Source organism: Pseudomonas sp. NPDC012596 (assembly GCF_042902325.1).
GTDB lineage: Bacteria > Pseudomonadota > Gammaproteobacteria > Pseudomonadales > Pseudomonadaceae > Aquipseudomonas.
In genome coordinates this window covers 56,779-168,444 of the sequence record NZ_JBIBEB010000002.1, presented here as the reverse complement: position 1 = coordinate 168,444, position 111,666 = coordinate 56,779, and the positions used below count along the sequence as shown (strand labels likewise).

Annotated in this window: 112 protein-coding genes (2 of these 112 cut by a window edge); 52 read left to right on the top strand and 60 right to left on the bottom strand. The window is 61.4% G+C overall.

The window, feature by feature from the left end; translation table 11 throughout:
- Positions 1-1,247, bottom strand: the 5' portion of a protein-coding gene (gene oadA / locus ACFY68_RS03300) for a sodium-extruding oxaloacetate decarboxylase subunit alpha (protein WP_346612703.1). It extends 562 nt beyond the left edge of the window; the window shows 1,247 of its 1,809 coding nt (coding positions 1-1,247); it begins with the start codon at positions 1,245-1,247; the stop codon falls past the left edge of the window.
- An 11-nt stretch (positions 1,248-1,258) separates the two neighbouring features.
- Positions 1,259-2,674, bottom strand: coding sequence for an acetyl-CoA carboxylase biotin carboxylase subunit (locus ACFY68_RS03295; RefSeq protein WP_346612704.1), 1,416 nt, complete (start codon positions 2,672-2,674; stop codon positions 1,259-1,261).
- A gap of 203 nt (positions 2,675-2,877) precedes the next feature.
- On the opposite strand from ACFY68_RS03295, the gene ACFY68_RS03290 reads away from it, so the two are divergent.
- Positions 2,878-3,825, top strand: a complete 948-nt coding sequence (locus ACFY68_RS03290) for a LysR family transcriptional regulator (RefSeq protein WP_387523793.1) — start codon at positions 2,878-2,880, stop codon at positions 3,823-3,825.
- Here ACFY68_RS03290 and ACFY68_RS03285 read toward each other — a convergent pair.
- Positions 3,767-3,985, bottom strand: coding sequence for a PA3496 family putative envelope integrity protein (locus ACFY68_RS03285; protein ID WP_346612705.1), 219 nt, complete (start codon positions 3,983-3,985; stop codon positions 3,767-3,769). The two genes, ACFY68_RS03290 and ACFY68_RS03285, sit on opposite strands and share 59 nt — an antisense overlap.
- 115 nt (positions 3,986-4,100) lie before the next feature.
- Complete coding sequence (gene hexR, locus ACFY68_RS03280; RefSeq protein ID WP_346612706.1) at positions 4,101-4,967, bottom strand: transcriptional regulator HexR; 867 nt, start codon at positions 4,965-4,967, stop codon at positions 4,101-4,103.
- Positions 4,968-5,070: 103 nt separating this feature from the next.
- On the opposite strand from hexR, the gene zwf reads away from it, so the two are divergent.
- The 5 genes from zwf (at position 5,071) to ACFY68_RS03255 (ending at position 10,833) form a co-directional block, all read left to right on the top strand.
- A complete protein-coding gene (gene zwf, locus ACFY68_RS03275) occupies positions 5,071-6,513 on the top strand; it encodes a glucose-6-phosphate dehydrogenase (RefSeq protein ID WP_387523235.1) in 1,443 nt (480 codons plus the stop codon).
- A gap of 142 nt (positions 6,514-6,655) precedes the next feature.
- Complete coding sequence (locus ACFY68_RS03270) at positions 6,656-6,973, top strand: hypothetical protein (RefSeq protein WP_387523233.1); 318 nt, start codon at positions 6,656-6,658, stop codon at positions 6,971-6,973.
- A gap of 135 nt (positions 6,974-7,108) precedes the next feature.
- Positions 7,109-9,298: a DNA helicase II gene (uvrD, locus tag ACFY68_RS03265; RefSeq protein ID WP_387523231.1), complete on the top strand. Its 2,190-nt coding sequence runs from the start codon at positions 7,109-7,111 to the stop codon at positions 9,296-9,298.
- Between the two features lie 158 nt (positions 9,299-9,456).
- On the top strand, positions 9,457-10,311 hold the full coding sequence (locus ACFY68_RS03260) for a TIM44-like domain-containing protein (RefSeq protein ID WP_346612710.1): 855 nt from the start codon (positions 9,457-9,459) through the stop codon (positions 10,309-10,311).
- Positions 10,312-10,425: 114 nt separating this feature from the next.
- Positions 10,426-10,833 carry an SMI1/KNR4 family protein gene (locus ACFY68_RS03255; protein ID WP_346612711.1) on the top strand — a complete coding sequence of 136 codons (408 nt, stop codon included), beginning with the start codon at positions 10,426-10,428 and terminating at the stop codon, positions 10,831-10,833.
- A 134-nt stretch (positions 10,834-10,967) separates the two neighbouring features.
- Here the strand turns inward: ACFY68_RS03255 and ACFY68_RS03250 are convergent, their stop codons facing one another.
- Positions 10,968-12,728 carry a cation:proton antiporter gene (locus ACFY68_RS03250; protein WP_387523228.1) on the bottom strand — a complete coding sequence of 587 codons (1,761 nt, stop codon included), beginning with the start codon at positions 12,726-12,728 and terminating at the stop codon, positions 10,968-10,970.
- A gap of 322 nt (positions 12,729-13,050) precedes the next feature.
- Between ACFY68_RS03250 and ACFY68_RS03245 the strand changes: the two genes are divergently transcribed.
- Entirely contained in the window at positions 13,051-13,536 is a 486-nt protein-coding gene (locus ACFY68_RS03245; RefSeq protein WP_346612713.1) for an acyl-CoA thioesterase, read from the top strand.
- On the opposite strand, the gene pdxY is transcribed toward ACFY68_RS03245, so the two are convergent.
- Entirely contained in the window at positions 13,533-14,405 is an 873-nt protein-coding gene (pdxY, locus tag ACFY68_RS03240; RefSeq protein WP_387523226.1) for a pyridoxal kinase PdxY, read from the bottom strand. The two genes, ACFY68_RS03245 and pdxY, sit on opposite strands and share 4 nt — an antisense overlap.
- A gap of 120 nt (positions 14,406-14,525) precedes the next feature.
- Here pdxY and ACFY68_RS03235 point away from each other — a divergent pair, with 120 nt between their 5' ends.
- Positions 14,526-14,918, top strand: a complete 393-nt coding sequence (locus ACFY68_RS03235; protein WP_346612715.1) for a DUF3301 domain-containing protein — start codon at positions 14,526-14,528, stop codon at positions 14,916-14,918.
- On the opposite strand, the gene ACFY68_RS03230 is transcribed toward ACFY68_RS03235, so the two are convergent.
- The 3 genes from ACFY68_RS03230 to zigA are packed head-to-tail and all read right to left on the bottom strand — an operon-like array spanning position 14,919 to position 17,761.
- A complete protein-coding gene (locus tag ACFY68_RS03230) occupies positions 14,919-15,890 on the bottom strand; it encodes a CobW family GTP-binding protein (protein WP_387523224.1) in 972 nt (323 codons plus the stop codon).
- Between the two features lie 39 nt (positions 15,891-15,929).
- Complete coding sequence (locus tag ACFY68_RS03225) at positions 15,930-16,556, bottom strand: DUF1826 domain-containing protein (RefSeq protein ID WP_387523222.1); 627 nt, start codon at positions 16,554-16,556, stop codon at positions 15,930-15,932.
- Positions 16,553-17,761 (bottom strand): zinc metallochaperone GTPase ZigA, encoded by a 1,209-nt coding sequence (gene zigA / locus ACFY68_RS03220; protein ID WP_387523220.1) that lies wholly within the window; start codon positions 17,759-17,761, stop codon positions 16,553-16,555. The genes ACFY68_RS03225 and zigA overlap by 4 nt, the downstream gene beginning before the upstream one ends.
- Before the next feature lie 112 nt (positions 17,762-17,873).
- Here zigA and ACFY68_RS03215 point away from each other — a divergent pair, with 112 nt between their 5' ends.
- Together ACFY68_RS03215 and folE2 are read left to right on the top strand one after the other, a co-directional pair.
- On the top strand, positions 17,874-18,254 hold the full coding sequence (locus ACFY68_RS03215; protein ID WP_346612719.1) for a glutamine synthetase: 381 nt from the start codon (positions 17,874-17,876) through the stop codon (positions 18,252-18,254).
- A gap of 27 nt (positions 18,255-18,281) precedes the next feature.
- Positions 18,282-19,169, top strand: coding sequence for a GTP cyclohydrolase FolE2 (gene folE2 / locus ACFY68_RS03210; RefSeq protein ID WP_387523218.1), 888 nt, complete (start codon positions 18,282-18,284; stop codon positions 19,167-19,169).
- 4 nt (positions 19,170-19,173) lie between these two features.
- On the opposite strand, the gene ACFY68_RS03205 is transcribed toward folE2, so the two are convergent.
- On the bottom strand, positions 19,174-19,701 hold the full coding sequence (locus ACFY68_RS03205) for a DUF3617 domain-containing protein (RefSeq protein WP_346612721.1): 528 nt from the start codon (positions 19,699-19,701) through the stop codon (positions 19,174-19,176).
- 131 nt (positions 19,702-19,832) lie between these two features.
- On the opposite strand from ACFY68_RS03205, the gene cls reads away from it, so the two are divergent.
- Positions 19,833-21,272, top strand: a complete 1,440-nt coding sequence (cls, locus tag ACFY68_RS03200; protein ID WP_387523215.1) for a cardiolipin synthase — start codon at positions 19,833-19,835, stop codon at positions 21,270-21,272.
- 36 nt (positions 21,273-21,308) lie between these two features.
- Here the strand turns inward: cls and cfaB are convergent, their stop codons facing one another.
- On the bottom strand, positions 21,309-22,499 hold the full coding sequence (cfaB, locus tag ACFY68_RS03195) for a C17 cyclopropane fatty acid synthase CfaB (RefSeq protein WP_346612723.1): 1,191 nt from the start codon (positions 22,497-22,499) through the stop codon (positions 21,309-21,311).
- A gap of 199 nt (positions 22,500-22,698) precedes the next feature.
- Here cfaB and lpdA point away from each other — a divergent pair, with 199 nt between their 5' ends.
- Complete coding sequence (gene lpdA, locus ACFY68_RS03190; protein WP_387523213.1) at positions 22,699-24,099, top strand: dihydrolipoyl dehydrogenase; 1,401 nt, start codon at positions 22,699-22,701, stop codon at positions 24,097-24,099.
- Between the two features lie 73 nt (positions 24,100-24,172).
- Here the strand turns inward: lpdA and glmS are convergent, their stop codons facing one another.
- The 21 genes from glmS to rpmH all read right to left on the bottom strand — a co-directional run bounded on the left by glmS (position 24,173) and on the right by rpmH (position 44,378).
- Positions 24,173-26,008 (bottom strand): glutamine--fructose-6-phosphate transaminase (isomerizing), encoded by a 1,836-nt coding sequence (gene glmS / locus ACFY68_RS03185; protein WP_387523211.1) that lies wholly within the window; start codon positions 26,006-26,008, stop codon positions 24,173-24,175.
- 2 nt (positions 26,009-26,010) lie between these two features.
- Positions 26,011-26,787 (bottom strand): DeoR/GlpR family DNA-binding transcription regulator, encoded by a 777-nt coding sequence (locus tag ACFY68_RS03180; protein ID WP_387523209.1) that lies wholly within the window; start codon positions 26,785-26,787, stop codon positions 26,011-26,013.
- A 159-nt stretch (positions 26,788-26,946) separates the two neighbouring features.
- On the bottom strand, positions 26,947-28,314 hold the full coding sequence (glmU, locus tag ACFY68_RS03175; protein WP_387523207.1) for a bifunctional UDP-N-acetylglucosamine diphosphorylase/glucosamine-1-phosphate N-acetyltransferase GlmU: 1,368 nt from the start codon (positions 28,312-28,314) through the stop codon (positions 26,947-26,949).
- Positions 28,315-28,437: 123 nt separating this feature from the next.
- Positions 28,438-28,857: a F0F1 ATP synthase subunit epsilon gene (locus ACFY68_RS03170; protein WP_016489909.1), complete on the bottom strand. Its 420-nt coding sequence runs from the start codon at positions 28,855-28,857 to the stop codon at positions 28,438-28,440.
- Between the two features lie 43 nt (positions 28,858-28,900).
- Positions 28,901-30,277, bottom strand: coding sequence for a F0F1 ATP synthase subunit beta (gene atpD, locus ACFY68_RS03165; RefSeq protein ID WP_016489910.1), 1,377 nt, complete (start codon positions 30,275-30,277; stop codon positions 28,901-28,903).
- A 27-nt stretch (positions 30,278-30,304) separates the two neighbouring features.
- Positions 30,305-31,165 (bottom strand): F0F1 ATP synthase subunit gamma, encoded by an 861-nt coding sequence (gene atpG / locus ACFY68_RS03160; protein WP_016489911.1) that lies wholly within the window; start codon positions 31,163-31,165, stop codon positions 30,305-30,307.
- A gap of 48 nt (positions 31,166-31,213) precedes the next feature.
- On the bottom strand, positions 31,214-32,758 hold the full coding sequence (gene atpA / locus ACFY68_RS03155) for a F0F1 ATP synthase subunit alpha (protein ID WP_021785310.1): 1,545 nt from the start codon (positions 32,756-32,758) through the stop codon (positions 31,214-31,216).
- 21 nt (positions 32,759-32,779) lie between these two features.
- Positions 32,780-33,316, bottom strand: coding sequence for a F0F1 ATP synthase subunit delta (locus ACFY68_RS03150; RefSeq protein ID WP_003253191.1), 537 nt, complete (start codon positions 33,314-33,316; stop codon positions 32,780-32,782).
- Between the two features lie 12 nt (positions 33,317-33,328).
- A complete protein-coding gene (locus ACFY68_RS03145) occupies positions 33,329-33,799 on the bottom strand; it encodes a F0F1 ATP synthase subunit B (protein ID WP_172225118.1) in 471 nt (156 codons plus the stop codon).
- Between the two features lie 56 nt (positions 33,800-33,855).
- Positions 33,856-34,113, bottom strand: a complete 258-nt coding sequence (gene atpE / locus ACFY68_RS03140; RefSeq protein ID WP_003097235.1) for a F0F1 ATP synthase subunit C — start codon at positions 34,111-34,113, stop codon at positions 33,856-33,858.
- 143 nt (positions 34,114-34,256) lie between these two features.
- On the bottom strand, positions 34,257-35,126 hold the full coding sequence (atpB, locus tag ACFY68_RS03135) for a F0F1 ATP synthase subunit A (protein WP_016489912.1): 870 nt from the start codon (positions 35,124-35,126) through the stop codon (positions 34,257-34,259).
- Between the two features lie 16 nt (positions 35,127-35,142).
- Positions 35,143-35,550 (bottom strand): F0F1 ATP synthase subunit I, encoded by a 408-nt coding sequence (locus ACFY68_RS03130; protein ID WP_012316950.1) that lies wholly within the window; start codon positions 35,548-35,550, stop codon positions 35,143-35,145.
- A gap of 149 nt (positions 35,551-35,699) precedes the next feature.
- The gene (locus tag ACFY68_RS03125) at positions 35,700-36,572 is read right to left on the bottom strand and encodes a ParB/RepB/Spo0J family partition protein (RefSeq protein ID WP_346612728.1); all 873 of its coding nucleotides are present in this window, start codon (positions 36,570-36,572) and stop codon (positions 35,700-35,702) included.
- A 9-nt stretch (positions 36,573-36,581) separates the two neighbouring features.
- Positions 36,582-37,373, bottom strand: a complete 792-nt coding sequence (locus ACFY68_RS03120; RefSeq protein ID WP_016394317.1) for a ParA family protein — start codon at positions 37,371-37,373, stop codon at positions 36,582-36,584.
- An 18-nt stretch (positions 37,374-37,391) separates the two neighbouring features.
- A complete protein-coding gene (gene rsmG / locus ACFY68_RS03115; RefSeq protein WP_387523201.1) occupies positions 37,392-38,042 on the bottom strand; it encodes a 16S rRNA (guanine(527)-N(7))-methyltransferase RsmG in 651 nt (216 codons plus the stop codon).
- Positions 38,039-39,931: a tRNA uridine-5-carboxymethylaminomethyl(34) synthesis enzyme MnmG gene (mnmG, locus tag ACFY68_RS03110; RefSeq protein ID WP_346612730.1), complete on the bottom strand. Its 1,893-nt coding sequence runs from the start codon at positions 39,929-39,931 to the stop codon at positions 38,039-38,041. The genes rsmG and mnmG overlap by 4 nt, the downstream gene beginning before the upstream one ends.
- 514 nt (positions 39,932-40,445) lie before the next feature.
- Complete coding sequence (mnmE, locus tag ACFY68_RS03105) at positions 40,446-41,816, bottom strand: tRNA uridine-5-carboxymethylaminomethyl(34) synthesis GTPase MnmE (protein WP_387523199.1); 1,371 nt, start codon at positions 41,814-41,816, stop codon at positions 40,446-40,448.
- An 86-nt stretch (positions 41,817-41,902) separates the two neighbouring features.
- Positions 41,903-43,585 (bottom strand): membrane protein insertase YidC, encoded by a 1,683-nt coding sequence (gene yidC / locus ACFY68_RS03100; RefSeq protein WP_387523197.1) that lies wholly within the window; start codon positions 43,583-43,585, stop codon positions 41,903-41,905.
- A gap of 2 nt (positions 43,586-43,587) precedes the next feature.
- Positions 43,588-43,833, bottom strand: a complete 246-nt coding sequence (gene yidD / locus ACFY68_RS03095; protein WP_080516506.1) for a membrane protein insertion efficiency factor YidD — start codon at positions 43,831-43,833, stop codon at positions 43,588-43,590.
- A complete protein-coding gene (gene rnpA / locus ACFY68_RS03090) occupies positions 43,826-44,230 on the bottom strand; it encodes a ribonuclease P protein component (protein ID WP_346612860.1) in 405 nt (134 codons plus the stop codon). The genes yidD and rnpA overlap by 8 nt, the downstream gene beginning before the upstream one ends.
- Positions 44,231-44,243: 13 nt before the next feature.
- Complete coding sequence (gene rpmH, locus ACFY68_RS03085) at positions 44,244-44,378, bottom strand: 50S ribosomal protein L34 (RefSeq protein ID WP_003253163.1); 135 nt, start codon at positions 44,376-44,378, stop codon at positions 44,244-44,246.
- A 597-nt stretch (positions 44,379-44,975) separates the two neighbouring features.
- Between rpmH and dnaA the strand changes: the two genes are divergently transcribed.
- From dnaA to gyrB, 4 genes are read left to right on the top strand one after another with little or no spacing between them, the layout of a single operon-like run.
- Positions 44,976-46,511 carry a chromosomal replication initiator protein DnaA gene (gene dnaA, locus ACFY68_RS03080; RefSeq protein WP_387523195.1) on the top strand — a complete coding sequence of 512 codons (1,536 nt, stop codon included), beginning with the start codon at positions 44,976-44,978 and terminating at the stop codon, positions 46,509-46,511.
- A 40-nt stretch (positions 46,512-46,551) separates the two neighbouring features.
- On the top strand, positions 46,552-47,655 hold the full coding sequence (gene dnaN / locus ACFY68_RS03075) for a DNA polymerase III subunit beta (protein WP_346612734.1): 1,104 nt from the start codon (positions 46,552-46,554) through the stop codon (positions 47,653-47,655).
- Between the two features lie 15 nt (positions 47,656-47,670).
- The gene (gene recF / locus ACFY68_RS03070; RefSeq protein ID WP_387523193.1) at positions 47,671-48,774 is read left to right on the top strand and encodes a DNA replication/repair protein RecF; all 1,104 of its coding nucleotides are present in this window, start codon (positions 47,671-47,673) and stop codon (positions 48,772-48,774) included.
- A 4-nt stretch (positions 48,775-48,778) separates the two neighbouring features.
- The gene (gyrB, locus tag ACFY68_RS03065) at positions 48,779-51,199 is read left to right on the top strand and encodes a DNA topoisomerase (ATP-hydrolyzing) subunit B (protein ID WP_346612736.1); all 2,421 of its coding nucleotides are present in this window, start codon (positions 48,779-48,781) and stop codon (positions 51,197-51,199) included.
- A 69-nt stretch (positions 51,200-51,268) separates the two neighbouring features.
- Here the strand turns inward: gyrB and ACFY68_RS03060 are convergent, their stop codons facing one another.
- Both ACFY68_RS03060 and ACFY68_RS03055 read right to left on the bottom strand, forming a co-directional pair.
- Positions 51,269-51,694 carry an RcnB family protein gene (locus ACFY68_RS03060; protein ID WP_387523190.1) on the bottom strand — a complete coding sequence of 142 codons (426 nt, stop codon included), beginning with the start codon at positions 51,692-51,694 and terminating at the stop codon, positions 51,269-51,271.
- Positions 51,695-51,816: 122 nt separating this feature from the next.
- A complete protein-coding gene (locus ACFY68_RS03055) occupies positions 51,817-53,109 on the bottom strand; it encodes a sigma-54 interaction domain-containing protein (protein WP_387523189.1) in 1,293 nt (430 codons plus the stop codon).
- A gap of 222 nt (positions 53,110-53,331) precedes the next feature.
- On the opposite strand from ACFY68_RS03055, the gene ACFY68_RS03050 reads away from it, so the two are divergent.
- From ACFY68_RS03050 to ACFY68_RS03040, 3 genes are read left to right on the top strand one after another with little or no spacing between them, the layout of a single operon-like run.
- Positions 53,332-54,216 carry an MBL fold metallo-hydrolase gene (locus tag ACFY68_RS03050; RefSeq protein WP_387523187.1) on the top strand — a complete coding sequence of 295 codons (885 nt, stop codon included), beginning with the start codon at positions 53,332-53,334 and terminating at the stop codon, positions 54,214-54,216.
- Between the two features lie 38 nt (positions 54,217-54,254).
- Complete coding sequence (locus ACFY68_RS03045) at positions 54,255-55,526, top strand: FAD/NAD(P)-binding oxidoreductase (RefSeq protein ID WP_387523185.1); 1,272 nt, start codon at positions 54,255-54,257, stop codon at positions 55,524-55,526.
- Positions 55,523-56,341: a sulfite exporter TauE/SafE family protein gene (locus ACFY68_RS03040; RefSeq protein WP_387523183.1), complete on the top strand. Its 819-nt coding sequence runs from the start codon at positions 55,523-55,525 to the stop codon at positions 56,339-56,341. Before ACFY68_RS03045 ends, ACFY68_RS03040 begins: the two co-directional genes overlap by 4 nt.
- On the opposite strand, the gene ACFY68_RS03035 is transcribed toward ACFY68_RS03040, so the two are convergent.
- Positions 56,330-57,217, bottom strand: coding sequence for a LysR family transcriptional regulator (locus tag ACFY68_RS03035; RefSeq protein ID WP_346612754.1), 888 nt, complete (start codon positions 57,215-57,217; stop codon positions 56,330-56,332). The two genes, ACFY68_RS03040 and ACFY68_RS03035, sit on opposite strands and share 12 nt — an antisense overlap.
- A gap of 126 nt (positions 57,218-57,343) precedes the next feature.
- Here ACFY68_RS03035 and ACFY68_RS03030 point away from each other — a divergent pair, with 126 nt between their 5' ends.
- Positions 57,344-58,990 (top strand): GMC family oxidoreductase, encoded by a 1,647-nt coding sequence (locus ACFY68_RS03030; protein ID WP_387523181.1) that lies wholly within the window; start codon positions 57,344-57,346, stop codon positions 58,988-58,990.
- Between the two features lie 96 nt (positions 58,991-59,086).
- Positions 59,087-60,706, top strand: a complete 1,620-nt coding sequence (locus tag ACFY68_RS03025) for an MFS transporter (RefSeq protein WP_387523179.1) — start codon at positions 59,087-59,089, stop codon at positions 60,704-60,706.
- A 170-nt stretch (positions 60,707-60,876) separates the two neighbouring features.
- Here ACFY68_RS03025 and ACFY68_RS03020 read toward each other — a convergent pair whose 3' ends face one another.
- Genes ACFY68_RS03020 through glyQ form a run of 4 tightly spaced genes read right to left on the bottom strand, consistent with a single transcriptional unit; the run spans position 60,877 to position 65,235 of the window.
- A complete protein-coding gene (locus ACFY68_RS03020; RefSeq protein WP_387523177.1) occupies positions 60,877-61,662 on the bottom strand; it encodes a lysophospholipid acyltransferase family protein in 786 nt (261 codons plus the stop codon).
- Positions 61,663-61,708: 46 nt separating this feature from the next.
- Positions 61,709-62,236 carry a D-glycero-beta-D-manno-heptose 1,7-bisphosphate 7-phosphatase gene (gmhB, locus tag ACFY68_RS03015; RefSeq protein WP_387523175.1) on the bottom strand — a complete coding sequence of 176 codons (528 nt, stop codon included), beginning with the start codon at positions 62,234-62,236 and terminating at the stop codon, positions 61,709-61,711.
- 3 nt (positions 62,237-62,239) lie between these two features.
- The gene (gene glyS / locus ACFY68_RS03010; RefSeq protein ID WP_387523173.1) at positions 62,240-64,291 is read right to left on the bottom strand and encodes a glycine--tRNA ligase subunit beta; all 2,052 of its coding nucleotides are present in this window, start codon (positions 64,289-64,291) and stop codon (positions 62,240-62,242) included.
- Positions 64,288-65,235 (bottom strand): glycine--tRNA ligase subunit alpha, encoded by a 948-nt coding sequence (glyQ, locus tag ACFY68_RS03005; RefSeq protein ID WP_012312032.1) that lies wholly within the window; start codon positions 65,233-65,235, stop codon positions 64,288-64,290. The genes glyS and glyQ overlap by 4 nt, the downstream gene beginning before the upstream one ends.
- A gap of 83 nt (positions 65,236-65,318) precedes the next feature.
- Here glyQ and ACFY68_RS03000 point away from each other — a divergent pair, with 83 nt between their 5' ends.
- Together ACFY68_RS03000 and ACFY68_RS02995 are read left to right on the top strand one after the other, a co-directional pair.
- A complete protein-coding gene (locus ACFY68_RS03000; protein ID WP_346612760.1) occupies positions 65,319-65,870 on the top strand; it encodes a DNA-3-methyladenine glycosylase I in 552 nt (183 codons plus the stop codon).
- Between the two features lie 41 nt (positions 65,871-65,911).
- Positions 65,912-66,799, top strand: a complete 888-nt coding sequence (locus tag ACFY68_RS02995) for a lysophospholipid acyltransferase (protein ID WP_387523171.1) — start codon at positions 65,912-65,914, stop codon at positions 66,797-66,799.
- A gap of 178 nt (positions 66,800-66,977) precedes the next feature.
- Here ACFY68_RS02995 and ACFY68_RS02990 read toward each other — a convergent pair whose 3' ends face one another.
- The 5 genes from ACFY68_RS02990 to def are packed head-to-tail and all read right to left on the bottom strand — an operon-like array spanning position 66,978 to position 71,501.
- On the bottom strand, positions 66,978-67,286 hold the full coding sequence (locus ACFY68_RS02990) for a tetratricopeptide repeat protein (RefSeq protein WP_387523169.1): 309 nt from the start codon (positions 67,284-67,286) through the stop codon (positions 66,978-66,980).
- Between the two features lie 11 nt (positions 67,287-67,297).
- Positions 67,298-68,671: a Trk system potassium transporter TrkA gene (gene trkA, locus ACFY68_RS02985; RefSeq protein ID WP_346612763.1), complete on the bottom strand. Its 1,374-nt coding sequence runs from the start codon at positions 68,669-68,671 to the stop codon at positions 67,298-67,300.
- A 23-nt stretch (positions 68,672-68,694) separates the two neighbouring features.
- A complete protein-coding gene (rsmB, locus tag ACFY68_RS02980) occupies positions 68,695-70,005 on the bottom strand; it encodes a 16S rRNA (cytosine(967)-C(5))-methyltransferase RsmB (RefSeq protein ID WP_387523167.1) in 1,311 nt (436 codons plus the stop codon).
- On the bottom strand, positions 70,002-70,934 hold the full coding sequence (gene fmt, locus ACFY68_RS02975) for a methionyl-tRNA formyltransferase (RefSeq protein ID WP_346612765.1): 933 nt from the start codon (positions 70,932-70,934) through the stop codon (positions 70,002-70,004). The genes rsmB and fmt overlap by 4 nt, the downstream gene beginning before the upstream one ends.
- A gap of 60 nt (positions 70,935-70,994) precedes the next feature.
- Entirely contained in the window at positions 70,995-71,501 is a 507-nt protein-coding gene (gene def, locus ACFY68_RS02970) for a peptide deformylase (RefSeq protein ID WP_346612766.1), read from the bottom strand.
- 206 nt (positions 71,502-71,707) lie between these two features.
- Between def and dprA the strand changes: the two genes are divergently transcribed.
- From dprA to ACFY68_RS02955, 3 genes are all read left to right on the top strand, one after another.
- The gene (gene dprA, locus ACFY68_RS02965; protein WP_387523165.1) at positions 71,708-72,805 is read left to right on the top strand and encodes a DNA-processing protein DprA; all 1,098 of its coding nucleotides are present in this window, start codon (positions 71,708-71,710) and stop codon (positions 72,803-72,805) included.
- Positions 72,806-72,842: 37 nt separating this feature from the next.
- Positions 72,843-73,400 carry an L-threonylcarbamoyladenylate synthase gene (locus tag ACFY68_RS02960; RefSeq protein ID WP_387523163.1) on the top strand — a complete coding sequence of 186 codons (558 nt, stop codon included), beginning with the start codon at positions 72,843-72,845 and terminating at the stop codon, positions 73,398-73,400.
- 305 nt (positions 73,401-73,705) lie between these two features.
- The gene (locus ACFY68_RS02955; RefSeq protein ID WP_387523161.1) at positions 73,706-74,050 is read left to right on the top strand and encodes a DUF3077 domain-containing protein; all 345 of its coding nucleotides are present in this window, start codon (positions 73,706-73,708) and stop codon (positions 74,048-74,050) included.
- Between the two features lie 127 nt (positions 74,051-74,177).
- Here the strand turns inward: ACFY68_RS02955 and ACFY68_RS02950 are convergent, their stop codons facing one another.
- Positions 74,178-75,155, bottom strand: a complete 978-nt coding sequence (locus tag ACFY68_RS02950) for an NADPH:quinone reductase (protein ID WP_387523160.1) — start codon at positions 75,153-75,155, stop codon at positions 74,178-74,180.
- 134 nt (positions 75,156-75,289) lie between these two features.
- Between ACFY68_RS02950 and hemF the strand changes: the two genes are divergently transcribed.
- Together hemF and aroE are read left to right on the top strand one after the other, a co-directional pair.
- Positions 75,290-76,201, top strand: a complete 912-nt coding sequence (hemF, locus tag ACFY68_RS02945) for an oxygen-dependent coproporphyrinogen oxidase (protein WP_387523158.1) — start codon at positions 75,290-75,292, stop codon at positions 76,199-76,201.
- Between the two features lie 25 nt (positions 76,202-76,226).
- The gene (gene aroE, locus ACFY68_RS02940; RefSeq protein ID WP_387523156.1) at positions 76,227-77,051 is read left to right on the top strand and encodes a shikimate dehydrogenase; all 825 of its coding nucleotides are present in this window, start codon (positions 76,227-76,229) and stop codon (positions 77,049-77,051) included.
- 130 nt (positions 77,052-77,181) lie between these two features.
- On the opposite strand, the gene ACFY68_RS02935 is transcribed toward aroE, so the two are convergent.
- Genes ACFY68_RS02935 through betC form a run of 3 tightly spaced genes read right to left on the bottom strand, consistent with a single transcriptional unit; the run spans position 77,182 to position 81,226 of the window.
- Positions 77,182-78,747 (bottom strand): SulP family inorganic anion transporter, encoded by a 1,566-nt coding sequence (locus ACFY68_RS02935; protein WP_387523155.1) that lies wholly within the window; start codon positions 78,745-78,747, stop codon positions 77,182-77,184.
- Between the two features lie 19 nt (positions 78,748-78,766).
- On the bottom strand, positions 78,767-79,690 hold the full coding sequence (gene choX, locus ACFY68_RS02930; RefSeq protein ID WP_387523153.1) for a choline ABC transporter substrate-binding protein: 924 nt from the start codon (positions 79,688-79,690) through the stop codon (positions 78,767-78,769).
- Between the two features lie 15 nt (positions 79,691-79,705).
- A complete protein-coding gene (gene betC, locus ACFY68_RS02925) occupies positions 79,706-81,226 on the bottom strand; it encodes a choline-sulfatase (RefSeq protein WP_387523790.1) in 1,521 nt (506 codons plus the stop codon).
- A 106-nt stretch (positions 81,227-81,332) separates the two neighbouring features.
- Between betC and ACFY68_RS02920 the strand changes: the two genes are divergently transcribed.
- Positions 81,333-82,232: a choline sulfate utilization transcriptional regulator gene (locus ACFY68_RS02920; protein WP_387523151.1), complete on the top strand. Its 900-nt coding sequence runs from the start codon at positions 81,333-81,335 to the stop codon at positions 82,230-82,232.
- Positions 82,233-82,326: 94 nt separating this feature from the next.
- Here ACFY68_RS02920 and ACFY68_RS02915 read toward each other — a convergent pair whose 3' ends face one another.
- Complete coding sequence (locus ACFY68_RS02915) at positions 82,327-82,875, bottom strand: NADH-flavin reductase (protein ID WP_387523149.1); 549 nt, start codon at positions 82,873-82,875, stop codon at positions 82,327-82,329.
- A gap of 53 nt (positions 82,876-82,928) precedes the next feature.
- Here ACFY68_RS02915 and ACFY68_RS02910 point away from each other — a divergent pair, with 53 nt between their 5' ends.
- Complete coding sequence (locus tag ACFY68_RS02910; RefSeq protein WP_346612777.1) at positions 82,929-83,261, top strand: DOPA 4,5-dioxygenase family protein; 333 nt, start codon at positions 82,929-82,931, stop codon at positions 83,259-83,261.
- 51 nt (positions 83,262-83,312) lie between these two features.
- Here ACFY68_RS02910 and trpA read toward each other — a convergent pair whose 3' ends face one another.
- Together trpA and trpB are read right to left on the bottom strand one after the other, a co-directional pair.
- Positions 83,313-84,122, bottom strand: a complete 810-nt coding sequence (gene trpA / locus ACFY68_RS02905) for a tryptophan synthase subunit alpha (RefSeq protein ID WP_387523147.1) — start codon at positions 84,120-84,122, stop codon at positions 83,313-83,315.
- Positions 84,119-85,336, bottom strand: a complete 1,218-nt coding sequence (gene trpB, locus ACFY68_RS02900; RefSeq protein WP_387523145.1) for a tryptophan synthase subunit beta — start codon at positions 85,334-85,336, stop codon at positions 84,119-84,121. The genes trpA and trpB overlap by 4 nt, the downstream gene beginning before the upstream one ends.
- Before the next feature lie 110 nt (positions 85,337-85,446).
- Between trpB and ACFY68_RS02895 the strand changes: the two genes are divergently transcribed.
- A complete protein-coding gene (locus ACFY68_RS02895) occupies positions 85,447-86,343 on the top strand; it encodes a LysR family transcriptional regulator (RefSeq protein ID WP_387523143.1) in 897 nt (298 codons plus the stop codon).
- Here ACFY68_RS02895 and ACFY68_RS02890 read toward each other — a convergent pair.
- Entirely contained in the window at positions 86,340-86,663 is a 324-nt protein-coding gene (locus tag ACFY68_RS02890; protein WP_346612781.1) for a DUF883 family protein, read from the bottom strand. The genes ACFY68_RS02895 and ACFY68_RS02890 overlap by 4 nt on opposite strands.
- 150 nt (positions 86,664-86,813) lie before the next feature.
- Between ACFY68_RS02890 and ACFY68_RS02885 the strand changes: the two genes are divergently transcribed.
- Both ACFY68_RS02885 and ACFY68_RS02880 read left to right on the top strand, forming a co-directional pair.
- Positions 86,814-87,029, top strand: coding sequence for a dodecin (locus tag ACFY68_RS02885; protein ID WP_387523141.1), 216 nt, complete (start codon positions 86,814-86,816; stop codon positions 87,027-87,029).
- Positions 87,030-87,131: 102 nt separating this feature from the next.
- Complete coding sequence (locus ACFY68_RS02880) at positions 87,132-87,353, top strand: DUF1161 domain-containing protein (RefSeq protein WP_387523139.1); 222 nt, start codon at positions 87,132-87,134, stop codon at positions 87,351-87,353.
- 80 nt (positions 87,354-87,433) lie between these two features.
- Here the strand turns inward: ACFY68_RS02880 and ACFY68_RS02875 are convergent, their stop codons facing one another.
- The gene (locus ACFY68_RS02875) at positions 87,434-88,438 is read right to left on the bottom strand and encodes an LLM class flavin-dependent oxidoreductase (protein WP_387523137.1); all 1,005 of its coding nucleotides are present in this window, start codon (positions 88,436-88,438) and stop codon (positions 87,434-87,436) included.
- A 154-nt stretch (positions 88,439-88,592) separates the two neighbouring features.
- Here ACFY68_RS02875 and ACFY68_RS02870 point away from each other — a divergent pair, with 154 nt between their 5' ends.
- Together ACFY68_RS02870 and ACFY68_RS02865 are read left to right on the top strand one after the other, a co-directional pair.
- Entirely contained in the window at positions 88,593-89,018 is a 426-nt protein-coding gene (locus ACFY68_RS02870) for an OsmC family protein (protein WP_346612785.1), read from the top strand.
- Between the two features lie 73 nt (positions 89,019-89,091).
- On the top strand, positions 89,092-89,325 hold the full coding sequence (locus ACFY68_RS02865) for a DUF1161 domain-containing protein (protein WP_387523135.1): 234 nt from the start codon (positions 89,092-89,094) through the stop codon (positions 89,323-89,325).
- Between the two features lie 31 nt (positions 89,326-89,356).
- Here the strand turns inward: ACFY68_RS02865 and ACFY68_RS02860 are convergent, their stop codons facing one another.
- Both ACFY68_RS02860 and ACFY68_RS02855 read right to left on the bottom strand, forming a co-directional pair.
- Positions 89,357-89,770, bottom strand: coding sequence for a hypothetical protein (locus tag ACFY68_RS02860; protein WP_346612787.1), 414 nt, complete (start codon positions 89,768-89,770; stop codon positions 89,357-89,359).
- A gap of 55 nt (positions 89,771-89,825) precedes the next feature.
- Positions 89,826-90,239 (bottom strand): hypothetical protein, encoded by a 414-nt coding sequence (locus ACFY68_RS02855; protein ID WP_387523133.1) that lies wholly within the window; start codon positions 90,237-90,239, stop codon positions 89,826-89,828.
- 85 nt (positions 90,240-90,324) lie between these two features.
- On the opposite strand from ACFY68_RS02855, the gene ACFY68_RS02850 reads away from it, so the two are divergent.
- A complete protein-coding gene (locus tag ACFY68_RS02850; protein WP_387523132.1) occupies positions 90,325-91,398 on the top strand; it encodes an aminopeptidase in 1,074 nt (357 codons plus the stop codon).
- A 63-nt stretch (positions 91,399-91,461) separates the two neighbouring features.
- On the opposite strand, the gene ACFY68_RS02845 is transcribed toward ACFY68_RS02850, so the two are convergent.
- Positions 91,462-92,112 carry an HAD family hydrolase gene (locus ACFY68_RS02845; protein ID WP_387523787.1) on the bottom strand — a complete coding sequence of 217 codons (651 nt, stop codon included), beginning with the start codon at positions 92,110-92,112 and terminating at the stop codon, positions 91,462-91,464.
- Positions 92,113-92,132: 20 nt separating this feature from the next.
- On the bottom strand, positions 92,133-92,681 hold the full coding sequence (locus ACFY68_RS02840) for a gamma carbonic anhydrase family protein (protein WP_387523130.1): 549 nt from the start codon (positions 92,679-92,681) through the stop codon (positions 92,133-92,135).
- Between the two features lie 102 nt (positions 92,682-92,783).
- On the opposite strand from ACFY68_RS02840, the gene prlC reads away from it, so the two are divergent.
- From prlC to ACFY68_RS02810, 6 genes are all read left to right on the top strand, one after another.
- Entirely contained in the window at positions 92,784-94,835 is a 2,052-nt protein-coding gene (prlC, locus tag ACFY68_RS02835) for an oligopeptidase A (RefSeq protein ID WP_387523128.1), read from the top strand.
- Positions 94,832-95,113: a YheV family putative zinc ribbon protein gene (locus tag ACFY68_RS02830; protein ID WP_046786820.1), complete on the top strand. Its 282-nt coding sequence runs from the start codon at positions 94,832-94,834 to the stop codon at positions 95,111-95,113. Before prlC ends, ACFY68_RS02830 begins: the two co-directional genes overlap by 4 nt.
- A gap of 138 nt (positions 95,114-95,251) precedes the next feature.
- Complete coding sequence (locus tag ACFY68_RS02825; protein WP_387523127.1) at positions 95,252-97,246, top strand: M3 family metallopeptidase; 1,995 nt, start codon at positions 95,252-95,254, stop codon at positions 97,244-97,246.
- Positions 97,247-97,311: 65 nt separating this feature from the next.
- Positions 97,312-98,370 (top strand): PA0069 family radical SAM protein, encoded by a 1,059-nt coding sequence (locus ACFY68_RS02820; RefSeq protein ID WP_387523125.1) that lies wholly within the window; start codon positions 97,312-97,314, stop codon positions 98,368-98,370.
- A gap of 271 nt (positions 98,371-98,641) precedes the next feature.
- Positions 98,642-99,361, top strand: a complete 720-nt coding sequence (locus ACFY68_RS02815) for a carbonic anhydrase (RefSeq protein WP_346612794.1) — start codon at positions 98,642-98,644, stop codon at positions 99,359-99,361.
- Positions 99,362-99,551: 190 nt separating this feature from the next.
- Positions 99,552-101,078: a SulP family inorganic anion transporter gene (locus ACFY68_RS02810; RefSeq protein WP_387523124.1), complete on the top strand. Its 1,527-nt coding sequence runs from the start codon at positions 99,552-99,554 to the stop codon at positions 101,076-101,078.
- Here ACFY68_RS02810 and ACFY68_RS02805 read toward each other — a convergent pair.
- Positions 101,075-101,203 carry a hypothetical protein gene (locus ACFY68_RS02805; RefSeq protein WP_387523122.1) on the bottom strand — a complete coding sequence of 43 codons (129 nt, stop codon included), beginning with the start codon at positions 101,201-101,203 and terminating at the stop codon, positions 101,075-101,077. The two genes, ACFY68_RS02810 and ACFY68_RS02805, sit on opposite strands and share 4 nt — an antisense overlap.
- A 114-nt stretch (positions 101,204-101,317) precedes the next feature.
- The gene (locus ACFY68_RS02800; RefSeq protein ID WP_387523121.1) at positions 101,318-101,959 is read right to left on the bottom strand and encodes a hypothetical protein; all 642 of its coding nucleotides are present in this window, start codon (positions 101,957-101,959) and stop codon (positions 101,318-101,320) included.
- Positions 101,960-102,328: 369 nt separating this feature from the next.
- On the opposite strand from ACFY68_RS02800, the gene coxB reads away from it, so the two are divergent.
- From coxB to ACFY68_RS02780, 4 genes are read left to right on the top strand one after another with little or no spacing between them, the layout of a single operon-like run.
- Positions 102,329-103,456, top strand: coding sequence for a cytochrome c oxidase subunit II (gene coxB / locus ACFY68_RS02795; RefSeq protein ID WP_387523119.1), 1,128 nt, complete (start codon positions 102,329-102,331; stop codon positions 103,454-103,456).
- A gap of 43 nt (positions 103,457-103,499) precedes the next feature.
- Positions 103,500-105,089, top strand: coding sequence for a cytochrome c oxidase subunit I (gene ctaD, locus ACFY68_RS02790; RefSeq protein WP_387523118.1), 1,590 nt, complete (start codon positions 103,500-103,502; stop codon positions 105,087-105,089).
- Positions 105,090-105,099: 10 nt separating this feature from the next.
- Entirely contained in the window at positions 105,100-105,666 is a 567-nt protein-coding gene (locus ACFY68_RS02785; protein WP_346612799.1) for a cytochrome c oxidase assembly protein, read from the top strand.
- 16 nt (positions 105,667-105,682) lie between these two features.
- On the top strand, positions 105,683-106,570 hold the full coding sequence (locus tag ACFY68_RS02780; RefSeq protein WP_387523116.1) for a cytochrome c oxidase subunit 3: 888 nt from the start codon (positions 105,683-105,685) through the stop codon (positions 106,568-106,570).
- A 54-nt stretch (positions 106,571-106,624) separates the two neighbouring features.
- On the opposite strand, the gene ACFY68_RS02775 is transcribed toward ACFY68_RS02780, so the two are convergent.
- Positions 106,625-106,828, bottom strand: a complete 204-nt coding sequence (locus ACFY68_RS02775; RefSeq protein ID WP_387523114.1) for a twin transmembrane helix small protein — start codon at positions 106,826-106,828, stop codon at positions 106,625-106,627.
- Between the two features lie 51 nt (positions 106,829-106,879).
- Between ACFY68_RS02775 and ACFY68_RS02770 the strand changes: the two genes are divergently transcribed.
- The 6 genes in view from ACFY68_RS02770 to ACFY68_RS02745 are tightly spaced (at most 54 nt apart) and all read left to right on the top strand, a layout consistent with a single transcriptional unit that may run on beyond the window.
- The gene (locus ACFY68_RS02770; RefSeq protein WP_387523112.1) at positions 106,880-107,620 is read left to right on the top strand and encodes an SURF1 family protein; all 741 of its coding nucleotides are present in this window, start codon (positions 106,880-106,882) and stop codon (positions 107,618-107,620) included.
- Positions 107,586-108,170 (top strand): hypothetical protein, encoded by a 585-nt coding sequence (locus ACFY68_RS02765; RefSeq protein WP_387523110.1) that lies wholly within the window; start codon positions 107,586-107,588, stop codon positions 108,168-108,170. The genes ACFY68_RS02770 and ACFY68_RS02765 overlap by 35 nt, the downstream gene beginning before the upstream one ends.
- A gap of 9 nt (positions 108,171-108,179) precedes the next feature.
- On the top strand, positions 108,180-109,253 hold the full coding sequence (locus ACFY68_RS02760) for a heme A synthase (protein ID WP_387523109.1): 1,074 nt from the start codon (positions 108,180-108,182) through the stop codon (positions 109,251-109,253).
- Complete coding sequence (cyoE, locus tag ACFY68_RS02755) at positions 109,238-110,131, top strand: heme o synthase (protein ID WP_387523107.1); 894 nt, start codon at positions 109,238-109,240, stop codon at positions 110,129-110,131. The genes ACFY68_RS02760 and cyoE overlap by 16 nt, the downstream gene beginning before the upstream one ends.
- Positions 110,128-110,760, top strand: a complete 633-nt coding sequence (locus ACFY68_RS02750; RefSeq protein ID WP_387523105.1) for an SCO family protein — start codon at positions 110,128-110,130, stop codon at positions 110,758-110,760. Before cyoE ends, ACFY68_RS02750 begins: the two co-directional genes overlap by 4 nt.
- Positions 110,761-110,814: 54 nt before the next feature.
- On the top strand, positions 110,815-111,666 hold the 5' portion of the coding sequence (locus ACFY68_RS02745) for a M48 family metalloprotease (protein WP_387523103.1). It continues 1,320 nt past the right edge of the window; 852 of the gene's 2,172 nt are visible here — the first part of the coding sequence; its start codon is at positions 110,815-110,817; its stop codon lies off the right edge, out of view.

Below are 111,666 nucleotides of genomic sequence, written 5' to 3'. Positions count from 1 at the left end.
CCGATGTCGGCACGCAGCTTGGCCATTTCCGGCTTGAGCAGGTCGGCCGGGCGCACGTCGATCACGTCTTCGCTGCCAATCGCCTGGCGGCGCAGCTGTTCATTGACCACACCCGGCGCCTTGCCGTAACCACCTTGCAGGTACAACTTCACTTCGTTGGTGATGGTCTTGTAGCGCTCACCGGCCAGCACGTTGAAGAACGCTTGGGTGCCAACGATCTGCGAGGTCGGGGTCACCAGCGGCGGGAAGCCGAGGTCTTCGCGCACCCGCGGGATTTCGGCCAGCACTTCGTTCATGCGGTTCAGCGCGCCCTGCTCCTTGAGCTGGTTGGCCAGGTTGGAAATCATCCCGCCCGGCACCTGGTTGACCTGCACGCGGGTGTCCACGGCGGTGAACTCGCTCTCGAACTGGTGGTACTTCTTGCGCACGGCGTAGAAGTACAGGCCGATCTCCTGCAACAGCTCCAGGTCCAGGCCAGTGTCGAACTCGCTGCCCTTGAGCGCAGCGACCATCGATTCGGTACCCGGGTGGCTGGTGCCCCAGGCGAAGCTGGAGATGGCGGTGTCGATGTGATCAGCGCCATTTTCAACAGCCTTGAGCTGGCACATGGCGGCCAGGCCAGCGGTGTCGTGGGAGTGGATGAACACCGGCAGCGATTGCTCGGCCTTCAGCGCCTTGACCAGCTCGCCGGTGGCGTAAGGGGTCAGCAGGCCGGCCATGTCCTTGATCGCCACCGAGTCGCAGCCCATGGCTTCCATCTGCTTGGCCTGGTTCACGAAGGCCTCGATGGTGTGCACCGGGCTGGTGGTGTAGGCGATGGTGCCTTGGGCATGCTTGCCGGCAGCCTTCACTGCCTCGATGGCCACACGCAGGTTACGCACATCGTTCATGGCGTCGAAGATGCGGAACACGTCGATGCCGTTGACCGCAGCCTTGGCCACGAACGCTTTGACCACGTCATCGCTGTAGTGGCGGTAGCCCAGCAGGTTCTGACCGCGCAGGAGCATCTGCAGGCGGGTGTTGGGCAAGGCGTTGCGCAGCTTGCGCAGTCGCTCCCACGGGTCTTCCTTGAGGAAGCGCACGCAGGCGTCGAAGGTTGCGCCGCCCCACACTTCGAGCGACCAGTAGCCGACCTTGTCGAGCTTGTCGCAGATCGGCAGCATATCTTCGGTACGCATGCGGGTGGCCAGCAGGGACTGGTGGGCGTCGCGCAGGATCGTGTCGGTTACGTGGATTTTCTTGGACATTATTGGATTCCTCACAGGCCTGCGTGGGCGGCGATGGCGGCGGCGATGGCCAGGGCCAGCTCTTCGGGTTTGCGCTTGATCGAGTAGTTGGTCAGTTCAGGGTGGCTTTCGACGAAGCTGGTGTTGAACTGGCCGCTACGGAATTCTGGATTGCGCAGGATCTCCTGGTAGTACGCGGCGGTGGTCTTCACCCCTTGCACGCGCATGTCATCCAGGGCCCGCAGGCCGCGGTCCATGGCTTCTTCCCAGGTCAACGCCCAAACCACCAGTTTCAGGCACATGGAGTCGTAGAACGGCGGAATGGTGTAGCCGGTGTAGATGGCTGTGTCGGTGCGCACGCCCGGGCCGCCGGGGGCGTAGTAACGGGTGATCTTGCCGAAGCTGGGCAGGAAGTTGTTCTTCGGGTCTTCGGCGTTGATGCGGAACTGCAACGCGAAGCCGCGGTGTTGGATGTCTTCCTGCTTGACCGACAGCGGCAGGCCCGAGGCGATGCGGATCTGCTCACGGACAATGTCGATACCGGTGATTTCTTCGGTGATGGTGTGTTCCACCTGCACGCGGGTGTTCATCTCCATGAAGTACACCTCGCCCTCGGCGAGCAGGAACTCCACGGTACCGGCGTTCTCGTAGTTCACCGCCTTGGCCGCACGCACCGCCAGGTCGCCGATGTAGGCGCGCTGTTCGGGGGTGAGCTGCGGGCTCGGGGCAATTTCGATGAGCTTCTGGTTACGGCGCTGGATCGAGCAGTCGCGCTCGAACAGATGCACCACGTTGCCGAAGCTGTCACCGAGGATCTGCGCTTCGATGTGCTTTGGGTTGACGATGCACTTTTCCAGGAACACTTCCGCCGAACCGAAGGCTTTGGTGGCCTCGGAAATAACCCGGGGGAAGTTTTGCTCCAGTTCTTCCCGGCTGTTGCATCGGCGAATACCACGCCCGCCGCCGCCCGAGGTGGCCTTGAGCATCACCGGGTAGCCGATGCGCTCGCCTTCACTCAGGGCTTCGTGGATGTCGGCAACGTTGCCTTCGGTACCAGGGGTCACGGGCACCCCGGCCTGGATCATGGTGCGGCGCGCTTCGGTCTTGTCGCCCATGCGGCGAATGACCTCGGCTGCCGGGCCGATGAACTTGATCCCGCGCTCGGCGCAGATCTCTGCCAGTTCGGCGTTTTCCGACAGGAAACCATAGCCCGGGTGCAGGGCATCACAGCCGGTTTCGACAGCAAGGTTTACCAGCTTGCGCGGGTTCAGGTAGCCGGCCAGCGGCTCGGCACCAATGCTGTAGGCCTCGTCGGCGCGCTTGACGTGCAAGGCGTGACGGTCGGCGTCGGAATAGATCGCGACAGAGCGAATGCCCATCTCAGCGCAGGCACGCACGATCCGCACTGCGATTTCACCCCGGTTGGCGATCAGGATTTTTTTTATCACTGGAGTCTTCCCAAAGCCGTAGGAACAGTCGAGCCGGTTCTACCGGTCGGCGCGTGACCAGACGTCGCTGGCCAGTCGCGTATTCACCCTAGCGCTGTAGGTCGATAAACAAAAATCAATATTTGTTAGGGGCTGTATTAGCAAAAGCTTATAGTTGGGTAACAAGGTTTTGCCGGAGCGGGTGTAAAATGCGTAAGTCATTGATGCGTATGACTTTGCGTCAATTGCAGATCTTTAACGAAGTGTGTGATTTACGCTCGTATAGCCGTGCAGCGGAAGAGATGGCGCTGACGCAGCCCGCCGTTAGTCTACAGATCCGCCAGCTGGAGGAGCTGGTTGGGCAGCCGTTGTTTGAGTATGTCGGCAAAAAACTCTACCTGACCGAGGCCGCCGAGGCGCTGCAACGCGCCAGCCGGGATATTTTCGGGCGCCTGGAAAGCCTCGACATGCAGCTGTCGGACATGCAGGGCTCACTGCAAGGGCAGCTTAAACTGGCGATCGAATCCAGCGCCAAGTACTTCGTGCCGCACCTGTTCGCCGCCTTCAAGCAGCGCCACCCGGAGGTCAACCTGACCCTCACGGTGGTCAACCGCGCTCAGGCGATCCGGCGCCTTTCCGATAACCGCGACGACTTGATCATCATGTCGATGGTGCCGCAGGACATGGGCCTGGAGTTTCTGCCGTTTCTGAACAACCCGATCGTCGCCGTGGCGCCGCCGGACCATGCCCTGTGCAAGCTTGAGCAACTGCGCCTGCAAGACCTGGAGCCTCATACCTTGCTGGTCCGTGAACAGGGTTCGGGTACACGCAAGGCCTGCGAGGAGTACTTCAAGGACAAGCGCGTGCACTTCACCCAGACGCTTGAAGTGGCCTCGGCAGATGCCCAGCGCGAATGCGTGATCGCAGGCCTGGGCATTGCCCTGTTGACCCGCCATGCCGTCAATATGGAATTGGCTGCAGGGGTGCTCAGGGAATTGCCGGTGGAGGAATTGCCCCTGTATCGCAGCTGGTGCGTGGTGCAGGCCAAGGCCAAGCGGCAGTCGCCGGTGGCCTTGGCGTTCCTGGCGTTCATCCGCAGCGAGCGTGCGCTGATCAGCGCGCTTGTTGAACGTTTTTCGGGGAAGCCGCTGCTGAAGCCTGCCACACCGTGAGCTCTTGCAGCTCTGGGTAGTCCGCCAAGTCGCGGAGCAGTTGTCGCTGGTCGCAATAGCTTTCAATCGCGCGGCGGTACTCCATGCGGCGCTGATCCCTTTCCTGCTGTTTGCGAGCCTTGGCGTTGGGTAGGTACGAGCCATCGAAATCACGAGCCATGCCTGTCTCCCTGATCGAGTGCGAGGAGCTTCAGACTGGCTTCAATGGTTTACCGTTTTGCTGAGAAATGGTGACAAATCGGTGAAATTTGCAGCTTCTGCCTATACACCCTCTATCAGTCGTCCATCGCCTTGATCGACTTAGGTGACAACCGCAGGCTGCGCAAGCTGCGCTTGACGCTCTTCAGGTGATTGACCAGGCTCGGCCCTCGGGCCATGGCCACGCCCATGGCCAGCACGTCGATCACCACCAGGTGGGCGATACGCGAGGTCAACGGGGTGTAGATTTCGGTGTCCTCGTGTACATCGATCGCCAGGTTGACGGTAGACAGCTCCGCCAATGGGGTTTGGCTCGGGCACAAGGTGATCAGGTTGGCGCCGCTCTCACGCACCAGGTTGGCAGTAATCAGCAAATCCTTGGATCGGCCGGACTGAGAAATGCACACCGCCACGTCACCCGGTTTGAGCGTGACCGCCGACATCGCCTGCATGTGCGGGTCGGAATAGGCCGCAGCACTCAGTAGCAGCCGGAAGAACTTGTGCTGAGCGTCAGCCGCTACCGCGCCGGATGCACCGAAACCATAAAACTCTACACGCTGCGCCTGTGCCATGGCACTCACCGCGCGCTGCAACGCCTGCGGGTCGAGGTGCTCTCGCACTTCCATCAGGGTGTGCAGGGTGGTGTCGAAAATCTTCAGGCTGTAGTCGGCAACCGAGTCGTCTTCATGGATCGCAAACTGACCGAAACTGGCGCCAGCGGCCAGGCTCTGCGCCAGCTTGAGCTTGAGGTCCTGAAAGCCCGAACAGCCAATCGCCCGGCAGAAGCGCACGATGGTCGGCTCGCTGATGCCCACGTTGTGCGCCAGGTCGGCCATCGAGCTGTGCATGACGGCAGCCGGGTCTAGCAGCACATGGTCTGCCACTTTCAATTCCGATTTGCGCAGCAGGTGGCGCGATTGGGCGATATGTTGCAACAGATTCACAGGCTGGACTCGGTTATGATCGGCTGGCCGGGATGTAGCTTTCTTGTAGTTATACTACATGGACGCCAACCCGCCCAGTTAAACGAATGTGGAGAGTGGCGGTTTGACGATTCCTTGCGACATTCTGGTGTTCGGCGGCACCGGCGATCTGGCCCTGCATAAACTGCTACCAGCGCTCTATCACCTGTACCGCGAGACGCGTCTGAACCCCGCCGTGCGCGTCATTGCCCTGGCCCGGCGCAACATAACGCGCAACGAATACCTTAGGCTCGCAGAACGCCACTGCCGGGCGCAGATCGCCCGAAACGACTTCGACGAAGACGTATGGCAACGCTTTTGCGCGCGCCTGGACTACTTCGCCATGGATGCTGCGCAGAGCGCCGATTTCGGCCGGCTGGCGCGCTACCTCGGCGAACCTGGTGGGCTGGCGCGCATTTATTACCTGGCCACCGCGCCCAACCTGTTCGTGCCGATTGCCAATAACCTGCGCGTGGCCGGGCTCGCGGACCACGAAGCGCGCATCGTGCTTGAAAAACCGATCGGCCATTCGCTGGAGTCGGCCACCGCCATCAACGAAGCGATCGGCGCGGTATTCGACGAATCCCAGGTATTTCGGATCGACCACTACCTGGGCAAGGAGACGGTACAGAACCTCATGGCCCTGCGCTTCGCCAATGCGCTGCTTGAACCGGTGTGGCGCAACGGGCAGGTCGATCATGTACAGATCAGCGTCTGCGAAACTCTCGGTGTGGAGAACCGTGGCGGCTACTACGACCGCGCTGGAGCAACACGCGACATGCTGCAGAACCACTTGCTGCAGCTGCTATGCCTGGTGGCCATGGAGCCGCCCGCGCAGTTCGAAGCCGAGGCGGTGCGCGACGAGAAGGTGAAGATCCTGCGTGCCCTCAAGCCGATCACAGGCCAAGATGTGCAGGACAAGACCGTGCGCGGCCAATACGGTGCGGGGCGAATCGGCGGCCAGGAAGTGCCTGCCTATTACTTCGAGAAAGACGTGGACAACGACAGCGACACCGAAACCTTCGTCGCCGTGCACGCCCACATCGACAACTGGCGCTGGGCCGGCGTGCCTTTCTACCTGCGCACTGGCAAACGCATGGCGCGTCGTTCGTCGCAGATCGTCATTCAGTTCAAGCCCGTGCCGCATGAGCTGTTCAGCGGTGGCCAGGTCAACCAGCTACTGATCCAGTTGCAGCCGGACGAGCGCATCAGCCTGCGCATGATGACCAAGAGCCCGGGCAAGGGCATGCGCCTGGAGCCGGTCGACCTCGACCTCAACCTGGCGCAAGTCTTCGGCCAGACCCGTCGCTGGGAGGCCTACGAGCGCTTGCTGCTGGATGTACTGGAGGGGGACTCTACCCTGTTCATGCGGCGCGACGAAGTTGAAGCCGCATGGGCCTGGATAGACCCGATCATCCAGGGCTGGGAGGATCATTTTCAAGCACCTCGCCCCTATGCCGCAGGTAGCACAGGCCCGGATCAAGCCAACAGCCTGCTGGCACACCAGGGCAGAACCTGGCACAGCTGAAGCCATTGCCGATTTCACCTAAGCATGAAGGTGGCGGCAAACGTTGGCACAGAAGAAAGCCGTCCCCATCCCAATGCTCCCGTGCAGCAGAGAAAGTCGCATTGCGCCTCTGGGCGTAAACTCAACTGCCAAGGGATCCATCATGAGCAAAATCGAAAATCTGTATGCGTATAACCTTGAAGTTCCAGGTCAACCGACTTGCTTTGAAGTTCAGGGAACGGTGACCGTTGCCCACCCGGGGGTAGAGCCTGTTCTGGTAGAACCCAAGATACGTCACAGAGGTGGCTGGGAAGTGCTTCAGCTTAAGCTGGAGGACAAGGGGGGAATGAACCTTCAGGTTCTTACCGAGAAACCGGTATTTTACCGGCGCGAACGTGCAAGCTCGTGGAAAAGGCTGGAAATCATCCAGGCCGACGGGCCGCAAATGGTCGAGATCGGGCACCGTGTAGCCATCGACTGAGCCTGACAGTGCCAGATCGCTGAGAGCGGTTTGGCATTGTGCTGCAGCCAGAACCCGATGAGCGACACCCCATGAAGGTGAACATTTATACAGTAGGCGTTTGCCCCTTAACCGGCCTGCCCCTAGAATGGCCGGATGCACACAGATGACCTCTCCCTCCTGCTGAATTCCCTCAACGATGCCCAACGCCAGGCCGTCGCGGCCACGCTCGGGCGTCAACTGGTGCTTGCTGGCGCCGGCTCCGGTAAAACCCGCGTGCTGGTGCACCGCATCGCCTGGCTCATCCAGGTCGAGCAGGCCTCGCCGCACTCGATCCTGTCGGTGACCTTCACCAACAAGGCCGCCGCCGAGATGCGCCAGCGTATCGAGCAACTGTTGGGCATCAACCCTGCCGGCATGTGGGTGGGCACCTTCCACGGCCTGGCGCACCGGCTGTTGCGGGCACATTGGCAGGAAGCGCGGCTGGTGCAGAACTTCCAGATTCTGGACAGCGATGACCAGCAGCGGCTGGTCAAGCGGGTGATCCGCGAGCTTGGCCTCGACGAGCAGCGCTGGCCGGCACGCCAGGCCCAGTGGTTCATCAACGGGCAGAAGGACGAAGGCCTGCGCCCGCAGCATATCCAGGCCAGCGGCGACCTGTTCCTGGGCACCATGCGCGGCATCTATGAGGCCTACGAGCAGGCCTGCGAACGCGCCGGGGTCATCGACTTTTCCGAACTGCTGCTGCGCGCCCTCGACCTGTGGCGCGACAACCCAGGCCTGCTCGAGCACTACCAGCGGCGCTTCCGTCACCTGCTGGTGGACGAGTTCCAGGACACCAACGCCGTGCAGTACGCCTGGCTGCGCCTGCTGGCTGGCAGCGGCGGCGGCAGCCTGATGGCCGTTGGCGACGACGACCAGTCGATCTACGGCTGGCGCGGCGCCAAGATTGAGAACATTCACCAGTACACGGCCGACTTCCCCGACGCCGAAATGATCCGCCTGGAGCAGAACTACCGCTCCACCAGTGGCATCCTCAAGGCGGCCAACGCCTTGATCGCCAATAACAGCGGGCGCCTGGGCAAAGAACTGTGGACTGACCTGGGCGAAGGCGAGCCGCTCACCCTGTATGCGGCTTATAACGAGCACGACGAAGCGCGCTACGTGGTCGAGACCATCGAGAGCCTGATCAAGCAAGGCAGCTCACGCAACGAAATCGCCATCCTGTACCGCTCCAACGCCCAGTCGCGGGTGCTGGAAGAGGCCCTGCTGCGCGAACGCATCCCCTACCGCATCTATGGCGGCCAGCGCTTCTTCGAGCGTGCCGAAATCAAGAACGCCATGGCCTACCTGCGCCTGCTGGAAGGCCGTGGCAACGACGCGGCCCTGGAGCGCGTAATCAATGTGCCGCCGCGCGGCATTGGCGAGAAGACCGTCGAAGCCATTCGCGAGCACGCCCGCCACAGCCAGCTGTCGATGTGGGGGGCCATGTGCCAACTACTCGCCGCCAAAGCCCTCAAAGGCCGTGCCGCCAGTGCGCTGGGCGCGTTCATCGAACTGATCGAGAATCTGTCGGGCAAAGTCGCAGACATGCCGCTGCACACCATGACCCAGACGGTCATCGAGCAGTCTGGCCTGATCATCTATCACCAGGAAGAAAAGGGTGAAAAGGGCCAGGCACGGGTAGAAAACCTTGAGGAACTGGTCAGCGCCGCGCGCAACTTCGAAACCAGCGACGATGACGGTGACCTCTCGCCGCTGTCGGCGTTCCTCGGCCATGCCTCGCTGGAAGCCGGTGAAGCACAGGCTGACGAGCACGAAGACAGCATCCAGCTGATGACACTGCACAGCGCCAAGGGCCTGGAATTCCCCTATGTGTTCCTGGTGGGCATGGAAGAAGGCCTGTTCCCGCACAAGATGAGCCTGGAAGAGCCCGGCCGTCTTGAAGAGGAACGCCGCCTGGCGTATGTGGGTATTACCCGCGCCATGCGCCAGCTGTTCATGACTTATGCCGAAACGCGCCGCCTGTATGGCAGTGAGACCTACAACAAGGTGTCACGCTTCGTACGGGAAATACCGGCGGGCCTGGTTCAGGAAGTGCGCCTTTCCAACAGCGTCAGCCGCCCGTTCGGCGGCGCCAAGGCCACAGGCGCCAGCAGCCTGTTCGCCAATGCCAATATTCCGCAGACCTCGTTCAACCTCGGCCAGCGGGTACAGCATTCGGTCTTTGGCGAAGGCGTGATCCTCAACTTCGAAGGTTCCGGTGCCCAGGCGCGGGTGCAGGTGAACTTCGCCGAAGGCAGCAAGTGGCTGATGCTGGGGTATGCCAAGCTCGAGGCCATCTGAAGCCGCACCGGCCCTGTCCGCGGGCAGCCCCGCGACAGGCCGGACCTGGCTGCTTGTAACATTCAGGCAAAAGCTCGAAACATTATGTCGCTGGTCATGTGCCGGGGAACCTGTGCAACATGACGCGCGTGCAATCCACAACAGGGGATATCCCATTTATGCAACGTTTTCTTAGCATCGCACTGGCGCTCTGCGTCGGCCTGACGCTGAGCCTGGACGCCAACGCCAAGCGCTTCGGCGGCGGCAAGAGCTCGGGCTCCGCGCCTATTCACCAGACTCGCCAGGCTACGCCAACCACGCCTGCCGCCGCGCCGACCGCTCCGGGCCGCGCTCCGGCCGCCGCCAGCGGTGCTTCGCGCTGGCTGGGCCCACTCGCCGGCCTCGCCGCTGGTGGCCTGCTGGCATCCATGTTCATGGGTGACGGCTTCGAAGGCTTGCAGATCATGGACTTCCTGATCGTCGCCTTGATCGCCTTCCTGGTGTTCCGCTTCATCGCCGCGCGACGTCGTCAGCAGCAGCCGCAAATGGCCGCTCCGGGCCACGCGCCGTTCCAGCGTGAAGCGCACGGCCAGCCTGCCCAGCCGTCGATCTTCGGTGGTTCGGCCGCACCCGCCGCTGCAGCTGCGCCGGTAATCAACGCCCCGGCCTGGTTCAACGAGCAGAGCTTCCTGGCCGCGGCCCAAAGCCACTTCCAGTCGCTGCAGCAGCACTGGGATGCCAACGAGATGGACAAGATTGCCGAGTTCGTGACACCGCAGATGCTTGAGTTCCTCAAGCGTGAGCGCGCTGACCTGGGTGATGGCTTCCAGGCCACGTACATCGACAACCTCGAAGTGCAATTGGATGGCGTGGACGATCGCGCCGACCGTACCGACGCCACCCTGACCTTCCGTGGCGTGTCGAAGACCTCGCGCTTCGACCAGGGCGAAGCCTTCAGCGAAAGCTGGCACATGGTTCGTGCCCAGGGCGAGAACCAGCCTTGGCTGGTTGCCGGTATCCGCCAAAACGGCTAACCGACGCACGTTGCACAAAAAACCCCGGGCCTGCCCCGGGGTTTTTGCTTTTGCCAGACCGGCCTACTAGGGTATAACGCGCAGCGTTGTCATCAAGGTAAGAGGATACGAACCGTGGAAGAAGTGATCGAACAACTCCGTGAAGCCAATGAGCCGGTACCGGTACCCCTGGAGCTTCCCGATGAAGACCAGCTGGTCGAGGTCGAGGAACAGCTGTTCATCAACATTCCATTCGTGTTCAAAGAGTTTCTGCTGACCGTCAGCGACGTGGTGTACGGCTCGCTGGAGCCGGTGACCGTCACCGACCCACAGTCGCATACCTATCTGCCTGAAGTCGCGGCCAGTGCCTGGGATGCAGGCGTTCCGCGCGAACTGATACCGATCTGCCAGGACGGTGATGATTACTACTGCGTGGAAGAAGACGGCACCGTGGTGCTCTGGTCCGCTGAAGAAGAAATCGTCACCGAAGAAAGCTGGGAATCGGTCTGGCACTGGGCGCGTGACGTCTGGCTCGAAAGCTGATTCAACGCCAGCCGCGGTAAGTGACGGCCCGTAGCCATCTGTGACCGCAAGATCGCCAGGCTTTCTGCGCCTGGCGACATCGCTACCGTTTCATCCCCTCGGCCGACGGCGAAATCTCGCGCACAGGGCTGCCCTCAGTGCGAATTCTCGCGGCTGTTCTCGAGGGTTTCCAGCAAGGCGATCTGCATGCGTGAATGCACGCGGATGAACCAGCGCCAGAGCACCGCCACCACCACCGCCGCCACTACCGCGATGATAAGTAGCAGTTCGTTGGTCGGCAGGATGCTCGCCGACAATGCAGACAGCAGCAGGAAGATCACCAGCAGCGACAGCAGCGGAATCACCTCTGCCACCACACGGCGCACGCGCTGGGTATGGCGGCCGGCCATTTCAGGCTTCACGCCCATCTCGGCCAGCAACATGGAAAGCGCTTTGAGCTTGCGGTAAGCCGCAATCAGGAACGGCAGAGACAGCAGCAGCGCTGCACCCCAGATCATCGCCTTTTGCTGGCTGACATCGCTGACCCACTCACTGAGCCACGTGCCGATACGCCCGGCAAAATACCCACCGCTGAAGAAGATTGCGATCACCAGGGCCAGGTTCACCCCAACCTGCAGCAGGATGCGACGGATCATCGCCGCCAGCATCGCGCTCTCACCTTGGGGCTGAATGCTGCGTAACCACTCGCCATACAGTGAAAGCACGCGCGATAGCCGGCTTGGCATAACCTTGCCGAGCTTTATCGACAACGGGTCGGCCGCACGGATCAGGTACGGCGTTAACAAGGTAGTGATAGCCGAAACCGCCACGGCGACCGGGTAGAGGAAGTCGCTGGTCACTTGCAGCGTCATGCCCAGGGCCGCAATGATGAATGAAAATTCGCCAATCTGTGACAGCCCCATGCCTACGCGCAGCGAGGTACGCCCGTCATTGCCAGCAATGAACGCGCCCATGCCGCAAGACAGCATCTTGCCCAGTACCACGGCCAGGGTGATGACCACGATCGGCCAGGCGTAGTCGAGCAGTACCTGGGGGTCGATCATCAAGCCGATGGCGACGAAGAAGATGGCGCTAAACAGGTCGCGCACCGGTTCGATCAACCGTTCGATTTTCAGCAACTGGCGCGACTCAGCCATGATCGCACCGATCAGGAAGGCGCCCAGCACCATGCTGTACTCGAGTTTTACCACCAGCAGGCAGAAGCCAAAGCACAGCCCCAACACGGTGATCAGCAACATTTCGTTGCTCTCGAATTTCGCCACGTAGGCGAGCAGCCGCGGCACCAGCAAAATGCCGATGACCAACGCTACTATCATGAACAGCGACAGTTTACCGACTGTGGAGAACACCTCGCCGGAACTGACCGAGCCACTGACCGCGATGCCTGAAAGCAGGGCGATGATCCCGATGCCGAGGATGTCCTCGACGATCAGCACGCCGAAGATCAGCTGGGCAAAGCGCTCGTTTTTCATCTTCAGGTCGTTGAGCGCTTTGACGATGATGGTGGTCGAGGAAATCGCCAGGATCGCCCCGAGGAACAGCGAATCCATGGTGTTCCAGCCGAACCAGCGGCCAATCTCGAAACCGATCCAGATCATCAGCACGATTTCGAGGAACGCTGCAATAAACGCTGTGGCCCCCACCTTGAACAGCTTGCGCAGGCTGAACTCCAGCCCCAGGCAGAACATCAGGAAAATCACCCCCAGCTCTGCCAGGGTCTTGATCGTGTCTTCGTCGTGGATCAGGCCAAACGGTGGGGTATGCGGGCCAATGATGAAGCCGGCGACGATATAACCCAGCACCACTGGCTGCTTGAGCCGATGAAAGAGAATCGTCACCACCCCGGCGACCAGCATGATCACTGCCAGATCCTGGATGAAGCTGATGGCATGCATGGCGCGATACTCCTTTCTCGATGCCCGGGCAGACCGCTCCTCTGCCTAGGCAAACCCGAGCGAGCAGCAAGTACATACTGTATTGGATGCAGGAAGGCCCATGATGCATGGGCGTACTCAGGTTAACATCGCACCCCGCCGCAAAATGCCGGTGCAATATGTAGAAACAGATCGGCCGGTTAACGGCCCCTGATGGCATGATCGGCGTGACGACGGACCGTCAGCCAACGTCCCGTACCAGGAAGGCAAAACTTCAAGAGGGGAAACAGAAGTGTCAGCAGATACCCACCCCGATTCAGCGCAACCTCACCGTGAGCACACTATGGAACCTGGAAACGCCCAGCTGAGCATGACCGTCCTGATGACCCCGGACATGGCCAACTTTTCTGGCAACGTACATGGCGGCACCCTGCTCAAGTACCTCGATGAAGTGGCCTACGCCTGCGCCAGCCGTTATGCCGGCAGCTATGTGGTCACGTTGTCGGTCGACCAGGTGATCTTCCGCGAGCCAGTGCATGTCGGCGAGCTTGTGACGTTCCTGGCCTCGGTCAACTACACCGGCAATACCTCCATGGAGGTGGGCATCAAGGTAGTGACCGAGAACATCCGAGAGCGCTCGGTGCGCCATTCCAACAGCTGCTTCTTCACCATGGTTGCGGTCGACGACAACCGTCGCCCGGTAGCAGTACCGCCGCGCCAACCGCATTCAAGTGAAGAAAAACGCCGTTTCCTACAGGGCCAGCAGCGCCGGCAGATCCGCCAGGAGCTGGAAAAGCGTTACCAGGACCTGAAGACCGACGCGCTTTAAAACGCCAGGCGCTGCGCCTCGAAGCGTACGCGCGGATGGGCGATACGGTCTTGAGCCCGCACCAGCTGCAACTCGTAGCGGGTGCAGGCCTGGGTCTCCAGCAGTACTTCATGCACCGCCGCTGCGGTGTACTCGAACGCCTGCACCCAGCTGTCACCCAGTAGTACCCGTGCGAGGAACAGCCCTGAGGTCAAGTCGCCTACCCCGACCGGCTGGCGCGGGAATGCCAGCAGCGGGCGGCGCAGGTGCCAGCTTTCGTCTCGGGTGACTAGCAACATCTCGAACATGTCTTCGGCACGCCCCGGATAAGACAGATGCTTGACCAGCACCACCCGTGGCCCGCGCTCCAGCAGCCCACGGGCCATGCTGACGCAATCTTCCAGCGACTGCGCCCGCCGGCCGCAGAAACTGTCCAGCTCCAGCTGGTTGGGGCACAGTATGTCCGCCTGGGCCGCCGCCTCTTCCAGCAAGAACTCGCTGACCTCCTGCGGGACGATGCAGCCCTTTTCCGCGTGGCCCATGACCGGGTCGCACAGGTACAGTGCCTTCGGATTCACCGCCTTGATCCGCGCCACGCCCGCGAGTATCGCCCGGCCCTGTTCGGCGCTGCCCAAGTAGCCAGACAGCACGGCATCGCAGTGGCCCAATTCCCCGATGTTGGAAATGCCTTCCACCAGCGCAGGAATTTGCGCTGGAGCAAGCACTTCTCCTGCCCACTGGCCATACTGAGTGTGATTGGAGAACTGCACGGTATTGAGCGGCCAGACATTGACCCCGATCCGCTGCATGGGGAACACCGCGGCGCTGTTGCCAGCGTGGCCGAACACCACGTGGGACTGAATGGCGAGCAGGTGCGGGGTACGTTTCATGCGAGCGTTTTCCAAAGCTGTTTCAAGGATTGTGCGTCGCGCAGTATGAACTCGATTGCCACCTGTACGACAGACCAGGGACGCAGTTAAGCTGGATCGACCTGTTTGGAGCATATGCAAATGTTGACCCTGGAGAATCTCTTCGTCCTGATGCTGGTGGCCACGGCAGGCGCTTGGTTATGGCACAACCATGGGCTGCGCGAAAAAGCCCTGGAGCGGGTCAAACAGCACTGCGCCAAGCTTGACCTTGAGTTGCTCGACGATGCCGTCGCGCTCAAGCGCATCGCGTTCATCCGCGACGCCAACGGCAGAAAACGCCTGGCCCGTGTGTATGCCTTCGAATTCACCGTCACCGGCGAACAACGCCACCCAGGTACGGTGACCCAGTTCGGTGCCCACAGCGTGCAGATTGAACTGGCACCCTACCCGTTCGAAATCAATACCCCGCCACGCAGCGGCAACGTGATCGAGATGCAGCAGTGGCGCCAGGAGCACAATCGCTGGCGCAATTGATCACGCCACACGGCATTCATCTAATGCGGCTTGCAGGGCTTGCTGAGGTTGCGGCTGGTCGAAGATCAGCTCGATGCGCGTGTCCTTGCGCCAGTCACTCGCCTGCCAGGCTGGCAGGTCGCCGTCGAGGCCGTTGAAGGACTGCCAACCATCAGAGGTGTGGATAACACCCTTGGCCCGGCGCCAATGAAGCCCATCAAGGAAAGTCCTCAAGGCCTGTGGATAAAACTGCTGACTGGGATGCCAACGCCAACCGATGCTCCAGCCCCCGTCACCTTGCTGAGCGTGACAAATTGGCCGATGATGATCTGTCCACAGGGTAGCCAAACCTGTGGATGGACTATCCACACGGGTGTTATCCACAAAAAACGGCAAATAACGCTCTGTGGATGAAAGTGGAAGGCTGGAAATTGCTAACATCCCCTGCACTGTCCAACACCCAGCAATTTCGGCAAATTCCTTATTTATCAACAACCTATGATTTTCATCAACACCTTCGCTCTTGTTGAAAATCACCAGTGAAGTCGCTTTTAACGCCTCTAGTTGTGCACAGGGCAACTGATCACCCCGAATCAGTGCTTGAGCATCCACGACCATTACCAGCGGCTGAACCGCCAGCACACCCTTCCAGGGAGCTTGCCTCAGCTGATTCAGTAACTGCAGGGGATGCCCCAGCCCCGAAGGCTCGATGAACAAGCGATCCGGTCGAGCATTGCGCAACAGGCGGCCCAAGCCGACCTGGAACGGCGCGCCATTCACGCAGCACAGGCAACCACCTGCCACTTCCGCGATGGCGATGCCGTCTTCATCGCGGCTGAGAAGCGCCGCATCGAGGCCAACCTGGCCGAATTCATTGACCAGTACGGCCCAGCGCTCACCGGCCGGGCGCTGAGCCATCAACTGGCGAATGACGCTGGTCTTGCCAGCCCCCAGAGGGCCGGCGATGACGTGGGTAGGGATGTTCTGCAGCATGGGCCTACTTCTGGGCGGATTTCCCCCAACTATGCCCCTTCATGCCAGCCAGTCAAGGCTGAGCAGCAGGCGCCTGTCCTGGCTAGCCGGCGAGCGATGAACCAGCCCTGCACCTTCATTACCCTGCCATTTCTCGCCCTTGAGCACTGCAACATCCCCAGGTTGCAGTCTTTTAATGTTATCCACAGGCGCTGCAGCGAGATGTAAACCGACCCGTTCGATCGCCCCTTCTTCCAGCCATTCGCTTCCCGGGCCCACGTAAGTGGTCAACAGCCGCACCGGCACGTTATCCACATGGAATCGCGGGCACATTGCACCTTGCAGCACCCGTAGTCGGAGCCCCACGCGCCGGGCACCCAGCAGGCAGGTGTAGGCCGAAACCAGCCAGCGCACGTCTGCCACGAAGCTCTCGTAGCCATGCAGGTCAGCTGTCTCCCTCAGCAAATCGGGAAGTAGCACAGGCTCATGCTCACTGACATCGATTACTCGCTGGTCCGCCAGCGGTTGGCCGAGGCTGACGGCCAGCGTAGCGAAGTCTTCAAGCTGCGCTGGCAGGCGACGCTGCCAGACAGCCAAATTGACGCCATCCTGAAAAATGTCGGTCAGTACCTGAGTTGAGTGCCCTACGCTCTGGCGGATATCCACAGGCCGCAAGGCAGGCTTCATGCGGCCTCCTCGGCATGCCAGGGCCCGAACGGATCTTGCAGCCGTAACCAGCTCATCGGGCCTGCCTCCATCTCCTCATCACTCAACAAGCAGGCGTCAAGCTCTGTGGATAACTTAGCAAAATCGATGTTCTGCCCGATGAAGACCAGTTCCTGACGGCAGTCGCCGCTCTCTACTGCCCAGTGTTTGAGGATATCCGCCGTGCTCTGCTCATCCTGGGGCCAGTGCTCCTTTGGTACGAATCGCCACCAGCGCCCAGCCAATCCATGTCGCATCATGCCGCCTGCTTGCGACCAACTGCCGGCCTCCTGGAATTTGCTGGCCAGCCAGAAGAAGCCTTTCGAACGCAGCAGCCGCCCGTTGCTCCAGTCCCTGTGGATAAAGTCGAAGAAGCGCTGCGGGTGAAACGGCCTGCGGGCTTCCCAAGTGGTTGCAGCAATGCCGTACTCTTCGGTCTCTGGCACATGCTCCCCGCGCAATTCCTGCAGCCAGCCTGGCGCCTGTGCGGCCAGCTCGAAATCGAACAGGCCGGTATCTAGAATCCGCGCCAGCGGTACCTCACCCATGGCCATCGGCACGATCTGCGCCCGGGCATTGAGGCTGCGCAAAATCGCCAGCAGTTCCTCGCGCTCGTGCTGGCTGATCAGGTCGATCTTGCTCAGCAACAGCACATCGGCGAACTCGACCTGTTCGATCAGCAGATCACTGATGGAGCGCTCATCGTCATCACCCAACGTCTCACCGCGGCTCGCCAGGCTGTCGGCTGCCTGATAATCGCGCATGAAGTTCAGGCCATCGACCACCGTCACCATGGTGTCCAGGCGCGCCATGTCAGACAGGCTGCGCCCCTGCTCGTCGCGGAAGGTAAACGTTTCGGCTACAGGTAACGGCTCGGAGATGCCGGTGGATTCGATCAGCAGGTAATCGAACCGGCCTTCCTCGGCCAGCCGTGCGACTTCTTCCAGCAGGTCTTCGCGCAGGGTGCAACAGATGCAGCCGTTGCTCATCTCGACCAGTTTCTCCTCAGCACGGTTGAGGCTGACATTGCGCTGGACCTCGCTGGCATCGATGTTGATTTCACTCATGTCGTTGACGATGACGGCGACCCGCAGGTTGTCACGATTACGCAGTACATGGTTGAGCAAGGTGCTTTTGCCGGCGCCGAGAAAGCCGGACAACACGGTGACAGGAAGGCGATTGGACATGGTGAAACCTCTTCAGGCGGACGCATTCGAAACGATGCATTGCATAATGTTATAAAGTAACAATACAATTTCGCCAAGCCGTACTCGTCGGAAGATTTCTCGGGAGATGGAAATGAGCCTGTCACGTGCAGCCGCGTTGCTGCTGCTCGCCGCATCTTCGCCGCTGCTGGCCATGCCACACAGCAATGGGCTCGCGTTATGCACGCGCAGTGCAACCCTGCTGGCCTGCAGGGTTGCTGACGGCAGCTATTACAGCGTGCGCACTGAGGGCAGCCATTTCTACCTGCGCGGCTTCGATAGCGCGACTCGCCGGCTGTGGGCGCAAACCAATAGCCGCTACGGCACGCTGACATTCTTTACCGGCCTGGCCAGTGACGGCGAGGCCTGGGTTGGCTACAGCCGGCGGGTGGGCTGGACCACGCTGAACCGCGTTTCAAGTTCAACTGGCCAACGTTTCAATCTGCATTGCAGCCTGGTCGGCGGATGCCGCTGACACACATTTTTATGCCTGGTATTGCTCATGACTAGCCTGACGCTCCCTGATATCGCAGCACAGACACAGCCGCACGCAACACCACTCGATTGGGTCGGCATGTGCGGGATAGCCCTGCCAATACAATTTGATGGGCGCACAGTGGCAGCCCACGCGGATGCCGGCGTGAGCCTGGTAGATGGCTCGTCACGCGGCATCCACATGTCTCGGTTGTACATCTCATTGCAACGGTTGGAGCACCAGCCTCTGAGCCCATTGGCAATCCGTCGCTTGCTGACAGATTTCCTGGTCAGTCACCAAGGCCTGGCCGATGCGGCGTATCTGCGTCTGACCTTTGAGCACTTGCTGAAACGGCGCGCGTTGATCAGCCCATTGGCAGGCTGGAAAACTTATCCGGTAACTGTCGAGGCACGGGTCGAGAATGAAATGTTCCACGTGGAACTATTTGTCCGCGTGCCCTATTCATCCACCTGCCCCTGCTCGGCAGCACTCGCAAGGCAATTGATCCAACACCAATTCCAAGCAGATTTCGACGAGCAGGACGTGGACCGCGATGTGCTTCTGGAGTGGCTAGGCAGCAGCCAAGGCATCGTTGCCACACCTCATAGCCAACGAAGCTTTGCTGATGTCCACACCCGTTTGCGCGATAGTCTGGAGAACTTGCCTGTCACCCAGCTGATCGACTCAATCGAAGCCAGCCTGGGTACCGCTGTACAGACAGCTGTCAAGCGAGCCGATGAACAGGCGTTCGCCTTGGCCAACGGCCAGAACTTGATGTTCTGTGAAGATGCCGCGCGGCGACTGCACGTATCGCTGCGACAGCTGGATTGGTGCACGGCGTTCAAGCTGCGTGTGGAACATGCAGAAAGCCTGCATGCCCACGACGCGGTTGCCTGCAATCAATGGCAGTGGTGAACGGTCATGTGCGCGGTTTGACTGTCCCGCAGTCGCTACCCAACCAAACGGCACGGGTGTTCATGCTGCCCTGCTGCTGGACGCCCGAAGCATTGAAGGTGCCGTTAACCTGGGTAGTGAATTCCTTGTCGCTGAGGAAAGTTGCCTGCCCGCTACCCTGAGCCTTCGGGCAGCTGAATTGAAACTTCCAGACGTTACCCGTGCGGTCAGTAATCTTCTGCGTGCAACCCGACTTCGGGTCTTGCAGAGGGATGTCGTTGGTCTGCACCTGCTCCGGGGTGAGGCATGAGCGGACGCCGTTACCGCCGACAGTAACGCCCTGCTTGGCCAGCACCCCTTCCATCATTGCCCGTTGTTCTGGCGGCAGGTTCTTCAGCTGACCGAGCATGAACTGCATATCCGGCAGTGGCTTGCCATCGACCTGCATGTTGCTGGTGGTCAGCTCCCACAAGCCAGGTTGCAGCATCTGCGCATGCACCAGCGGGCTGCTCAGCCCTACAGCCAGAGCCAACAGTGGCAGACGAATCTTCATGGACGAACGCTCCTCGAAATAACCGGCTCTGTGGCCGGGCTCAGGCTTAGACGCCAAATCCGCTTTCAGGTTGCAAGGCGGGCCTGGAACGTGTTCTGTTATCCGCTGTGTATTCGGCAAGCAGGATGCGTATGGATTACCACAGCCCTTACTTCTTCGGCTACGTGCTCGGCGTCATTCACTTGCTAGGCATCATCGCTGCACTGCATGCGGTGTTCACCGTGCGTACTGCCCAAGGCGCGATTGCCTGGGCGATGTCGCTGATCTTCATCCCCTACTTCACCCTTATCCCTTACCTGGTTTTCGGCGCACGCTCTTTTTACGCTTACATCCAGGCAAGGCGCCAGGCCAACCAGGAGATGCACGTGGCCATGGCCAATCTCAACTGGCGGCCCTGGGTGGAGGAAGCGCTCACTGCGCGCGAGTCCGAGAGTTATGCGGCGTTAAGGGCCATGCCAAAACTTGGACGGATGCCTTGCCTGGCCAACAATCAGGTGAAGCTGCTGATCGATGGCAAGGCGACGTTCGATGCCATCTTCGCTGCCATCGGCCAGGCCCGGGAAGTGGTCCTGGTGCAGTTTTTCATCATCCACGACGACACCCTCGGCAAGGCACTGCAGCAACTGTTGCTGCGCAAAGCTGCCGAAGGTGTGCAGGTGTTCGTACTCTATGACCGGGTCGGAAGCCACGCCCTGCCCGCCAGTTACAGCCAGGTGCTGCGCGAGGGCGGTGTGCAGATCCACGCCTTCGCTACCCGGCGCGGATGGTTCAATCGCTTCCAGGTCAACTTCCGTAACCACCGTAAGATTGTCGTCGTCGATGGTGTGGCCGGGTTCATTGGGGGGCATAACGTCGGTGATGAATACCTGGGTGAACACCCTCGCCTTTCGCCCTGGCGTGACACCCACGTGCAGATAGGCGGGCCGGTACTGGCCTGCCTGCAAGAGTCGTTCGCCGAAGACTGGTACTGGGCAACGCGCCAGCTTCCACCGCTGATCCTGCCCGATACCTACCCGGACAATGGTGTCCTTTGCCAGGCCTTGGCCAGTGGCCCGGCAGACCCTCAGGAAACCTGTTCGCTGTTCTTCATCGAAGCCATCCATTCCGCTACCCGCCGAGTATGGATTACCAGCCCGTACTTCATCCCCGACGAGGCCGTGTTCGCTGCCTTGCGTCTGGCTGTGTTGCGCGGCGTGGATGTGCGCATCCTTATCCCGTCACGCCCGGACCACCGGATCGTCTATGCGGCCTCCAGCCTCTTCGCGTTCGAAGCGGTGCGGGCAGGCGTGCGCATGTTCCGCTATCAGCCGGGCTTTCTGCATCAGAAGGTGGTGCTGGTGGATGACGAGGTCAGCGCCATCGGCAGTGCCAACCTGGACAACCGATCGTTCCGGCTCAACTTCGAAATTACGCTGCTGACAGTCGACCGGCAGTTTGCCGATGAGGTCGAGGCGATGTTGATCGATGACTTCGAACAGGCCAGGGAAATTACTGCAGAGGACAGCCGGGATACCCACCGTATCCAGCAACTGGGGATGCGGATCGCGCGGCTGATTTCGCCCATCCTCTGACATGACCGGGGCCGCTATTGCGGCCCCGGTTTGGTTTCAACGGTAAATGTCTTCCCTGGTCCAGGGCAGATCGTGGTGGCCGTCTGCGTACGGTTTCACGGCCAGAATCTGGTGCAGGTTGATCCAGCCCTTCTGGAATGCATAGGCACAGCCCGCCAGGTACAAACGCCAGATGCGCAGGGTTTTCTCAGGCACCAGCGCCGCCGCCTTGTGCAACTGGTTCTCCAGGTTTTCACTCCAGTGGTGCAACGTCTTGGCGTAATGCAGGCGCAGGCTCTCGACGTCGACGACCTCCAGGCCTGCCTCGCAGATGTTCGCACTGATCATCGACAAGTGCGGCAGCTCGCCATTGGGGAACACATAGCGATCGATGAATTCACCCGCCCCTCTCCCCACCGGGCGGCCGTCCACATGCTTGGCGGTGATGCCGTGGTTCATCACCAGGCCACCTTCACGCACGGCGCCAAACAGCTTCTGGCAATACAGCGCCAGGTTGGCATGCCCGACATGCTCGAACATGCCGACACTCACCACTTTGTCGAACCGGCCATCCTGGGGTAGGTCGCGATAGTCGAGGATTTGCAGGTCAACCTGTTTGGCCAGACCTTCATCCTTGACCCGCTGCCGACCAAGCTTGAGTTGCTCCTTGCTCAAGGTAATGCCAAACACCCTGGCACCGTATTCCCGCGCGGCAAAGCGCGACAACCCGCCCCAACCACAACCCACATCGAGCAGGTAGTCGCCCGCCTGCAGGCGCAACTTGCGGCAGAGGTGGTCGAACTTGTCTTGCTGGGCTTGATCCAGGGTGTGGTCCGGCTCACGGAAATATGCGCAGGAATACGCCATGTCCTGGTCGAGCCAGAGTTGATAGAACGCGTTGGAAACGTCGTAGTGGTAGGAAATGGACTTGGCGTCGGTACGCTTGTCGTGGGCCAGCCGCGGTGGCGGCGCCTCGTCCTCATCCTCGCCAGCCAGCAGGGCCACACTCAGCTCGTCACATACGCGAATGGCTTCACCGATATCGCCTTCCAGCTCCAGCTTGCCTTCCACGAAAGCAGCGCCCAGCTCATCCAGGCTTGGGTGGGTCAGCTGGCTGATCAGCTGCGGCTCTTTGACCAGAATGGTCACCTGAGGGCTAGGCCCCAGATCGAACTGATTGCCGTCCCACAGTTTGAGGCGAAGTGGCAAATGCAGGCTCTGCAGTGCCGGCGGAAGTTGCGCAAGCATGAACGACCCTCCTTCTGGGCTCGATGCATGAAATTTCGAACACCACCGAAAGAGGGTAGTTCATCCGTGCAAAGTTTCCGCTAACGGCGACCAAGGTCTAGAACCATCTGATCTTATGGATATGCGAGATTGTATACAATTTAGCGCGCGCAGCTTAACCTTGTGCCCCTCTGCGCTTCTTCATCTGGAGTAAAAACTCGTGAAATCCTATGACGTGGTGATCATCGGTGGCGGCCCTGGCGGCTACAACGCGGCCATTCGCGCCGGCCAATTGGGCCTGAGCGTCGCCTGTGTGGAAGGCCGCTCTACCCTCGGCGGCACCTGCCTGAACGTTGGCTGCATGCCATCCAAGGCATTGCTGCATGCATCCGAGCTTTATGAGGCAGCCAGCGGCGCCGAGTTCGCCCACCTCGGTATCGAAGTGAAGCCAACCCTGAACCTCGCCCAGATGATGAAACAGAAGGACGAGAGCGTTAGCGGCCTTACCAAAGGCATCGAGTACCTGTTCCGCAAGAACAAGGTGGAATGGATCAAGGGCTGGGGCCGCCTGGACGGCGTAGGCAAGGTCATCGTCAAGGCCGAGGAAGGCAGCGAAACCGAGCTGCAGGCCAAGGACATCGTCATCGCTACCGGGTCCGAGCCCACTCCCCTGCCGGGCGTGACCATCGACAACCAGCGCATCATCGACTCCACCGGTGCCTTGGCGCTGCCTCAAGTGCCCAAGCACCTGGTGGTGATCGGCGCGGGCGTCATCGGCCTGGAGCTGGGTTCGGTATGGCGTCGCCTGGGTAGCCAGGTCACCGTCATCGAATACCTCGACCGCATCTGCCCGGGCACCGACGAGGAAACCGCCAAGACCCTGCAAAAGGCCCTGGCCAAGCAAGGTATGGCCTTCAAGCTCGGCAGCAAAGTGACCCAGGCCACAGCGTCGGCGGACAGTGTCAGCCTGACCCTCGAACCGGCTGCCGGCGGTGCGGCTGAAACCCTTCAGGCCGATTACGTGCTGGTCGCCATCGGCCGTCGGCCCTACACTAAAGGCCTCAACCTGGAGAGCGTCGGCCTGGAAACCGACAAACGCGGCATGCTCACCAACGAGCACCATCGCACCTCGGTGCCGGGTGTCTGGGTGATCGGCGACGTAACCTCCGGCCCGATGCTGGCGCACAAGGCCGAAGACGAAGCGGTCGCCTGCATCGAACGCATCGCCGGTAAACCCCATGAGGTCAATTACAACCTGATCCCGGGTGTGATCTACACACGCCCCGAACTGGCCAGCGTTGGCAAGACCGAAGAGCAGCTCAAGGCCGAAGGCCGTGCCTACAAGGTTGGCAAGTTCCCCTTCACCGCCAACAGCCGGGCCAAGATCAACCACGAGACCGAAGGCTTCGCCAAGGTCATCGCCGACGCCAATACCGATGAAGTCCTGGGCGTGCACCTGGTAGGCCCAAGCGTCAGCGAGATGATCGGTGAGTTCTGCGTAGCCATGGAATTCTCGGCCTCGGCCGAGGACATCGCCCTCACTTGCCACCCACATCCGACGCGTTCCGAGGCCTTGCGCCAGGCGGCGATGAACGTGGACGGGATGGCGATGCAGATCTGAGTTTCAAGGGGCTGAAATAACAAAACCCCCTTTCGGGGGTTTTGTTCTACTACCAGCTATCAATTACCGTGGGTTATTCCACAGTCACCGACTTCGCCAGGTTACGTGGCTGATCCACATCAGTGCCCTTGAGCACCGCCACGTAGTAAGACAGCAGCTGCAGCGGGATGGTGTACAGGATCGGCGCCAACGCGTCAGCGATGTGCGGCACCTTGATCACGTGGGTGCCTTCGCCGTTGCTCATGCCGGCGTGCTCGTCGGCAAACACCACCAGCTCACCGCCACGGGCGCGAACTTCCTGCAGGTTCGATTTGAGCTTTTCCAGCAGTTCGTTGTTCGGCGCTACGGTCACCACCGGCATGTCGTTATCCACAAGCGCCAATGGGCCATGTTTGAGCTCACCCGCTGGGTAGGCTTCAGCGTGGATGTAGGAAATCTCTTTGAGCTTGAGCGCACCTTCCATCGCTACTGGGTACTGCGCGCCACGGCCCAGGAACAGGGTGTGGTGCTTGTCGGCGAACAGCTCGGCAACCTTCTCGACGGTGCGGTCCATGGCCAGCGCCTCACCCAGGCGCGCCGGCAGGCGACGCAGCTCTTCGACCAGTTCTGCTTCCACACCGGCCTCCAGCGTGCCGCGCACCTGGCCCAGCGCCAGGGTCAGCAGCATCAGGGATACCAACTGTGTGGTGAACGCCTTGGTCGAGGCCACGCCGATTTCCGGGCCGGCCAGGGTCAGCAGGGTCAGGTCGGATTCGCGCACCAGCGAGCTGATACCCACGTTGCAGATCGCCAGGCTACCCAGGAAGCCCAGTTCCTTGGCATTGCGCAGGGCGGCCAGGGTGTCGGCAGTCTCGCCGGATTGGGAGATAGAAACGAACAGGGTGTCAGGCTGCACCACCACTTTGCGATAACGGAACTCGCTGGCCACTTCGACCTGGCAAGGGATGCCTGCCAGGCTTTCCAGCCAGTAACGGGCAACCATGCCGGCGTGGTAGCTGGTACCGCAAGCCACGATCTGCACGTTGCGCACTTTGCCGAACAGCTCGGCAGCCTGCGGGCCAAAGGCCTGCACCAGTACATGGTCCTTGCCCAGGCGGCCTTCCAGGGTGCGCTGCACCACGGACGGCTGCTCATGGATTTCTTTGAGCATGAAGTGGCGATATTCGCCCTTGTCAGCCGCTTCGGCACCTTCGTGATACTGCACGGTTTCGCGCTGGACTGGGTTGCCTGCCTGATCCCAGATCTTCACCTGATCACGGCGGATCTCGGCGATATCGCCCTCCTCCAGGTACATGAAGCGGTCGGTAACCTGGCGCAGCGCCAACTGGTCGGATGCCAGGAAGTTCTCGCCGAGGCCAAGGCCAATCACCAGCGGGCTACCACTGCGAGCGGCCACCAGGCGGTCAGGCTGCTTCACGCTGATCAGCGCCAGGCCATAGGCACCGTGCAGGCGCTTGACTGCGGCCTTGAGCGCGTCAGCCAAGTCGGGAATGGTCTTGAGGGTGTGGTGGATCAGGTGGACGATGACCTCGGTGTCGGTCTGGGAGGCGAACACATAACCCAGGCCCTTGAGTTCTTCACGCAGCTCTTCGTGGTTTTCGATAATGCCGTTGTGCACTACCGCCACTTCGTTACCCGAGAAATGGGGGTGGGCATTGCCTTCGGTAGGCGCGCCGTGTGTAGCCCAGCGGGTGTGAGCAATGCCCAGCTGGCCGATCAACGGCTCGGCTGCATTGGCAGCGTCCAGTTCGGCGACCTTGCCGATGCGGCGGCGGCGCTGCAGTTCACCCTCTTGGGTATATACGGCCAGGCCAGCACTGTCGTACCCGCGGTACTCGAGGCGCTTAAGGCCTTCGATGAGGATGGCGGTGATGTTTCGTTCAGCTACGGCACCAACGATTCCACACATGTTTATTGCTCCTGGCTGATCGCGGCGCAGATCAGGTTGATGCCGCGGGCTTGAATCTGTTCGCGCGCTGCTGCGGGCAGGCGCTCGTCTGTAATAAGGGTGCTGACACTGCCCCAGGGCAGCTCAAGGTTGGGGATCTTGCGCCCGACCTTGTCAGACTCGACCATCACGATTACTTCGCGGGCCACCTCGGCCATGACTCGGCTTAGGCCCAGCAGTTCATTGAAGGTGGTGGTGCCGCGGTTCAGGTCTATGCCGTCAGCGCCGATGAACAGCTGATCGAAATCGTACGAGCGCAGTACCTGCTCGGCGACCTGGCCCTGAAACGACTCGGAGTGCGGGTCCCACGTACCGCCCGTCATCAACAGCACCGGCTCGTGCTCAAGTTCGCTGATGGCACGGGCCACGTTTAACGAATTGGTCATCACAACCAGGCCGGGCTGGCGGCCGAGTTCGGGAATCATGGCGGCAGTGGTGCTTCCGCTGTCGATGATGATGCGCGCGTGTTCGCGAATACGGCCCACGGCGGCGCGGGCGATGGCCTTCTTGTAGGCGGAGACCGGCAGTGCGGTTTCGCCAAGCATTTCTTGCGGAACCGGCACCGCGCCGCCGTAGCGACGCAATAACAGTCCGTTGGCCTCAAGGGCGGCAAGGTCCTTACGAATGGTCACTTCCGACGTCTCGAAGCGCTTGGCCAGCGCATCGACACTGACCTCGCCCTGCTCGCTGAGCATGGCCAGGATGTTGTGTCGGCGCTGGGGGGTGTTTCGTTTCGACATGGGTGTTTAAGTTTCGATTCGAAAGATAATGATTGCAATCAAAACCTAATATGCGCGATTCGTCAAGCGCCGCTGGCCCGTGCAGGAGCCGCAACACGCTCACAAAAAAAGCCGACTTATCCACATAAGTCGGCTTTCGATCGAAAGAGCTGTGGGTAATCAGCTCTTCTTGATCTTCTCCGGCCGCTTCCAGCCATCGATATTGCGCTGACGCGCCCGCGCCACAGCCAGCTGCCCAGGTTCGACCGCCTGAGTGATGGTGGAACCCGCAGCAGTGGTAGCACCGGCCTTGATATCCACAGGCGCCACCAGCGAGTTGTTTGAGCCGATGAACACGTCCTCGCCCATGACTGTCTTGAACTTGTTAGCCCCATCGTAGTTGCAGGTGATGGTGCCAGCACCGATGTTGGTGCGTGCGCCGATTTCGGCATCGCCCAGGTAGCTCAAGTGACCCGCCTTGGCGCCTTCGCCCAAGTGGGCATTTTTGAGTTCTACAAAGTTACCCACATGGGCCTTGGCGTCGAGCACGCTGCCGGGGCGCAGGCGAGCGAACGGGCCGGCATCGCTGCCCTCGCCCATCACGGCGCCTTCGATATGGCTGTTGGCCTTGACCACCACGCCCTTGCGCAAGGTGCTGTTCTTGATCACGCAGTTGGGGCCGATCTGCACGTCGTCCTCGATGACCACCTTGCCTTCGAGGATCACGTTGATGTCGATCAGCACATCACGACCAACGGTCACTTCGCCGCGTACGTCGAAACGTGCCGGATCACGCAGGGTGACACCCTGGGCCATCAGGCGGCGGCCTTCGCGCAGCTGGTAGTGACGCTCAAGTTCGGACAACTGGCGACGATCATTGGCGCCCTGAACTTCCATCGGGTCGTGCGGCTGCTCAGTGGCCACCACCAGGCCATCGGCCACCGCCATGGCGATAACGTCGGTGAGGTAGTACTCGCCCTGGGCGTTGTTGTTCGACAACCGGCCCATCCAGTCGGCCAGGCGTGCAGCGGGCAAGGCCAGAATACCGGTGTTGCCTTCTTTGATCGCCTTCTGCGCTTCGCTGGCGTCCTTGTGCTCGACGATCGCGGTAACCTTGCCGTCGGCGTCACGCACGATGCGCCCGTAGCCAGTCGGGTCTTGCAGGGTAACGGTGAGCAGGCCCAGTTGCTGTTCGCTGACTTTGGTCAGCAGGCGTTGCAGGGTTTCCACTTCAATCAGCGGCACATCCCCGTACAGCACCAGCACCGTGTCGGCTGTAATGGCCGGCAGTGCCTGCGCAACAGCGTGGCCAGTACCCAGTTGCTTGTCCTGCAGCACGAAATTCAGGTCGTCGGCCGCCAGGCGCTCACGGACCTGTTCAGCACCGTGGCCAATCACCACGTGAATACCCTGCGGCTGAAGCTGGCGGGCGCTGTGGATAACATGGCCGAGCATGGAATTGCCAGCGACCGGGTGCAGCACCTTGGGCAGCGCCGAGCGCATGCGGGTACCTTGGCCGGCGGCGAGAATAACGATATCGAGTGACATTGACTGGCTACCAATCCTGGGCGGTCAGTGAAATGACCGGGGGGGGAAATTCGGAAAAAGAAAAAGGGTAGCCGAGGCTACCCTTTTACTCAATCGCAACAGAAGTGATCAGCCGTTAGCCGATTACTTGCCTTTGCGCATTTGCTGGACGGTACGCAGCTGGGCTGCGGCCTCGGCCAGACGTGCGGCGGCGGCGCCGTAGTCGAAGTCCGCGCCTTTCAGATTCAGGGCGTTCTCGGCAGCCTTGAGGGCTTCCTGAGCCTGCGCTTCATCCAGGTCTGCAGCACGTTGCACGGTATCGGCAAGCACCTTGACCATGTTCGGCTGAACCTCGAGGAAACCACCAGAGATGTAGAACACCTCTTGAGCGCCACCCTGCTTGGTCAGCGTGATCGGACCAGGCTTGAGATTGGTGATCAGCGGCGCGTGGCCTGGAGCGATACCAAGATCACCCAGGTTACCGTGCGCAACTACCATCTCGACCAGGCCGGAGAAAATCTCTCCTTCCGCGCTGACGATATCGCAATGGACTGTCATAGCCATCTGCTTGCCTCAACCTGATAGCGCCCCTTGCGGGGCGCAGGAATTACAGTTTCTTGGCTTTCTCGATCGCTTCGTCGATGCTGCCGACCATGTAGAACGCTTGTTCTGGCAGGTGGTCGTAGTCACCTTTGAGGATGCCGCTGAAGCCAGCGATGGTGTCTTTCAGGGAAACGTACTTGCCTGGCGAACCGGTGAAGACTTCGGCCACGAAGAACGGCTGCGACAGGAAGCGCTGGATCTTACGAGCGCGGGCTACCAGTTGCTTGTCGGTCTCGGACAGTTCGTCCATACCCAGGATCGCGATGATGTCCTTCAGCTCTTTGTAGCGCTGCAGAACATACTGAACGCCACGAGCGGTGTCGTAGTGCTCGTTGCCGATCACGTTCGGGTCCAGCTGGCGCGAAGTCGAGTCCAGTGGATCGACCGCTGGGTAGATACCCAGGGAGGCGATGTCACGGGACAGAACGACGGTGGCGTCCAAGTGGGCGAAGGTGGTCGCTGGCGACGGGTCGGTCAAGTCGTCCGCAGGTACGTATACGGCCTGTACGGAGGTGATCGAACCTTCCTTGGTGGAGGTGATGCGCTCTTGCAGAACGCCCATCTCTTCAGCCAGGGTCGGCTGGTAACCTACTGCCGAAGGCATACGGCCCAGCAGTGCGGATACTTCAGTACCGGCCAGGGTGTAACGATAGATGTTGTCGACGAACAGCAGAACGTCGTTACCTTCGTCACGGAACTTCTCAGCCATGGTCAGGCCGGTCAGCGCTACACGCAGACGGTTTCCTGGTGGCTCGTTCATCTGACCGTAGACCAGCGCTACCTTGTCGAGAACGTTGGAGTCCTTCATCTCGTGGTAGAAGTCGTTACCCTCACGAGTACGCTCACCCACACCAGCGAACACGGAGTAACCGCTGTGTTCCATGGCGATGTTACGGATCAGTTCCATCATGTTTACGGTCTTGCCGACACCGGCACCACCGAACAGACCAACCTTACCACCCTTGGCGAACGGGCAAACCAGGTCGATAACCTTGATGCCGGTTTCCAGCAGGTCGTTGCCGCCTGCCTGGTCAGCGAACGAAGGCGCTGGCTGGTGGATACCGCGACGCTCTTCTTCACCGATCGGGCCGGCTTCGTCGATCGGGTTGCCCAGTACGTCCATGATACGGCCGAGGGTGGCCTTACCAACTGGAACGGAAATGGCAGCACCGGTGTCGACGACATCCAGACCGCGCTTCAGGCCTTCGGTCGAGCCCATCGCAATGGTACGAACCACGCCGTCGCCCAGCTGCTGCTGAACTTCGAGGGTGGTTTCCGCGCCTTGTACTTTCAGCGCGTTGTATACACTCGGCACGACGTCACGTGGGAATTCCACGTCGATGACGGCGCCGATGATTTGAACGATACGTCCGCTACTCATAGCTGGATCCTCTGAATATTTGAACCGTTAAACCGCGGCAGCGCCGCCGACGATTTCCGAGATCTCCTGGGTGATCGCAGCCTGACGCGCCTTGTTGTAGATCAGCTGAAGCTCTTTGATCAAATCACCGGCGTTGTCTGTGGCGTTCTTCATGGCGATCATCCGGGCCGCTTGTTCAGCAGCGTTGTTCTCGACCACCGCCTGGTATACCTGCGACTCCACGTAACGCACCATCAAGCCGTCCAGCAGCTCTTTTGCGTCGGGTTCGTACAGGTAATCCCAGTGATGCTTGAGATCCTGATCCGGGGTTGCCACCAACGGTACCAATTGCTCGACCGTCGGCTTCTGGGTCATGGTATTGATGAACTTGTTCGAAACCACGGAGAGGCGATCGATACGGCCGTCCAGGTAGGCGTCCAGCATCACTTTGACGGAGCCGATCAGATCGTTGATCGATGGCTCTTCGCCCAAGTGGCTGATCGCTGCTACGACGTTGCCGCCAAAGATGCGGAAGAAAGTCGCACCCTTGCTGCCGATCACGCACAGGTCGATTTCCACGCCCTGTTCGCGGTTTGCGTTCATGTCCTTGACCAGGGCCTTGAACAGGTTGGTGTTCAAGCCACCGCACAGACCACGGTCACTGCTCACCACGATATAACCGGTGCGCTTTACAGGGCGCTCGATCATGAAGGGGTGGCGGTATTCCGGGTTGGCGTTGGCCAGATGACCGATCACCTGGCGGATACGCTCCGCGTAAGGACGGCTAGCAGCCATGCGCATTTGTGCCTTGCGCATCTTGCTGACCGCCACTTTCTCCATGGCGCTGGTAATTTTTTGCGTGCTTTTGATGCTCGCAATCTTACTGCGAATCTCTTTTGCGCCTGCCATGTATCACCTATCAGGTTAGCAAGCGGGGGCCTGGGCCCCCGCTGCGGCTTACCAGGTCTGGGTGGCCTTGAACTTCTCGATGCCGGCTTTCAGGCCTGCGTCGATTTCGTCGTTGAAGTCACCCTTCACGTTGATCTTCGCCATCAGTTCAGCGTGATCACGGTTGAAGAAGGCGATCAGTGCTTGCTCGAAGCTGCCGATCTTGGAGACTTCTACGTCAGTCAGGAAGCCACGCTCAGCGGCGTACAGCGACAGAGCCATGTCCGCGATGGACATCGGCGCGTACTGCTTCTGCTTCATCAGCTCGGTAACGCGCTGACCATGCTCCAGCTGCTTGCGGGTCGCTTCGTCCAGATCGGAAGCGAACTGGGCGAATGCAGCCAGCTCACGGTACTGAGCCAGAGCGGTACGAATACCACCGGACAGCTTCTTGATGATCTTGGTCTGAGCGGCACCACCTACGCGGGATACCGAAACACCGGCGTTCACTGCAGGGCGGATGCCCGAGTTGAACATGGCCGATTCCAGGAAGATCTGACCGTCGGTGATCGAGATCACGTTGGTCGGAACGAACGCGGAAACGTCGCCAGCTTGGGTTTCGATGATCGGCAGAGCGGTCAGGGAACCGGTTTTGCCAGTTACAGCACCGTTGGTGAACTTCTCGACGTACTCTTCCGAAACGCGCGATGCACGCTCCAGCAGACGGGAGTGGAGATAGAACACGTCGCCTGGGTACGCTTCACGTCCTGGTGGACGGCGCAGCAGCAGGGAGATCTGACGGTAAGCAACGGCCTGCTTGGACAGGTCATCGTAAACGATCAGTGCGTCTTCACCGCGGTCGCGGAAGAACTCGCCCATGGTGCAACCGGCGTATGGCGCCAGGAATTGCAGTGCGGCGGATTCCGAAGCACTGGCAACCACCACGATGGTGTTGGCCAGGGCGCCGTTTTCTTCCAGCTTGCGAACGATGTTGGCAACGGTGGAACGCTTCTGGCCGACAGCTACATAAACACAGAAAATACCGGAGTCTTTCTGGTTGATGATGGCGTCGATGGCCATGGCGGTCTTGCCGATCTGACGGTCACCGATGATCAGCTCACGCTGACCACGGCCGACAGGGATCATGGCGTCGACGGATTTGTAGCCAGTCTGTACAGGCTGGTCTACCGACTTACGCCAGATCACGCCTGGAGCAACTTTCTCGACCGCATCGGTCTCGGTGTTGCCCAGCGGGCCTTTGCCGTCGATTGGGTTACCCAGCGCGTCGACGACGCGACCCAGCAGTTCCTTACCAACCGGAACTTCCAGGATGCGGCCGGTGCACTTGGCGCTCATGCCTTCGGCGAGGGTGTCATAGGCACCCAGGATCACTGCACCTACGGAGTCTTGCTCCAGGTTCAGGGCCATGCCGTAGACGCCGCCCGGGAACTCGATCATTTCGCCGTACATGACGTCGGCCAGACCGTGGATCCGCACGATACCGTCGGAAACCGAAACGACGGTACCTTCGTTACGGGCTTGAGAGCTCACATCGAGGTTGTCGATGCGGCCCTTGATGATTTCACTAATTTCGGAAGGATTGAGTTGCTGCATTGCTCTGCTGCCCCTTCAAACTCAAGATTTCAATGCTTCGGCCAGTTTCGCGATCTTGCCGCGAACAGAGCCATCGATTACCAGGTCACCAGCGCGGATGACGACGCCGCCAATCAGGCTGGCATCCTCCGACGCGTGCAGGCGCACTTCCTGGCCTAACCGTGCACTGAGAACCTTGGCGAGTTTGTCTTGCTGTTCTTGGTTCAACGCGAAGGCACTGGTGACTTCCACGTCCACGGATTTCTCTTGCTCGGCCTTGTACAGGTCGAACAGAGCGGCAATCTCCGGCAGAAGCAGGAGACGGTCGTTTTCCGCGGCAACATGAATGAAATTCTGTGCCTGTGCATTGAACTTGTCACCGCACACGTCAATGAACGTGGCGGCCTTTTCTGCGCTCGTCAGTCGCGGGGCCTTGAGCAGGCGCTGCATGGTGTCGTCTTGCGACACCGCAGCAGCCAGGCCGAGCATGGCTGACCAATTGGCCAGTTGCTGATGGGCCTGGGCATGCTCAAAGGCAGCCTTAGCGTAAGGTCGGGCCAACGTGGTCAGTTCTGCCATGATCGCCCTCGCTTAAATTTCAGCGGCCAGTTTGTTAACCAGCTCCGCATGCGCGTTTTGATCGATTGTGGCGCCAAGGATCTTTTCAGCACCGCCGACAGCCAGAGCACCCACTTGGGCACGCAGGGCGTCTTTAGCACCGTTCAGTTCCTGTTCGATCTCGGCCAGAGCCTGAGCCTTCACACGGTCAGCTTCGACGCGGGCCTGTTCACGGGCTTCCTCGACAAGCTGAGCAGCGCGTTTCTTGCTTTGCTCAATGATTTCGGCTGCCTGTGCTTTAGCTTCACGCAGTTGCTGACCCGCTTTTTCTTGGGCCAGCTCCAGGTCGCGAGCTGCGCGGTTGGCAGCGTCCAAGCCGTCGGCAATCTTCTTTTGGCGCTCTTGCAGAGCAGTGATGACCGGAGGCCATACGTACTTCATGCAGAAGAGTACAAAAATCAGAAAAGCAACGGATTGGCCAATCAGGGTTGCATTAATGTTCACGCCAACACCTCGCTCGGTCTTAATTCATACAGCCATCAACTCGTGAATACGAGTGATTAGCCGGCGATCTGACCAACGAACGGATTCGCGAAGGTGAAGAACAGAGCGATACCAACACCGATCATGGTTACGGCGTCGAGCAGACCGGCAACGATGAACATTTTGACCTGCAGCATCGGAACCATCTCAGGCTGACGAGCAGCACCTTCCAGGAATTTGCCGCCCAGCAGGCCGAAACCAATGGCGGTACCCAGAGCACCCAGGCCGATCAGCAGAGCAACAGCGATAGCGGTCAGACCAACTACAGTTTCCATCTTTCCTCCCGACTTTTACGTCGTATTGGTTAGGTTTTTAGTTTGAAGCGGTAAAACAAATCGTTTGGAACAGCTGCCCTTGCGGACTTTTTAAGCCCTCCCCCCAAACGAGCGGGGAAGGCTATCAGACACGCCAGGCGGTCTTAATGGTTATCTTCGTGAGCCATCGACAGGTAGACGATGGTAAGCATCATGAAGATGAAAGCTTGCAGGGTGATGATCAGGATGTGGAACACAGCCCACGCCCACTGCAGCACCACACCCAGGCCGCTCAGCCACAGCAGGCCGGAGCCGAACATCACGGCGATCAGGATGAACACCAGCTCGCCGGCGTACATGTTGCCGAACAGACGCAGTGCCAGCGAGATCGGCTTGGCGATCAGGGTGACGAATTCCAGCAGGAAGTTCACCGGGATCAGCAGGATCTGCACAAAGATGTTCTTGCTGCCGAACGGGTGCAGGGTCAGCTCACCGATGAAGCCGCCCAGGCCCTTGACCTTGATGCTGTAGAAGATGATCAGGGCGAATACGCTGAAGGCCATTGCCAGCGTCGCGTTCGGGTCGGTGGTCGACACGGCGCGGAACGGAATGTGCGGGTCACCGGAGATCAGGATGGCCAGCTGAGGAATCCAGTCGACCGGTACCAGGTCGACGGCGTTCATCAGGAATACCCAGACGAAGATGGTCAGCGCCAGCGGTGCAATCACCGGGCTGCGGCCGTGGAAGGAGTCCTTCACGCTGCCGTTGACGAAATCGACCATCACCTCGACGAAGTTCTGCAGACCGCCAGGTTGGCCGGAGGTCGCCTTCTTCGCCGCCATGCGGAAGATGAACAGGAAGATCAGACCCAGCGCGACGGACCAACCCAGGGTGTCCAGGTGGAACGCCCAGAAGCCCATTGCCTTGGCTTCTGCAGCCGAATGGGCGAAGCCCCAGCTGCCGTCTGGTAGTTGACCGTAGGTCAGGTTCTGCAAGTGGTGCTGGATATAGCCCGAAGCGGTTTCTGCTGCCATGGTTGCCTCAAACGCCCTAAGGTCTCGAAAGTCTTTTATTCATCAGCAGGGGCGCAAACCAGCTGACCAAAAGGGTCAACACGAAGACGCCGAATACTGCTAACGGCGCCAGTGGCTTCACTCCTGCGAAGGTCAGTGCGAACAGCACTGCCGTCAAAATCATCTTGCCAGCCTCGCCTGCGTAAAACGACTTGACGATGGCTTGTGCCGCCCGGGCTCCGCTAAAGCGAAAAGCCTTCCAGGCGAAATACATGTTGGGTAGCCAGGCAATCAAACCTCCGCAGAGACCTGAATATCCACTGACCGCCCCTTTCCACTGCCACAACACCAACGTTGCCAGCAGCAGTACGACAAATTGAGCCAACAGTACCGGAAAAACCGCCCAGCGATGGAAAGGCAGGCGGTTTGGCGTGCGGATTTCCATCACAACTGCTCCTCGGAAGTCGACCAACAAGTCAGTATCGACTTGGCATAATTTGTGCCGACAAAATGCGCGCAGAGTATAGGGGTGGATTAACCCCTATTCAACTCTTCGGTAGTGATTTCCGACTGCGCGCTACAACGGGAATTGTTTCAGCGGATGTGAGCAAGGACGCCCTGCAACTCGTCAAGCGAATTATATCGAATAACCAACTGGCCTTTTCCCTTGTTCCCATGACGTATCTGCACGGGGGAGCCCAGGCGCTCTGCGAGCCGCTGTTCAAGGCGCTCGATATCCGGATCAGGTTTGCTCGGTTCTACCGGATCAGGTTTGCCGCTGAGCCACTGGCGCACCAGTGCCTCGGTTTGGCGCACGGTGAGGCCGCGTGCGACAACATGACGCGCCCCCTCTTCCTGCCGATCTTCTTCCAGGCCGAGCAAAGCACGGGCGTGGCCCATTTCCAGATCGCCGTGGGCGAGCATCGTCTTGATCGCTTCAGGCAGCGAAATCAGGCGCAGCAAGTTGGCCACGGTAACCCGCGACTTGCCGACGGCATCGGCTACCTGCTGCTGGGTCAACTCGAACTCCTGCTGCAGGCGCTGCAGTGCCAGGGCCTCTTCCAGCGGGTTGAGGTCCTCGCGCTGGATGTTCTCGATCAGGGCCATGGCGATAGCGGCTTCGTCCGGCACTTCACGGACCATTGCCGGAATGGTGTCCAGCCCGGCCTGCTGCGTGGCGCGCCAGCGGCGCTCACCGGCAATGATCTCGAAGCGGTTGCCATCGACCGGGCGCACCACGATCGGCTGCATCACGCCATGGGTGCGGATCGAGTGCGCCAGCTCTTCCAGCGCTTGCGGATCCATGTCCCGGCGCGGCTGGTATTTGCCACGCTGGATCAGCTCGACCGGCAGGTGTTGCAGTTCTTTCTGGTCGATCTTCACAGCCTGCTCTTCGAGCGCGCTGACGGACGGACCACTGAGCAGTGCATCCAACCCACGTCCGAGACCCCGTTTCTTAACGGCCATGCGGATTCCTTAAGTTGTCTGTGCAGTGCGTGATTGACGGCGTTGACGGCGAACCAGTTCCCCGGCCAGGGCCAGGTAGGCCAATGCGCCACGCGATTGCTTGTCGTACGCCAGCGCCGGCATGCCGAAGCTCGGTGCCTCGGCCAGGCGGATGTTGCGCGGAATGACGGTGTCGTACAGCTGCTCGCCGAAGTGTTCCTTGAGCTGCGCCGAAACATCGTTGTTCAGGCTCAGCCGCGGGTCGTACATGGTCCGCAACAAGCCTTCGATCTTCAGCTGAGGATTCAGACGAGCGGCAATGCGCTTGATGTTATCCACAAGGTCGCTGAGACCTTCCAGTGCGTAGTACTCGCACTGCATTGGGATAATCACCCCATCCGAAGCGACCAGCGCGTTGAGCGTCAGCATCGACAGCGACGGTGGGCAATCGATGAGGATGTAGTCGTAGTTCTCGCGGATCGGCGCCAGGGCATTGCGCAGGCGGCTCTCCTTGACCTGCATTTCCAGCAGCACCACTTCCGCGGCAGTCAGGTCGCGGTTAGCCGGCAACAACTGGAAGCCGCCGTGCTCGGAGTAGTGCATGGCCTGGGCAAGGTCGCATTCCCCGATCAGCAGGTCGTAGACCGAGTGCTCGAGTTCATGTTTGTCCACGCCGCTGCCCATGGTGGCGTTGCCCTGCGGATCGAGGTCGATCAGCAGCACACGACGTTTGGTCGCGGCCAGCGATGCAGCGAGATTGATACAGGTGGTGGTTTTACCCACACCACCTTTCTGGTTCGCGATTGCGAATACCTTAGCCATTGTTGCGTGTGTTCCCAGTCATGCCTTGCGGCGCAGTATCAGCAGATGGCGCTGGCCCTGGCAACCTGGAACGGTCAGGGCCTGCTCGCTTTCCACTGTGAAGTCTGCGGGCAATGCTACCAGTTCATCGGCAGGATGCAGCCCCTTCATTGCAAGCCATTGCGTCCCGGTGTCGCCCAAGTGGCGGGTCCAGTTGGTGAAGTTCTCCATGCTGCTGAAGGCGCGGGAGATGATGCCGCTGAACGGCTGTGGCGGCTGGAAGGCCTCGACCCTGCTGTGGATAACTGTGAGGTTGTCGAGCTTCAACTCCATTTTCACCTGGGTGAGGAAACGGGTTTTCTTGCCATTGGCATCCAGCACGGTGACGCGTTTGTGCGGGTGCAGGATAGCCAAGGGAATACCCGGCATGCCACCACCGCTGCCGACATCCAGCCAGCTGTCGCGCTCGTTGTGGATAAATTCCATGACGCTGAGGCTGTCGAGCAGATGGCGCGAAACCATCTCGTCCGGGTCGCGCACCGCGGTCAGGTTGTACGCTTTGTTCCACTTGATCAACAAGGCCAGGTAGCCAAGCAGACGTTCATGTTGTTCGGCGCTCAGCTCGACACCGAGCTGGCGCGCGCCTGTGGACAACTCTTCAGCGTGTTGCAGGGTGACCAGGGAACTCAAGCGCTTTGCTCCAATTCGCGGCCAGCGCCGCGTTTTTTCAGATGAATCAGCAACAGGGAAATCGCCGCAGGCGTGACGCCTGGGATACGCGAAGCCTGGCCCAGGGTTTCCGGGCGAGTCTGGCCGAGCTTGCCCTGAATCTCCTTGGACAGGCCGGAAATCGTGGTGTAGTCGATATCCACAGGCAGGCGGGTGTCTTCGCTGGCCCGCAGGCGCGCGATCTCATCCTGCTGGCGGTCGATGTAACCGGCGTACTTGGTCTTGATCTCGACCTGTTCGGCAACCTGTGGATCGATCACCTCACCGCCGGTGGCTTCGATCAGCCCGGCGTAGTCGATTTCCGGGCGCGCCAGCAGGTTGAGCAGGCTGTATTCGTGGCTCAGTGGGGTACCGAACTTATCCACAACGGCCTGGCCTTGCGGTGTGTTCGGGCGGACCCAGGTCGACTTCAAGCGTTGTTCTTCGCGCTCGATGCCGTCGCGCTTGGCGCAGAACGCCGCCCAGCGCTCGTCGTCAATCAGGCCAAGCTCACGGCCTTTCTCGGTCAGGCGCAGGTCGGCGTTGTCTTCACGCAGGATCAGCCGGTATTCGGCACGCGACGTGAACATGCGGTACGGCTCCTGGGTACCCAGGGTGATCAGGTCGTCGACCAGTACCCCGATGTACGCCTCGTCACGGCGCGGGCACCAGCTTTCGCGGCCCTGTGCGCGTAACGCGGCGTTGGTCCCGGCCAACAGGCCCTGGGCGCCGGCTTCTTCGTAACCGGTTGTGCCGTTGATCTGGCCCGCAAAGAACAGGCCGCCGATGACTTTGGTCTCGAGGCTGTACTTGAGGTCACGCGGGTCGAAGTAGTCGTACTCGATCGCATAGCCCGGGCGGACGATGTGGGCGTTTTCCATGCCACGGATCGAGCGAACCAGTTGCAGCTGCACGTCGAACGGCAACGAAGTTGAAATCCCGTTGGGGTAAAGCTCGTGGGTGGTCAGGCCTTCCGGCTCGATGAACACCTGGTGGCTTTCCTTGTCGGCAAAGCGATGGATCTTGTCTTCGATCGACGGGCAGTAACGTGGGCCGACGCCTTCGATTACACCGGAATACATCGGCGAACGGTCGAGGTTCGAGGCGATGATTTCGTGGGTGCGCGCGTTGGTGTGGGTGATCCAGCAGCTGACTTGGCGCGGGTGCATCGCCGCGTTGCCCATGAACGACATGACCGGGATCGGCGTGTCGCCCGGTTGCTCGGTCATGACCGAAAAGTCCACCGAACGCCCATCGATACGCGGTGGGGTGCCGGTTTTCAGGCGGCCGACGCGCAGCGGCAGTTCACGCATGCGGTGCGCCAGGGCAATCGAAGGTGGATCGCCGGCACGGCCACCGGAATGGTTCTGCAGGCCAATGTGGATAAGGCCGCCGAGGAAAGTGCCGGTAGTCAGTACGACGGAGTCGGCGAAAAAGCGCAGGCCCATCTGCGTGACCACGCCTTTGACCTGGTCCTGCTCGACGATCAGGTCGTCACAGGACTGCTGGAATATCCACAGGTTGGGCTGGTTTTCCAGAATCTCGCGTACCACAGCCTTGTAGATGGCGCGGTCTGCCTGTGCACGGGTGGCGCGCACGGCCGGCCCCTTGCGGTTGTTCAGGACGCGGAACTGGATGCCGCTCTTGTCGGTGGCCAGTGCCATTGCACCGCCGAGCGCATCGATCTCTTTGACCAGATGGCTTTTGCCAATGCCACCGATGGCGGGGTTGCAGCTCATGTGACCGAGGGTTTCCACGTTATGGGTCAGCAGCAGGGTTTTTACACCCATGCGTGCAGACGCAAGCGCAGCCTCGGTACCGGCATGGCCGCCGCCGATGACGATCACTTCAAAACGGGAAGGGAAATCCACCACGCACCTCGTGCCTGTTTTTGCGAATAGAGAAGGTAAGCGGACAAGTATAGGGACTTCACCCCCTCTAAAGAAACCTTATGGGCAAATTTTGACCAGGCTGTGGATGAGTGGCAGACAACAGAAATCACAGAGAAGAAATTTAAAAAGCTTTGTTTTTATGTTTATTCTTATGCAGGCCTTGTTCTGTGGATAAGGTTCTGTAGCCCAATATACTCGCTGTGTACAGCAAAATTAAACCCTGTGCCTGGAGTGCCCTGAGGGCTCTGGATAAGCCGATTTAGCCTGTGGATGAAATGCCTATTTACCCACAAGCGGTTTTGTCCTCAAAAAAAAAGCATGGTTATCAACTGAGCCTATGGTGAGTTTTCCACAGGGCTCCTGAGCGTCGATTTACGGTTGTCGCTGGCAATTTTCTTGCCCAGGTACGCTTCAAGCCTCTGTATTTCCCAAATTTCAGGCAAAAAAAAGCCGCTCCATAGGGAGCGGCTGTGGATGGTTTGGCGAAAAAAATCTATTTACCGATGCAGAAACTGGAGAAGATCCGCCCTAGCAGGTCATCGGAACTGAACGCCCCAGTGATCTCGGCAAGGGCTTGTTGTGCCTGACGCAGGTCCTCGGCCAGCAGCTCTCCAGCACCGGCCAGCGTCAATTGCGCACGGCCGTGTTCCAGGTGGGTGCTGGCCTGTTGCAGGGCATCCAGGTGCCTGCGACGGGCGCTGAAGCCGCTCTCGGCGGTCTGTTCATAGCCCATGCACGCCTTCAGGTGATCGCGCAGCAACTGCAGCCCCTGGTCGTCGCCCTTGGCGCTCAAAGTGATCGTCACGTGGCCGTCGTCGCACTGCTCAAGCCCCACCTGCTCGCCACTGAGATCAGCCTTGTTACGTATCAGCGTGACCTTGCCCGGCTCGGGCCGCTGGTCCAGAAACTCAGGCCACAGGGCAAACGGGTTGCTGGCTTCCGGCGCGGTGGAGTCAACCACCAACAACACCCGATCGGCCTCTCCAATGGCCTTGAGCGCGCGTTCTACACCAATCTTTTCCACATGGTCGTCGGTGTCGCGCAAGCCCGCTGTATCGACCACATGCAGCGGCATGCCGTCGATGTGGATATGTTCACGCAGAATGTCCCGAGTGGTGCCGGCGATGTCGGTGACGATAGCCGCCTCACGCCCGGCGAGGGTGTTCAGCAAGCTCGACTTGCCAGCATTGGGCCTGCCGGCAATCACGACTGTCATGCCGTCGCGCAGCAATGCACCCTGCCCGGCTTCACGCTGCACTGTGGACAACTCGGCGCGCACGGTATCGAGCATCGACAGGACATGGCCATCGGCGAGGAAGTCGATTTCTTCCTCAGGGAAGTCGATGGCCGCCTCGACGTAGATACGTAACGCGATCAGCGCTTCGGTAAGGCTGTGCACACGTTTGGAAAATTCGCCCTGGAGCGAGCGCAGGGCATTGCGCGCCGCCTGGCTGGAGCTGGCCTCGATCAGGTCGGCGATGGCTTCGGCCTGGGCCAAGTCGAGCTTGTCGTTGAGGAATGCCCGCTCGCTGAACTCGCCGGGGCGCGCCAGCCGGCAGCCGACCTGTACGCAACGCTGCAGTAGCATGTCCAGTACCACCGGGCCGCCGTGCCCTTGCAACTCGAGCACGTCTTCGCCGGTGAACGAGTTCGGCCCAGGGAAGAACAGCGCAATGCCCTCATCCAGCACCAGCCCTTCCTGGTCGCGGAACGGGCCGTAATGGGCGTGGCGCGGCGTCAGCGTGCGGCCGGTAATGAGCTGGCCAGCCTGGGCCGCCAGTGGCCCGGACAGCCTGACGATGCCCACGCCTCCGCGGCCTTGGGCAGTAGCGATGGCAGCGATGGTTTCACGCACAGTGTTCATGCTCGAAAGCCTCTACGACAAAAACGACAGATAGCAAAAACGCCCCCGAGGGGGCGTTTTTATTCACAGGCTAGCGCAGTAGCCCGTCAAGCAGCAGCTTTTTTGGTCGCTGCCTCGATACGGCGGGTGATGTACCACTGCTGCGAAATCGACAGGCAGTTGTTCACAACCCAGTACAGCACCAGGCCAGCCGGGAACCACAGGAAGAAGAAGGTGAAGATGATTGGCATCATTTTCATCACCTTGGCCTGCATCGGATCCGGCGGCGTCGGGTTCAGGCGCTGCTGGATGAACATGGTGGCGCCCATGATGATCGGCAGGATGAAGAACGGATCCTTGATCGACAGGTCGGTGATCCACAGCATCCACGGGGCTTGGCGCATCTCTACGCTTTCCAGCAGTACCCAGTACAGGGCCAGGAATACTGGCATCTGAACCAGGATCGGCAGGCAGCCACCCAGCGGGTTGATCTTCTCTTTTTTGTACAGCTCCATCATCGCCTGGGACATCTTCTGGCGATCGTCACCGAAGCGTTCCTTCAGCGCAGCAAGCTTCGGCGCAACGGCACGCATACGCGCCATCGAGCGGTAGCTGGCAGCCGACAGCGGGAAGAACAGGCCCTTGATAAGCATGGTCAGGACGATGATAGACCAGCCCCAGTTACCCAACAGGCTGTGGATATGTTGCAGCAGCCAGAAGATCGGCTGGGCGATGAACCACAGGAAGCCGTAGTCGACGGTCAGTTCCAGGCCTGGGGACAACTCCTTGAGCTTGGACTGAATTTTCGGACCGGCGTACAGCATCGCGCTGGTTTCGACCTTGCCGCCAGCAGGTACGCTGATGGTTGGGCCGGTGTAGCCGATGATGTAGTTGCCCTGGCTGTCCTTGCGCGTCTGAACAACGTTGTTGTCGGACTTGGCAGGGATCCAAGCAGTCACGAAGTAGTGCTGCAGCCAGGCAACCCAGCCGCCGGACACATTTTCTTTCAAACTACCTTTGTCGATGTCCTTCATCGACACTTTCTTGTACGGCTCACCGGCTGTCCACAGGGCAGCGCCCAGGTAGGTGGCAGTACCGGTTGCAGTGCTCGAAGATGGATCGCCGCTGGCGTCACGCTTGAGCTGGGCAAACATGTTGCCGCTCCAGGCCTGGCCGCTCTGGTTGTCGATCAGGTAGCTGACGTTCAGGTCGTACTCACCGCGCTTGAAGCTGAAGCGCTTGATGTAGTTGACGCCGTTGTCGCTGAACTTCAGGTCGACTACCAGTTGTTCCTGGCCGTTGGCCAGCTGGTAGGACTTCTGCTCGGCTGCATAGAGCGGACGGCCGGTAGAACGGGCATCCGGGCCATTGGCGCCGGTCAGGCCGCTCTGGGCCAGGTACACACGCTCGCCACCGTTGTCGAACAGCTGGAACGGAATGTCCGGATGGTCCTGACGGCGTGGGTACTTCGGCAGGTTCAGCTGGACGATGTCACCGCCGACTGGGTCGATAGCCAGTTCCAGCACATCGGTCTTGACCCGGATCAGATCCTTGCTGAGTGCAACGGGTGCCAGTTCGGCAGGGCTCGCCTCGCCGTTGGCGCTCGGTACATCGGCGCTGGCGCCGTTGTTTGCGGCAGGTACGCCATCGGGCAGGCCCGGAGCAACTGTGCTGGCAGCAGTATTCTGAGTCGGCAGGGCAGCCTGGCCGTAGTCATCGTTCCACTTCAGGACCATGACGTAGGACACGATTGCCAGGGCGGCGATCAGGATCGTGCGTTTAATATCCATGATTACTCGGCTATCGAAGAAGTTCGGGAGGAAGGCGCGGGGGGAACGGGATCGAAACCACCGTCGTTCCACGGATGACAACGCCCCAGGCGACGAACGGTTAGCCACCCGCCACGCAAGAGGCCATGAGTTTCAATGGCTTCTAACGCATAACAGGAGCAACTGGGGTAGAAACGACAGTGGCTGGCCATCAGAGGACTGATGGCGTAACGGTAAAACTGGATCGGAACGAGGGCCAGTTTACGCATTTTGACTGTCTACCCCTGCGGAATTGGCGTCTGCCGCTGGAGTGGGCCGGCTGCGCGCCAGGCGTTTCCAGAGCTTGCCAAAGTGTTGGTGCAATTCCGGGTTTTCTATCTCACCCAATCCCTTGCGCGCGACGATCACTATGTCCAGGCCAGCCAGCATGTGCTGGTGCAGACGGAAGGAATCGCGCATCAAGCGCTTGAGGCGATTGCGTTGAACAGCGAGCTTGACGCTCTTCTTGCCGATCACCAAGCCGAGGCGTGGGTGATCGAGACCGTTCTCGCGAGCAAGGATCAGCAGGTTTTTCCCTGGAACCTTGCCGGTTGGGGAGTCGAAGACCGCTTTGAAGTGCCGGGGTGTAAGCAGTCGCTTTTCCCGACTGAAGTCCTGACTCACCACCTGTGCCGAAAAATCAAATGGCCAGACGCTTACGGCCTTTGGCACGACGACGCGACAGAACAGCGCGGCCGTTCTTGGTTGCCATACGGGCACGGAAGCCGTGGGTGCGAGCGCGCTTGATGGTGCTTGGTTGGAAAGTACGTTTCATGGCGTTGTTACCTGGGTTTGTCGACAACGGGCCGGAATGGCCCCCTTTTTAAGAGATCGGCGATTCTAGAGAAAGCAAGCCAATAGGTCAATTTCCAACCAGCCTTTCCTTATGGATGGTGCTGTGGCTGACCCCTTCCAACGTTCGTCGGGGCGGAGCATGACCGAGCAGGCAGACGGACGACAAAATGAAAAAAAAGAAGAGACATATAAAAAGCTTTTTTGAATAACTTATAAATCTTAAGTGGATAAGTATCTGTGGATAAAACCCTAGAGGCCATGGCTCATGGGCTGTACAGAGTTTTGAAACGTTGTCCACAACCGGTGCTGCGCTTGTGTCACGGCTGAGCATAGCCTGTGGATGAAAAGCGTCATTATCCACAGGTGAGTTATCAACAGGGCTCACCCCAGGGTTGTGCATAGCCCTCAGGTACGGTTATCCACAGAGCTTATTCACAGTGCAGAAGTGCCTTTTTGGTCGCTAAATGGCTGTTTTGTCATGACTCTGAATGTTTCCACATGTGGATAACTGGTCGCTCGACCGGTACAATGGCGGTTTGTTTTTGCCTCATCCGGCTTTCAAACTCAGGGGATATCCGTGTCAGTGGAACTTTGGCAGCAGTGCGTGGAGCTTCTGCGCGATGAACTGCCTGCCCAGCAATTCAACACCTGGATCCGTCCACTACAGGTCGAAGCCGAAGGCGACGAGTTGCGCGTGTATGCGCCTAACCGTTTCGTTCTCGATTGGGTGAATGAAAAGTACCTCGGCCGTCTGCTCGAACTGTTGGGTGAGAACGGGACCGGCATTGCGCCTGCCCTTTCCTTGTTAATAGGCAGCCGTCGCAGCTCCGCCCCGCGCGCTGCACCTAATGCACCTGTCAGCGCGGCGGTAGCTGCTTCTCTTGCGCAGAATCCTGCGCAACCTGCAGCCGCACCCGTCATGGCGGTCGCTGGCCCAGTGTCGTCGCCGGTGGCCGAGCCAGTGATGGCCAACGACCCGGCCGAGCCGTCTTCGCGCGACACTTATGACTCGATGGCCGACAGCGCTCCGGCACCCGTCGCATCGGGTCGCACCGAACAGCGCAACGTGCAGGTAGAAGGTGCGCTCAAGCACACCAGCTACCTGAACCGCACCTTCACCTTCGAAACGTTCGTCGAAGGTAAGTCGAACCAACTGGCCCGCGCTGCTGCCTGGCAGGTTGCCGACAACCCCAAGCACGGTTACAACCCGCTGTTTTTGTATGGCGGCGTAGGCCTGGGCAAGACGCACCTGATGCACGCTGTGGGTAACCACCTGTTGAAGAAGAACCCGAATGCCAAGGTGGTCTACCTGCATTCCGAGCGTTTCGTCGCCGACATGGTCAAGGCCTTGCAGCTCAATGCGATCAATGAATTCAAACGCTTCTACCGTTCGGTCGATGCGTTGCTGATCGATGACATCCAGTTCTTCGCCCGCAAGGAGCGCTCGCAGGAGGAGTTTTTCCACACCTTCAACGCGCTGCTTGAAGGTGGTCAGCAGGTGATTCTTACCAGCGACCGCTATCCGAAAGAGATCGAAGGCCTGGAAGAGCGCCTGAAGTCGCGTTTCGGGTGGGGGTTGACGGTGGCCGTGGAGCCGCCGGAGCTGGAAACCCGCGTGGCGATCCTGATGAAGAAGGCCGACCAGGCAAAGGTCGAGCTGCCGCACGATGCGGCGTTCTTCATCGCCCAGCGTATTCGCTCCAACGTGCGTGAGCTTGAAGGCGCATTGAAGCGGGTTATCGCCCACTCGCACTTCATGGGCCGCGACATCACCATCGAGCTGATTCGTGAATCGCTGAAGGACTTGCTGGCGCTGCAAGACAAACTGGTGAGTGTGGATAACATTCAGCGCACTGTCGCTGAGTACTACAAGATCAAGATCTCCGATCTGTTGTCCAAGCGCCGTTCACGCTCGGTCGCGCGCCCGCGTCAGGTTGCCATGGCGTTGTCCAAGGAGCTGACAAACCACAGTCTGCCGGAGATCGGCGACATGTTTGGCGGCCGTGACCACACCACCGTGCTGCATGCCTGCCGCAAGATCAACGAACTGAAGGAATCCGACGCGGACATCCGCGAGGACTACAAGAACCTGCTGCGCACGCTGACTACCTGATGGCCGTCAGCGCAGCTAATTGAAGGCAAGGGACTAGACCATGCATTTCACCATTCAACGCGAAGCCCTGTTGAAACCCCTGCAACTGGTCGCCGGTGTCGTCGAGCGCCGTCAGACCTTGCCGGTCCTGTCCAACGTACTGCTGGTCGTGCAAGGCCAGCAGTTGTCGTTGACCGGTACCGACCTGGAAGTCGAACTGGTAGGCCGCGTGCAACTGGAAGAGCCGGCAGAGCCCGGCGAAATCACTGTCCCGGCGCGCAAGCTGATGGACATCTGCAAGAGCCTGCCGAACGACGTTCTGATCGATATCAAGGTCGACGAGCAGAAGCTGTTGGTCAAGGCCGGCCGTAGCCGTTTCACCCTGTCGACCCTGCCTGCCAACGACTTTCCGACGGTGGAAGAAGGCCCGGGTTCGCTCACCTGCAACCTGGAGCAGAGCAAGCTGCGCCGCCTGATCGAGCGCACCAGTTTCGCCATGGCTCAACAGGACGTGCGTTACTACCTCAACGGCATGCTGCTAGAGGTATCCCGTAATACCCTGCGCGCAGTCTCTACTGATGGTCACCGTCTCGCCCTGTGCTCCATGAGCGCAGCCATCGAGCAGGATGAGCGTCACCAGGTCATCGTGCCGCGTAAAGGTATTCTTGAGCTGGCGCGCCTGCTGACCGACCCGGAAGGCATGGTCAGCATCGTCCTGGGTCAGCACCACATCCGTGCGACCACCGGCGAATTCACCTTCACCTCGAAACTGGTGGACGGCAAGTTCCCGGATTACGAGCGTGTACTGCCCAAGGGCGGTGACAAGCTGGTGATCGGCGACCGTCAGGCGCTGCGTGAAGCGTTCAGCCGCACCGCGATCTTGTCTAACGAGAAGTACCGCGGTATCCGCCTGCAGTTGGCTGCAGGTCAGCTGAAGATTCAGGCCAACAACCCTGAGCAGGAAGAGGCAGAAGAAGAGATCAGCGTGGACTATGAAGGCACCTCGCTCGAGATCGGCTTCAACGTCAGCTACCTGCTGGACGTATTGGGTGTGATGACTACAGAACAGGTACGTCTGATTCTGTCCGACTCCAACAGCAGTGCGCTGCTGCAGGAAGCGGGCAATGACGACTCGTCCTACGTTGTCATGCCGATGCGTCTGTAACACGTAGCAGGCCTAATGTCCCTTAGACGTATCATGGTCACCGCGGTGCGAAATCTGCACCCGGTGACCCTCTCACCCTCCCCGCGCATCAATATCCTCTACGGCGCCAACGGCAGCGGCAAGACGAGTGTGCTTGAAGCGATTCACTTGCTTGGGCTTGCCAGGTCGTTTCGCAGCACTCGCCTGAACCCTGTAATTCAGTACGAGCAAGCGGCGTGCACCGTTTTTGGCGAAGTGCAGTTGGCCGAAGGTGGCACTACCAATCTGGGCGTATCGCGTGAGCGGGCAGGCGATTTCACTATTCGTATTGACGGGCAGAACGCCAAGAGCGCCGCTCAGCTGGCTGAGCTTTTGCCGCTACAGCTGATCAACCCAGACAGTTTCCGCTTACTGGAAGGTGCGCCGAAGATCCGGCGGCAGTTTCTGGATTGGGGAGTGTTCCACGTGGAACCCCGCTTTATGCCGGCCTGGCAACGGCTGCAGAAGGCGCTGCGGCAGCGGAACTCATGGTTGCGGCATGGTACACTTGACCCAGCTTCGCAAGCGGCCTGGGACCGGGAATTGTGCCTCGCCAGTGCCGAAATAGATGAATACCGTCGCAACTACATCAAGGCCTTGAAGCCCGTCTTCGAGCAAACCCTGAGCGAATTGGTCGAGCTGGACGGGTTGACCCTGAGCTACTACCGAGGCTGGGACAAGGACCGGGAACTCAACGAAGTACTCGCCTCTTCTCTTCTTCGCGATCAGCAGATGGGCCATACCCAGGCCGGTCCGCAACGTGCCGATCTACGTCTTCGTCTGGCTGCCAACAACGCAGCCGACATCTTGTCGCGTGGTCAGCAAAAGTTGGTGGTATGTGCATTGCGCATTGCCCAAGGTCACCTCGTTAGCCAGGCCCGCCGCGGACACTGTATTTATCTGGTGGATGACTTGCCGTCCGAACTGGACGATCTGCATCGCCGCGCGCTGTGCCGCTTGCTTGAAGAATTACGCTGCCAGGTGTTCATCACCTGTGTAGATCACGAATTACTGAGGGAAGGCTGGCAGACGGAAACGCCAGTTGCTTTGTTCCACGTGGAACAAGGCTGTATCACCCAGACCCACGACCATCGGGAGTGAAGGCATGAGCGAAAATCAAACGTACGACTCCTCCAGCATTAAGGTGCTGAAAGGTTTGGATGCCGTGCGCAAGCGTCCCGGCATGTACATTGGCGACACCGATGACGGTAGCGGCCTGCACCACATGGTCTTCGAGGTGGTCGACAACTCGATCGACGAAGCCCTCGCCGGGCACTGCGATGACATCACCGTCATCATCCACACGGATGAATCCATCAGTGTGCGCGACAACGGTCGCGGCATTCCGGTCGACGTGCATAAAGAAGAAGGCGTTTCCGCAGCCGAGGTCATCATGACCGTGCTGCACGCTGGCGGTAAGTTCGACGACAACTCCTACAAGGTTTCCGGCGGTCTGCACGGTGTAGGTGTTTCGGTTGTAAACGCCCTTTCCGAGAAGCTGGTACTCACCGTTCGCCGTAGTGGCAAGATCTGGGAACAGACCTACGTACACGGTGTTCCACAGGCGCCTATGGCCATTGTGGGCGAAAGCGAAACCACCGGTACTCACATCCACTTCAAGCCGTCAGCTGAAACCTTCAAGAACATTCACTTCAGTTGGGACATCCTGGCCAAGCGGATTCGTGAACTGTCGTTCCTGAACTCTGGCGTGGGTATCCTGCTGAAGGACGAGCGCTCGGGTAAGGAAGAGTACTTCAAATATGAAGGCGGCCTGCGTGCGTTCGTTGAGTACCTGAACACCAACAAGACTCCGGTCAACTCCCAGGTGTTCCACTTCAACGTGCAGCGTGACGATGGCGTGGGTGTTGAAGTCGCCCTGCAGTGGAACGACAGCTTCAACGAAAACCTGCTGTGCTTCACCAACAACATCCCGCAGCGCGATGGTGGTACTCACCTGGTCGGTTTCCGTTCCTCGCTGACCCGTAGCTTGAACAGCTACATCGAGCAGGAAGGCCTGGCGAAGAAAAACAAGGTCGCCACCACCGGTGACGATGCCCGTGAAGGCCTGACCGCGATTATTTCGGTCAAGGTACCGGACCCTAAGTTCAGCTCGCAGACCAAGGACAAGCTGGTCTCCTCGGAGGTGAAAACCGCCGTGGAACAGGAGATGAACAAGTACTTCTCCGACTTCCTGCTGGAAAACCCGAACGAAGCCAAAGCGGTTGTCGGCAAGATGATCGACGCAGCCCGCGCCCGTGAAGCAGCGCGCAAGGCTCGTGAAATGACGCGCCGTAAAGGTGCGCTGGACATCGCTGGCCTGCCGGGCAAACTGGCGGACTGCCAGGAGAAGGACCCTGCCCTTTCCGAACTGTACCTGGTGGAGGGTGACTCCGCAGGTGGTTCGGCCAAGCAAGGCCGTAACCGTCGTACCCAGGCAATCCTGCCGCTGAAGGGCAAGATCCTCAACGTCGAGAAAGCGCGTTTCGACAAGATGATCTCGTCCCAGGAAGTGGGCACGCTGATCACTGCGCTGGGCTGTGGCATCGGCCGCGAAGAGTACAACATCGACAAGCTGCGCTATCACAACATCATCATCATGACCGATGCTGACGTTGACGGTTCGCACATTCGTACCTTGTTGCTGACCTTCTTCTTCCGTCAGCTGCCTGAGCTGGTCGAGCGTGGCTACATCTACATTGCGCAGCCACCGCTGTACAAGGTGAAGAAAGGCAAGCAGGAGCAGTACATCAAGGACGACGAGGCCATGGAAGAATACATGACCCAATCGGCCCTCGAAGATGCCAGCCTGCACCTGGACGAATCGGCGCCAGCCGTTTCCGGTGTACAACTGGAAGCGTTGGTCAACGAATTCCGTAGCGTGATGAAGACGCTCAAGCGTTTGTCGCGCCTGTACCCGGAAGAGCTGACCGAGCACTTCATCTACCTGCCGGAAGTCACCCTGGAGCAGCTGGGCGACCACGCTGTCATGGAGAGCTGGTTGGCTAAACTGCAGGAGCGCCTTAACAACAGCCAGAAGTCTGGCCTGGCGTACAAGGCCACGCTGCGCGAAGACAAGGAACGTAATGTGTGGCTGCCGGAAGTGGAAATTACCTCCCACGGCCTGGCCAGCTACATCACCTTCAACCGCGACTTCTTCGGCAGTAATGACTACCGTACTGTGGTCAACATCGGCTCCAAGCTGGCTAGCCTGCTGGGTGAAGGTGCCTACGTGCAGCGCGGTGAGCGTCGCAAGGCGATTGTCGAGTTCAAGGAAGGCCTCGATTGGCTGATGAACGAGACCACCAAGCGTCACACCATTCAGCGATACAAAGGGCTGGGTGAGATGAACCCGGACCAGCTGTGGGAAACCACGATGGACCCAACCGTGCGCCGCATGCTCAAGGTCACCATCGAAGATGCGATCGCCGCGGACCAGATCTTCAACACCCTGATGGGTGATGCGGTCGAGCCACGTCGCGAGTTCATCGAGAGCAACGCCCTGTCGGTATCGAACCTGGACTTCTGATTCGGTAGATTGACCGCCAATAAAAAGCCCGCGCAAGCGGGCTTTTTATTGGCTGCTGATTTCAAGGCTTCAATAGCCGGTCAGAATGTTCGCGATTACCCCTGACGCAATCGCCACCAATACGTAGTCGCCGTTAACGTACAACCAGCGGTGGTCGCGCGGCGGTGGCGACAGGTGACGGGCGCGCCAGTCAGTTACCCAGTAGCGGTCATCACGGTAGTGCGGGTCCACAACATGGCCGCGTTGCCATTGCTGGTGAGGTATGGGCATACCCGGTTGCGGGCGGTAGTTGGGGTTGCGGTAGCCCTGAGCGTGGCCGTTGCCGGGTTTGCCTTGTGGCTGCGGATGCCCCTGCTGCTGCCCTTTATGTGGGCGACCCTGATCCTGGTGCGATGGGCCGCCATCGTGCCCCTGAGGTGGGCCAGGTTGAGCGAAGCTGGCCAGTGGTGCGCTGAGCATCAGCGTGGCGCAGAGCACGGAGATGGTTTTTTTCATCGAATGTCGATCCTTGCAAGTTCACGCCCGGCGGTTTGATCGGGACGCCTGGTACGGTTGATACGTCAGACCATGATTCGATCAGAGTAATCCGTGCCCAGAGGTAAAGGTCCGGTAAAGAACTAAGGTGCGCTCAGCCCCAAGGCTTTCAAGCGCCGATACAGGGTGCGTTCACTCATGCCCAGGTGGCGCGCCAATTCACTGCGTGGCCCTTGGAACTGCGCCAGCGCATGGGCCAGGTCACTCAGGTTGTTCCCCCTGCTCAACCCGGCTGGCTGAGGGTTGATATCCTCCGGCAGGTGCTCAGGCCGGATCAGCCCGTCATCGGCAAACAATCGTGCCCGCTCCAGGATGTTGCGCAGTTCGCGAATGTTGCCGGGGAACGGATGCAGTGACAGTTGCTGCAGTGCCTCAGCTGTCAGGCTTGCGCTGGGTTTGCCAGCCATGCGTTGCAACAGGCTCTGCGCGAGCAGTGGCAGGTCCTCTACCCGCTCGCGCAACGCGGGCAAGCGGATCGGAAAACCACTGATGCGGTAATACAGGTCTTCACGGAAAGTACCTGCTGCCACCATCTGCTTGAGCGGTTTATGAGTAGCTGACACCAGGCGGAAATCCGCATGCACGGTCCGTGTGCTACCAACCGGGCGGAAACTGCCGGACTCGATCAGACGCAGCAATTTGACCTGCATCGCCAGCGGCACTTCGCCGATCTCGTCGAGGAATAGCGTACCGCCATGGGCAGCTTCGGCAAGGCCGACCTTGCGTTGGTGGGCACCGGTAAAGGCGCCCTTCTCGTAGCCGAACAATTCACTCTCGAACAGCGACTCGGTCAGGCCGGTACAGTCCACTACTACCAGGGGGCCATTGGCCCGTGGGCTGCCCATATGGATCGCTCGGGCGAACAGCTCTTTGCCGGTGCCTGATTCGCCTTGGAGCAATACCGGGATCTGTGCGGGTGCTGCCCGTTGCAAGCTGCCCAGCGCGGCCTTGAACGCCGGCGCACGGCCGACCAGGCCCTGTTGCTGAGGCTGTGCCGAGGCCAGCGTGATTGTGGTCAGGCGCTCGACAAAGGCCACCACCCTACCCTGCTCATCCAGGATCGGCCGCAGTTCCACATCCACATGTTCGGGCCCGCGCGGGGTGTGGTGAATGTGCAGTACGCGCTCCGGCAGCTTACTGTCCCAGGCCTTGCGCATCGGGCAATGCTCGCCAGCCTGATCGCAAGGCACGGCGTAGTGATGGGAAACCCGGTGGCATTTCTCACCCAGCGGCGCCTGGTCGTCACGGCCGAATTGCCGGCGATAGGCAGCATTGGCGGCGAGGATGTTGTAGTCGGTGTCCAGTACGATGGTAGGCAGCGCATCGTGTTCGAGGTAGGAAACCAGAGCTAGGATGAGTGAATGGGAATCAGACATGACGGCACCGGATGGATAACCCGGCGCAGGGTAACAAGGACTGCCAAACACTGCCATTGGCTGACAGTCGACTGCCACTTCGGCTGACAGCCTGCCAGCCGCACGCCACTTAGGCCCGTTATTACTAGCCATGACGCTGGCAAATTCCTGGCATGGATCTTGATAAACCACCTGTCACCGCCTACGCCTGCACAAGGCGCGGTGGATTATTTGGAGAACGAGATGATCATCGGCAACAACTTGCACGTGGAAGCTTTCTACGACGAGGCGACCTCGACCATCAGCTACCTGGTGCTGGACCGTGAAACCAACCAGTGCGCGTTGATCGACAGCGTGCTGGATTACGACCCCAAGTCAGGCCGCACCTGCACTGCATCCGCCGATCGGCTTGTCGAGCGGGTACAGGCCTTGGGTGCCCAGGTACAGTGGGTGCTTGAAACCCATGTGCATGCCGACCACCTTTCGGCTGCGGCTTATCTCAAGGAAAAGCTCGGGGGCCACACCGCCATCGGTGCCGAAATAATCAAGGTACAGAAGACCTTCGGCGCCTTGTTCAACGCCGAGCCTGGCTTCGCCCGTGACGGCAGCCAGTTCGATGTGTTGCTGATGGATGAGGAAGGCTTTCGCATCGGCAACCTGCATGCACGTGCCCTGCATACCCCAGGGCATACACCGGCCTGCATGAGTTATCTGGTAATAGATGCCGGGGAACAGGCGCTGTTCGTGGGCGACACCCTGTTCATGCCCGACTACGGCACCGCGCGCTGCGACTTCCCTGGTGCCGACGCGCGTACCTTGTACAAGTCGATCCGGCGCCTGCTGGCCTTCCCGGACCAGACCAAGCTGTTCATGTGCCACGACTACCTGCCAGGCGGGCGCGATATGCAGTACGTCACCACTGTGGCTGAGCAGCGCGCCAACAATATCCACATCCATCAGGGTATCGACGAGGACAGCTTCGTGACCATGCGTGAAGCCCGCGACAAGACCCTGGAGATGCCGGTACTGATTCTGCCGTCGGTACAGGTCAACATGCGCAGCGGTCATTTCCCTGAGCCTGAAGATAACGGTGTGAGCTACCTGAAGATTCCGCTGAACAAGCTCTGAATGCCCTGCCCATAACCAGATTTCCAGGATTTACCGCCATGCCTGCCTTGTTGTCCCCTGCCACTTCCGACCACCACAAGGTGGTGATCGTCGGTGCCGGCGCTGCCGGAATCGCCACGGCTTCCAGCCTCATCAACCGCGACCCCTCACTGGACATTGCAGTGATCGACCCCGCGGACGTGCACTACTACCAACCTGGCTGGACCATGGTCGGCGCTGGCGTGTTCGACGCGCCGAGCACTGCTCGTACCATGGCTTCGAGCATTCCCCGGGGGGTGCACTGGGTCAAAGCGCGCGTGCAAGGTTTCGACCCATTGCGTCAGTTGGTCATGCTGGATGACGGCCGTTCCATCAGTTACGAACAATTGGTGGTCTGCCCTGGCCTTACGCTCGATTGGGCTGCCATCGACGGGCTCAGCGAAACCCTTGGCCGTAATGGCGTGACCTCCAATTACCGCTACGACCTTGCACCTTATACCTGGGAGCTGGTGCAAAGCCTCAAGCAAGGCCGCGCACTGTTCACCCAGCCGCCCATGCCGATCAAATGCGCGGGTGCGCCGCAGAAGGCGTTGTACCTGTCCTGCGACCATTGGTTGCGCCACGGTCAGCTGGGCGATGTTAAAGCCAGCTTCTTTAATGCCGGCGCCGTGCTGTTCGGTGTGCCCGACTATGTGCCTGCGCTGATGGCCTACATCGACAAGTATGGCGTCGACCTCAACTACAGCCAGCGCCTTGTGGCGGTAGATGGCCGCAACAAACGCGCCACGTTCGTGCGTACCCTGGCCGATGGCAGCAGCGAAAGCCGCACCGAGGCCTTCGACATGCTGCACGTGGTACCGCCGCAGGTAGCCCCGGACTTCATCCGCCAGAGCCTGTTGGCCGATGCTGCCGGCTGGGTCGATGTGGACCCGCATACCCTGCGCCATCGTCGATTCGCCAATATCCATGCCTTGGGTGATGTGGCCAGCACCAGTAATGCCAAGACCGCCGCCGCCGCGCGCAAGCAAGCGCCGGTGGTGGCCAACAACGTGCTGGTGGCGCTGGGTCGGTTGCCTACGCTCGCCCAGTACGATGGCTATGGCTCCTGCCCGCTGACCGTCGAGCGCGGCAAGATCGTCCTCGCCGAATTCACCTACGGTGGCAAAGTCGCGCCGAGTTTCCCTCGCTGGCTACTCGATGGCCGCAAGCCCACGCGCCTGGCCTGGCTGCTCAAGGCGCGGGTGCTGCCACCGCTGTACTGGCAAGGCATGCTCAAGGGGCGGGAGTGGATGGCCCGGCCCCAGCCGCTGGTAGCCGAGGCGACGCAGTGATCGAACATGAATTGCTCGGTGGTTTGTTGGGCGCGATCATCGGCGCGGTGCTGGCGCTGACCGGCGCAGGCGGTGGCATCCTGGCGGTGCCGCTGCTGGTGTTCGGCCTTGGCCTGTCGATGGTCGAAGCTGCGCCGATCGGGCTGCTTGCCGTAGGCCTTGCTGCTGCTGTCGGGGCGATACTCGGTTTGCGCCAAGGGCTGGTGCGTTATCGCGCGGCTGTGTTTATCGCCCTGATCGGCATCGCTGCAGCGCCACTCGGCCTGATGCTCGCCCACCGCTTGCCTGATACACCGTTGGCGCTGGTGTTCGCCGGGGTGCTGGTATATGCCTGCCTACGCATCTGGCGCAAGGCGGCCAGGGAGCTGCGTGGCGAAACCAACGACGCACACCGCTTTATCGAACCCTGCGTGCTCAACCCGTTGCAGGGCCGGCTGCGTTGGACGCTGCCCTGCGCAAGGGCACTGGCCATGACGGGCGCAGCTTCTGGGCTGTTGTCCGGCTTGCTGGGTGTGGGCGGCGGCTTCGTGATCATCCCAGCCTTGAACCGCTACACCAACCTGCGCATGAAAAGCATCGTCTCGACCTCGCTGGCGGTGATCGCACTGGTGTCCACCGGCAGCGTGGTCAGCGCCAGCCTGGCCGGTGTGATGCACTGGCGGGTCGGTGCACCGTTTGCCGTCGGCGCAGTGCTCGGTTTGCTGCTGGCGCGGCCATTGGCAAGCAAGCTGGCCGGGCCACGCCTGCAGCAGCTGTTCGCGGTGGTTGGCGTTGGCGCTGCGCTGCTGCTGGCCGGCAAGGCACTACTCGGCTAGCAGCTCGTCCTGCTCGGCCGCGCACAGCGCGAGCAGGTAGTCCCAGACCACCCGCAGGCGCACCGACTTGTGCAACTCGCGGCGGGTGCAGATCCAGTAACTGCGCTGGATGGTTTCGCTGGGTAGCACGCGCACCAGGCTCGGGTCGTGGCGGGCCATGTAGTTGGGTAGCACGGCGATGCCCAACCCTGCACGGGCAGCGGTTTGCTGGGCGATCACGCTGGTGCTGCGAAAGGCCACGCTGGGCGCCCGGCAGAAGCTGTTGAGGAACAGCAGTTCCTGGCTGAACAGCAGGTCGTCGACGTAACCAATCCAGCTATGCCGGGCGAGGTCTTCACGGTTGCGCAGGGGCGGCGCGCGGTCGAGATACGCCTGGCTGGCATACAACGCCAGGCGGTAGTCGGTGAGTTTGCGAGTGATCAGCAGGTCGGCGTTGGGCCGCTCGAGGTGAATGCTGATTTCCGCCTCGCGGTTGAGGATGCTGACAAACCGAGGCACTGCTACCAGTTCCACCTCAAGGCCCGGGTAACGCTCGAACAGCGGGTTCATGCGCGGGGTGAAGAACATGATGCCGATGCCTTCGGTCACCCCCAGTCGCACTTTGCCAAGCGGCGTGATGGCCTGGGTGATTTCTTCCTGCGCGAGCAGCGCGACGTTCTCCATGGCTTCGGCGTGCTTGAGCAATGCCTGGCCCGAGGGCGTCAGTTCGTAGCCTTGGGCGTGTTGCACGAACAGGGCAGTGCCCAGGCTCTTCTCGATGCTTTCGATGTGCCGGGCGACGGTGCTGTGGGTGGTGTTGAGGCGTTTGGCGGCGCTCAGCAGGCGGCCGCTGCGCTGCAACTCGAGGAAAAACCGCAGATCATTCCAGTCGAACATGCATCCTTTCCCTGTTTGTCGCTGTGCTAAAACGCACAACGGCTGCGCGAAATCACGTGTTCCCTCAGCGAAATTAATCAATAAGATGTGGGACGACAAGAATAAAAATCAGGCGCGAGGTTGCACATGCCATCAGCCGATTCTGTCTTCGATTACGTGGTCGTCGGTGCCGGTCCCGCCGGGTGCCTGCTGGCCAATCGTTTGTCTGCCGACCCTTCCTGCCGCGTGCTGCTGCTCGAAGCGGGCGGCCGCGATAACTATCCCTGGATTCATATCCCCGTCGGTTACCTCTACTGCATCGGCAACCCCCGCACCGACTGGTGCTTCAAGACGCAAGCGCAAGCCGGCCTGGGTGGCCGCAGCCTGGGTTATCCACGGGGCAAGGTGCTCGGTGGCTGTTCTTCGATCAACGGCATGATCTACATGCGTGGCCAAGCCGCCGATTACGACGCCTGGGCCGCCCAAGGCAACGACGGTTGGGCCTGGAATGACGTGCTGCCGCTGTTCAAGGCCAGCGAAAACCACTTTGCCGGCGCCAGCGAGCATCACGGTGGCGCTGGCGAATGGCGGGTAGAGCGCCAGCGTTACAGCTGGCCGATCCTCGACGCCTTCCGCGACGCTGCCGAACAGAGCGGTATCGGCAAGATCGACGATTTCAACACGGGTGACAACCTGGGCTGTGGATACTTTCAGGTGAACCAGCGCAGTGGTGTGCGCTGGAACGCATCCAAGGCTTTCCTGCGGCCTGTGCATAACCGCAACAACCTGACGGTGCTGACGGGTGTGCAGGTTGACCAGGTGTTGCTGAACAATACCCGCGCCCGCGCCGTGAAAGCGTTTTGGCAAGGCGCCTGGCATGAGTTCGCGGCGCGCCGCGAGATTATCCTTTGCGCTGGCGCCGTGGGCTCGCCCGGCATCCTGCAGCGCTCCGGTATCGGCCCGCGCCCACTGCTGGAAACCTTAGGCATAGGCGTACGCCACGACATGCCAGGTGTCGGCGGCAACCTGCAGGACCACCTGCAATTGCGCCTGATCTACCAGATCCGCAACACCCGCACCCTCAACCAGATGGCCAACAGTATGTGGGGCAAAATGGGCATGGGCCTGCGCTACCTCTACGACCGTAGCGGTCCGCTGGCCATGGCGCCGAGCCAACTGGGCGCGTTTGTGCGCTCCAGCCCGGAGCAGGCCACCGCCAACTTGCAGTATCACGTGCAACCCCTGTCGCTGGAGCGCTTCGGTGAGCCGCTGCATCGCTTCCCGGCTTTCACGGCGTCGGTGTGTAACCTGCGCCCGGTGAGCCGAGGGCGTATCGACATCCGCAGCGCGGACATGAACAGCGCACCGTCGATCGACCCCAACTACCTGAGCGACCCGCAAGACCTGCGCGTCGCCGCCGAGGCCATCCGCCTCACCCGGCGTATTGTCCAGGCCCCTGCTCTTGCGGCCTTCGACCCGCAGGAATACCTGCCAGGCGCTGCGCTGCAGAGCGAAGAGGACCTGTTCGAAGCCGCCGGCAAGATCGGCACGACCATTTTCCACCCAGTGGGTACCTGTCGCATGGGCAATGGCCCACTCGACGTTGTGGATAACCAGCTGCGCGTGCACGGCATCCCTGGCCTGCGCGTGGCGGATGCTTCGATCATGCCGCAGATCACCTCCGGCAATACCTGTTCACCCACGCTGATGATCGCCGAGAAGGCGGCACAACTCATTCTCAAGGGAGCGGCTACTCAAATCTACCTCAACGAAGACGCGCTACCGACGCCCTGACCGGGTGCGTGCAGTACCGGCAGCTTGCGGTCGAAGGCTGCCGACAGTGGAACAACAAGAATAATCACTGTGGCCTGCGGGCCGAGGACAGCAACGATGTCGGATTACATCCAAGAGCAGGGTACGACGGCGGCCAGCCCTAGCCGCCGTGAAGAACGCAAGATCATTTTCGCGTCATCCCTCGGGACGGTTTTCGAGTGGTATGACTTTTTTCTCTATGGCGCGCTGGCCGCGGTCATCAGCAAACAATTCTTTGCTGGGGTGAACGACACCACCGCCTTCATCTTTGCCCTGATGGCCTTTGCCGCCGGCTTTCTGGTGCGGCCCTTCGGCGCGCTGGTGTTCGGCCGCCTGGGTGACATGATCGGGCGCAAGTACACCTTCCTGGTGACCATCGTGCTGATGGGCCTGTCGACCTTTGCCGTGGGCCTGCTGCCGACCTACGCCAGCATCGGCATTGCTGCGCCGATCATCCTGGTGATCCTGCGCATGCTCCAGGGCCTGGCGCTGGGTGGTGAGTACGGTGGTGCGGCCACCTATGTGGCGGAACACGCGCCGCACGGCAAGCGCGGTTTCCACACTGGCTTCATCCAGTCCACCGCCACCCTCGGCCTGCTGTTGTCATTGCTGGTGGTACTGGGCAGCCGCTATATCAGTGGCGACCAGTTCGAGACCTGGGGCTGGCGCCTGCCCTTCCTGCTGTCGATCGTGCTGCTGGCGATTTCGACGTGGATCCGCATGAGCATGCACGAGTCGCCGGCCTTCGTGAAAATGAAGGCCCAGGGCAAGATCAGCAAGTCGCCGATCCGTGAGTCGTTCACCTCGTGGCCCAACCTCAAGGTGGTGCTCACTGCGCTGTTCAGTATCAATGCCGGCCAGGCTGTGACCTTCTATACGGCGCAGTTCTACGTGCTGTTCTTCATGACCCAGATGCTCAAGATGGACCCGGCACAGGCCAATACCCTGCTGATCATCAGCGTGGTGATCGGTGCGCCATTCTTCGTGTTCTTCGGTTGGCTGTCCGATCGTGTCGGACGTAAACCAATCCTGATGCTCGGCCTGTTGCTGGCCACCGTCCTGTACTTCCCACTGTTCAAGGCCCTCAGCCACTACGCCAACCCACAGATCGACATGGCCAGCCGCCAAGCGCCGATCGTGGTCACCGCTGACCCGCAAGGCTGCACCTTCCAGTTCGACCCGGTCGGCAAGGCGCGCTTCGACAGCCCTTGCGACAAGGTAAAGACCTTCCTGGTCAAGCAGGGCCTGCCGTACAGCTCTGTGAATGTGGCCGGCAGCCAGGTGGTGGTGAACATTGGCGACAAGAGCATCAATGGCTTTGACGAAACCGCCATGCGCACGGCAATCGAGCAGGCTGGCTACCCGGCGAAGGCGGACCCGGCGCAGGTCAACCAGGTGATGGTAGTGGTGCTGATCGTAGCGATGATCCTGATCGCGACCATGACCTATGGGCCACTGGCAGCCGTCATGGTCGAGCTGTTCCCCACCCGTATCCGCTACACCTCGATGTCCCTGCCCTACCACATCGGCAATGGCTGGTTCGGCGGGTTCTTGCCCACGGTGTCGTTTGCACTGGTGGTGTACACCGGGGATATCTTCTACGGGCTGTGGTACCCGGTGCTGGTGACGGGGATCAGCCTGGTGGTGGGCATGTTCTGCCTGAAAGAAACCAAGGATGTAGATATCGACAAGGTCTGACTGAAGCCATAAAAAAACCGGCTGTAAAAGCCGGTTTTCTTATGCCTCGAAAAAACTTATGCACGTTTTTCAGAAAAATGTCATACGCAGAAATAAACAGCTAATTCATATACTTAGCGTTCACTTCGGGTATTGCGTTGAAAAACTGCTAACAAGTTATCCACAGAACGTCAGGCAATCTGCTCGTGGGGTTTTTCATCCACCGGTGGCAGCGAGCCCATCGCCCGTTGGGTCGCTTCATTCCAGGCAGCCGCGCGGTCATTGAGCTCGGCAATGGCACGTGGGCCGGTGCCATTGGCGTACATCGGCGCGCCGATAACCACTTCGATGGTACCTGCGCATTTGCCCCAACCCGTCTTCGGCCAGAACTTGCCAGCGTTGTGCGCGATCGGCAGCACCGGCAGCCCGGCGTTCACCGCCAGTGCGGTACCCCCGCGGGAGAACTTGCCCACCGTACCGAACGGCACACGCGTACCTTCCGGGAAGATCAGCACCCATACCTTTTGCTTGAGCAGCTCATCACCCTTGCTGGCCACATGGCGCAGCGCTTCCTTGGGGTTGTCGCGGTCAATCGCGATCGGCCGCAGCATGGCCATTGCCCAGCCGAAGAACGGTACGTACAGCAGCTCGCGCTTGAGCACCTGGCTCAGCGGCGAAAAGTACTGGGAAAGGAAGAAGGTCTCCCAGGTGCTCTGGTGGTTGGACAGGATCACGCATGGCTCACTCGGCACATTCTCGGCGCCGGTGATCTTGTAATTGATGCCAAGGATGGTACGGGTCAAAAACAGCGCGCAGCGACACCAGTACACGTTGATGAACTTGTAACGCTTGGGGAACGACAAGAATGGCGCGATAAAAAAGCTCAGCGAGCACCACAGCAGCGAACTGGTGCCCAGCAGCAGGTAAAAAAGAAAGATTCTGATCGCCTGCAGGATCGACATAGTGGCATGTACCATTGCGGGGCTCGCCCGCCTGAGAAAAATGCGCCCTGGGGCGCATCGTTTAAATTAGTTCTCTGGCGATAGCTGCCAGATCGTCGAAAATCAGTGTAGTTTCAGCGATGCCTTTTTCCAGGGTTCGCTCGCCCTTGCCGGTTTTCACCAACACGGGTTGTGCACCGACGGCCAGGGCGGCCTCCAGGTCACCTTTGCTGTCGCCGACGAACCATACGCCGTGCAGGTCGGCGTGGTAGTGGTCGGCGATTGCCCGCAGCATGCCTGGCTTGGGCTTGCGGCATTCGCAGCCCTCGTCCGGCCCATGCGGGCAATACACGATATGGCCGACTTCGCCGCCCTGTTCGGCCACTAGCGTGCGCAGGCGCGCATGCATGGCCTCGAGGGTTGCCAGCGAATAGTAGCCACGGGCAACGCCGGACTGGTTGGTGGCCACTGCCACCGTCCAGCCCGCTTTGCTCAACTGCGCGATGGCCTCGACGGAACCTGGGATCGGCACCCACTCCTCCAGCGACTTGATATAGGCGTCGGAGTCCTGGTTGATCACCCCGTCACGATCGAGAATCAGCAGTTTCAAGGCTTACCCCAGCAGCGAAATGTCGGCCACACCCAGGAACAGACCGCGCAGGCGGCTGAGCAGGGCATAACGGTTGGCGCGCACCTTGGCGTCCTCGGCGTTGACCATCACCGCCTCGAAGAAGGCGTCGACCGGGTCACGCAAGGCAGCCAGGCGGGCCAGCGCTTCGCTGTACTGACGCGCAGCCGCCATCGGTTGCACGGCCTGGTCGGCCTGCTGGATGGCGGAGTACAGGGAGAACTCGTTGGCGTTGTCGAAATACTTCGGCTCGACCTGTTCGGCGATGGCGCCTTCGGCCTTGCCCAGCAGGTTCGATACGCGCTTGTTCACCGCGGCCAGGGCTTCGGCTTCCGGCAGCTTGCGGAAGGCCTGCACGGCCTGCACACGCTGGTCGAAGTCCAGCGCCGAGCCCGGCTTCAGGGCACGGACCGACAGGTAGGTGGCGACGTCGATGCCTTCGTCTTCGTAACGCGCACGCAGGCGGTCGAAGATGAACTCCAGCACCTGCTCGGCCAGGCCGGCAGCCTTGATCTTGGCGCCGAACTGCTTGACCGCGAACTCGACCGCACCGGTCAGGTCCAGGTCCAGCTGCTTCTCGATCAGGATGCGCAGCACGCCCAGGGCGGCACGGCGCAGTGCGTACGGGTCTTTGCTGCCGGTGGGCAGCATGCCGATACCGAAGATGCCGACCAGGGTGTCGAGCTTGTCGGCGATGGCCACGGCCGCACCGGTAAGGGTCTGCGGCAGCTCGGCGCCAGCACCGCGCGGCATGTACTGCTCGTTCAGGGCCAGGGCGACGTCTTGCGGCTCGCCGTCGTTGAGCGCGTAGTAGTAACCGGCAACGCCCTGCATCTCGGGGAATTCACCGACCATCTCGGTGGCCAGGTCGCACTTGGACAGCAGGCCGGCGCGGCTGGCGCGCTGGGCGTCGCCGCCGATCAGTGGGGCAATGAAGGCTGCCAGCCTGGAAACGCGCTCGGCCTTGTCGTAGACGGTACCCAGCTGTGCCTGGAACACCACGTTCTTCAGGCGCTCGTTGAAGGTTGCGAGCGGCTGCTTTTTGTCCTGCTTGAAGAAGAACTCGGCGTCGGTCAGGCGCGGGCGTACGACCTTTTCGTTACCCTGGACGATCTGCTGCGGGTCACGGCTTTCGACGTTGGCCACAGTGATGAAGCGCGGCAGCAGCTTGCCTTCGCTGTCCAGCAGGCAGAAGTACTTCTGGTTGTCCTGCATGGTGGTAATCAGGGCTTCTTGCGGCACCTCGAGGAAACGCTCCTCGAACGAGCACACCAGCGGCACTGGCCACTCGACCAGGGCAGTCACCTCGTCCAGCAGCGCCGGTGGCACGATGGCGGTGCCTTCCTGCTGCATGGCCAGTTCTGCGGTGCGCTTGGCAATCAGCTCGCGGCGCTCGGCGAAGTCGGCCAGCACGTAGGCTTTGCGCAGGTCTTCGACATAGTTGGCCGGGGTGGTGATAACCACGTTTTCCGGGTGGTGGAAACGGTGGCCACGCGATTCACGGCCGGCCTGCTGCGAGAGGATGGTGCAGTCGACAACCTGGTCGCCGAGCAGCATCACCAGCCACTGGGTCGGGCGCACGAATTCTTCACGGCTGGCGGCCCAGCGCATGCGCTTGGGGATCGGCAGGTCGTTGAGCGAGTCTTCGACGATGGTCGGCAGCAGGCTGGCGGTTTCTTTACCCGGGATGTGCTGGGAGAAACGCAGCTTGGCGCCGCTCTGGTCGATTTCCGACAGCTCTACACCGCACTTTTTGGCAAAGCCCAAGGCAGCCTGGGTCGGCTCGCCGTCTTTGAAAGCCGCCTGCAGGGGCGGGCCATCGATATTGATGCTGCGGTCAGGCTGCTGCACGTCCAGCTGGCGAATCAGCACGGCCAGGCGGCGCGGCGCGGCGTAGACCTGCTTGCCGGTGTAGTTCAGGCCAGCGGCCTGCAGGCCTTTCTCGATACCGGCCAGGAAGGCGTCGCCGAGGGTGGCCAGGGCTTTGGGTGGCAGCTCTTCGGTGCCCAGTTCTACCAGGAAATCTTGAGCACTCATTGTGCAGCCTCCAGCTTAGCCAACACTTCGTCACGCAGTTCAGGGGTGGCCATCGGGAAGCCCAGGCGTGCGCGGGCTTGCAGATAGCTTTGCGCCACGTCCCGGGCCAGGGTACGGACACGCAGGATGTAACGCTGGCGTTCGGTCACCGAGATGGCGCGGCGGGCGTCGAGCAGGTTGAAGGTGTGCGAAGCCTTCAGCACCATTTCGTAGGTCGGCAGCGGCAGGTCCAGCTTGATCAGGCGGTTGGCTTCGCTTTCGTAGAAGTCGAACAGCTCGAACAGTTTCTCGACGTTGGCGTGCTCGAAGTTGTAGGTCGACTGCTCCACTTCGTTCTGGTGGAACACGTCGCCGTAGGTGACCTTGCCGAACGGGCCGTCGGCCCAGACCAGGTCGTACACCGAGTCGACACCCTGGATGTACATGGCCAGGCGCTCCAGGCCGTAGGTGATTTCACCGGTGACCGGGTAGCACTCGATGCCGCCCACTTGCTGGAAGTAGGTGAACTGGGTGACTTCCATGCCGTTGAGCCAGATTTCCCAGCCCAGGCCCCAGGCGCCCAGGGTTGGCGATTCCCAGTTGTCTTCGACGAAACGGATATCGTGGACCAGCGGATCCAGGCCAATGGCTTTCAGCGAGCCGAGGTACAGCTCCTGGAAGTTGGCCGGGTTGGGCTTGAGCACTACCTGGAACTGGTAGTAATGCTGCAGGCGGTTGGGGTTTTCGCCATACCGCCCGTCGGCAGGGCGACGGCTTGGCTGCACGTAGGCGGCGTTCCAGGTTTCTGGGCCGACGGCGCGCAGGAACGTGGCGGTATGGAAAGTGCCGGCGCCTACTTCCATATCGTAGGGCTGAAGCACCACACAACCTTGAGCTGCCCAGTAGTTCTGCAGGGCGAGGATCAGGTCTTGGAAGGTACGCACGGCTGGCGTAGGCTGGCTCACGAAATTCACCTGTATCTGGGGATGCGGATGTAAAGAGCGGGAGTATAACCTGATTCGCCTCGCCCTCTACTCATTGGAGCCTTATGCCACGCTGCTTTTGGTGTACCGACGATCCGTTGTACCAGGCCTACCATGACCAGGAATGGGGAACGCCGCAGCGTGATCCGGCGTTGCTGTTCGAGATGCTTTTGCTCGAAGGGTTCCAGGCGGGCCTGTCATGGATCACCGTTTTGCGTAAGCGCGAGCGCTATCGCGAGGTGCTGGAGGGCTTCGACCCGGTCAAACTGGCACAGATGAGCGATGAGCGGATCGAGGAGCTGATGCTTGATGCCGGCATCATCCGCAACCGCCTCAAGCTCAATGCCGTAAGGCGCAATGCCAAGGCCTGGCTGGCTGTGGATAACCCTGCCGAGTGGCTCTGGTCGTTCGTTGGCGGCGTGCCGAAGGTCAACCACTTCAAGGGCCGCAGCGATATTCCGGCAGTCACCGACGAGGCCAGGGCGATGAGCAAGGCCCTGCAGAAGGCCGGCTTTACCTTCGTCGGCCCTACCATCTGCTACGCCTTCATGCAGGCTACTGGCATGGTCATGGACCACACCACCGATTGTGATCGCTACGCCGCCTTGCTGCGCTGAGGGGTTACAATGCGCGCCTTGCTGAAATAAGGAATTCGCCTGTGGAAAAGTTCAAGGGCGCCCTGATGGTTGGGGTGCTGCGTCTGTTTGCCAAGCTGCCCTGGGGCGCGGTGCAGCGCGTCGGCGCCGGGATCGGCTGGCTGATGTGGAAACTCCCCAACGGTTCGCGCAACGTCGTGCGGATCAACCTGGCCAAGTGCTTCCCGGAGATGGCCCCGGCCGAGCGTGAGCAACTGGTCGGCCGCGCGCTGAGAGACATCGGCAAATCCTTTGTCGAAAGTGCGTGCGCCTGGATCTGGCCGCCGCAGCGTTCGCTGGACCTGGTCAAGGAAGTGCACGGCCTGGAAGTGCTGGAGCAGGCCCTGGCTTCTGGCAAGGGCGTGGTGGGGATCACCAGCCACCTGGGTAACTGGGAAGTGCTCAACCACTTCTACTGCAACCAGTGCAAACCGATCATCTTCTACCGCCCGCCGAAGCTCAAAGCTGTGGATGATCTGTTGCGCGAACAGCGCGTACAGATGGGTAACCGGGTGGCGCCTTCGACCAAGGAAGGCATCCTCAGCGTGATCAAGGAAGTGCGCCGGGGTGGCCAGGTGGGCATCCCCGCAGACCCCGAGCCGGCTGAATCGGCGGGTGTGTTCGTGCCGTTCCTGGGTACCCAGGCGCTGACCAGCAAGTTCGTGCCCAACATGCTGGCGGGTGGCAAGGCGGTCGGGGTGTTCCTGCATGCGCTGCGGCTGCCCGATGGCTCGGGCTTCCGGGTGATTCTGGAAGCGGCGCCAGACGCCATGTACAGCACCGATGTGACCGAATCGGCGGCGGCCATGAGCAAGGTGGTCGAGCGCTATGTGCGCGAGTACCCGAGCCAGTACATGTGGAGCATGAAGCGCTTCAAGAAGCGCCCGGCTGGCGAGCCGCGCTGGTACTGAGATTGTTGGGGGCGCTTTGCGCCCCTTTCGCTGGCAAGCCAGCTCCCACCTTGACCGTGCTGGCTCGAGCTCATGTTTTCGCCTTGGACAACTCTGGCTTGTACAAAGCCCATGGGGTTGCTAGGCCACTGTGGGAGCTGGCTTGCCGGCGATGGGCTGCAAAGCAGCCCCGGCAATCTCAGACCTTGTTGAGTTTCTTCAGGAACACGGTCATCTCTTTCTCGGCCTGCTTGTCGCCATGGGCCTGTGCCGCCACGATGCCGTCTTCCCAGGCCTTGCGCGCCGCTGGCAGGTCACCCTGCAACTGATGCGCCTTGCCCAGCAGTTTCCACGCTGCGGAATACTTCGGATCCTGCTCCACACACCGTGCCAGGTGCACCGCCGCCTCAGCGCCGTTGCCCTCGTCCAGCCAAGCCTTGCCCAGGCCGAACCTCAGCAGCGGGTTATCCACACCCTTGGCCAGCATTTTCTCCAGCGATTCGCGCATGCCTTCTTCCCCTAGAAGAAACTCAAGCCGACGTGGAACAGCTTCTCCACATCCCGAATATGCTTTTTATCCACAACGAACAGAATCACATGGTCGCCCGACTCGATCACCGTGTCGTCGTGGGCAATCAACACTGCTTCGTCGCGGATGATCGCGCCGATGGTGGTGCCGGGTGGCAGGGTGATGTCTTCGATGGCCTTGCCGACCACCTTGCTCGATTTCGAGTCGCCGTGTGCCACCGCCTCGATAGCCTCGGCGGCGCCGCGGCGCAGGGAGTGGACGCTGACGATATCGCCACGGCGCACATGCGCCAGCAGGGTACCGATGGTGGCCAGCTGCGGGCTGATGGCGATATCGATGTCGCCGCCTTGCACCAGGTCGACGTAGGCCGGGTTGTTGATGATGGTCATCACCTTGCGTGCGCCCAAGCGCTTGGCCAGCAGCGACGACATGATGTTGGCTTCGTCATCGTTGGTCAGGGCCAGGAAGATGTCGGCATCGGCGATGTTCTCTTCGAGCATCAGGTCCTTGTCCGAGGCACTGCCCTGCAGCACCACGGTGCTTTCCAGGGTGTCGGAGAGGTGGCGGCAGCGTGCCGGGCTCATCTCGATGATCTTCACCTGGTAACGGCTTTCGATAGCCTCGGCCAGACGTTCGCCGATCTGCCCGCCGCCGGCGATGACCACACGCTTGTTGGTCTCGTCGATGCGCCGCAGTTCGCCCATTACGGCGCGGATGTCTTTCTTGGCGGCGATGAAGAACACTTCGTCGTCGGCCTCGATCACGGTGTCCCCGCGTGGGGTGATCGGCCGGTCGCGGCGGAAGATCGCCGCCACGCGGGTATCGACGTTGGGCATGTGGGCACGGATCTGGCGCAGTTGCTGGCCCACCAGGGGGCCGCCGTAGTAAGCCTTGACCGCTACCAGCTGCGCCTTGCCTTCGGCAAAGTCGATCACCTGAAGCGAACCCGGGTGTTCGATCAGGCGCTTGATGTAGTTGGTCACCACCTGCTCGGGGCTGATCAGCACGTCCACCGGAATGTGGTCGTTGTGGAACAGCTCTTCGCGGGTGAGGTAGGCCGACTCACGCACCCGGGCAATCTTGGTCGGGGTGTGGAACAGCGAATAGGCCACCTGGCAGGCGACCATGTTGGTCTCGTCGCTGTTGGTCACCGCCACCAGCATGTCGGCGTCGTCGGCACCGGCCTGGCGCAGCACCGTCGGCAGCGAGCCGCGGCCCTGCACGGTACGGATATCCAGGCGGTCGCCGAGGTCGCGCAGGCGGTCGCCGTCGGTGTCGACCACGGTAATGTCATTGGCTTCGCTCGCCAGGTGCTCCGCCAGCGTACCGCCCACCTGCCCTGCGCCGAGGATGATGATCTTCATCCGCTACTCCCTACCCTGTTTATTCACCCGCGCGAGGCGGCGATCTTGATCAGCTTGGCATAGTAGAAACCGTCGTGGCCGCCTTCCTGGGCCAGCAGCTGGCGGCCATGCGGCTGGCGTATGCCCGCCTCGGTGGCCAGGTCCAGCTCACGGGCACCCGGGGTGCGAGCGAGGAACGCCTCGATCACTTCGGTGTTCTCGGTCGGCAGGCTGGAACAGGTGGCGTACAGCAGCATGCCGCCCACTTCCAGGGTCGGCCACAGGGCATCGAGCAACTCGCCCTGCAGCGTGGCCAAGGCCGGAATATCGTCGGCCTGGCGGGTCAGCTTGATGTCCGGGTGGCGGCGGATCACGCCGGTGGCCGAGCACGGGGCGTCGAGCAGGATGCGCTGGAACGGCTTGCCGTCCCACCAGCTGCCGGTGTCGCGGGCGTCGCAGGCGATCAGCTCGGCGTCCAGCTGCAGGCGGTCGAGGTTCTCGCGTACACGGGTCAGGCGCTTGGCTTCGAGGTCGATGGCAACCAGGTGCGCCAGGCCGGCTTCGGCTTCGAGCAGGTGGCAGGTTTTGCCGCCCGGCGCGCAGCAGGCGTCGAGCACGCGCTGGCCGGGTGCCAGTTCGAGCAGGTCTGCCGACAGCTGCGCGGCCTCGTCCTGCACACTCACCCAGCCCTCGGCGAAGCCCGGCAGGCTGCGCACGTCACAGGCCTCGCTCAGCACGATACCGTCGCGGCTGTACTGACAGGCGATGGCGTCGATGCCGGCCTGGGCCAGCAGCGCAAGGTAGGCATCGCGGCTGTGATGGCGGCGGTTGACCCGCAGGATCATCGGCGGGTGCGCGTTGTTGGCGGCGCAGATGGCCTCCCACTGCTCGGGCCAGAAGGCCTTCAGCGCCTTTTGCAGCCAGCGCGGGTGCGCGGTACGGACCACCGGGTCGCGCTCCATGCCGGCAAGCAATGCTTCGCCTTCGCGCTGGGCACGGCGCAGCACGGCATTGAGCAGGCCCTTGGCCCAGGGCTTTTTCAGTTTGTCGGCGCAACCGACGGTTTCGCCGATGGCGGCATGGGCCGGGATGCGTGTGTAGAACAGCTGATAAAGGCCGACCAGCAGCAAGGCTTGCACATCGGCATCAGCTGCCTTGAACGGCTTCTGCAGCAGTTGCGCAGCGAGCAGGTCGAGGCGCGGCTGCCAGCGGGCGGTGCCGAATGCCAGGTCCTGAGTCAGGCCGCGGTCGCGTTCATCGACTTTGTCCAGTTGTGCGGGCAGCGAGCTGTTCAGCGAGGCCTTGCCACTGAGTACAGCGGCCAAGGCACGGGCGGCGGCGAGGCGTGGGTTCATTGGCCGAGCACCTTGCCGGTAGCGAACTTCTCGCGGCGGCTGTTGAACAGGTCGCTGAAGGCCAGGGCCTTGCCGCCGGGCAATTGCAGGCGGGTCAGGCTGAGCGCCTGGTCACCGCAGGCGACCACCAGGCCGTCCTTGCTGGCGGACAGGATCTCACCCGGGGCACCTTTGCCTGTGGACAGGTTGGCGGCCAGCACCTTCACACTTTCGCCATCCAGGGTGCTGTGGCACACCGGCCAAGGGTTGAAGGCGCGGATCAGGCGCTCCAGCTCCACGGCCGGGCGGCTCCAGTCGATGCGCGCTTCGTCCTTGTTCAGCTTGTGAGCGTACGTTGCGAGGGTGTCGTCCTGCACTTCACCTTGCAGGCTGCCGTCGGCCAGGCCGGCGATGGCTTGAACCACGGCAGGCGGGCCCATTTGGGCGAGGCGGTCATGCAGGCTGCCGCCGGTGTCTTCGGCGCTGATGGGCGTCACTACCTTGAGCAGCATCGGCCCGGTGTCCAGGCCGGCTTCCATGCGCATCACGGTCACGCCGCTCTCGGCATCGCCGGCTTCCACAGCGCGCTGGATCGGCGCAGCACCGCGCCAGCGTGGCAGCAGCGAGGCGTGGCTGTTGATGCAACCCAGGCGTGGGATGTCCAGCACCGCCTGCGGCAGGATCAGGCCATAGGCGACCACCACCATCAGGTCCGGCTTCAGTGCGGCGAGTTCGGCCTGGGCATCTGCGTTGCGCAGGGTTGGCGGCTGGAACACCGGGATGTCATGGGCCACTGCCAGCGCCTTGACCGCGCTTGGCATCAGCTTCTGGCCACGGCCAGCGGGGCGGTCGGGCTGGGTGTAGACCGCGACGATCTGGTAAGGGCTGTCGAGCAGGGCCTTGAGGTGTTCGGCGGCAAACTCTGGAGTGCCTGCAAAGACGATGCGCATGGAGTTCTCGCTTCAAAAAAGAAAAAGGCTTGCCGGAGCAAGCCTTCTGGAAGGTGGGGATCAGGCTTGCTGGCGATGCTGCTTTTCCAGCTTCTTCTTGATCCGGTCGCGTTTGAGCTGCGACAGGTAGTCGACGAACAGCTTTCCGTTGAGGTGATCGAATTCGTGCTGCACGCACACTGCCAGCAGGCCTTCGGCTTCCAGTTCGTAGTGCTTGCCGTCACGGTCCTGGGCCTTGACGCGCACCCGCAGTGGGCGGTCGACGTTTTCGTAGAAGCCAGGGACAGACAGGCAGCCTTCCTGGTACTGGCCCATGTCGTGGGTCAGCTCTTCGACGGTCGGGTTGATGAAGACGCGCGGCTCGCTGCGGTCTTCGCTCAGGTCCATCACCACGACCTGCAGGTGGACGTTGACCTGCGTGGCAGCCAGGCCGATGCCGGGCGCTTCGTACATGGTTTCAAACATGTCGTCGATCAGCTGGCGCAGGGCGTCGTCAAACTCCGTCACCGGTTTGGCAATGGTGCGCAGGCGCGGGTCTGGGAATTCGAGAATGTTCAAGATGGCCATAAGGTCAGGCAGTCACTGTGCGTTCGGTTGAAAACTGAGCACACATAATAAAGGGAATCGGCGATTTCGGCACCTGGCAAGCTCGTCTAGGGTGTCTATGGGCTTGATAGCGTCCACTTAATGGACAGCTTTTCAAAGTGTTACCCACAAAGTTATCCACAGGTTGTGCCACGTAAATGGCCCTGTTTCGATCAAGGACGATCACTATGCCGACCCACCATTCGTCGCTCTGCCCGCCTGCCGAACTGGAGGCCCGATTACGCTTGCACCGCCTTCCCGAGACAGGCTTGCGTCGTTTCCACACCTTGCTGGAAGCCTTTGGCAGCGCCTCTTCGGCGCTCAGTGCACCCGCCGGGGCGTGGCGTGCGCTGGGCATTGCCCAGGCCACAATCGACGCCCGCCGCAGCCCAGAAGTTCGCGATGGGGCATTGGCTGCAATGGCCTGGCTAGAGCAGCCGGGCCAGCATTTACTGATGTGGGACAGCCCTGGCTACCCTGCACTGCTGGCTGAAATCGACGATGCGCCGCCCCTGCTTTTCGTCGCAGGCGACCCCACGTTGCTCGACCGACCGCAGCTTGCGATCGTGGGCAGCAGGCGTGCTTCACCACCGGCAATCGACACGGCCCGAGCCTTTTCGCGTTACTTGGCACAAGCCGGTTTCACCATCACCAGCGGGCTCGCCCTGGGCATCGACGGTGCCGCCCATCGGGCTGCTTTGCAAGCTGGAGGCGGCACCATTGGCGTGCTCGGCACGGGCTTGCAAAAACTTTATCCACAACGCCACCGGGACCTTGCCAAGGCGATAATCGACAGCGGCAGCGCGCTGGTTTCCGAGTACCCGCTGGACGCCGGGCCGCTGCCAGGTAACTTCCCACGGCGCAACCGCATCATCAGCGGCCTGTCGCTGGGTGTGCTGGTGGTCGAGGCTAGCCTGGCGAGCGGTTCTTTGATAACAGCGCGCCTGGCCGCGGAGCAGGGGCGGGAGGTTTATGCCGTCCCAGGCTCCATTCACCACCCCGGTGCCAAGGGTTGCCACCAGCTGATCCGTGACGGCGCGCTGTTGGTGGAAAGCGTGCAACAGATTCTAGAGAGCCTGCAGGGTTGGCAGAACCTGCCGCCCGCTGTGGCGGATAAACCCAAGCACCCGTTGCTGGCCTTGCTGCATGCCGCACCGCAGACCAGCGAGGCGCTGGCGCTGTGCAGCGAGCAGCCTCTGGCGCAGGTATTGGCACAACTGACCGAACTGGAGCTCGAAGGCCGAGTAACGAATGAAGCTGGGCGTTGGTTTGCCCGCGTGGGCTAAGTAAACTGCGCCCATGGCTTAAATGCGGAGAATACAAATGGTGAGCAGTTGGCGTGTGCAACAAGCCGCACGTGAGATCCGGGCTGGCGCAGTGATCGCCTACCCGACGGAAGCGGTCTGGGGCCTGGGCTGCGACCCGTGGAACGAGGACGCGGTGTATCGCCTGCTGGCGCTGAAGTCACGGCCTGTGGATAAAGGGCTGATTCTGGTCGCCGACAACATCCGCCAGTTCGACTTCCTGTTCGAGGATTTCCCCGAAGACTGGATCGACCGCATGGGCGGTACCTGGCCGGGGCCGAATACCTGGCTGGTGCCGCACCAGGACCTGTTGCCCGAGTGGGTGACTGGGCAGCATGACACGGTGGCGCTGCGCGTCAGTGACCACCCGGTGGTGCGTGAGCTGTGCGCGCTGGTGGGGCCGCTGATTTCCACCTCGTGCAACCCCGGCGGCCGCCCGGCGGCGAAGACCCGGTTGCGGGTTGAGCAGTACTTCCACGGCCAGCTGGACCTGGTGCTTGGCGGGGCGCTGGGGGGCCGGAAGAACCCGAGTGTGATTCGCAACCTGGCAACCGGCGAGGTTGTGCGCCCGGGCTGATACCGCTGGCGAGGGCTTCGCCCTCGATCGCCGGCAAAGCCAGCTCCTACAGGTACTGCACATGGCTTGAAGCCGGTGCGGTCGATGTGGGAGCTGGCTTGCCGGCGATTGGGCCGCAAACTCCTGCAGATTTTTCTGATTCTGTCTCGAATGGTTGTCCGGTTTGAGGATTGGGAAATATCCTACGAGCCGCGTCCCCTGCCATCACCTGTTCAGTAGGAACCAGTGCCTTTAGCCTCAATCCGTCGCCGAATACCTTGGCGATCGGGTGTGGTAGCCCGGATGCATTTTTTCCATGACAGTCTATGGCGGCTGTGCGTGGGAGGCTTTCGAGCCTGCCTGGATTGGAAAATGCCCGGGTCTACCACCCCGCGTACAGTCGCCCCTTCGGCCGCTGCGACGCCGGCCACGACCCTCTCTTCACCGTCAACCCGAACATTCCCGCCGAGGACGCTCTGGTCCACGTAGCCCTGTACCTGTGCAGTGCCTACGAAACCGGCTACAAAGCCCTGGACCACATGCGCGAAGAAGGCCGTGGCATGTTCTGGTCGAACCTGCATGCGATTGAAATGGCAGAGGGTGTGATTGAGGCGCTACTCGATGGCATCGAGTCGACCCGTCCACCGACAAACCTGCCCTCACAGGCATAGCGCAGCTATCGAAGCCGACGCAGTGCCTGTAGGAGCGGGCTTGCCCGCGAACACCGGCAGAGCCGGTGCCATCCACCGAGGTGGCTTCTTCACGGGTACGCCCGCTCCCGCAGGGAACGTGTGTGGCTCAGGGAGTGAGTACAGTCGACCCTACAGTCCGCCGCGCCGACAGCTCCGCCTGTGCCTTGGCTGCCTCACTCAACGGATACCGCTGCTGGATATCCACAACCAGCTTGCCACTCGCAATCATCGCAAACAGGTCATCGGCCATGGCCTGGGTATTCTCGGCATTATTCGCATAGGTCGCCAAGGTCGGCCGGGTGACGTACAGCGACCCCTTTTGCGCCAGGATCCCCAGGTTCACCCCGCTCACCGCGCCGGACGCATTGCCAAAGCTCACCATCAACCCGCGTGGCTGCAGGCAGTCCAGCGAGGTCAGCCAGGTATCGGCGCCTACCCCGTCATACACCACCGGGCATTTCTTGCCGTCGGTCAGCTCTAGTACACGCTTGGCCACGTCTTCGTGGCTGTAGTCGATGGTCGCCCAAGCCCCCAGCGCCTTGGCCCGTTCGGCCTTCTCGGCAGAACTCACGGTGCCGATCAGCTTGGCGCCCAAAGCCTTGGCCCACTGGCAGGCCAGCGAGCCCACACCGCCGGCCGCAGCATGGAACAGAATCACATCGCCCGCCTTCACCTCATAGGTCTGCTTCAGCAGGTACTGAACGGTCAAACCCTTGAGCATCACCGCTGCGGCATGCTCGAAGCTGATGTTGTCGGGCAGCTTGACCAGGTTGGCCTCCGGCAACGTGTGCAGCTCGCTGTAGGCACCCAGCGGGCCGCCGCCATAGGCCACGCGGTCACCCACTTTCAGGCGGGTGACGCCCTCGCCCACAGCATCGACCACGCCGGCGCCCTCGGTGCCCAGGCCCGACGGCAGCGCAGGCGGGGCATACAGCCCGTTGCGGAAATAGGTGTCGATGAAGTTCAAGCCGATCGCATGGTTACGTACACGCACTTGCTGAGGCCCCGGCGGTGCCGGGTCGAACTCTACAAGCTGCAGCACTTCGGGGCCGCCATGCTGGCTGAACTGGATACGCTTGGCCATCTCGCACTCCTGTTGTCGGGATCGTAAAAGGCCTTCTATCGGACGCCTTTGCTTGATCGCCGTCAACTGCGGCGCGCAGGTTTGCGGTGGTATGCTACGCGGCGAATTCTTCCCTGCCCGTTCCTGGTGACCCGATGACTAGCCGCACCGAGGCCGTGAAAGCCTACCTGCTCGACCTGCAAGACCGCATCTGCTCTGCCCTCGAAACCGAGGACGGCGGCGCCCGCTTCGTCGAGGATGCCTGGGTGCGCGAAGCCGGTGGCGGGGGCCGCACGCGAGTGATTGGCGACGGCAAGGTGATCGAGAAAGGCGGGGTCAACTTCTCCCATGTGTTCGGCTCTGGCCTGCCACCTTCGGCCAGTGCACACCGGCCCGAGCTGGCGGGCCGAGGGTTCGAGGCATTGGGCGTTTCGCTGGTAATCCACCCGCACAACCCGCACGTGCCGACGTCCCACGCCAACGTGCGCTTCTTCATTGCCGAGAAAGAAGGCGAAGAGGCGGTGTGGTGGTTCGGCGGCGGCTTCGACCTAACCCCGTACTACGGCAATGAAGAAGACTGCATTCACTGGCACCGCGTGGCCGAGCAGGCCTGTGCGCCCTTTGGCGCAGACGTATACCCCCGCTACAAAGCCTGGTGCGATCGCTATTTCCACATCAAGCACCGTGGCGAGCCACGAGGCATTGGCGGGCTGTTCTTCGATGACTTGAACGAGTGGGATTTCGATACCTGCTTCGCGTTCATTCGCGCCATCGGCGATGCTTTCGTCGACGCCTACCTGCCGATCGTCCAGCGCCGCAAGGGCATGCCTTACACCGCCGAGCAGCGCGAATTCCAGGAGTTCCGCCGCGGCCGCTACGTGGAGTTCAACCTGGTCTACGACCGGGGCACCCTGTTCGGGCTGCAGTCTGGCGGCCGCACCGAGTCGATCCTGATGTCGCTGCCACCGCAAGTGCGCTGGGGTTACGATTGGAAGGCTGCGCCCGGCAGTGAGGAAGCCCGCCTGACCGAGTACTACTTGCAGGACCGCGACTGGCTCGGCCAGTAAGCCTGTGGATAACCGAGGAGCCCCCATGGACCAGTACGTCGTGTTTGGTAACCCCATCGGCCACAGCAAGTCGCCGTTGATTCACCGGCTGTTCGCCGAACAGACCGGACAGGATCTGGAATACAGCACCCTGCTGGCGCCGCTGGACGAATTCAGCGACTGCGCCCGCGGCTTCTTCAAGCAAGGTAGCGGCGCCAACGTGACCGTGCCGTTCAAGGAAGAAGCCTACCGCCTGTGCGACAGCCTCACCCCCCGGGCCCAGCGCGCGGGTGCGGTGAACACCTTGAGCAAGCTGGCCGACGGCACGCTGCGGGGTGACAACACCGATGGTGCTGGCTTGGTGCGTGACCTGACGGTGAATGCCGGGGTGGTGCTGGCCGGCAAGCGCATTCTCATCCTGGGCGCCGGTGGCGCGGTGCGTGGCGTGCTGGAGCCGATCCTGGCACACGACCCGCAGTCACTGGTGATTGCCAACCGCACGCTGGAAAAGGCCGAGCAGCTGGCGCGTGAGTTCGATGAGATGGGGCCTGTCGTTGCCAGCGGTTTCGCCTGGCTGCAGGAGCCGGTGGATGTGATCATCAACGCCACGTCGGCCAGCCTGTCCGGCGAGCTGCCGCCGATTGCCGACAGCCTGGTCGAGGCAGGGCGGACCGTGTGCTACGACATGATGTATGGCAAAGAGCCCACGCCGTTCTGCCGGTGGGCCAGCAAGCTGGGCGCGGCTAAGGTGCTGGATGGGCTGGGCATGCTGGCTGAGCAAGCGGCTGAAGCGTTCTTCATTTGGCGTGGGGTGCGGCCGGATACGGCGCCGGTGTTGGCAGAGTTGCGCCGGCAGCTGGCGCGGGGCTGAGATTGCTGGGGCCGCTTTGCGGCCCATCGCCGGCAAGCCAGCTCCTACACCTGGAGCGCCGGCCTCAGGCCTTGCGATACCTCTGTGGGAGCCGGCTTGCCGGCGATGGGCTGCAAAGCAGCCCCAATGCTCATTCCGCAAATTGAATTGGGCAAAGCTCCACCCCTTCCAGCTTCTGCAATTCCTCGACCACCTGCGGCCTGGCGCGCAGCAAGGTCAAACTCCCGCCCGCCCGCCGCAACCGCCGCGCTTCGCGGTGCAACATATCCACACCCGAATAATCGATGAAGTTCACCTGCCGCGCGTCGATCACCACATCCGGCCCCTGGCAGCGTTGCAGGCGCACCTGCAGGTAATGCGCTGCGCCGAAGAAGATCGACCCACCGACCCGCAGTACATCGGCCTGCCCTTCGCGGCTGTGCTGCACCCGTGGCCGTGAAGTGCGCTTTAGGTAGAAGAACAACGAAGCCAGCACGCCGGCGTAAATCGCGGTCTGCAGCTCCAGCAGCAAGGTTGCGGCGGCGGTCAGGGCCATGACCAGAAATTCCGAGCGGCTGACCCGGAACAGTGCCCGTATGGCCCTGTGGTCCACCAACCCCCAACAGATCAGCAAAATGCTGCCCGCCATGGCCGGGATCGGCAGGTGGGCGATCAAGCCCGCGCCTGCGACCGCAAACAGCGCGACCCACAGCGCCGAGAACACCCCCGCCATAGGGGAACGGGCGCCGGCGTCGTAGCTCAGCCCCGAGCGGGTGAATGAGCCGGATGACAGGTAACCGGAGAACCATGCGCCGACGATGTTCGACAGGCCCTGGGCGCGGATCTCCTGGTCGGCGTCGATCAGCTGTTCGGAGCGCGAAGACAGCGACCTGGCGATCGACAGGCTGGTCACCAGGCCGAGCATGCCCACGGCTACCGCCGTCGGCAGCAGCCGCAACATCAGCTCAAGGTCCAGCAACGGCAGCGGGCTTAACGGCGGCAACTGGCCGGTGAAGGCCGGCACCCTCGGCACGTGGCCAAACAACCCTGGCAGCAACCAGGCCAGCAGGCTGACCAGGATCAGGCTGATCAACAGGCTCGGCCAGCGCGGACGCCAGAGCCTCAAGCCCACGCCGACCAGCACTGTGGCCAGGCCCAGCATCAGCGAGGGCAAGTCGACCTCACCGGCGTGGCTGGCCAGGTCCTGGACTGTTTTCAAGGCCGTGGCCTGGCTCGGCAGGTCCATGCCCAGCAGGTTGGGCAACTGCCCAAGGGCGATGACGATGGCGGCGCCCAGGGTGAAGCCGAGCACCACCGAATGGGAAACAAAATTGACCAGTGCGCCGAACCGCAGCAGCCCGAGCAGCAGCTGGAAGATGCCGGCAATGAACGTCAGCAGCAGGACCAGAGTGACGTAGTCGGCGCTACCGGGCACTGCCAAGGGGCTGACGCTGGCGTACAGGACAATGGAGATGGCCGCAGTCGGGCCGCAGATCAGGTGCCAGGACGAGCCCCACAGGCAGGCGATAAGCACCGGAACAATGGCGGCGAACAGGCCGTATTCAGCGGGCAGGCCGGCAATCAGGGCGTAGGCGATCGATTGCGGCAGGGCCAGGATTGCACCGCTCAGGCCTACCAGCAGGTCCTGACGCAGGCTGCGGCCCGATTGGCGGGGCAGCCAGGTGAGGAAGGGCAGCAGGTGGCTCAGGCGGTGCATGGGCTATTTTGAACTCCGATTAAAGTTTCGCTTTGACGGCCTCTTTGGCATCGCCACCGTCTTTGCTGGTGACGCCTGCCAACCAACCCTCCAACAGCTCCGGATGCGTCTTGACCCAAGCCTTGGCAGCTTGATCGAAGGTGGTCTTCTTATCCACAACCTCGGCCATGATGCTGTTCTCCATCTCCAGCGAGAACTTCAGGTTGCTCAGCAGTTTCGCTGCATTCGGGCAAGCCTGTGGATATCCTTTGCGGGTCAGCGTATAGACATCACCTTTGCTGCCAAACCACTTCTCCCCGCCCGTCAGGTAGTGCATCTTCAACTTCACGTTCATCGGGTGCGGCGTCCAGCCGAGGAAGGTGATAAACTGGTTCTTCTTCACAGCCCGGTCCACCTGCGCCAGCATTGCCTGCTCACTCGATTCGACCAGCTTCCACTGGCCGAGGTCGAATTCGTTTTTGTCGATGATCTCTTTCAGCGACAGGTTGGCGGGTGCTCCAGAGCCAATCCCGTACAGCTTCTTGTCGAACTGCTCGGCGTGCTTTTGCAGGTCGGCGAAGTCCTTCACGCCGGCATTCCACACATAGTCGGGGACCGCCAGGGTGAACTCGGTGCCTTCCAGGTTGCGCGCCAGCTGCTGAACGTCGCCATTGGCAACGAACTTGTCATGAAAGCCCTGCTGCGCGGGCATCCAGTTGCCGAGGAAAGCATCGATTTTGCCGTCCTTGAGGCCGCCATAGATGATCGGCACCGCCAGGCTGTCGATCTTCACCTGGTAGCCCAGGCTTTCCAGAAGCAGGCGGGCGATGGCGTTGGTCGTTGCGATATCGCTCCAGCCGGGGTCGGCCATTTTCACGGTGCTACATTGCGCGTCGTCGGCTTGGGCTGTGGCGGCGCCCAGGCTCAGGGCTACTGCGAACACGGCGGTGGAGAACTTCTGCATGGCGGCCTCTCTGTCTCAATCCATGGGGGCGGGCTGTGGATAACGTGCCTTGCGCTCGAGGTCGTCGAGATCGATATGGTTACGCATGTACTGTTGGCTGGCGTCCACTAGCGGTTGGTGGTCCCAGCTTTTCAGCTTGCCGATGGCCAGTGCCTCGGCCACCAGGCGGCGGCGCCGTTGGCTGGCCAGTACCTGTTGCCGCAGGCTGGGGATATCCCAACGCTGGCGTGCTTCATCGACAAATGCCTGCAGCAGCGCCTGATGGCCTGGGCTGCTGGTGAGGTTCTCCCGCTCGTGCGGGTCGCGGCTCAAGTCATAGAGTAAACAGGGGTCGTCCTCGCTGTACACGAACTTGTATGCGCCACGGCGGATCATCATCAACGGGCCGACCGTGCCTTCGGCCATGTATTCGCCAATCACTTCGTCGTGGCCGCCCTGCCCTCGCAAGTGGCCAAGCAGCGATGTGCCATCCAGGGCCAGGCTTTTATCCACAGCCCCGCCGGCCAAGTCCACCAAGGTTGGCAGCAAGTCGCAGGTCGATACCGAGGCGCCGACCCGCCCTGCGCTAAACCGCTGGGGCGCGTGAACCAGCAGCGGCACCCGCGCCGACATCTCGAACCAGTGCATTTTGTACCAGAGCCCGCGCTCCCCAAGCATGTCGCCGTGGTCGCCAGAAAACACGATCACGGTGTCCTCGGCCAGGTTGCATTCTTCGAGGGTTCGCAGCAGTTGGCCGATGTTGTCGTCGATATAACTGCAGGCGCCGAAGTAGGCCCGGCGGGCGTCGCGAATCTTTTCCACAGGCAAGGGCTTGTCCCACAGGTCGTAGACTTTGAGCAGGCGCTGCGAATGCGGGTCCAGCTCATGCTGGCTGAACTCGGCACGTGGCATGGGGATATCCACACCCTCGTAGCGATCCCAGTAGCGTTTCGGGATGGTGTACGGGTCATGGGGGTGGGTCATCGATACGGTCAGGCAAAACGGCCGGCCATCGTTCTCGCGCACATGGTCATAGAGGTACTGGCGGGCCTTGAACACCACTTCGTCGTCGAAATCCAGCTGGTTGGTACGCACACAGGGGCCTGCCTGCAGGACGGACGACATGTTGTGGTACCAACTCGGGCGCTCGTCGGGGGCATCCCAGTTCACCGCCCAGCCGTAATCGGCGGGGTAGATATCGCTGGTCAGGCGTTCTTCATAACCGTGCAACTGGTCCGGGCCGCAGAAGTGCATCTTGCCCGACAAGGCCGTGCGGTAGCCGAGCCGGCGCAGGTAGTGGGCGTAGGTCGGCACGTCGGCAGGCAAGTCGGCGGCGTTATCAAAGGCGCCGATGCGGCTGGGTAGCTGGCCGCTGACCAGGGTGAAGCGCGACGGTGCGCACAGGGGGCTGTTGCAGTAGGCCGAATCGAAAACCACCGCCTGTTCGGCCAGGCGGCTCAGGTGCGGCATCTGGATTGGCGAAGGGCCGTAGATCGGCAGCAAGGGTGCGGCCATCTGGTCGGCCATGATGAACAGGATATTCGGGCGCGTCATGATCGGCTTCCATCGTTCAAGGTTATGCGAACTGCTTGCCTATCAAGATGCGACTGTGGATAACATGGGTAAAGCCCATGGCGGGCAATGACTGGGATTAGCTGAGCTTATGTTTGACCATCTCGCCGCGCTGTCACTCGATGCCCTGCGTGTGTTCGAGGCCGCTGCGCGCTTGCGCGGCTTCACTGCCGCAGCGCTGGAGCTGGGCACCACCCAGCCGGCGGTCAGCCAGCAGGTGAAACGCCTGGAAGCCCAGTTGGGCACGCGGCTGTTCGATCGTATCTACCGCGGTATCGCGCTGACCGATGCTGGCCAGGTGTTGTTCGCGCAGGTCCATCAGGGCCTGCAGGCCATGGACGATGGCATCGCCCAAGCCAGCGGGCGCGGCCAGCGCGAGGTACTGCAGGTGGCTACCGACTTTGCCTTTGCAGCGTTCTGGCTGATGCCACGGCTGCAGCGTTTTCACGAGGCTTATCCACAGGTGGACGTGAGCCTGGTGACAGGTGAGCGCAGCCAGGGAATGCTACGGCCGGATATCGATGTGGCGGTGCTGTTTGGCGATGGGCGGTTTCATCAGGGGGAAAGCCGCTGGTTGTTCGATGAAGAGGTTTTCCCGGTTTGCAGCCCTCGGCTGATTCATGGCAAACCCTCGTCAGCCGTGGCTTTGCAACGATTGCCCCTGCTTCATTTGCGCGGCGAACAGGCCAGTGGATGGTTCGACTGGGCAGGTGTGTTTCGTGGTTTTGGCGTCGCCACCCCGCCGCCGCCTGGTCAGTTGCGTTTTGATAACTACACCTTGTTGATACAAGCGGCGATTGCCGGGCAAGGGGTGGCGATCGGCTGGGGGCATCTGGTCGATGGGCTGGTCGAGCAAGGGTTGTTGTGCCGGCCGCTGGAGGGCAGTTTGCGCTCGGCGCGTGGGTATTACGTGGTGCTGCCGCCGCGCAAGCGGCGCGGGGCGTTGATCGAGCGATTCGTGGATTGGCTGGAGGATGAGCGCTGTCAGTGATTGCGGCTGCTGTGCAGCCGGTCGCCGGCAAGCCGGCTCCCACAGGTTCAGCGCAGGTCGCGGGCCTGGCGTAATATCTGTGGGCCCCGGCATCTTAAACCACGAAGTTGAGGTGCTCGCCCCGGTGCAAATTCAGGTCGAGCATATCGGCCATCCCCGCCGCCACTCTATCCAGGTCTGCCAACGCCTGCGGCGCATTGATCAAGGTCCAGTGCAATGCACTGCGCTGCAGCGCATTGACAACGCGGTCCACGCATCCGCGCTCCTCGTCGGTGTATCTACCCGGTGCATCCAGCACATCGAAATCGCCCACCAGCAACACCCGGCGTATAGTCGTGCGGGAAAGCCCGGCCACCAGTGCTTCGCTCATGCGCCCTTGCGCTGCCAGGTCACCCGGCGCCAGTGCGGACAACAGCGCAATCACCGCCGAACCACCCGCCGCGCCTTGCTCCGCCTGGTCGGCATCGCCCAGCCCGCCTATCTTGAAATGCAGGCCTGGGCGAGGCGCATGGCGGTTCAGGTCGTCCACCACGGCCGTGACCTCGTGCTGGCGTGACAGCAACTCGACCATCAGGGCACTGCTCAGGCTGCTTTCAGCCCCGAACAGCACCAGTTTGAACACTGGGGTTTCGGCATTTTTCACCGCATCACTCCCTTTGCAGGTGGGTGATGGTTTGACCGCTATCAGGAGATATCGTGCAGAGGATCAAGGGTTATCACGCCCACGTTTACTACGATGCGAGCACCATCGAACAAGCGCGTGAGCTGTGCGAGGAGGCTGCAAGGCTGTTCCCCGTGACCATGGGGCGCATGCACCAGAAACCCGTTGGGCCGCACCCGGACTGGAGCTGCCAGCTGGCATTCGAGCCAGAGGTGGTGGGGGTGGTGTTGCCGTGGTTGGCGTTGTATCGCAAGGGGCTGGTGGTGTTCTTGCACCCGCTCACTGGGGATGAGTTGGCTGATCACCGGGACCATGCGATCTGGATGGGGGCGGTGCGCCCTTTGAAGTTATCGTTGTTCGGGGGGTAGTGGGTGGGCCGCTTGGCGGCCCATTCGCGGGGCGAACCCGCTCCCACAGGTTCAGCGACGAGCGCTGCGCACCCCTTCAGCCAGTGCCGAGCACAGGCCCAATACATCGGCCACAGCCTGGTCGGCATCCTTGGCCTGGGCGATCTTGTCGACCAACGCCGAGCCAACCACCACACCATCAGCCAGGCGCGCGATCGCGGCAGCCTGCTCTGGGGTGCGAATGCCGAAGCCAACGCTGATCGGCAACTGGGTATGCCGCCGCAGGCGGGCAACGGCTTCGGTCACATGTTCGGTGGTCGCCGAGCCAGCACCGGTCACACCCGCCACCGACACGTAGTAGACGAACCCGGAGCTGCGCTCCAGCACGCGCGGCAGGCGCGCATCGTCAGTGGTCGGGGTGGTCAGGCGGATGAAGTCGATACCCGCGGCCTGGGCCGGGGTGGCGAGTTCGGCGTCGTGCTCTGGCGGCAGGTCGACGATGATCAGGCCATCGACACCCGCTTCTTTGGCTTGCGCGACAAACTTCGCCACGCCAAAGCGGTGGATCGGGTTGTAGTAGCCCATCAAAACGATCGGCGTCGCCTGGTTGCCAACCCGGAATTCGCGAACCATCTGCAAGGTCTTGGCCAGGGTCTGGCCAGCCTCCAGCGCGCGCAGGGTGGCGAGCTGGATGGCAACGCCGTCGGCCATGGGGTCGGTGAACGGCATGCCCAGTTCGATCACATCGGCGCCGGCCGCTGGCAGGCCCTTGAGGATCTGCAGTGAGGCGTCGTAGCCTGGGTCGCCGGCGGTGACGAAGGTGACCAGGGCGGAGCGGCCTTCGGCTTTCAGCTCGGCGAAGCGTTGTTCAAGACGGCTCATGCCTGTTTCTCCTGGGCTGCCATGTGGTTCATCACGGTTTGCATGTCTTTGTCGCCACGGCCGGACAGGCAGATCACCATCAGGTGGTCCTTGGGCAGGCTCGGCGCGCGTTTGATCGCTTCGGCCAGCGCGTGCGAGCTTTCCAGTGCGGGAATGATGCCTTCCAGACGGCAGGTGGCGTGGAACGCGTCGAGCGCTTCGTCGTCGGTGATGCTCACGTACTCCACACGCTTCACTTCGTGCAGGTAGGCATGCTCCGGGCCGATGCCCGGGTAGTCGAGGCCGGCGGAAATCGAGTGGGCGTCGGTGATCTGGCCGTCGTCGTCCTGCAGCAGGTAGGTGCGGTTACCATGCAGCACGCCCGGTACGCCGCCGTTGAGGCTGGCGGCATGCTTGTCGGTATGCACGCCGTGGCCCCCGGCTTCGACACCGATGATCTGCACGCTTTGGTCTTCGAGGAAGTCGTGGAACAGGCCCATGGCGTTGGAGCCACCGCCGACGCAGGCGATCAGGCTGTCGGGCAGGCGCCCTTCTTTCTCTTGCAGCTGGGCGCGGGTTTCCTTGCCGATGATCGACTGGAAGTCGCGGACCATCGCCGGGTACGGGTGCGGGCCGGCCACGGTGCCGATCAGGTAGAAGGTGTCGTCGACGTTGGTGACCCAGTCGCGCAGGGCTTCGTTCATGGCGTCCTTGAGGGTGCCGGTGCCAGCGGTGACCGGGACGATTTCGGCGCCCAGCAGCTTCATGCGGAACACGTTGGCCTGCTGGCGCTCGATGTCGGTGGCGCCCATGTAGATCACACAAGGCAGGCCAAAGCGCGCGGCGACGGTGGCGGTGGCCACGCCGTGCATGCCAGCGCCGGTTTCGGCGATCAGGCGCTTCTTGCCCATGCGCTTGGCCAGCAGCACCTGGCCGATGCAGTTGTTCACCTTGTGGGCGCCGGTGTGGTTCAGCTCTTCACGCTTGAAGAAAATCTTCGCACCACCGCAATGCTCGGTCAGGCGCTCGGCGAAATACAGCGGGTTCGGGCGGCCGATGTAGTCGCGCTGGAAGTAGGCCAGTTCTTCGAGGAACTTGGGGTCGGCCTTGGCCGCTTCGTACTCGCGGGCCAGGTCCAGCACCAGTGGCATCAGGGTTTCGGCCACGTAGCGGCCGCCGAACGAGCCGAACAGGCCGTTGGCATCGGGGCCGGCGCGGTATTGGGACTGGGTCATGGGTCGCTCCAGGGCGTATTGAATGAGTGATGGGCTTTACTCTACCCACGGCAAGCCCGGCTGAAAACCGATAAGATTGCGCAAACCTGTCAGGAAAACTCACAAGTCATATGGCCCAGGATCTCCCACCCCTAAACGCCCTGCGCGCCTTCGAGGCGACTGCCCGGCTTAATAGTGTCAGCCAGGCTGCGGAAGCCCTGCATGTCACGCATGGGGCCGTCAGCCGGCAGATCAAAGTACTTGAGGAACACCTTGGCGTGGCGCTGTTCGTCAAGGACGGGCGTGGCATCAAACTCACAGATGCCGGCACCCGGTTGCGAGATGCCAGTGGCGAAGCCTTCGACAGGTTGCGCAGCGTGTGCAGCGAGTTGAGCCGCGATGTCAGTGAGGCGCCTTTCGTCCTGGGCTGTTCAGGGAGCCTGCTGGCGCGGTGGTTCATCCCCAGGCTGGGGCGCTTGAAGGCCGACCTGCCGGAGTTGCGCCTGCACCTTTCGGCAGGCGAAGGTGACCTCGACCCGCGTCGGCCAGGGCTGGATGCGCTGCTGGTGTACGCGCAACCCCCTTGGCCTGCGGACATGCAGGTGCACGTGTTGGCCGAGGAGCGGATCGGGCCGGTGCTCAGCCCGCATTACGTGGGCTTTGAGCGACTGCGCGATGCCCCCGCGAGCGCCCTGCTGGACGAGGCAGTGCTGCATACCACGTCGCGGCCGCAAGCGTGGCCGACCTGGGTTGACGAACAGGGGTTGGACCCCGCCGCATTGAAGTACGGGCAGGCCTTCGAGCATTTGTATTACTTACTGGAGGCAGCGGTTGCGGGGCTTGGCGTGGCCATCGCGCCACAGCCGTTGGTGGCGGACGATTTGCGAGCTGGACGCCTCAGCGCACCGTGGGGCTTTTCAGCTACCCCGGCAGCGCTGGCGTTGTGGGTGCCCCGGCGCGCCGCAGATGGGCGCGCCGAGCAGTTGGCGCAGTGGCTGCGCCGTGAGCTGGAACGGCAGGCGGGTTAGTTGCGGCGGTACAGCAGGTAAGCGGCCAGTAGGCCGAGGGCGCCAATCGCCACACCTGCGGTGGTTACCGGGTGTTCCTGGGCATAGTCACGGGTGGCGATGCCGGTCTGGCGGGTGCGTGTCTTCACTTCCTCATAGGCATCGCTGAGCAGGCTGCGCGAGTGTTTAAGCGCGCTTTCGGCGTTGCTGCGAATGGCCTTCACCGATTTCTGGGATTCCTCCGAGGCATCATGTTTGAGGCTCTCCAAGCTTTTCAGCAGGCTCTCGATCTCCGCTTCCATGCTTTCCAGGGATGTTTTACGCAGCGTATTGCGGTGCATGTTGACTCTCCTTTGCAGTATGGGCTCTAAGGATTGCGACTACGCGCTGCGGGGAAAGTGCGATCGAACTTTCCCAAGGGATGATGGCTCGCAGGTAAACCAGGCCTGCGCTGCTAGGCTCATTGTCACCGTCATCCAAGGAGAGCGCTCATGACTGATCATCACACCTACAAGAAGATCGAACTGGTAGGGTCTTCAGCCACCAGCATCGAAGAAGCGATCAACAATGCCTTGGCCGAAGCGGCCAAGAGCATCAAGCATTTGGAATGGTTTGAAGTGGTCTCTACCCGCGGCCACATTGAAGGCAACAAGGCCGCGCACTTTCAGGTCACGCTCAAGGTGGGCTTCCGCATCGCCAACAGCTGAAACATTGTCGGGCTGGCTAAGCCCGGCGTGATGGCGTTATACAGACAAGGGCGCCTTTGCCGGCGCCCTTTTCCATTTTCATCTGCACAAGGAACGCGAGTGATGAAGAAACTGATTCTGGCGGTGGGCCTGATGACGCTGGCGGGAGGCGCGCTGGCGGCGGGCAAGCCTTGCGAGGACCTGAAGGCTGAGATTGCGGCGAAACTGGATGCCAAAGGTGTGAAGGGCTACACGCTGGAGGTCGTCAAGAAGGGCGACCCGGCTGGCAAGGTGGTCGGTAGCTGTGAGGCTGGCAGCAAGGAAATTGTCTACCGGCGTGGTTGAGCGGTGGCCGCTTCGCGGGCAAGCCCGCTTCCACAGGTGTTCACAGGCCCCTGTGGGAGCGGGTTCGCCCGCGAAGAGTCTCACTCGGATTTCAAGGCCTGCGCCATCAACTCATAGGACTTGACCCTGTCTGCATGCTCATACAGGTCGCAGGTAAAGATCAGTTCGTCCGCCCCGGTCTGTTCCAGCAGCACCTGCACCTTGGCCCGTACCTTCTGCGGGCTGCCGATCATCGCCAGGCCCAGGAAATTGGCCACCGAGTCCCGTTCATGGGGTAGCCACAGGCCATCCATGCTGGCCACCGGTGGCCGCTGCATCAGGCTCTGCCCGCGTATCAGCGCCAGAATCCGCTGGTAGACCGAGGTGGCCAGATACTCAGCATGTTCGTCTGTTTCGGCCACCACCATTGGAACGCCGAGCATTACGTAGGGCTTATCCAGCGTCGTCGACGGCTTGAAGTGGTTGCGGTAGACGCGGATCGCCTCATGCATGTAGTGCGGGGCGAAGTGTGAGGCGAAGGCGTAAGGCATGCCGCGCATGCCGGCCAGCTGGGCGCTGAACAGGCTGGAGCCGAGCAGCCACATCGGCACCTCGGTGTCATGGCCCGGCACGGCGATCACTTTTTGATCATCGGTGCGGGGGCCCAGGTAGCGCGACAGCTCCTCGACATCGTCCGGGAAGTCATCGGCGCTGCCCGAACGCTCGCGCCGCAGGGCGTAGGCGGTCATCTGGTCGGAGCCGGGCGCACGGCCCAGGCCCAGGTCGATGCGGCCCGGATACAAGCTGGCCAGCGTGCCGAACTGCTCGGCGATTACCAGCGGCGCGTGGTTGGGCAGCATGACGCCGCCCGACCCGACCCGGATTTTCGAGGTGCCGCCGGCCAGGTAGCCGATCAGTACCGAGGTCGCAGAACTGGCGATGCCATCCATGTTGTGGTGTTCGGCGACCCAGAAGCGGTTGTAGCCAAAACGCTCGACGTGCTGGGCCAGGTCCAGTGAATTGCGCAGTGATTGCGCGGGGCCGGCGTCAGCGCGCACGGGCACCAGGTCGAGGGTGGAAATTTTCAGGTCACGCAGCTGCGTCATTGGAGCCTCCGCAAGAATGTTTGGCCGAAGGCCTTTTCATCTCTGTATGGGCACATTCGGAGTATTCAATGTTTGCTGTGCGATTGCTCTGAACTTGCCGCAGGCGGGTGACCTCTGAAGCCATAGGTATGTAACCGAGTGACCAGGAGGCAATATGAAAAAGACAGCATCGGCGATCTGGCAAGGTGGCTTGAAGGATGGCAAGGGCCTCCTCTCGACCGAAAGTGGTGCGCTCAAGCAGAACCCTTATGGCTTCAACACCCGTTTCGAGGGCTCACCCGGGACCAACCCAGAGGAATTGATCGGCGCAGCACATGCCGGTTGTTTCTCGATGGCGCTGTCGATGATGCTCGGCGAGGCGGGGCTGACCGCTGACCGCATCGATACCATTGCCGAAGTGACCCTGGACAAGCAGCCCGACGGCTTCGCCATCACTGCCGTGCACCTGATCCTCAAGGCCAAGGTACCGGGGGCCAGCGAAGCGCAGTTCCTCGAGATCGCCAATAAGGCCAAAGCCGGCTGCCCGGTGTCCAAGGTACTGAACGCGACCATCAGCCTGGATGCCACACTGGTGGGCTAGGCGGCGCAACAGGGGCGCTTTGCTGTAGTCTAAACAGCGTCGGCAGCGCTGCTGCCCTTTCAGGAGCCGTTCCATGATCCGCGTAGCAATCGCCGTGCTGGCTTCCCTGCTGGCCACTTCTGCACTGGCGGCGGTCAAACCGTGCGAGGAACTGAAGGCCGAGATCGAAGCCAAGATCCAGGCCCAGGGTGTGCCGTCCTACACCCTGGAGATCGTGCCCAACAGCGACGTCAAGGATCAGAACATGGTCGTTGGCAGCTGTGATGGCGGGACCAAAAAGATCATTTACCAGAAGAATGATCGCTAGCAGCTGAGGGCTGCACTGCAGCCCTCAGGTTTCAAGGAATGCAGAACACGTTACTGGGCTCGTTGACCAGCACCTTGCGGCTGGCGTCATACAGCAGCACCTGCGGCTCCATCACCGGCGCCCGGGCCTCCAGGCGATAGCGCTCGCCCGCTTTGAAGTTATCGAAGCGCACGGTCAGGTAACAGGTTCGGTCCCTGGGTTGGCTCATCATGCCCCCGGAATAGATTTCGTAATCGAAACGCACCACCAGTTCGTGCTTGCCAGGCGTCACCTGGAAATAACGGCCATCTTCAAGGCGCTGGCCATCGAGCTTGTCGGCCATGATGACGCGGCCGGGGGTGATGGTGTAGAGGTCGACCCAGGCCTGCTTGGGGTCGACGGGCGGCAAGGGGCTGGCGCAAGCCCCCAGTGCACTGAGGGCGATCAGCATCATGGGCTGGCGCATGGCAAAACTCCCACTTGCGATTCACAAGTTACAAGCATAGCGCCGTTTGTGCGGTTCAGGTGCGTTGGCAGCCCGCTGGCAGGCCCTGCCCGACCAGCTTCTGCTGGTGGTCATAAAGCTTGAGCCACGGGCGAAAGCCAATGCTGCCCGCCTGCAACTGGTAACGCTGGCCGGCATTGAAGTCCTTGAAGGTCAGGTTGAGCTGGCAATCGCGCCACAGCGGCTCGTCGACCGGGCCGATATTGCTGGGCGTAACGGGGAATTGATAGCGCACCGTCAGTTCGTGGCTACCGGGCTGGACCTCGAAGTAGCGGGTGTCGGCCCAGTCGCGTTCGTCCACCTGCACCGCGTGCAGCGACGTGTCGTCGTGGGGAGTCAGTTCGACCCAGGCTTGGTTCGGGTCCGGGTCGGGCAAGGTCGAACAGGCGGATACGAGTAACAGTGAGCCGGCGACGAACAGTGCACGCATGGCGAAACTCCCCCTTGGCGAGATAGTCTTGGAGCGCATCGGCCGTGAGCGAGTTGGATTGCCCAAGATGGTATGGTTTTTTCTTTTGAAGCGCTCAGGCCCTGGGCCACTCGACCGTGTTTTCAGAGGTTTGGTTCCCGTGCTGGGCGCCTTTCTGCTGAACGGTTGCAGCAGCCTGGGCTATTACGGCCAGCTGGCCGAGGGGCAGTGGCAGTTGCTGCGCGCGCGCCAGCCGGTGCAGCAGGTGCTTGCCGACCCCGCCAGCACACCGCAGTTACGGGCCCGGTTGCAGCACGCAGAGCAGGCGCGGATGTTTGCCAGCGAGCAGCTGAAGCTGCCGGACAATCGCAGTTATCGGGTGTACGCCGACCTGGGGCGGCCCTATGTGGTGTGGAACGTGTTCGCAACGCCCGAGCTGTCGCTGCAGCCCGTGACGCACTGCTTCCCCATCGCCGGCTGCGTTGCCTACCGCGGCTATTACCGCCAGGGCGCCGCGCGTGGCGCTGCAGCGCTGATGCGCCAGGAGGGCATGGATGTTTATGTGGGAGGGGTCGAGGCCTACTCCACGTTGGGCTGGTTCGATGACCCTATTCTGTCCTCGATGGTCGGCTGGGGCGATGAGCGCCTGGCGACACTGATCTTCCATGAGCTGGCGCACCAGCGCGTCTATGTGCAGGACGACACCGAATTCAACGAGTCCTTTGCCACCTTCGTCGAGCAGGAGGGAACGCGGCAGTGGCGCGTGGCGCGTGGGCTTGCAGCAAATCAGGGTGATCAGGGGCTGCAGCGTGAGCAGTTCATCCGGTTGGTGTTGGCCAGCCGCGACCGGCTGCAGGCGATCTATGCCGGGCCTATGAATGATGTCCAAAAACGCGCGGCCAAGCAGGCGGAGTTCGAGCGGTTGCGGCGTGAGTATCGCCGGGTTCGTGACACCCAGTGGGAAGGTGACAAGCGCTATGACGCCTGGATGTATGCGCCGATGAGCAACGCCAAGTTGTTGCCGTTCGGGCTGTATGACCAGTGGGTGCCGGCGTTTGCTGCGGTGTTTCAGGGAGCCCGGGGTGACTGGGCGCTGTTTTACCAGGAGGTAGAAGCGTTGGGGCGGTTGCCGGCTGAACAGCGTAAGGCGGCGTTGGCGCGGTTGTCTGTGGGGCAGTGAGAATTTGGGGCCGCTTCGCGGCCCATCGCCGGCAAGCCAGCTCCTACGGTAACTGCGCAAACTTCAGGTTCGAATGAACGCCTGATGCAGCTCGGCCAAGGTGGCGAAGTGGAATTCCGGCGTGTGCGCCTTCAACTCTTCATCGCTACCAAACCCGTACCCCACCGCCACCGCCTGCAACCCGTTACTGCGCGCTCCGATCAGGTCGTGCTTGCGGTCGCCGATCATCAGCGTCTGTGCCGGGTCCAGCCCTTCTTCATCCAGCAGGTGACGGATCAGCTCGACCTTGTTGGTGCGGGTGCCATCCAGCTCGCTGCCGTAGATCACCTTGAAGTGATGATCGAAAGCGAAATGCCGGGCGATTTCGCGCGCGAATTCCCAAGGTTTGGAGGTCGCGATGTACAAGGTGCGGCCCTGGCCGTTCAAAGCCTCGAGCAGCTCCGGCACGCCTTCGAAAACCAGGTTTTCATACAGACCGGTGACGCGGAAGCGCTCGCGGTAGTAGTTCACCGCGTCCCACGCCTTGGCTTCATCGAAGCTGTAGAACTGCATGAATGCCTGCAGCAGGGGTGGGCCGATGAAGTGCTCGAGGCGCGCCAGGTCCGGTTCGTCGATGCCCAGCTTGGCCAAGGCATACTGGATCGAGCGGGTGATGCCCAGGCGCGGGTCGGTCAGGGTGCCGTCGAGGTCGAAAAGGATGTTCTGATGGTGCATGGTCGTCTCGGTAGTCAGGTTCATTCCGGGCGGTCGTAGCCTTCGGCCAGGTGCTGGTCCTTGAGCTTCACGTAGTTGCCGGCGCTGTAGGGGAAGAAAGCGCGCTCCTGGTCGGTCAGGGGCCGGGCCTGTTTCACCGGGCTGCCGACGTACAGGTAGCCACTCTCCAGGCGCTTGCCGGGTGGCACCAGGCTGCCAGCGCCGATGATCACATCGTCTTCGACGATGGCACCGTCCATGATCGTGCTGCCCATGCCGACCAGGATACGGTTGCCCAGGGTACAGCCATGCAGCATGACTTTGTGACCGATGGTCACCTCATCGCCGATGGTCAGTGGGAAGCCGTCAGGGTTGAAAGGGCCAGCGTGGGTGATGTGCAGCACACTGGCGTCCTGCACGCTGGTACGGGCGCCGATGCGGATGCGGTGCATGTCGCCGCGGATCACCGTCAACGGCCAGACTGAGCTGTCTTCGCCGATTTCCACGTCGCCCAGAACCACCGCCGAACGGTCGACGAAGGCCCGCAGTCCAACTTTCGGAGTGTGTTGCTGGAAGCTTCGGATGGCCATGATAGGGTCTCTCATCTGTGCCGATAGGCAGGCTGCCTGCTGCGGTCGGCGTCGATTGTAATTAAGATGGGTAAGTGTTTCTTCTGCCAAGGTAGCCAAACCGTGAGTGCGAACAACCCACTTCTGCAGTCCTATGATCTGCCGCCCTTCTCGGCGATCCGTGCCGAACACGTGCTGCCGGCGATCGAAGAGATCCTCGCCGACAACCGTAAAGCCATCGCCGAGATCCTCGAAAAGCAAGGCAAGAACCCCACCTGGGCTGGCCTGGTGCTGGCCATGGACGAACTCAATGACCGCCTGGGCGCGGCCTGGAGCCCGGTCAGCCACCTCAATGCGGTGTGCAACAGCAAAGACCTGCGCGAGGCCTATGAGTCCTGCCTGCCGGCGCTGAGTGCCTACTCTACCGAACTGGGCCAGAACCGCGCGCTGTTCGAAGCCTACGAGGCATTGATCAACAGCCCGGAAGCCGCCGGCTTCGACGTGGCGCAGAAGACCATCCTCGAGCACGCCCTGCGTGACTTCCGCCTGTCGGGTATCGACCTGCCTGCCGAACAGCAGCAGCGCTATGCCGAAGTGCAGAGCAAGCTCAGCGAGCTGGGCAGCCGCTTCTCCAACCAGCTGCTCGACGCCACCCAGGCCTGGACCAAGCATGTTACCGACGAAGCCGCGCTGGCCGGCCTGACCGATTCGGCCAAGGCTCAGATGGCCGCAGCCGCCCAGGCCAAAGGCCTTGACGGCTGGCTGATCACCCTGGAATTCCCCAGCTACTACGCGGTGATGACTTACGCCAGCGACCGCGCCCTGCGTGAAGAGCTGTATGCCGCCTACTGCACCCGTGCCTCGGACCAGGGCCCGAATGCCGGCCAGTTCGACAATGGCCCGGTGATGCGCGAGATCCTCGACCTGCGCCAGGAGCTGGCGGCCCTGCTGGGCTACCCGAACTATGCAGAACTCAGCCTGGCAACCAAGATGGCCGAGTCCAGCGACCAGGTGCTGAGCTTCCTGCGCGACCTGGCCAAGCGCTCCAAGCCATTCGCCGCCCAAGACCTGGAACAGCTCAAGGCTTATGCCGCCGAGCAGGGCTGCGCCGAACTGGCCAGCTGGGACGCTGGTTACTTCGGCGAGAAGCTGCGCGAACAGCGCTACAGCGTGTCGCAGGAAACCCTGCGCGCCTACTTCCCGATCGACAAGGTGCTGTCTGGCCTGTTCAGCATCGTTCAGCGCCTGTACGGCATCGAAATCGCCGAACTCAAGGGCTTCGACAGCTGGCACCCGGATGTCCGCCTGTTCGAGATCAAGGAGCACGGCCAGCACGTGGGCCGTTTCTTCTTCGACCTCTACGCCCGCGCCAACAAGCGTGGCGGTGCCTGGATGGACGGCGCCCGTGACCGTCGCCGTACCGCAGTCGGCGAGTTGCAGAGCCCGGTGGCCAACCTGGTGTGCAACTTCACCCCGGCTGCGCCCGGCAAGCCTGCGCTGCTGACCCACGATGAAGTCACCACCCTGTTCCACGAGTTCGGCCACGGCCTGCACCACCTGCTGACCCGCATCGAGCATGCCGGCGTGTCGGGGATCAATGGCGTGGCCTGGGATGCGGTCGAGCTGCCGAGCCAGTTCATGGAGAACTGGTGCTGGGAGCCGGAAGGCCTGGCGCTGATCTCTGGCCATTACGAAACCGGTGCTGCGCTGCCCCAGGACTTGCTGGACAAGATGCTCGCTGCGAAGAACTTCCAGTCCGGCATGATGATGGTGCGCCAGCTGGAGTTCTCGCTGTTCGACTTCGAACTGCACGCCAGCCACGGCGATGGCCGCAGCGTGCTGCAGGTGCTCGAGGGCGTGCGCGACGAGGTGTCGGTGATGCGCCCACCGGCGTACAACCGCTTCCCCAACAGCTTCGCGCACATCTTCGCTGGCGGTTATGCGGCGGGCTACTACAGCTATAAATGGGCCGAAGTGTTGTCGGCCGACGCCTTCTCGCGGTTCGAGGAAGACGGCGTGCTGAATGCCGAGACTGGCCGCGCCTTCCGCGAGGCGATCCTGGCCCGGGGCGGCTCGCGTGAGCCGATGGTGCTGTTCGTCGACTTCCGTGGCCGTGAGCCATCTATCGATGCATTGCTGCGCCACTGCGGGCTGAGCGAAGGCGCAGCGGCATGAGCGAGGTAGCTGTGAACAAGACCAAGAAGCGCTTCATCGCCGGGGCGGTCTGCCCGGCGTGCAGCGAGCCGGACAAGCTGATGATGTGGAGCGAAGACGACGTGCCGCACCGTGAGTGCGTGGCCTGCGGATTCACTGACACCCTCAATGAACAGGGTTTGTCGGTACCCAAGGAGCTCGGCACCCGGGTTAACCATCTGGCGCCCAAGGCGGCGCCGGCCAAGGTGCAAACCGTGCAGTTCTTCCCCAATCCGAAGCTGAAGAAACCGGCCGAGTAAGGCCATCATGCAGCCCGGGCGCAATGCCCGGGCAGGCATGTCCCTGCCTGATCCCCTGGGGTGGTAGATAGTCAGGCCATCCCCTGCTCGCTCGCCGTGCATGCTCGCCTGCTCTTCAACTCGAGCCAGGCGCTGTCCATGGACAATCCCCTTCTACAAAACAGCAGTACCCCCATCGATTACCCATCAATCACCCTGGAAAACATGGCCGTTGCGTTCGACCATGTGCTGCAGGCTCACGCGCAAGGTATCGCACGCATCATCGAACAGCAGCAGGCACTCCCCACCTGGGATGACCTGGTGCTGGCGGTGGATGGGCTGGATGCGCAGTTGCTGGGCGTGCTTTATGCGGTTGTCCCACTGGTGGGCAAGCATCCGAGCTGGGCTGAGGCAATTGGCGGTTTCTATGTCCGGACCGTTGCGCGTTTCGACCAGAAGTTCACCAACAGTGGGTTGCTGGCGTTGTACCAGCGCCTGGCGACCAGCGCTATCGGCTTGAATCTGGACCCAGAGCAACGCACCACCTTGCGCTGGCACCTGGACAAGTTTGCCGCCAGTGGCGCTTTACTCGAGGAAAGCGACAAAGATCGCCTGGCTGAATTGCGGGCGCAGATCACTGCCCTGCGTGGGGCGTTCCGCCAGAGCATCAACCGGCCTGGGCTTCTGGTCGAAGACGCCAGTGAACTGCGAGGCCTTTGCCAGAGGCTGCGCGACGAGTTGGCTGCGCGGGCCAGTGAGGCCGGCGCGGATGGCTGGCTGATCGCCTGCGAAAGTGCGCCCACCGAAGCCGTGCTACGGCAAGCCGAGCATCGCCCGTTGCGCGAAAAACTCTACCGCGCCTACCACACCCGCGGGGCCAGTAGCGATCCGCTGGATGATAATGGCACGCGCCTGCAGCGCCTGGCCGAATTGCTGGATGAAGAAGCACGCTTGCTTGGCTTTGCCAGCCACCCCGAACGGAGCCTGAAGGCCAAGAGTGCAGGCACGTTCAGCGATGTACTCGAGTTTCTCCAGGGCCTGGCAATGGCGGTAAACCCCGGCATGCTTCAATGGCGATCGGGCCTGGAGCAGAAGGCACTGGCGCAGGGCCTGGAGCGTGTGGAACCTTGGGATATCCTCTACCTGCAAGGCGACGCGGGTGACGCGCAACCGCCCGAAGCATTTCGCGAACATTTCCCGTTGAGCACAGTGGTCACGGCGCTGACCGACCTGGCGCAACGGCTGTTTGCCCTCGAGTTGCGGCCCGGGCAACTGGCGAGTTGGGACAACAGCGTGCAGGCATTCGAGGTGTGGCAGGACCATGCACGCATCGGCACCCTCTACCTGGATGCCGTGCAACACCCTGGCAAACAGGCCGATGCCGTATTCACCAGCTATGTGCGCAACCGGCGGGTGGATGCCGAAGGTATCTACCAGCTAGCGGTCGTGGTGGTTAACAGCGATATCCCTGCAGCGCTGACCGGGGGCGAGCCGCTGCTGGACCATTTGTCACTGCGCAAGCTCTATCATGAGTTCGGCCATGCCCTGCACCATCTGCTGGTGCGCACCGGCAACCACGTCATGTCGAATGTCACGGAGCTGGGTACCGACGGCGTAGAGCTGTTCGGTAAGCTGCTGGAGCGCTGGGTGTGGGATGCTGGCTATCTGGCGGGCATTGCCGTGCCGAACACGGAAGGCAGCGTGCTTGACCAGGCTCAGGCTGAAAGCCATCTGAGCCAGCTCCGTCAGGAGGGCATTGAGGAAATTGGCCGCGACCTTAGCCTTGCGCTTTTCGACCTGGACCTGCACGGCACACCCGGGGATGGCAGACCGGTCATGCAGCGCCTGGAAAATGCGCGTGAGCGTTGCGGCTACTGGCCATTGGCAGGCTTCGAGCGCCCCGTGCAAGCCTTCGACCATCTGGTCAATGGGTACGATGCCGGTTACTACGCTTACCTGTGGGCGGATGTTCACGCGTTCGACCTGTTCACCCGCTTCGATGCACAGGGCCTGCTCGACCGCGAAACAGGTCGGGCGCTACAGGAGGCGTTATTCCAGCCTGGCGCCTCGCGCCCTCTACGTGAAGGCATTGAAGCGTTCCTTGGGCGCATGCCCAGCCAGGCAGCCTACCTGCGTTGGCATGGGCTGGCCTGACCGGAGGTGCTGGCAAGACGTGCATTACCCCGATACTGTATATGAATACAGTATCGGGGTTAGCCATGAATCCTTCAGCACCGCAAAAAGGCCGTGGTACGGCGCACAACCCGCATAATCGTTTCGCTGCAAACCATTCAGTTGCGCAAGATGACGGCTGGTACCAAGAGGTTCCACTCACTCAAGGTACAGAGGTGCGGGCCGAGATCGCCAAGACGATCATCAGCCGCAACACGTCGCCTGACTTGCCCTTCGACCGCTCCATCAACCCCTACCGTGGTTGTGAACATGGCTGCATCTACTGCTATGCCCGGCCTTCGCACGCCTATTGGGACCTGTCCCCTGGCCTGGATTTCGAGACCAAACTGATCGCCAAGACCAATGCAGCCGAGGTGCTTGCGCAACAATTGAGCAAACCGGGCTACGTGTGCGCCCCGATCAACCTGGGGGCCAACACCGACCCTTACCAACCGATCGAGCGCGATCAGCGGTTGACCCGGCAACTGCTGGAGGTGCTGCTTCGTTTTCGCCACCCCGTGACCATCGTCACCAAAGGCTCGCTGGTACTGCGTGACCTGGACTTGCTGGCGGAGATGGCCAGCCAGCGGCTGGCGCGGGTGATGATCAGCCTGACCACGCTGGACGATGACCTCAAGCGGGTGCTCGAACCCCGTGCGGCGTCGCCAAAGGCTCGGCTGCGCGCCATCCGGGTGATGCGCGAGGCGGGTATACCGGTGGGCGTGCTGTGTTCGCCGATGATCCCGATGATCAACGACAGTGAGCTGGAGCAGTTGCTGGAGGCCGCCAAGGAGGCCGGTGCGCAGAGTGCGGCTTACATGATGTTACGCCTGCCGCTGGAAGTGGCACCGCTGTTCGAGCAGTGGCTGCAGGACCATTACCCGCAGCGCGCCAGCCATGTGCTGAGCCTGATCCGGCAAAGCCGAGGCGGGGAGCTTTATGACAGCCGCTTCGGCGCGCGGATGCGTGGCGAGGGCGTGTTTGCCGAGCTGTTGGCGCAACGCTTCGCGAGGGCGATGCGGCGTTTGGGCTTTGAGGGGCGCGAAGCCCAGGCACTGGATTGCTCGGCATTCTGCCCCCCGGGCGGGCAGATGGCGTTGTTTTGATCCCCAGTACAACTAATCAAAGCACATAACACTATTACAGGCTCTTGGCATTTGATGGTTTTTTGCTATTATCTTATTCCCGCCTTTTGTATCTGGAACACCCGTTCTAGAGCCTCCGAATTAAGTTTCAGTTAAGTTTTCCCCGCTAGCGTAGGAAACCAGTCCACGAAGACTGTGATCTATGCCCTGTGCGTGTCATCTAATTCCTCGCATAGCCAGAATCTTTCACCGGTAAAATGGATTTACCTACACACCGTCAAGAGGATGAATCATGCCCGTCAAGGACCCATCCAAGGTCGTTCCGCAGGCCCCCGCGGAGAGCGCCGATGCCGCCCTTAAGCACATCGTCGACGGCTTCCTGCGTTTCCACCATGACGTCTTTCCCGAGCAGCAAGAGCTGTTCAAGAAGCTCGCCACTGCGCAAACGCCGCGAGCCATGTTCATCACCTGCGCCGACTCGCGGATCGTCCCCGAGCTGATCACCCAGAGCTCGCCTGGCGACCTGTTCGTGACCCGTAACGTCGGCAACGTGGTACCGCCGTATGGCCAGATGAACGGCGGCGTTTCCAGCGCCATCGAGTACGCCGTGTCGGCGTTGGGCGTGCACCACATCATTATTTGTGGCCACTCCGACTGCGGCGCCATGCGTGCGGTGCTCAACCCGCAATCACTGGCCAAGATGCCGACTGTTTCCGCCTGGTTGCGGCACGCTGAAGTGGCGCGCACCGTGGTCGAGAACAACTGCTCTTGCGGCAGCGAGCACGAAACCATGCAGGTGCTGACACGGGAAAACGTCATCGCCCAGTTGCACCACTTGCGTACCCACCCGTCGGTGGCCTCGCGTTTGGCAGCCGGCGAGCTGTATATCCACGGCTGGGTCTACGACATCGAGACCAGCAAGATCGAAGCTTACGACGCTGCCAGCGATAGCTTCATGCCCCTGGCCGCGGGTGAACCGGTCCCCTGCGCCACTCCGAGAGGCCGCTACTAAGCGACCCATCCACAGCTAGAACCTTGATAGCCGGCTGCACCCCGCGGGGTGTGGCGCGGCTTTCGGCTGCCCTGAATTCCCTGACTGCCTTGCCGGCATGCTCGCTGGCGGCCCGCGCCTGCGCGTTCGTCAGGGGCCAACGTGCCCACGACCAGAGGAATGGCCGTGTGACAGAGAAAGGAGAAACACGGTGAACATTACACAGTTGAAAGCGGCGCTGCCGCGAGAGTTGTTGGCATCGGTGGTGGTGTTCCTGGTAGCCCTGCCCTTGTGCATGGGCATCGCGATCGCTTCGGGTATGCCACCGGCCAAAGGCCTGATCACTGGGATCATCGGTGGTGTGGTGGTGGGCTTCCTGGCGGGTTCGCCACTTCAGGTCAGTGGCCCTGCAGCAGGTTTGGCGGTGCTGGTATTCGAGCTGGTACGCCAGCACGGCGTGGCCATGCTCGGGCCGATCCTGTTGTTGGCGGGCCTGTTGCAGTTGGTGGCCGGGCGCCTGCGCCTGGGGTGCTGGTTCCGCGTGACGGCTCCGGCCGTGGTGTACGGGATGCTGGCCGGTATTGGTGTGCTGATTGTGTTGTCGCAGGTGCATGTGATGTTCGACACAGCACCGCAGCCTTCTGGCATGCAGAACCTGCTGGAGTTTCCGGCGACCCTGGCCTCTGCCCTGCCGCTGGAAAGCGCAGGCTCCGGCTGGCAAGCCGGTGCCCTAGGCTTGGGGACCATCGCCATCATGTGGGGCTGGGAGCGCTTACGGCCGCAAAAGCTGCGCTTTATTCCTGGTGCCCTGCTTGGCGTGGCGACAATGACGCTGATCAGCATGTGGCTTGCGCTGCCGGTGAACCGAGTGGAGGTCCCAGCGGACCTTTCCCAGGCCATTGACTGGATCCGCCCGGATGACCTGATGAAACTCGCGGACCCTACCCTGCTGGTCGCCGCCTTCGCCCTGGCCTTCATCGCCAGTGCCGAAACCTTGCTGTCTGCCGCCGCTGTCGACCGCATGCACAGCGGCCAGCGTTCGGACTTCGACCGCGAGCTGTCGGCCCAGGGCATCGGCAACATGCTGTGCGGCGTACTCGGTGCCTTGCCGATGACCGGGGTGATCGTGCGCAGCTCGGCCAACGTTCAAGCAGGTGCGCAGACCCGTGCCTCGGCCATTCTGCATGGTTTGTGGCTGCTGGCGTTCGTCGTGGTGCTGAGCAGCGTGCTGCAGCAGATCCCTGTGGCGAGCCTGGCGGGCGTGTTGGTGTACACCGGTATCAAGCTGGTGGACTTCAAGGCGTTTCGTGGCCTGGGCCGGTACGGCCGGATGCCGATGTTCACCTACGCGGCAACCGCGCTGGCGATCATTTTCACCGACCTGCTGACAGGCGTATTGCTGGGCTTCGCGCTCACCTTGCTGAAGCTGGCACTTCAGGCGGCGCGCTTGAAGATCAACCTGGTCAGCCTGGACAAGCCCCGGCACATGGAGCTGCGGCTCAGTGGCGCGGCAACCTTCCTCAAGGTGCCTGCATTGACCCAGGTGCTGGACAAAGTGCCTGCGGGCACGCAGCTGCACGTGCCACTGGCCAACCTGCACTATATCGACCATTCGGTGCTTGAAATGCTTGAGGACTGGGGGCGCGCCCAACGCAGTGCCGGCTCGCGCCTGATCATCGAGCAGCGCGGCTTCAAACGTCGCATTGAGGGGCGTGTGCGTACTGCTGCAGAGTGCTAAGGCTGGTCCTCTTCGACAACGCTGATGGAGGGCGAGCCGGGCCAAGTACCGTACAGGTTGATGGCCCGGCTGCCGCCCACCCACTGGCTTGGAGGCGTAGCCCACTGCCTGGTGGTCATGCTCATTGATTCTTCCTCGCCTGACAGGGGAAATGCCTACCCAAAGGAAGGCGAGAAAAATCTATCCCTGATGCTTAGCCGATCAGTTGGAGCCGATTCCCATGGGCGTGCTGGCGTACATCAGGCCGGCTGGCCCAACTCGACGCCCAGTTGCCGCGACAGGCAAGGCCAGCGTTTCCAGGCTGCGCCGGTTTCGGGGCTGCTCAAGGTATCGCGATAGGCCTCAACCGATTCTGCCGCGAAGCTTTCGTCATTGAGCATTTCATCCACCGAATGGTGCACCACCTCGTCCAGCTGGTTGGCGAACGCCTCGCCGATCAGCTGATGGGCGATCAGGTTGGCCATGGTGGTATCGAAGGGGATCAGCGGCTGCTGGAAATGGCGGATATACAGGTCGTTCACTTCCTCCACCAGGCGGTGCGCCAGGTAGGCCTCATCCAGCAGGCAGTCCACACCGACGTGCCCATCCACCAAATGCGGGGGCTGCAGGAAGTAGGCTTCGGCAATCTTCAGGACAGGTTTGATCTGTGACTCGATACCGGCTTCGAGCGCCACCGCGTGGGCAGCCTCCAGCAATTCCGGAACCTGGTCGATGTAGGCGCTGACGAAGCGCGCCAAAGTACCCTGGGCGTCCTGCTCAGGCAGTTGGATCGAGGGGTGCAGGTGTGGCAGTTGGGCCTCGAGACGCTCTTTCAGTTGGCCAGTACGGCGTTCGTGATCGTGGGCTTGGCTGATTTGCTCGCGTACAGCAGCGATGTTCATGACAACTCCAGGGACAAGACGTTTCAAACGGAAGACACTAAATTAGCTCGGTATACAGAATACCTAAGACGCATTTGTTATAAATCCCGCAAACGTGTGCGCTCTTGGCTATATGTTGACGCCACTATTATGCCATGCCCCATCTAGAATGGGCCTTGCAGGGTATTTCGGTATTTCGTGAAGTTCATTTCATGCTCGCCGTTGCGTGCCATTGGTCGCTGTCTATACTCGGGTTGAACGTGATTCGTTGATGAGGCCCGACTGCATTTCGCAGGGGCTCGGTCGTCGAAGCCAGGCAGTCTTGACCGCCGTTCCCTCTTGCCGCAGGCCACGCCTTCGGGACAACAAGAATTAGAAGGGGAACCCGCAATGATGCGACATCCACATGTCTGGATGGGCCTCCTGTTGTGGACGGTTTTCGGTCAGGCCAACGCCGCCTGGACCGTGAACATGGCACCGGGGGCGACGGAAGTCTCCAACGCTGTGTTCGACCTGCACATGACCATTTTCTGGATCTGCGTGATCATCGGCATCGTGGTGTTCGGTGCGATGTTCTGGTCCATGGTCGTCCACCGGCGCTCCACCGGCCAGCAGGCTGCGCATTTCCACGAGCATACCTGGGTGGAGATCATGTGGACCGTGGTCCCCTTCCTCATTCTGGTGGCCATGGCCATACCGGCCACCAAGACCCTGATCGACATATACGACGCCAGCGAGTCGGACATCGATATCCAGGTCACCGGTTACCAGTGGAAGTGGCATTACAAATACCTGGGCCAGGACGTGGAGTTCTTCAGCAACCTGGCCACCCCTGCCGACCAGATTCACAACAAGGCGCCCAAGGACGAGCACTACCTGCTCGAAGTCGACCAGCCGCTGGTGCTGCCGGTGGGCGCCAAGGTGCGCTTCCTGGTCACCGCTGCCGACGTGATCCATTCCTGGTGGGTACCCGCGTTCGCGGTCAAGCGTGACGCCATCCCGGGCTTCGTCAACGAAGCCTGGACGCGTATCGAGAAGCCCGGCATCTACCGCGGCCAGTGCACCGAGCTGTGCGGCAAGGACCACGGGTTCATGCCGGTGGTGGTGGAGGTCAAGTCCAAGGCCGACTACGACACCTGGCTGGGCGAGCGCAAAGCCGAAGCGGCCAAGCTCAAGGAGCTGACCAGCAAGGAATGGACCCTCGAAGAGCTGGTGGAGCGCGGTGACAAGGTCTACCACACCACCTGCGTGGCTTGTCACCAGGCCGAGGGCCAGGGGTTGCCGCCGATGTTCCCGGCCCTCAAGGGCTCGAAGATCGCCACCGGGCCGAAGGAAGACCACCTGGGTATCGTCTTCCACGGCAAGCCCGGCACCGCCATGGCCGCGTTCGGCAAGCAGCTCTCGGAAGTCGACATCGCCGCGGTGGTCACCTACGAGCGCAACGCCTGGGGCAACAACAAGGGTGACATGGTCACGCCGAAGGACGTGCTGGCGCTCAAGCAGGCAGAAGCGCAATGAACCGGGTTACTCGCGGCAGTCAGCAGATTGCAGGAGACAGGACATGAGTGCAGTGATCGACGACCACGCCCACGGCCATGAGCACGCGCACGGCCCAGCGAAGGGCCTGATGCGCTGGGTGCTGACCACCAACCACAAGGACATCGGCACGATGTACCTGTGGTTCAGCTTCATCATGTTCCTGCTCGGCGGCTCGTTCGCCATGGTGATCCGCGCCGAACTGTTCCAGCCCGGGCTGCAGATCGTCGAGCCGGCGTTCTTCAACCAGATGACCACCATGCACGGCCTGATCATGGTGTTCGGTGCGGTGATGCCGGCCTTCGTCGGCCTGGCCAACTGGATGATCCCGCTGATGATCGGCGCGCCGGACATGGCCCTGCCGCGGATGAACAACTTCAGCTTCTGGTTGCTGCCGGCTGCCTTCCTGTTGCTGGTCTCGACCCTGTTCAGCCCAGGCGGCGGGCCCAACTTCGGCTGGACCTTCTATGCGCCGCTGTCGACCACCTACGCGCCGGCCAGCGTGACCTTCTTCATCTTTGCCATCCACCTGATGGGCATCAGCTCGATCATGGGCGCGATCAACGTGATCGCTACCATCCTCAACCTGCGTGCGCCCGGCATGACCCTGATGAAGATGCCGCTGTTCGTCTGGACCTGGCTGATCACCGCCTTCCTGCTGATCGCGGTAATGCCGGTGCTGGCGGGGGTGGTGACGATGATGCTGATGGACATCCACTTCGGCACCAGCTTCTTCAGCGCTGCCGGTGGCGGTGACCCGGTGCTGTTCCAGCATGTGTTCTGGTTCTTCGGCCACCCCGAGGTGTACATCATGATCCTGCCGGCGTTCGGCGCCGTCAGCTCTATCATCCCGGCGTTCTCGCGCAAGCCACTGTTTGGCTACACCTCGATGGTCTACGCCACCGGTGCGATCGCCTTTTTATCGTTCATCGTCTGGGCGCACCACATGTTCGTGGTCGGCATTCCGGTGGTGGGCGAGCTGTTCTTCATGTATGCGACCATGCTGATCGCCGTGCCCACCGGGGTGAAGGTGTTCAACTGGGTGAGCACCATGTGGGAAGGTTCGCTGACCTTCGAGACGCCGATGCTGTTCGCCATCGCCTTCGTCATCCTGTTCACCATCGGCGGGTTCTCCGGCCTGATGCTGGCGATTGCACCGGCGGACTTCCAATACCACGACACCTACTTCGTGGTGGCGCACTTCCACTACGTGCTGGTGCCCGGGGCAATCTTCGGCATCTTCGCCTCGGCGTACTACTGGCTACCGAAATGGACCGGCCATATGTACGACGAAACCCTTGGCAAGCTGCACTTCTGGCTGTCGTTCATCGGCATGAACATGGCCTTCTTCCCCATGCACTTCGTGGGGCTGGCCGGCATGCCGCGGCGGATTCCCGATTACAACCTGCAATTCGCCGACTTCAACATGGTGTCGTCGATCGGTGCCTTCATGTTCGGTGCCACACAGATTTTCTTCCTGTTCATCGTCATCAAGTGCATCCGCGGGGGCGCGCCGGCCCCGGCCAAACCCTGGGATGGCGCCGAAGGGCTGGAGTGGTCGGTCCCGTCGCCGGCGCCCTACCACACCTTCCAGACACCACCGGAAGTGAAATAGGACGCCGCCCATGACCGGCCAACCGCTCAAACGCCTGGTACTGCGCCTGCTGATGCTGACGGTGGTGATGTTCGCGTTCGGCTTTGCCTTGGTGCCGATCTACGACGTGATGTGCAGGGCCTTCGGCATCAATGGCAAGACCGGCGGGCAGTACGAAGGCAGCCAGGTCAGCGACCCCACGCGGTCGGTGCGGGTGCAGTTCATGTCGACCAATGCTAGCGACATGGTCTGGGATTTCTACTCCACCGCCGACCAGCTCGAGGTCAACCCGGGGGCCGTCAACCAAATGATCTTCGTCGCCCACAACCCGACCGACCGGCCGATGAGCGCCCAGGCCATACCGAGCATTACGCCGGCTGAAGCCGCGGCTTATTTCCACAAGACCGAGTGCTTCTGCTTTACCCAGCAGGTGCTGCAGCCCGGCGAACGCATCGAGATGCCAGTGCGCTTCATCGTCGACCGTGACCTGCCGGCCAGCGTGAAGCACCTGACACTGGCCTACACCTTGTTCGACATCACCGCTCGCCACCCGCCGGTCGCGCACATCGTGGCCCAAGACGTTCAGGGCGCCCGTTAAGGGAAGGAGAACAGCAATGGCAAGTCACGATCACTACTACGTCCCGGCGCAGAGCAAATGGCCGATCATCGCCACCATCGGCATGTTCATCACCGTGTTCGGCCTGGGCACCTGGTTCAACGACCTCAAGGCCGGCCAACCCGATTCCCATGGGCCGCTGATTTTCTTTGTCGGTGCGTTGTTCCTCGCCTACATGTTGTTCGGCTGGTTCGGGGCGGTGGTGAAAGAAAGCCGGGCGGGGCTATACAGCGCGCAGCTGGACCGCTCGTTTCGTTGGGGCATGAGCTGGTTCATTTTCTCTGAAGTGATGTTTTTCATGGCGTTCTTCGGCGCGCTGTTCTATGTGCGCGTGTGGGCAGGGCCGTGGCTTGGTGGCGAGGGTGCCAAGGGTGTGGCGCACATGCTGTGGCCAAGCTTCGAATTCACCTGGCCGCTGCTGCACACCCCGGACCCCAAACTGTTCCCACCGCCCAAGGACGTCATTGACCCCTGGCACCTGCCGCTGATCAATACCATCTTGCTGGTCAGCTCCAGCGTGACCATCACCATCGCCCACCACGCCCTGCGCCGTGGCCATCGTGGCCCGCTAAAGCTGTGGATGGCATTGACCATTCTGCTGGGTATCAGCTTCATCGCCCTGCAGGCGTACGAGTACCACGAGGCCTACACCAAGCTGGGGCTGACGCTGGGGTCGGGGATCTACGGCGCGACGTTCTTCATGCTTACGGGCTTCCACGGTGCCCACGTGACCCTGGGCACGATCATCCTCATCGTCATGTTCGTGCGCATCCTGCGCGGGCACTTCAACCCCGAAAAGCACTTCGGTTTCGAGGCGGCCAGCTGGTACTGGCACTTCGTCGATGTGGTGTGGGTCGGGCTGTTCATCTTTGTGTATGTGCTTTAGGGCGCTATCGCCGGCAAGCGTGCCGGCGATAGGGCCAGTGGATCCGCTGCAGGTTCAGAAGGGCGCGTGAGACACCAGCTGACCACTGATCAAGCCGTAAGCCACCAGGCCGACGGTCAAGGCTGCCAGGGTGACACGCACGGTCAGCGCCTTCAGCAAGCGGGTCGAGTTTTCATCGTCCTTGACCAGAAACACAAGGCCGCTGAACAGGCTGGCAACGGTGGCCAACAGCATCAGGACAATCGCGGCCTTGAGCATGGCGCTTCTCCAGGGGGGGGCGGTAATGAGGATAAGTATAGCGAGGCGCCAGTGAGGCCGTTTCGGCCGGGCTGGGTCCCGACCCTGGTGGTGCTTGCGCTACTGCCAGGGCTGATTGCGCTTGGCTGCTGGCAACTGAGCCGTGCCGATGAGAAGCGCGCCCTGCTGGCGACTTATGCCGAGCGCAGCGTTGATGCGCCGCTCTCCACTGCCCAGTTGCAGCAAAGCGACGATGCCGCCTTCCGTCGGGTGCACCTGTATGGCCGTTTCGATGCCGGGCACAGCCTGCTGCTGGACAACCGCATGCGCGATGGCCAGGCCGGCGTCGAGCTGCTGCAGCCCTTCCATGACCAGCCCAGCGGCCTGTGGCTGTTGGTCAACCGCGGTTGGCTGCCGTGGCCGGACCGGCGTGTGCCGGTAACGTTCGACACACCGGTGCAGGCAATGGCCATGGATGCTTCTGTGTATGTGGCACCGGGCAGCACCTTCCAGCTGCACCCCGACCCGATTGGCGGCCAATGGCCGCATCTGCTCACCGCCGTTAACCCCGCTCAACTATGGCAACAGCTTGACCGCGAAGGCTTCGGCCATGAGCTGCGCCTGCAGCCAGGCCCTACGGCCTACCGCCTGGATTGGCCGGTGGTTGCCATGGGCCCGGAAAAACACCTGGGCTACGCCGTGCAGTGGTTTGCCCTGGCCGTTGCCCTGGTACTGCTTTACCTCTATTTCGGCTGGCACAACAAAAAGGAGAACCCTCATGGCCGCCGCCACCACTCCACTGGAAGTGCCTGAACGTCGCAAACCCAGAGCCCGCGGGCGTTTGCAGCTGATCCTGATTCTGCTGGTGGTGCTCGGCCCGATGATCCTGGCCACCAGCATGTACAAACTGAAGTTCTGGGTGCCGGAAGGTCGCAACTACCACGGCGCGATGATTGGCAACGGCGAGAGCCGCAGCGATATCGGTATTGCCGGCGAAGACGCACGCTGGCAGTTGCTGGTCAGCGCCCCCGAGGCGTGTGCCCAGGAGTGCCAACAGTTGGTCTACCTGGCCCGGCAGATTCAGATCGGCCTGGGCCGGGATGCCAACCGCGCCAGCCATGCCCTGGCCACTTCCCAGCCCCTGAGCGGTGACTATCAGGCCGTGCTGGGCCGCGAGTACCCGCAGTTGCAACGCTACCCGCTGGATGCCCAGCGCTACATCCAGAAGGTTGGCGAACTGGCGCCGCATCTGTGGATCGTCGACCCCCACGGCAACCTGGTACTGCGCTACGACGGCAAGGTCAACGGCAAGCATGTGCTGGACGACCTGCGCCACCTGCTCAAGCTGTCCAACATCGGCTAGGAGCCTGCCATGGCCAGACCCGGATTCCGCCTCGCTGTGTTCGCTACCTTGCTGGCACTGCTGGTCGTTCTGCTCGGTGCCTATACCCGCCTGACCCATGCCGGCCTGGGGTGCCCCGACTGGCCGGGTTGCTATGGCTTCATCAGCGTGCCGAAAACCGATGCGCAGCTGGCCCATGCCGAGATGCACTTTCCCGAGCACCCAGTGGAAGAAGCCAAGGGCTGGGCCGAGATGGTCCACCGCTACTTTGCCGGTACACTCGCCCTGGTGATTGCCCTGCTCGCTGTTCAGGCCCTGCGGCGCCATGCCCGCGACGGCCAGCCGTACCGCCTGCCGGTAGTGCTGCTGGGCGTGGTGCTGGCCCAGGCAGCGTTCGGTATGTGGACGGTTACCCTCAAGCTGTGGCCGCAGGTGGTCACCGCACACTTGCTGGGTGGCTTCACCACCTTGAGCCTGCTGTTCCTGTTATCCCTGCGTCTATCACGGGCCTTTGCGCCGCCGCCCAAGTTGCCGCTGAGCCTGCGGCGGATCGCGGCATTGGCGCTGCTGGTAGTGGTCGGCCAGATCGCTTTGGGCGGCTGGGTCAGCGCCAACTATGCGGCCGTCGCCTGCATCGACCTGCCCACCTGCCATGGCCAGTGGTGGCCGGCAGCCGACTTCAGCAACGGTTTCCACCTCACTCAGCACGTCGGCCCCAATTACCTGGGCGGGCAGCTGGACAGCGACGCGCGTACTGCCATCCATATCAGCCATCGCCTGGGGGCGTTGTTGGTCACCTGCGTGCTGCTGATGCTCAGCTGGAAGCTGCGCCGCTGCGGCTTGCCTGGGCTAGCGCGGCTGGTGCTGCTGGCGCTGGCGCTGCAGATCGGCCTGGGCATCAGCAACGTGGTGTTCCATCTGCCGCTGGCCGTGGCCGTGGCGCATAACGCCGGAGGCGCGATGCTGCTGCTGAGCATGGTCCTGGTGAACTACCGCATCCGCGTGGTCGACAAGGTGCGCGTCGGCCATGGCTGGCGCCTGACACCGGTAACCGGGCTGGGTGTGACCCATCACATGAGGAACGACGCGTGGCGACGCTTCTGAATGTCCGGCGTGCCGGCTGGCGCGACTACCTGGAGCTGACCAAGCCCAAGGTGGTGGTGCTGATGTTGATTACCTCGCTGGTGGGCATGTTCCTGGCGACCCGTGCCGGTGTGCCTTGGAGCGTGCTGCTGTTCGGTAACCTGGGCATCGGCTTGTGTGCGGGCGGCGCGGCGGTGGTCAACCACGTGGTGGACCGGCGGATCGATGCGCTGATGGCGCGCACCCACAAAAGGCCGCTGGCCGAGGGGCGGGTCGAGCCGCTGCCGGCGCTGTTGTTCGCCCTCGCCTTGGCGTTGCTGGGCATGGTCCTGCTGCTGGTATTCACCAACGCCCTCACCGCCTGGCTGACGCTGGCTTCGCTGCTTGGCTACGCGGTGCTCTACACCGGCTTTCTCAAGCGTGCCACGCCGCAGAACATCGTCATCGGTGGCCTGGCCGGCGCGGCGCCGCCGCTGCTGGGCTGGGTGGCAGTGAGTGGCCATGTCAGTGCCGAGCCGCTGCTGCTGGTGCTGATTATCTTCACCTGGACCCCGCCGCACTTCTGGGCCCTGGCCATCCACCGCAAGGAGGAGTACGCCAAGGCCGATATCCCGATGCTGCCGGTGACCCACGGGGAGCGCTACACCAAGCTGCACATCCTGCTCTACACCTTGATATTGCTGGCGGTCACGCTGCTGCCCTACGCCATTCACATGAGCGGCCCGCTGTATCTGGCCTGCGCCCTGGCATTGGGCCTGCGCTTCCTGCAATGGGCCTGGGTGTTGTACCGTGGCAGCCGGCCGCACGCGGCGATCGGCACCTTCAAGTACTCTATCGGGTACCTGTTCGCGCTGTTCATCGCGTTGCTCGTTGACCACTACCTGTTGCTGAACCTATGACCCGAACCCAGAAAACCGTCTTCATTCTCGTTGCCCTGGTCGCGTTGATCATGGGCCTGACCGTCAACAAGGTGCTTAACGGCCGCGACCAGCCCAACCCGACCGAGCTGATCGATGCCGGCATCATTCTTCTGCCACAAAGCCGTGCGGTAGCCGATGTGACCATGACCAACCAGTACGGCCAGCCGGTGGCGCTGGATGACCTCAAAGGCAAGTGGTCGCTGCTGTTCTTTGGTTACACCTACTGCCCGGACATCTGCCCGACCACCCTGGCCCAGTTGCGCCAGGTGAAGAGCGAGTTGCCCCAAGATGCGGTGGACCGCCTGCAGGTGGTGTTGGTGAGCGTCGACCCGAACCGCGACACGCCAAACCAGCTCAAGCAGTACCTGGGCTATTTCGACAAGGATTTCGTTGGGGTGGCGGGGTCCATTGCGGATACCCAGAAGCTCGCCAATGCCTTGAGCATCCCGTTCATTCCGGCTGATACCAGCAAGCCGGGGTATACCGTGGATCACAGCGGCAACCTGGCCATCGTCGGGCCGGATGGGCGTCAGCGTGGGTTCATTCGGGCGCCGTTCAACAACCAGAAGCTGGTGGCGCAGTTGCCTGGGCTGGTCAAGCGGGACTGAAATTCGCGGGTCGGTTAGGATAGCCGCCCGTACACCTGGCATGGAGAGCCTCAAATGACGTCGCGTGACAAGCGTATTCTGGCCTGGCGCCTGGTCTTGCTGCCACTGTTGCTGATAGCGATGGCGGTTTGGCAAGTACAGCGTGCCGACGCGCACCGTACCCTGCTGCTGGAAGACAAGGCGCAACTGCACGGTTTCATCGCCGAAACGGCACACATGGAAGCGGTAAACGACAGCCGTCGCGTCCAATTCAACGGCAAGGCCTACGAGCCCTACGTGGCCCGCAGCCTGGCCTACAATCGGCTCTATTACGTTGACCGTGAATTGGGCTTTGCCAAGGTCGGCACCTGGTTGGCGCATTTCTCCCTGCGCTTTTCGATCCTGCTGACGCTGCTGGGCGTCGCGTCGTTGCTGGCTTTTCACTGGGCGGGCAAGGCCGCGCTGGTATCAAGGGACCGCCTGGTTCGCCTTTTCTTCACCGTCAGCCAAGTGCTGCCGGTGGTATTGGTCGCCTGTATTCTGTTGCTCACGCTAACCGTCGTGCTGGAGATCGGCTATGAGGCGCTGTGGGTGTTTGCTTTGCAGCAAACGTCCGCAGGGGTAATCAAATTGCAGTTGCTGGTGGGCTTCTTGATGTTGGCGATGCTCTGGCCTTTGTATCGCCTGCCGGGCCAGCTGAAAAACATGTCGCAGCTGTTCAAGAATGAACCCCTCGATATCTACGGGGGCGAGCTCACCGAGCAGCAAGCTCCCGCGTTATGGGCACGGGTGCGCGGCCTGGCCAAGCAAATGGAGGCACTGGAACCGGACAACATCGTGGTCGGCTTCCTGGACGGTTTCTATGTGACATCCAGCGATGTGCTGTTGCACCCCGGCAATCGTAGGTTAGAGGGGCGTACCCTGTAC

Excerpts from the sequence above, each read along its gene's own strand:
- fmt (WP_346612765.1), bottom strand. The coding sequence starts at position 70,934 with ATGCGCATCGTCTTTGCAGGCACTCCAGAGTTTGCCGCCGAACACCTC.
- ACFY68_RS03055 (WP_387523189.1), bottom strand. The coding sequence starts at position 53,109 with ATGTCTGATTCCCATTCACTCATCCTAGCTCTGGTTTCCTACCTCGAA.
- dnaN (WP_346612734.1), top strand. The coding sequence starts at position 46,552 with ATGCATTTCACCATTCAACGCGAAGCCCTGTTGAAACCCCTGCAACTG.
- ACFY68_RS03035 (WP_346612754.1), bottom strand. The coding sequence starts at position 57,217 with ATGTTCGACTGGAATGATCTGCGGTTTTTCCTCGAGTTGCAGCGCAGC.
- ACFY68_RS03285 (WP_346612705.1), bottom strand. The coding sequence starts at position 3,985 with ATGGCTCGTGATTTCGATGGCTCGTACCTACCCAACGCCAAGGCTCGC.
- def (WP_346612766.1), bottom strand. The coding sequence starts at position 71,501 with ATGGCCATCTTGAACATTCTCGAATTCCCAGACCCGCGCCTGCGCACC.
- ACFY68_RS03205 (WP_346612721.1), bottom strand. The coding sequence starts at position 19,701 with ATGAAGATTCGTCTGCCACTGTTGGCTCTGGCTGTAGGGCTGAGCAGC.
- atpE (WP_003097235.1), bottom strand. The coding sequence starts at position 34,113 with ATGGAAACTGTAGTTGGTCTGACCGCTATCGCTGTTGCTCTGCTGATC.
- ACFY68_RS03290 (WP_387523793.1), top strand. The coding sequence starts at position 2,878 with ATGCGTATGACTTTGCGTCAATTGCAGATCTTTAACGAAGTGTGTGAT.
- ACFY68_RS02845 (WP_387523787.1), bottom strand. The coding sequence starts at position 92,112 with ATGCACCATCAGAACATCCTTTTCGACCTCGACGGCACCCTGACCGAC.
- atpD (WP_016489910.1), bottom strand. The coding sequence starts at position 30,277 with ATGAGTAGCGGACGTATCGTTCAAATCATCGGCGCCGTCATCGACGTG.
- ACFY68_RS02865 (WP_387523135.1), top strand. The coding sequence starts at position 89,092 with ATGATCCGCGTAGCAATCGCCGTGCTGGCTTCCCTGCTGGCCACTTCT.
- recF (WP_387523193.1), top strand. The coding sequence starts at position 47,671 with ATGTCCCTTAGACGTATCATGGTCACCGCGGTGCGAAATCTGCACCCG.
- ACFY68_RS03050 (WP_387523187.1), top strand. The coding sequence starts at position 53,332 with ATGATCATCGGCAACAACTTGCACGTGGAAGCTTTCTACGACGAGGCG.
- trpB (WP_387523145.1), bottom strand. The coding sequence starts at position 85,336 with ATGACCCAGTCCCAATACCGCGCCGGCCCCGATGCCAACGGCCTGTTC.
- ACFY68_RS02820 (WP_387523125.1), top strand. The coding sequence starts at position 97,312 with ATGAATCCTTCAGCACCGCAAAAAGGCCGTGGTACGGCGCACAACCCG.
- ACFY68_RS03130 (WP_012316950.1), bottom strand. The coding sequence starts at position 35,550 with ATGGAAATCCGCACGCCAAACCGCCTGCCTTTCCATCGCTGGGCGGTT.
- folE2 (WP_387523218.1), top strand. The coding sequence starts at position 18,282 with ATGACTAGCCTGACGCTCCCTGATATCGCAGCACAGACACAGCCGCAC.
- rsmB (WP_387523167.1), bottom strand. The coding sequence starts at position 70,005 with ATGAACCCACGCCTCGCCGCCGCCCGTGCCTTGGCCGCTGTACTCAGT.
- yidD (WP_080516506.1), bottom strand. The coding sequence starts at position 43,833 with ATGCGTAAACTGGCCCTCGTTCCGATCCAGTTTTACCGTTACGCCATC.
- ACFY68_RS03230 (WP_387523224.1), bottom strand. The coding sequence starts at position 15,890 with ATGCTGCAGAACATCCCTACCCACGTCATCGCCGGCCCTCTGGGGGCT.
- ACFY68_RS02920 (WP_387523151.1), top strand. The coding sequence starts at position 81,333 with ATGTTTGACCATCTCGCCGCGCTGTCACTCGATGCCCTGCGTGTGTTC.
- yidC (WP_387523197.1), bottom strand. The coding sequence starts at position 43,585 with ATGGATATTAAACGCACGATCCTGATCGCCGCCCTGGCAATCGTGTCC.
- ACFY68_RS03170 (WP_016489909.1), bottom strand. The coding sequence starts at position 28,857 with ATGGCTATGACAGTCCATTGCGATATCGTCAGCGCGGAAGGAGAGATT.
- ACFY68_RS03020 (WP_387523177.1), bottom strand. The coding sequence starts at position 61,662 with ATGGTACATGCCACTATGTCGATCCTGCAGGCGATCAGAATCTTTCTT.
- ACFY68_RS02935 (WP_387523155.1), bottom strand. The coding sequence starts at position 78,747 with ATGCACCGCCTGAGCCACCTGCTGCCCTTCCTCACCTGGCTGCCCCGC.
- coxB (WP_387523119.1), top strand. The coding sequence starts at position 102,329 with ATGATGCGACATCCACATGTCTGGATGGGCCTCCTGTTGTGGACGGTT.
- ACFY68_RS02885 (WP_387523141.1), top strand. The coding sequence starts at position 86,814 with ATGACTGATCATCACACCTACAAGAAGATCGAACTGGTAGGGTCTTCA.
- uvrD (WP_387523231.1), top strand. The coding sequence starts at position 7,109 with ATGCACACAGATGACCTCTCCCTCCTGCTGAATTCCCTCAACGATGCC.
- glyS (WP_387523173.1), bottom strand. The coding sequence starts at position 64,291 with ATGAGTGCTCAAGATTTCCTGGTAGAACTGGGCACCGAAGAGCTGCCA.
- ACFY68_RS03245 (WP_346612713.1), top strand. The coding sequence starts at position 13,051 with ATGGAACCTGGAAACGCCCAGCTGAGCATGACCGTCCTGATGACCCCG.
- ACFY68_RS02840 (WP_387523130.1), bottom strand. The coding sequence starts at position 92,681 with ATGGCCATCCGAAGCTTCCAGCAACACACTCCGAAAGTTGGACTGCGG.
- ACFY68_RS03025 (WP_387523179.1), top strand. The coding sequence starts at position 59,087 with ATGTCGGATTACATCCAAGAGCAGGGTACGACGGCGGCCAGCCCTAGC.
- ACFY68_RS02780 (WP_387523116.1), top strand. The coding sequence starts at position 105,683 with ATGGCAAGTCACGATCACTACTACGTCCCGGCGCAGAGCAAATGGCCG.
- gyrB (WP_346612736.1), top strand. The coding sequence starts at position 48,779 with ATGAGCGAAAATCAAACGTACGACTCCTCCAGCATTAAGGTGCTGAAA.
- ACFY68_RS02990 (WP_387523169.1), bottom strand. The coding sequence starts at position 67,286 with ATGCGCGAATCGCTGGAGAAAATGCTGGCCAAGGGTGTGGATAACCCG.
- rpmH (WP_003253163.1), bottom strand. The coding sequence starts at position 44,378 with ATGAAACGTACTTTCCAACCAAGCACCATCAAGCGCGCTCGCACCCAC.
- aroE (WP_387523156.1), top strand. The coding sequence starts at position 76,227 with ATGGACCAGTACGTCGTGTTTGGTAACCCCATCGGCCACAGCAAGTCG.
- ACFY68_RS02890 (WP_346612781.1), bottom strand. The coding sequence starts at position 86,663 with ATGCACCGCAATACGCTGCGTAAAACATCCCTGGAAAGCATGGAAGCG.
- ACFY68_RS02760 (WP_387523109.1), top strand. The coding sequence starts at position 108,180 with ATGGCCAGACCCGGATTCCGCCTCGCTGTGTTCGCTACCTTGCTGGCA.
- ACFY68_RS03270 (WP_387523233.1), top strand. The coding sequence starts at position 6,656 with ATGAGCAAAATCGAAAATCTGTATGCGTATAACCTTGAAGTTCCAGGT.
- cfaB (WP_346612723.1), bottom strand. The coding sequence starts at position 22,499 with ATGCTTGCGCAACTTCCGCCGGCACTGCAGAGCCTGCATTTGCCACTT.
- atpB (WP_016489912.1), bottom strand. The coding sequence starts at position 35,126 with ATGGCAGCAGAAACCGCTTCGGGCTATATCCAGCACCACTTGCAGAAC.
- ACFY68_RS03260 (WP_346612710.1), top strand. The coding sequence starts at position 9,457 with ATGCAACGTTTTCTTAGCATCGCACTGGCGCTCTGCGTCGGCCTGACG.
- ACFY68_RS02815 (WP_346612794.1), top strand. The coding sequence starts at position 98,642 with ATGCCCGTCAAGGACCCATCCAAGGTCGTTCCGCAGGCCCCCGCGGAG.
- ACFY68_RS03215 (WP_346612719.1), top strand. The coding sequence starts at position 17,874 with ATGAGCCTGTCACGTGCAGCCGCGTTGCTGCTGCTCGCCGCATCTTCG.
- ACFY68_RS03150 (WP_003253191.1), bottom strand. The coding sequence starts at position 33,316 with ATGGCAGAACTGACCACGTTGGCCCGACCTTACGCTAAGGCTGCCTTT.
- trpA (WP_387523147.1), bottom strand. The coding sequence starts at position 84,122 with ATGAGCCGTCTTGAACAACGCTTCGCCGAGCTGAAAGCCGAAGGCCGC.
- ACFY68_RS02955 (WP_387523161.1), top strand. The coding sequence starts at position 73,706 with ATGGCGGCTGTGCGTGGGAGGCTTTCGAGCCTGCCTGGATTGGAAAAT.
- ACFY68_RS03030 (WP_387523181.1), top strand. The coding sequence starts at position 57,344 with ATGCCATCAGCCGATTCTGTCTTCGATTACGTGGTCGTCGGTGCCGGT.
- ACFY68_RS03235 (WP_346612715.1), top strand. The coding sequence starts at position 14,526 with ATGTTGACCCTGGAGAATCTCTTCGTCCTGATGCTGGTGGCCACGGCA.
- ACFY68_RS02950 (WP_387523160.1), bottom strand. The coding sequence starts at position 75,155 with ATGGCCAAGCGTATCCAGTTCAGCCAGCATGGCGGCCCCGAAGTGCTG.
- ACFY68_RS03120 (WP_016394317.1), bottom strand. The coding sequence starts at position 37,373 with ATGGCTAAGGTATTCGCAATCGCGAACCAGAAAGGTGGTGTGGGTAAA.
- ACFY68_RS02765 (WP_387523110.1), top strand. The coding sequence starts at position 107,586 with ATGGCCGCCGCCACCACTCCACTGGAAGTGCCTGAACGTCGCAAACCC.
- ACFY68_RS02855 (WP_387523133.1), bottom strand. The coding sequence starts at position 90,239 with ATGCGTGCACTGTTCGTCGCCGGCTCACTGTTACTCGTATCCGCCTGT.
- cls (WP_387523215.1), top strand. The coding sequence starts at position 19,833 with ATGGATTACCACAGCCCTTACTTCTTCGGCTACGTGCTCGGCGTCATT.
- ACFY68_RS03045 (WP_387523185.1), top strand. The coding sequence starts at position 54,255 with ATGCCTGCCTTGTTGTCCCCTGCCACTTCCGACCACCACAAGGTGGTG.
- hemF (WP_387523158.1), top strand. The coding sequence starts at position 75,290 with ATGACTAGCCGCACCGAGGCCGTGAAAGCCTACCTGCTCGACCTGCAA.
- atpA (WP_021785310.1), bottom strand. The coding sequence starts at position 32,758 with ATGCAGCAACTCAATCCTTCCGAAATTAGTGAAATCATCAAGGGCCGC.
- ACFY68_RS02860 (WP_346612787.1), bottom strand. The coding sequence starts at position 89,770 with ATGCGCCAGCCCATGATGCTGATCGCCCTCAGTGCACTGGGGGCTTGC.
- ACFY68_RS02785 (WP_346612799.1), top strand. The coding sequence starts at position 105,100 with ATGACCGGCCAACCGCTCAAACGCCTGGTACTGCGCCTGCTGATGCTG.
- ACFY68_RS03000 (WP_346612760.1), top strand. The coding sequence starts at position 65,319 with ATGCCACGCTGCTTTTGGTGTACCGACGATCCGTTGTACCAGGCCTAC.
- ACFY68_RS02800 (WP_387523121.1), bottom strand. The coding sequence starts at position 101,959 with ATGAACATCGCTGCTGTACGCGAGCAAATCAGCCAAGCCCACGATCAC.
- ACFY68_RS02960 (WP_387523163.1), top strand. The coding sequence starts at position 72,843 with ATGGTGAGCAGTTGGCGTGTGCAACAAGCCGCACGTGAGATCCGGGCT.
- ACFY68_RS02880 (WP_387523139.1), top strand. The coding sequence starts at position 87,132 with ATGAAGAAACTGATTCTGGCGGTGGGCCTGATGACGCTGGCGGGAGGC.
- ACFY68_RS02825 (WP_387523127.1), top strand. The coding sequence starts at position 95,252 with ATGGACAATCCCCTTCTACAAAACAGCAGTACCCCCATCGATTACCCA.
- ACFY68_RS02875 (WP_387523137.1), bottom strand. The coding sequence starts at position 88,438 with ATGACGCAGCTGCGTGACCTGAAAATTTCCACCCTCGACCTGGTGCCC.
- zigA (WP_387523220.1), bottom strand. The coding sequence starts at position 17,761 with ATGTCCAATCGCCTTCCTGTCACCGTGTTGTCCGGCTTTCTCGGCGCC.
- ACFY68_RS02775 (WP_387523114.1), bottom strand. The coding sequence starts at position 106,828 with ATGCTCAAGGCCGCGATTGTCCTGATGCTGTTGGCCACCGTTGCCAGC.
- ACFY68_RS03060 (WP_387523190.1), bottom strand. The coding sequence starts at position 51,694 with ATGAAAAAAACCATCTCCGTGCTCTGCGCCACGCTGATGCTCAGCGCA.
- trkA (WP_346612763.1), bottom strand. The coding sequence starts at position 68,671 with ATGAAGATCATCATCCTCGGCGCAGGGCAGGTGGGCGGTACGCTGGCG.
- ACFY68_RS02830 (WP_046786820.1), top strand. The coding sequence starts at position 94,832 with ATGAGCGAGGTAGCTGTGAACAAGACCAAGAAGCGCTTCATCGCCGGG.
- mnmE (WP_387523199.1), bottom strand. The coding sequence starts at position 41,816 with ATGAACACTGTGCGTGAAACCATCGCTGCCATCGCTACTGCCCAAGGC.
- ACFY68_RS02895 (WP_387523143.1), top strand. The coding sequence starts at position 85,447 with ATGGCCCAGGATCTCCCACCCCTAAACGCCCTGCGCGCCTTCGAGGCG.
- pdxY (WP_387523226.1), bottom strand. The coding sequence starts at position 14,405 with ATGAAACGTACCCCGCACCTGCTCGCCATTCAGTCCCACGTGGTGTTC.
- glmU (WP_387523207.1), bottom strand. The coding sequence starts at position 28,314 with ATGTCACTCGATATCGTTATTCTCGCCGCCGGCCAAGGTACCCGCATG.
- ACFY68_RS03180 (WP_387523209.1), bottom strand. The coding sequence starts at position 26,787 with ATGTCGAAACGAAACACCCCCCAGCGCCGACACAACATCCTGGCCATG.
- ACFY68_RS03225 (WP_387523222.1), bottom strand. The coding sequence starts at position 16,556 with ATGAAGCCTGCCTTGCGGCCTGTGGATATCCGCCAGAGCGTAGGGCAC.
- ACFY68_RS03125 (WP_346612728.1), bottom strand. The coding sequence starts at position 36,572 with ATGGCCGTTAAGAAACGGGGTCTCGGACGTGGGTTGGATGCACTGCTC.
- ACFY68_RS02805 (WP_387523122.1), bottom strand. The coding sequence starts at position 101,203 with ATGAGCATGACCACCAGGCAGTGGGCTACGCCTCCAAGCCAGTGGGTG.
- ACFY68_RS03250 (WP_387523228.1), bottom strand. The coding sequence starts at position 12,728 with ATGCATGCCATCAGCTTCATCCAGGATCTGGCAGTGATCATGCTGGTC.
- dprA (WP_387523165.1), top strand. The coding sequence starts at position 71,708 with ATGCCGACCCACCATTCGTCGCTCTGCCCGCCTGCCGAACTGGAGGCC.
- atpG (WP_016489911.1), bottom strand. The coding sequence starts at position 31,165 with ATGGCAGGCGCAAAAGAGATTCGCAGTAAGATTGCGAGCATCAAAAGC.
- ctaD (WP_387523118.1), top strand. The coding sequence starts at position 103,500 with ATGAGTGCAGTGATCGACGACCACGCCCACGGCCATGAGCACGCGCAC.
- glmS (WP_387523211.1), bottom strand. The coding sequence starts at position 26,008 with ATGTGTGGAATCGTTGGTGCCGTAGCTGAACGAAACATCACCGCCATC.
- choX (WP_387523153.1), bottom strand. The coding sequence starts at position 79,690 with ATGCAGAAGTTCTCCACCGCCGTGTTCGCAGTAGCCCTGAGCCTGGGC.
- ACFY68_RS02870 (WP_346612785.1), top strand. The coding sequence starts at position 88,593 with ATGAAAAAGACAGCATCGGCGATCTGGCAAGGTGGCTTGAAGGATGGC.
- ACFY68_RS02750 (WP_387523105.1), top strand. The coding sequence starts at position 110,128 with ATGACCCGAACCCAGAAAACCGTCTTCATTCTCGTTGCCCTGGTCGCG.